This window comes from Pandoraea sp. PE-S2R-1 (assembly GCF_002179865.1).
In the GTDB taxonomy this organism is placed as follows: domain Bacteria; phylum Pseudomonadota; class Gammaproteobacteria; order Burkholderiales; family Burkholderiaceae; genus Pandoraea.
Window position 1 is genome coordinate 173015 of record NZ_NGUR01000016.1, and the last position, 102347, is coordinate 275361.

Sequence of the window (102347 nt, forward strand, 5' to 3'; positions counted from 1 at the left end):
ATCATCGGCGGTGGCTTTGGCGGTGCGACGGCGGCCAAATATCTGCGCATGCTGTCGGGCAACACCGTCGAGGTGACGCTGGTCGAGCCGAATGCGGCCTTTGTGTCCTCCCCGTTGTCGAATCTCGTCGTTGGCGGCAACCTGCGCGTGAGCGACCTCACGGTGCCCTATGACCGCTTGGCCGCCCGCCACGGCGTGGTCTGGCGACGTACACGCGCCAGCGCCATCGACGCCGCGCGCAAGCAAGTGCAACTCGCCGACGGCAGCCGTCTCCCGTACGACAAGCTGATCGTGTCGCCCGGCATTGCGTTGCGTCGCGATGCCATCGCAGGCTTCAACGACGCCACCGTTCGCGAGGCGTTGCCCGTCGGCTGGACGGATGCACGCGAGAGCGCCGCGTTGCACGCCCGCTTGCAGGCGATGCCCGAGGGCGGCGTCTTCGCCATCACGATTCCCGAAGCACCGTTCCGCTGCCCGCCCGCGCCTTACGAGCGCGCCTGTCAGGCCGCCGCATGGCTCAAGCAACACAAGCCGCGCGCGAAAGTGCTCATCTTCGACGCCAACGATGAGGTGCTGGCCGAAGCCGAGCAGTTTCACGAAGTCTGGCGTACCGAGTTCGCTGGCATCGTCGAGTACCACCCGCAGTTCAATTGCACGGAAGTCGCGCTGGACGGCGCGAAGCAAATCGCCCGCTTCGAGTTGGGTGAAGAGGTGCGCGCGGATGTCCTGAACGTCATTCCGCCGATGCGTGCGGGCGACATCGCGACCGCGAGCGGACTCGCTACCGCCAACGATCGTTGGTGCGACGTCGATTTCCTGACCTTCGCTTCGACGGCGCAACCCGACATTCACGTACTGGGCGACGCCGTACAGATCGCGCCGCAAATGCCCAAGTCGGGCCACATGGCCAACCAGCACGGCAAAGTGTGCGCGGCGGCCATCGTCGCGACGCTGGCGGGCCGCCCGGTCAACCCCGAACCGCTCTATAGCAACACTTGCTACACGTTCGTCTCGGCAACGCAGGCCATGCACGTCGCAAGCGTTCATCGCTACGACGCGGCGCAACGCACCATGCTGCCGGTGCCCGGTACAGGCGGGGCGTCGCCACATGCCAACCGCGACGAGTTCGCGCTCGGGCTCGCGTGGGCGCAGGGAATCTGGGCCGACATGCTGGCCTGATGCGCCACCCGGCGGTATTTCGTCCTGCAAGGTAATAGTCCAGCGCGTTTGGAAGGGTTTCTCTAAGTAGCGAAACCCCGGTGCCATCGCCGTCGCGCTGACTTGTCGCCCGGTTGTTGCGCGAGCGCCTCAGTCCCCCTGCTTTCCTTCATTGACGGGGCCTGAGGCCTCTCGGTTACACTGGCTCCACGAAAAAATAAGCTGGGGGGCATAGGGATGGCGTATCGCCAGGGAGGGTCCCGTCTTGCGTCGCGCGACACGCGCGGGGACTCGGTCAAGACCGTTCGCAGCCGTAAAGTTGTCAGCGTAGTTCGCATCGTCCACCGTGCCGTTTCTGCTTCCGCTACCGCGTTCGCCGTCGTTGGTATCGGCGGGTGGCTCACCAGCCAGGCGGCGTGGGCCGACAGCAGCCCGGTGCGCGGCGACCCGTTGCAAAGCATCCCGAAGATCGAGGCACCCAAGGCAGCGCCTGCCACCATCCACATCCAGCCGCCCTCGCAGGACGACGCCCTCAAGGCGTTGCTGGCACGGCCGATTACGCCGCAGCGTTTCGGTATCGAAGGCGTGAAGTCGATCCCGTTCGATCAGGTGGCGGCGCTCTTCGCGCCAATGGCCGGCAAGGAAGTCACCATCGGCGATCTGGTCGAGAAGGCCAATCAGGTCACGAAGATGTATCAGGACGCCGGCTACCTGCTGTCGTTCGCGTTCGTGCCTGCGCAGGACTTCGCCAACGGCTTCGTGCGTGTGACCATCGTCGAAGGCTATATCTCGTCCACGAAGATCACCGGCAAGCCGGGGCCGTCCGAACAGCGTCTGCGCGATATCGCGGCGCACATCGAGGCCGAGCGCCCGCTCAAGCGCGCCACGTTCGAGCGCTACCTGAACCTGCTCACGCTCGTGCCCGGCATGAAGATCAAGGCCGACGTGCAGCCGCCCACGCAGACCGACGGCGCCACCGAACTCTCGCTCGATGTCTCGCGCCAGCCGATCGCAGCGGGCACGTCGCTCTCGTACAACAACCCGGGCATTCGCGGCGTGTTCACGGTGACCAGCAACGCGCTGACGCCGCTGGGCGAACAGATTCAACTGACGGCCATCGCGCCGAAGGGGCACAACGACGAGGAGTTCTACTCGGCGTCCTATATTCAGCCGCTTGGCTCGAACGGGCTGCAAGCACGTCTGGATGCGTCGCACTATCGCGGTCAGCCGGACGATCAGGCCCTCGCCGGGCTCACGCGTCACCTCGATACCAAGCGCGTGGCCGTGAGCCTGTCGTATCCGATTCTGCTGAACAACCAGCGCAGCCTGACGGCCAGCGGCGGCATGTACGGCGTCAATTCGCGCGACCGGTACGAAGTGCCGGACTCGCCGAACTTCATCAATTCGCAAGCAAACGTACGCGCCGCGCAGGTGCAACTCGCCTATAACGAAGTCACCGACAAACAGACGCGCAGCGCCACGCTGGGCGTGTTCAAGGGTTTCAACGGACTGGGCGCGAGCCAGTCGTACACCACGCAGCCTGCCGGTATTCAGCAAATTCTCGGACCGTACGATCTGGGGTTCTGGCGCTTCACGCTCGATGCCAAGCAGGGCGTAGTGTTGCCGTGGGACTTCGGCGTCGTCGTCTCGGCCGGCGCGCAGTACAGCGGCAATACGTTGCCGACGTCTGAGCAGGCCACGTTCGGGGGCACGCGCTACGGCCTCGGCTATCCGGCGGGTGAAGTGGCCGGCGACAAGGGCTGGGGGGCGTCGATCGAGATCAATCGCCTGTTCCGCACCGATTTCCGCTATCTGAAGACGGTCCAGCCCTACCTGATCGCCGACACGGCGCGCGTCTATGTGAACTACGGACAGGTCGTGCACAACAGTCTCGCGTCGGTCGGCCTCGGCGTGCGGATATCCGACAAGAAGTACTACACGCTCGATCTGTCGGTCGCGAAGCCGATGGCCGATGCGCCGACCAATTCGCCGAACCGGCCGCTGCGTTTCAACGCCAATTACTCTTACCAATTCGAGTGAGCCGCATGTGCGGTGACTTGCCGCTGACGTCATTCGGGACGTCGTACGCAGAGCGGAGTGCTCTGGTGCGACGTCCCGCGTCATTTTTCTTATCAGGTTTTTCCCTGATGCCATCGATGCGCGCCACGTCGAGGCCGTCGAGCGACTTGCCAGCAGGCGTCGTCACGACCCACTTGCTGCGGCATAACCCACTGCGCGCTATATCCGGCGGTATACATGGAAACTTGATTTTCATCTCGCAAATCGGCCAGATGACGCGCAATAGATCGGCCTCCGATATGTTGCAGCGCAGCTTGCTTATCTCGCCCGTTATTTCGATTATCCGTATATGCGTATGTAGGCATATACGGTCTCATTCACGCCTTCACACGAACTTGATTGCCGAACGTCATGGAAGAACTCGACCGCGTATTCGAAAAGGTATCTCACTACTTCAGCCTGCTCTCCGAGCCGACCCGGCTGCGCATTCTGCATGCCTTGTGCGGTGGCGAACAGTCGGTGAGCGATGTGGTGACGGCGGTGAATTCGTCGCAGACGAACGTCTCGCGACACCTCAATGCGATGTATCAGGCCGGTGTGCTGGGGCGTCGCAAGGAAGGCAATCAGGTGTACTACACGATTGCGGATACCGGGGTGGTCGAGATCTGTCGCGCCGTGTGCGTGCAGGTGGCCGGCCGGCTCGAGGAGGAGGCGCTGCCGCACCGTGCCGTCGACGGCTTCATGCCGCGCGGTTAATAGCGCAGCTGGCGTCATCGCCATACGAAGCAACCTACGAAGCAACATCGCAACATTGCAAGACCCGTAGTGCAGCGCGGCGACGAGACCGCGCGAGGTTCCAGGGTGGGTTCGCACGAGGTGATGTGAACCGGCTCTAGCCCGATCCGTGTCCTTCGCGACGCGCTCGGGCGCCACAAAACGCGAGGAGACAGGGTGAGCAAGACCAGCGATAGCACATCGCGAGCCGGCCGGTTGCGCCGGGCTCCGGAGAATTTCATCGACGGCACACTGGCCGGCGACATCGCCCGTGACGGGCTGAACCCCACACGCCGCAATTTCCTGCAACGCAGCTTTCTTGCCGCCGGCGCCGCGCTCGCCGGGGGTGCCGCTTTTGCCGCCGACGCCCCCAAGTCGCTCGGCGATGGCGATCCGATGATTCTCGAGCCGCGTCCGTGGGCGACCTCACTGGGTCAGCCGGTGGCCGCCCGCCCGTACGGCATGCCGTCGAAATTCGAAGCCAATCTGCAACGCCGGCAATCGCCGGGGCTCACGCAGACGACACAGGCGTCGGTTGCCTTCACCCCGCTTCAGGGTCTGTTCGGCATCATCACGCCGAGCGGCCTGCACTTCGAGCGTCACCATCAGGGCTGGCAGGAGATCGACCCGACCCAGCATCGTCTGATGGTGCACGGCATGGTGCGTGAGTCGAAGGTCTACACGATGGACGACATCATGCGGTTGCCGTCCGTCTCGCGCATGCACTTCATCGAGTGCGGCGCGAACACCGGCATGGAGTGGGGCAACTCGGCCGTGCCCACGGTGCAGTACACGCACGGCATGCTCTCGTGCTGCGAGTTCACCGGCGTGCCGTTGTCGGTATTGCTCGACGACGTGGGCGCCGACATCAAGCGTGGTCAGTACGTGCTTGCCGAAGGGGGCGACGGCTCCGGCATGACGCGCACCATTTCGATGGAGGCCGCCCTCTCGGACGTGCTCGTGGCATGGGGCATGAACGGCGAGATGCTGCGTCCGGAGAATGGCTACCCGCTGCGTCTGGTCGTGCCCGGCGTGCAGGGCGTGTCGTGGGTGAAATGGCTGCGCCGCATCAAGATCGGCGATGCGCCGTGGAACGCCAAGGATGAAACGAGTCACTACGTCGACCTGATGCCGGACGGTCAACACCGTCAGTACACGTCGATTCAGGAGTGCAAGTCGGTCATCACGTCGCCGTCGGGCGGGCAGGCGTTGCTCGATCGCGGTTATTTCAACGTGACGGGGCTGGCATGGTCGGGACGCGGGCGCATCAAACGCGTCGATGTGTCGACCGATGGCGGCAAGTCGTGGCGCGCGGCGCGCATCGAGTCGCCCGTGCTGCCCAAGTGCCTCACCCGCTTCAACTTCGACTGGCAGTGGGATGGCTCGCCCGCGCTGCTGCAAAGCCGTGCGGTGGACGAGACGGGCTACGTGCAGCCGCGTTATCGCCAGTTGCGCGATGTGCGCGGCACCAAGTCGATTTATCACAACAACGCGATCCAGACGTGGCAAGTGGCCGCCAGCGGGGAGGTGACCAATGTCCACGTCGACTAAATCGTACGGTATGGCCAAGCCGAACCGGCGCGCCGTGTTGCGTCACCGGTTGCAGGCCGCTGCGGCCGCCTGCCTGTGGGCGAGCGCGCTTGCCGTGGCCGGGCTGACCGTGAGCGCATGGATGAGCACCTCTGCCCATGCCGCCCCCGCGACTACCTCCGCTGCGCCTGCGATCAAGGCACCCGCCGGCATCGGCCGTGACGCCACGCCCGCCGAACTGAGTGCGTGGGACATCGACGTGCGTCCCGACTTCAAGGGGCTGCCAAAGGGGCAAGGTTCAGTGGCCGACGGGCAGAAGCTCTTCGACGCACGCTGCGCGTCTTGCCACGGCACGTTCGGCGAGAGCAACGAGGTGTTCAATCCCTTGGTGGGCGGCACCACGGACGACGACATCAAGACCGGTCACGTTGCGTCGCTGCGCGCGAACAACCAGCCGGTGCGCACCACGCTGATGAAGGTCAATACGGTCTCCACGATCTGGGACTACATCCGCCGCGCGATGCCCTGGAACGCGCCGCGATCACTGACGCCCGACGAAGTCTATGCGGTCACCGCTTATATTCTGAATTTGGGCGAGATCGTGCCGGCCGATTTCGTGCTGTCCGACAAGAACATCGCCGACGTGCAGCAGCGCATGCCCAACCGCAACGGCATGACGCGCGCGCACGGCATGTGGCGCGTGGGAGACAAACCGGATACCCATAACAGTGCGTGTATGCAGGATTGTCCCGGGGCTGGTATCGTGACGTCCGCACTCCCTGCGTACGCCCGCGACGCACATGGAGATCTGGCCGCGCAAAACCGTGTCATCGGACCGGTGCGCGGTGTCGATACGAAGCTGCCGCCGCTCTCAGGCACCGCCGCGCAAAATGCGTCGGTGCGCAAGATGGCGGCTCTCGCCACGCTTGGCATGGCGAGTCCGGACGCACCGGCTCAAACCGCCGCTGTGACGTCACCGGCAGCAACGCTTGCGGACAAGAACGGTTGTCTGGCCTGTCACGGCGTTACCGACAAGAAGATCGGGCCCGCCTTTTCGGAGGTCGCCACCAAGTACCATGGGCAGTCGGATGCGACTGAAAAATTGGTGGCGAAGATACGTGCCGGAGGCGCCGGTAACTGGGGCAGCATGCCAATGCCGCCGCAGTCGCAGGTTGCCGAAACCGACGTCCGTACGATGGTCGACTGGATTCTCCGTGGTGCACAGTGAGCGGGCAAGGTGTCCGACGGCAGCGCTTTGTTCCGCTTGCCGCCGCAGGACACCGTCCCCTACATAAATCGAAGGAGATACGATGAAAAAGTTGTTGATCGCCGCCGCGATGCTGGCCGGTACCTCGCTGGCACACGCCGGTGTCGACGTTGCCGCAGCGACCAAGCTTGCTGCCGCCAACGCCTGTATGGGTTGCCACGCCGTCGACAAGAAGCTCGTGGGCCCGTCCTATCAGGACGTCGCTGCCAAGTACAAGGGCGACAAGGATGCCGTGGCCAAGCTGGTGAAGAAGGTGAAGGGTGGCGGTGCAGGCGTCTGGGGTCCGATCCCGATGCCGGCGCACCCGAACATGTCGGATGCCGACGCCAAGATCCTGGTGGATTGGGTTCTGGCAGGCGCCCCGGCGAAGTAAGTCCGGGGCAGGGGGCTCAGGCGGCACGCCTCGTTCGCGAGGGGGCCGGATGAGCGAACGGCGGCCGGTGCGTTCAGGATGTTTCGCATCGGCGGCCTTCAGAGAAGGAAACACACGAAGATGAACCAACAGCGACGCGACATGCTGCGGTTTTCCGCGGTAATGGGACTGGCGGTGGCCGCCGGGCTGATCAAGCCCGAAGAGGCACGCGCGGCCGAAGCGCAGTGGAACAAGGCGGCGTTTGCGACCAAGAGCGTGGCCGATACGGTCAAGGCACTGGGTGGCACGAGCGCCAGCCCAAGCGATCTGGTCGTGCTCACCGCACCCGACATTGCCGAGAACGGTGCAGTCGTGCCGGTGGCGGTTACGAGCAAGGCACCGAACACGCAATCGATCGCGATTCTGATCGAGAAGAATCCGAACACCCTCGCGGCGTCGTTCGACATTCCCGATGGCACCGACCCGTCGGTGACCACGCGCGTCAAGATGGGCCAGACCTCGAAGGTCTACGCGCTCGTCAAGGCGGACAACAAGTACCTCGTGGCCGAGAAGGAAATCAAGGTCACGCTGGGCGGCTGCGGCGGTTAAGCGCGCGAAGAGAATAACGAGGAGCCACACATGGGTAATCCGATGCGCATTCGCGCAACCGAGGCCGGCGGAGTCGTCGAGGTCAAGGTGCTGATGAGCCACATCATGGAAACCGGCCAGCGCAAAGACGCTTCCGGTAATATCGTGCCGGCACACTTCATCCAGACGGTGACGGTGGCCTGCAACGGCAAGACCGTGCTGACGGCGGAATGGGGTCCGGCGGTGTCGAAGGATCCGTTCCTGTCGTTCAAGTTCAAGGGCGCCAAGAAGGGTGACAAGGTCACGGTCACGTGGGTCGACAACAAGGGCGACACACGTACCGACGAGACGGCAGTCGCCTGACACGCCTTAAGCACGACTCAAGCACGACTCAAGCACGACTCAAGCACGACTCAACTACGAGTCGTCGCCGTGCAGGAATCAAGCGCCGGGAAGTGCGCGGTGGCGCTCGCGGGGAGTCTCCTCGCGATGCGCCGAACAACCCACACAGAGGAGAGTCAGATGCTTGATGCGCAAGATAGCGCACGGGTGAGCACCCCGCGACACAAAACATGGCTGCGTCGGACAGTGCTCGGCGGTATGTTCGCCATCGCGGGTGTCAGCGCCCCCGCATTTGCCGCCGGTCAATCGACCGCCGACGCGATCGCGCAATATCGCGAGATGCTCGCCGACGGCAATCCGGCCGAACTGATCGAGATGCGCGGCGAAGAGCTCTGGAAAACGCCGCGTGGCCCGAACAACGTCTCGCTCGCGCAATGCGATCTCGGCCTCGGTGCCGGTGTCGTGAAAGACGCCTACGCACAACTGCCCCGCTATTTCCCCGATGCCAAACGCGTGCTCGACGCCGAGTCGCGCATCGTCGAATGCATGGTGAATCTGCAAGGCTTCAAGCGGGCCGACGTCATCAAGCAGCCGTTCTCGAAGGAAGGGCAGGACCCGACCGATCTCGAGTCGCTGACCGCCTATGTGGCGGGCCAGTCGCGCGGCGCCGTCATCCATGTGCCGCAGGCGCACAAGGAAGAGAAGGATGCCTACGCGCGCGGCCAGAAGATTTTCTATTACCGTGCCGGTCCGTACGACTTCTCGTGCGCGTCGTGCCACGGGTCTGACGACAAGCGCATCCGCTTGCAGGATCTGCCGAATCTGACCAAGCCCGCCGCCGCCCGTCAGGCGTTCGCGACGTGGCCGGGCTATCGTGTCTCGCAAGGCGCACTGCGCACGATTCAGTGGCGCATGTACGACTGCTTCCGTCAGCAGCGCATGCCTGAGCTCAATTACGGCTCGCAGGCGTCGATCGATCTGATTACCTTCCTCGGTGTGATGGCCAACGGCGGCAAGATGGACGCCCCCGGCCTGAAGCGCTGACCGATCACGAGGCACACCCATGAAATCATTCGCATTGCGCACGGCGACCGCCGTGCTGGGCGCGGCCGGGGCACTCGTCATCGGCGCGGCATTTGCACAGGGCGAGGGCACGAAGCTCGTGACCGGCTCGACCGATGCTGCTGTCGTGCAGGAGTTGCGCGACTCGTTCCGTGCGTCGGGCATCGCACAACTCGACCGTATCGATCAGAGCGAATTGCAGAAGCTGTGCACGCAATACGCGACGAAGCCGATGCCGGCCAAGATTGCCGAGCGTTTGCAGAAGGCCGAGTTGGCCGCCGTCAAGGCACCGGCTGACGGCAAGTATCTGGGCGACTGGAAAGAGGGCGAGAAGGTGGCCCAGAACGGTCGCGGCATGCAGTTCACCGACAAGGCCGACACGGTCAACGGCGGCAACTGCTACGCGTGTCACCAGTTGACCAAGACCGAGATCTCGTTCGGCAACATCGGTCCGTCGTTGTACAACTACGGCAAGCTGCGCGGCGATTCGCCCGAAGTCGTGAAGTACACGTGGGCCAAGGTCTATGACTCGCACAGCTACATGGCGTGCTCGAACATGCCGCGTTTCGGTGCAGCGGGCATCCTGACCGAACAGCAGTTGAAAGACGTGATGGCGCTGTTGCTCGACCCGGCCTCGCCGGTCAATCAGTAAGTCGTCTGCCGTACCGGCCGGCTGCCTGCGTGAAGACGACAGGTGACCGGCTGGCTTCCGGAGTTCCTCATGACATCCCTGTTTCGTTCGATTCGAACCGCCTGCGACAACGCCGCGCGGCGGGCGGCGCTCGCCATGTTCGGCGCTGCCATCATGGCTTTCGGCATGCCCGCGCAAGCGGTGGAGGTGGGCGACACGGTCACGCTGCCGTCGCTGGTGACCTTTGACGGCAAGACGTTGCCGGCCGAATCGTTCAAGGGCCGCACGGTGATCGTCGAGTACTGGGCGTCGTGGTGCCCGTTCTGTGCGCAGCAGAATCCGCATCTTCAGAAGCTGTACGAGGCCACGCGCGGGAAGCCGATCCAGATCGTCACGCTGTCGATCGACAAGAAGCCGTCCGAGGCGATCGACTATCTCAAGGCGCATCGCTACACGTTCCCGGCCGGCATGGATAACGAGGCGTGGCAGGCGGCGCTCGGCAAGCGGCGCGGGTTGCCGGAGCTTTACGTGATTGGCCGCGACGGCAAAGTGCTGCGCAAGGAAGTCGGCGAGATGTTCGGCGAGGATGTGGCGGCGCTGGCGGATTACGCAGGCAAGTGACGTCGGCGCGAGGCGCTGGCGGTTACCGACGAATGACAAAGAAAGCGTGCCATCAGAGGCGCGTGCCAGGGAGACGAAATGGATCGACGCGAGTTCATGCAGGTATTGGCGGTGGCAGCGGCCGGCGGGATGGCACTGTCGCATCACGAGACGGCGGCGGCCAAGGCGGCGGCGACGTTTTACGATCTGCCGAAATTCGGCAACGTGCACTTTCTGCACTTCACCGATTGCCATGCGCAGTTGCTGCCGATCTACTTCCGTGAGCCGAGCGTCAATCTGGGCATCGGCGCGCAGGCAAACCGCGCGCCGCACCTGGTCGGCGACGCGTTCCTGAAGGCCTACGGGCTGCGTCCGGGCACCCCCGACGCTTCCGCGTTCACCTATCTTGACTTCGCGGCGGCGTCGCGCACCTACGGCAAGGTGGGCGGTTTTGCGCATCTGGCCACGCTGGTCAAGCGCATGAAGGCGTCGCGCCCGGGCGCCTTGCTGCTCGATGGCGGCGACACGTGGCAGGGATCGGGTACGGCCATGTGGACCAAGGGGCAGGACATGGTCGACGCCACGCTCGCGTTGGGTGTCGATGTGATGACCGCGCACTGGGAGTTCACTTACGGCGCCGAGCGGGTGAAGTCGGTGGTCGAAGAGCAGCTCAAGGGCAAGATCGATTTTGTCGCCCAGAACGTGCAGACCAACGACTTCGGCGATCCGGTCTTTGCGCCGTATACGATGAAGTCGATGAACGGCGTGCCGGTGGCGATTATCGGGCAGGCGTTCCCGTACACCCCGATTGCCAACCCGCGCTATCTGGTGCCCGACTGGACTTTCGGCATTCAGGAAGAGCGTTTGCAGTCGATGGTCGACGAGGTGCGCGGCAAGGGGGCGCAGGTCGTGGTGGTGCTCTCGCACAACGGCATGGACGTCGACCTGAAACTGGCGTCGCGCGTGCGCGGCATCGATGCGATTCTGGGCGGGCACACCCATGACGGCGTGCCCAAGCCGGTGATCGTCGAGAACGCGGGCGGCAAGACGCTCGTGACCAACGCGGGCTCGAACGGCAAGTTCCTCGCGGTGCTCGACTTCGACGTCAAGGGCGGCAAGCCGGTCGACTTCCGCTACAAGCTGTTGCCGGTCTTTGCGAACCTGTTGCCGGCCGACGCGCCAATGCAGGCGCTGATCGAGCGTGTGCGTGCGCCGTTCGCCGCGAAACTGGCCGAACCGTTGGCCGTGACGGAGGGCGTGTTGTACCGGCGCGGGAATTTCAACGGCACCTTCGACCAGTTGCTGCTGGACGCTGTCATGGCCGAGAAGGATGCCGAAATCGGCTTCTCGCCGGGCTTCCGTTGGGGCACGTCGCTCTTGCCGGGGCAGGCGATCACGATGGAGCAACTGCTCGATCAGACGGCCATTACCTATCCGTATACGACGCTCACGCCGATGACCGGCGAGACGATCAAGACGGTGCTCGAAGACGTGGCCGACAACCTGTTCAACCCGGACCCGTACTACCAGCAGGGCGGCGACATGGTGCGGGTGGGCGGTATGGACTATACGATCGACCCGATGGCACCGATGGGCCAGCGCATCACGGACATGCGCCTGAACGGCAAGCCCATCGATGCAGGCAAGACGTACAAGGTGGCCGGCTGGGCGCCGGTAGCCGAAGGCGCTCAGGGCGAACCGGTATGGGACGTCGTGGCGCGCTACTTGCGAGCCCAGAAGACCATTGTGGCAAAGGCGCCGAAAGTGCCGGTGATCAAGGGCATGAAGGGGAATCAGGGGGCGGCCTGAGGCCTTTTTGCTTTTTGCCACAAGGGTTTGCGGCTAATCCCGAGCAAATTTGTCGGGCGCTGGCCGGGCTGAAAAAAACCCGCTATGATCGTTGCTTCAAGTGGGGCGGTAGCTCAGCTGGGAGAGCGTCGCGTTCGCAATGCGAAGGTCGGGAGTTCGATCCTCCTCCGCTCCACCAACGTCTAGAGGTAACGCCTCGATCAGAGGCTCTCGCTGTGATTTCCTCACGCCCGATGGCGTGGCACGAGATCGTGGTCCAACCGGTTGCCGGTCGGCGTCATTGTTTTCGGCACAACAAAATCCAAGATATCGCCGAAAGCACGCCTTAAAAACGCCGGTCGTCGGAGAGAGGCATTTCCCATTGATTTTCGGAATCGCACGCGTGATACCATCTCGCGCTTTGGGAAACCTGCGTCAACGTGCTGACAATTGCCGCATCCCGATGCCGCCGGACTCCGGTCCTGACTTCGTCGCTCGTCTGGTGAATTTTCGAGCGAATCGGCACCGGATTCGGCCGGTTAAGCGTGAACGAGGGGCAAGTCAAGCGAGCAGTTGCGCCGCGTTCACACCCCGAGTTCGGTGGATACGTAACAAGTGGCTGCATTCGTAACCGACTGTTAGAATTGTTCGATTTCGCACAAATCTGGGCTACTGTAGCCAATTAACACGAAAAATTGACGGATAGCTACGTTGATTTCAATTCTCTGACGTGGTGTTAATTCAATGACAAGCCGCCGGACATTGCTTCAGCAGGATATTGATTTTCGGGTGCTCCGTATATTGCAGGAAACGCCGGACACCACTCAGCGGGAAATAGCCAAAAAACTTGGAGTGAGCGTTAGTGGTTTGAATTACTGTTTAAAGGCTTTGATCGAAAAAGGATGGGTCAAAGTACAGAATTTCAGTGAATCAAAAAACAAATTTGGCTATGTCTACATGCTGACGCCACGGGGCATTGCGCAGAAAACAGCTCTTACGAGCGAATTCCTCATTCGAAAGATGCGGGAATATGAAGCACTGCGACTCGAAATTGAATCGTTGCGACTCGAAATTGTTAATCAACAAGGCGAAAGACCGTGGAATACATGATTTCAGTATGTCCGGTAATTCTTTGTGGTGGCTCTGGCTCTCGTCTTTGGCCGTTGTCGCGATCCGGTTTTCCGAAGCAATTCCTCTGCCTGACCGGCGATGAGTCGCTTTTTCAGCAGACGATCAATCGCCTCGGGGAAGTCGGCAATAGCGAGATCAATGTCTCGGCACCGTACGTGGTCTGCAATGACGAGCACCGTTTTCTCGTCACCGAGCAGATGCGCGAAGTCGGTGTGGAACCGAGCGGAATTCTTCTTGAGCCGGTAGGGCGAAACACGGCACCTGCCTTGACCTTGGCCGCGTTGGCCGCGCTGGCGTCCGGCGACGATCCCGTCATGATCGTCGCACCCTCGGATCACGCGATTTCCGATCGCGCCGCGTTCGTGCAGACGTTGCGTCGCGCAATTGCCGAGGCGCACGATGGCGCTGTCGTGACGCTTGGCGTCACGCCCGATCGTCCCGAAACCGGGTTCGGTTATATCTGCACGGCCCCTGCCGACGGGGCCGTCACAGGGGCGTTGCCGGTGGAGCGTTTTGTCGAGAAGCCGAATGCCGAGAATGCGCAGCGGTATCTCGACGAAGGGAATTACTTCTGGAATTCCGGCATGGTCGTCGTGCGTGCTTCCACGTGGATGCGCGCACTCGAGACGTTCCGTCGCGACATCACCGATGCCACCCGCCTTGCGTGGGATCACCGGGTCGCCGACGGCGTGTTCATTCGCCCGGGCAAAGCCGAGTTCGCCGCGATTCCGAGTGAGTCCATCGACTACGCCGTGATGGAACGGTGCCCCGGTAGTGAGTTTCCGATTCGCATGGTGCCGCTCACGGCGGGCTGGAGTGATCTGGGTGCGTGGGACGCCGTGTGGGACGTGCTGCCGAAAGACCCGGCGGGTAACGCCCATCTGGGCGATGTCCTCACGCTGGACAGTCGCAACACACTGGTCCACGCGACCAGCCGTTTGGTCGCAGTGGTCGGTGTCGACGATGTCGTCGTTGTCGAAACCCCTGACGCCGTACTCGTCGTTGACCGTGCGCGCTGCCAGGACGTCAAGCGCGTCGTCACGATGCTTGCAGATCAACGCCGCGAAGAGCATTCCCTGCACCGGAAAGTGCACCGCCCGTGGGGTTGGTACGACAGCATCGACGAAGGGACCCGATTCAAGGTCAAGCGAATTCAGGTCAAGCCCAAGGCGAGTCTGAGTTTGCAGAAGCATCATCATCGTGCGGAACACTGGGTCGTCGTCACGGGAACGGCTGAAATCACCAACGGTGAAAAGACCATTCTGCTGACGGAAAACCAGAGCACCTACATTCCATTGGGCGAAGTGCATCGTCTCTCTAATCCTGGGACGATCCCGCTTGAGATTATCGAGATTCAGTCGGGCAGCTATCTCGGCGAGGATGACATCGTGCGTTTTCAAGACAATTACGGTCGAAGTGGTTCATGAACAGCAATCCTAAAATTTATGTCGCCGGCCACCGGGGCATGGTTGGCTCGGCGATTGTTCGCACGTTGCAAGGCCTCGGTCACGAGAATGTCGTGACGCGCACTCGCGCCGAGCTCGATCTCACGGAGCAGGCGGACGTCCGTAAATTTTTCGAAGAAGAGCGGCCCGATCAGGTGTATCTGGCAGCGGCGAAGGTCGGCGGTATTCATGCGAACAACACGTTCCCGGCGGAATTCATTCAAGAGAACCTCTCGCTTCAGTTGAATGTGATTGATGCTGCGTTTCGCGTCGGGGTCAAGAAGCTGCTCTTCCTCGGCTCGAGTTGCATTTATCCGCGCCTAGCCGCGCAGCCGATGCGCGAAGACGCGCTGCTGACCGGCACGCTGGAGCCGACCAACGAACCGTATGCGATCGCGAAGATCGCCGGCATCAAGCTTTGCGAAAGCTACAACCGCCAATACGGCGCGAGTCACGGCGTCGATTACCGCAGTGTCATGCCGACCAATCTGTACGGCCTGGGCGATAACTACCACCCGGAGAATTCTCACGTCGTGCCGGCCCTGATCCGCCGCTTCCACGAGGCGAAGCTCGCCGTAGACCCGCAAGTTGCGATTTGGGGCACGGGTACGCCCAAGCGTGAGTTTCTCTATGTCGATGACATGGCCGCCGCGTCCGTTTTCGTCATGAACTTGGACAAGGCGACGTACGAGGCGCACACGCAACCGATGTTGAGCCATATCAACGTGGGCGTTGGCGACGACATCAGCATCCGGGACGTTGCGGGTTTGGTCGCGCGCGTGGTGGGTTATCAGGGCGAGATCGTATGCGATGCAACGCGTCCCGACGGGGCGCCCCGCAAATTAATGGACAGCAGCCGGCTGAATCAACTGGGTTGGCGCGCTTCGATTTCGCTTGAAGACGGACTGCGCCGCGCGTATGACGATTTCCTGCAAAACGGCGCAATCCGCAAGTAAATCGATCGCCTGCTGAAATTGGCGTCACGTCATCGGAATTTGAGTCTATGTCTGAAAAGCAAAAAATCGCCCTGATCACCGGGATTACCGGTCAGGATGGTTCGTATCTCGCAGAATTTCTGTTGGACAAGGGATATATCGTCCACGGTATCAAGCGTCGTGGCAGCTTGTTCAATACCCAGCGTATCGACCATATCTATCAAGACCCGCACATCGACAATGCGCGGTTCAAGCTGCATTACGGCGACCTGAGCGATACCAGCAACCTGGTTCGCATCATTCAGGAAACGCAGCCGGATGAGATCTACAACCTCGGCGCCATGAGCCATGTGGCAGTGAGCTTCGAGAGCCCCGAATACACGGCGGATGTGGATGCCGTCGGCACCCTGCGGATCCTGGAAGCGATTCGTATCCTGCGCCTCGAAAAGAAGACTCGCTTCTATCAGGCGTCGACCAGTGAGCTCTACGGGCTCGTGCAAGAAACGCCGCAAAAAGAGACCACACCGTTCTACCCCCGCAGCCCCTATGCGGTGGCGAAGCTCTACGCGTACTGGATTGTCGTGAACTACCGTGAGGCCTACGGCATGTATGCCTGCAACGGCATTCTGTTCAATCACGAGTCGCCGCGCCGTGGCGAAACGTTCGTGACGCGCAAGATCACGCGCGGGCTGGCCAACATCGCGCAAGGTCTGGAAGACCGCCTGTACATGGGCAACATGGATGCGCTGCGTGACTGGGGGCATGCCAAGGACTACGTGCGCATGCAATGGATGATGCTCCAGCAGGCGGAACCCGAAGATTTCGTGATCGCGACGGGCGTGCAATACAGCGTGCGGCAGTTCATCCAGTGGAGTGCACAAGAGCTGGGCATCACGCTGCGCTTCGAAGGCGAAGGCGTCGACGAGGTCGGGATTGTCGAGAAGATCGAAGGCGACAAGGCGCCGGCGCTGAAGGTCGGCCAAGCGATCGTGAGTGTCGATCCGCGCTATTTCCGACCGACGGAAGTGGAGACCCTGCTGGGCGACCCGTCCAAGGCCAAGAGCAAACTCGGCTGGACGCCGGAGATCACCGTGCAGGAAATGTGTGCGGAGATGGTGGCTGCCGACCTGGCATCGGCCCGACAGCATGCGCTCCTGAAAGCCAATGGCTTTGACGTGAATGTAAGCGTGGAGTCGTAGTCGCCGCGGGAATCGCAGCGCTGACAGACTGGCATGAGTTAACGCCCCCCGGCAATCTGCTGTCCGGGGTGCCCCTTACGGCTGACGCCGTTCTCTCATGAAAACCCCGCAGTCCACACGCGCGAATCAGGAATCAGAACAAGGAGATTTCATATGAAAGCGGTAATTCTTGCTGGAGGCCTCGGTACGCGACTTAGCGAAGAAACCGCTACGCGCCCGAAGCCCATGGTCGAAGTCGGTGGCAAGCCGATCCTGTGGCACATCATGAAGTTGTACTCGCATCACGGCATCCACGATTTCGTGGTGTGTTGCGGCTACAAGGGTTATGTCATCAAGGAGTATTTCGCCAATTACTTCCTGCATATGTCGGACGTGACGTTCGACATGCGCAATAACCGCATGGAAGTGCATCACAAGCGCGCGGAGCCCTGGAACGTCACGTTGGTGGATACCGGCGATGACTCGATGACCGGCGGCCGGCTTCTGCGCGTGGCGGACTATGTCAAGGATGAAGAGGCGTTCTGCTTTACGTATGGCGACGGCGTAGGTGACATCGACATCTCGGCGACCATTGCTTTCCACAAGGCACATGGCAAGGCGGCAACGCTGACTGCCACGTATCCGCCGGGCCGTTTTGGCGCGCTCGATATCCACCAGAATCAGGTCATGAGCTTCAAAGAGAAGCCCAAGGGCGATGGCGCCATGATCAATGGCGGGTTCTTCGTGCTGTCGCCGTCCGTCCTGCAACACATCTCGGGCGATTCGACGACCTGGGAGCAGGAGCCGCTCATTACGCTCGCGGAAACCGGCCAGTTAATGGCCTACGAACACACTGGATTCTGGCAGCCGATGGACACGCTCCGCGACAAGCATCTGCTTGAGTCGCTCTGGGCTGCCGGCAAGGCGCCGTGGAAGATGTGGGACTGAGGTTCTGGCGATTGGCATGAATTTGATCGCAAGGAATATTGCTTACCTCTACGTCATCCAGTTCCTGCGGCTCTGCTTGCCGCTGGCGTTGCTTTCCGTACTCACGCGAGTGCTCTCCGAGGTGCAGTACAGCGTGTATCTCTACACGCTGGCGAGCTCTGCATGGCTGAGTATTTTCGTGGAGTACGGATTCAACGTTTCCGCCACGCGCCGAATTGCGGCCTTGTCGGACCCCGCGGGGAACCGGACCGTCGTCACTGAAACGCAGTCGGCGAAATGGATGCTGGCAGGCCTGTCGCTGATTTTCTTTGTCTGGGCCCTCACGCAATCCTCGGTCTTTTCCCCGTACCCGGAATGGGCCGTCTGTGCCTGGCTGCTCGGCGTGATGATGGGCATGACACCGACCTACTACTTCCAGGCGCTTTCTCGGCTGCGGATTGTGGCGGTGCTCGAGGTGACGGGGGGATTGCTGACATTCGCATTCGTGTTGTTGCTGATACGGCGCACCGAGGACTTCAGTCTCCTGGTTGCGCCCCTGATCGGCGTACGGTTTCTGATCTGGCAGGTGCTGGAGCGCCAGATGGTGGTCAGCGAGAAGGTCCGGTATCGCGATATTTTCACCGTGCGCCCAGGTGTGGCGGCGCTCAAGGATGGCTGGCGCATCTTCCTGGTCCAGGGTGCGGCAAGTCTGTACACGTCGTTCAACGTGGTCCTGCTGGGGGGGGTGTCCACCGCCTACGCGGTTGCCGTTTATGGATCATGCGAGCGGCTGGTGCGCGCAGGGCTGACCTTCATCGCGCAGGCAACGTCGGCCATTTTTCCGAGGCTGAACGCGCTGAAGACGACGTCGCCGGACAAACTGGGACGCGCCCGCGGGTGGGCATTGGCGGCCTTTTTTATCGTGGCGACCGCCAGCCTGCCGGTTGTCTATCTGATGGCCCCGTTGGTCTCGCGAGTGCTCTTCCATGACAAGCTGCCGGACATCGTCCACGTGCTGAGGATCATGTCGCTGGTCATCCCGGCGATTGCGGTCAGCAATGTCCTCGCGATGCATTTCCTGGTCGTGGACCGCAAGGAGCATGTCCTCAATCTGGTGGTTTTTTCCGCTGTTCCGATAAGTCTGATCGCCGGCTACTTTTTGTCTATCCAATACGGCGCCGCAGGCATGGCGAGCGCATGGGTGGCGATCGAATGGACGATTTCCATTTGCCTCGCTGCGATCATTTTCTACCGCACGAAACCTTCTAAACAAGACCGATGACTCAGACAACCAACACTATTTTCGGTGCCACGTATCGTGACAAGCGCGTGCTGGTTACCGGCCATACCGGCTTCAAGGGGACGTGGCTCACCGCGTGGCTGCTGAAGCTCGGTGCGAAAGTGATCGGCTTCTCCGACCGCATCCCGACGGATCCCGCGATGTTCGAAGTCCTGGATCTGGAAGGCAAGATCGAGCACCACATCGGCGACGTCCGGGACGCAGCGGCCTTGGCGCGCGTGATCGAGACGTCCAAGCCGGACTTCGTATTCCATCTCGCGGCACAGGCGATCGTATCGACCTCCTATCAGGAGCCGCTGGATACGATCTCGACGAACGTGATGGGTACGGCCAACATTCTCGAAGTCTTGCGGCACGTGAAGCACCCTTGCACCGCCGTTCTCATCACGTCGGACAAGTGTTACGAGAACGTCGAATGGCCTTGGGGTTACAAGGAAACCGACCATTTGGGTGGCCGGGACATCTACAGCGGCTCCAAGGGCGCTGCGGAAGTCATCGCGCACTCCTACTATTGGGCATTCTTCCGGGATCCCGCGAAAACGCCGGTACGGATCGCGACGGGCCGGGCCGGCAACGTCATTGGCGGCGGCGACTGGGCCAAGGACCGGATCATCGTCGACTGCGTGCGGGCATGGTCCAAGGGCGAGACGGTGGAGATCCGAAGCCCGGAGGCCACCCGTCCGTGGCAACACGTACTCGAACCGCTGAGCGGTTACCTGACGCTGGGCGCCGAGTTGGCCCGTGACCAGAAGCTGTGCGGCGAATCGTTCAATTTTGGTCCCCGCACGGAGCAGAACAAGACCGTCGTATCGCTGTTGGGCGATCTGCGCAAGCACTGGGCGCAAGACCCGACCGGTGAGGCCTACCGCATCACCGGTCATGTGCCGTTCCACGAAGCGGGGCTGTTGCGCCTGAACTGCGACAAGGCCGCGTTCTTCCTCAAATGGGAAGCCGCACTGAACTACGCGGAATGCATTGGCATGGTCGGTCGCTGGTATTCCAATTTCTACTCGGGACAGCCCGAGAATGCGTACACGCTCACGCTCGACCAGATTGACCAGTACGAGGCTGCTGCAACCAAACGGGGGCTCGCATGGACGAAGTGATTCAGTTGGCGAGCGGCGCGATTGTGACGCCGCTCAAGCGAATCGAACACCCGAAGGGCGACGTCCTCCACGGGCTGAAGGCCACTGACGACACCTTCCGCGGTTTTGGTGAAGCGTATTTCTCGACCGTGCTGCCGGGAATTACCAAAGGGTGGAAGCGTCACGAACGGATGACGCTGAACCTGGTGGTGCCGGTCGGCACGATCGAATTCCATTTGCGCTCGCTCGACGGCCAGATTGCCGACAGCATTCGCCTGGGCGAGACGCGCTATGCGCGGTTGACGGTGCCACCGGGCGTGTGGATGGCCTTCACCGGCATCGGGGCGTCGCTCAATCTGCTGTTGAACGTGGCCAGTATTCCCCACGATCCCACCGAGGCGGTCAACGTTCCTCTGGAGCATTTCTCGCTGGAGAGCTGACATGAACCTACTGATCTCAGGTGCCGGCGGATTGCTTGGCGGTGCGTTGGTCAAACTCGCGACCGCCCGCGGTCACGCGTGCACGCCACTGAACCGCAGCCAGGTGCGCCTGAGTCTGGCGGCGTCGGCGGCGGAGGAACTCGACGCCCTGTTCGCAAATGTCGATCATTTCGTGCACGCTGCGGCCAACACGAACGTCGAGCATTGCGAAGCGGAGCCTTCGGCTTGTCATCGCGACAACGTGCTGCTGACAGAGCTCCTCGCGGCGGCCGCGCGGCGCTGCGGCGTGCCGATGACCTTCATTTCGAGCACCGGTGTCTACGGCGCGTTCAAAACGACGCCCTATGCCGAATACGACGACGCTCGGCCCGAAACGCAACATCACCGCAGCAAGCTTCGCGCTGAACAGCTGGTGCTGGCCGCAGAGTGGTCCAATCTGGTGGTGCGCACTGGCTGGTTGTTCGGGGGTGGTGCGCAGGCGCCGAAGAATTTCGTCGCTCGCCGCATCCTCGAGGCGCGCGCCGCGCAGGACGGTTTCATCTCGTCCAATCAGCAACAGCGGGGCTGCCCGACGCTCGTGGACGACCTCGCAGATCGTCTTCTCGACCTGATTGGGATGAAGGCCCGCGGCGTCTTCAACGTGGTCAACGAAGGCAACGCGAGCCGTTTCGAGTACGTGCGGGAGATTCTGTCTCTGGCTGGCGTGGCCGTCGAGGTTCGCCCGGTCGCCGCCGGACAATTCAATCGCATCGCACCGGTATCCGACAACGAAATGGCGGTTAACTGGCGCGCCGATGAACTGGGTCTGCCGCCGCTGCGCGCGTGGCAGACCGCGTTGGCCGACTATCTGTCGACCGACGACATGAGAGCACTGACAGCATGAGACACGTCCCGATCGCCATCCTGGGTGGGGGCATTGCCGGCATGGGCGCCGCATTGCGCGCACGCGAACTTGGACTGGACGCCGTAGTGTTTGAGGCGGCCCCTCAGGCGGGCGGACTGCTGGACAACTTCGTCGTCGAAGGTTTTCGCTTCGACAATGCCGTCCATCTGAGCTTTGCCACCGAGCCGGAAGTTCGCAGCATTTTCGATCGCACGCCGTATTACACACACCCGGCGGACTCGCAGTGCTTCGACCAGGGCGTTTGGCTCAAGCACCCCGTGCAAAACAACCTGTTTCCGCTGCCGGCCGCGCGTAAGGTTGAACTGATCAAGTCGTTTCTGGCACGTCCCGACATCGATGAGCCCGCCAATTACGAACAATGGCTGCTCTCGCAATACGGCGAGGATATCGCCCGTAGTTATCCGATTGCCTACACGTACAAGTACTGGGGGACAGCGCCCGACCATTTGTCCGTCAACTGGATCGGGAATCGCATGCGCCGCGCAGAACTCGACGAGATTCTCTTCGGGGCATTCACTGCGGAAACACCCAATACCTATTACACGAAGGAGATGCGGTATCCCAAGGAGGGCGGCTATAAGGCATTCATTGCGCCGCTGATCCAGGATGCCGACATCCAATTGAACGCTCGTGCCGTCCGTGTCGATCCGGTGGCTCGTCGTATCGAATTCGCGGGTGGCGACGCCGTGAGCTATGACCGGCTGGTGAGCAGCCTGCCGCTGCCCGAACTGATCCGCATCATGCCCGGCGTGCCGGACACCGTGGCAACGGCTGCCGCGACGCTTGAGGCGACCTCGATCGACCTCATCTCGGTCGGCTTCAAGGTGCCGCTCGATCTGGACCTCTGGTTCTATATCTACGACGCGGATATCCATGCAAGCCGGGCGTATTCCCCGTCGGTGAAATCGCCTGCCAACGCGCCGGCCGGATGCAGTTCGCTCCAGTTCGAGATTTACCAACGCGGGCGCGAGGCCCGCCATTCCCCGGAAGCGCTCAAGGACAACGTGCGCATGGCGATTCGCAAGATGGGCATCGCCCGGGAAGAAGACATCCAGTTCCTGCATCACAAACGGTTGCCTTGGGGCAACGTGATCTTCGATATCGGCATGGAAGAAAACCGGCAGATCGTTCGCGATCATCTGGACGTTTGCAAAGTGGCCTCGTGCGGGCGCTTTGGCGAGTGGGACTACCTCTGGAGCAACCAAAGTTTCCTTAGCGGTTACCGGGCTATCTGACATGAAAAAACTGAGCATCTGCATCCCGACCTATAACCGCTCTGGTTTTCTGGACACCCTGTTGAGCTCGCTGGTGGCACAGATTGCTACCTCGGGCCGCGGTGACGAAATCGAAGTGCTGGTCTCCGACAATGCGTCGCCGGACGACACACCGTCGATCGCCGCCAAGTACGAGGGCGCGATTCGCTACTGGCGCAACCCCGAGAACATCGGCCCCGACGCCAACTTCCTCAAATTGTTCGGACAGGCGACCGGCAGTTATATCTGGCTGCCCGGCGACGATGACACCGTTCGTGACGACACGCTGCGCTACATCCTGCGCATGATCGACACCAACGAATTCGACTTCCTGTACCTGCGCACCCAGGGGAGCACGAGCAAAGACTGGCTTACGCGCGGTGCTGCACAGGTCAGTAACGTGGAGCTGCTGCGCCGCGTTAACATCTTCACCACATTCATGACCTCCCAAGTCATCCGCGCGGACCTGATCAAGCCCAACCTGGAGCAGGCGCGTACGCACTTGGGCGGCTTCATGGCGTACTACTGGATCTTTCTGGAAGCGCTGCACCGATCGGCCCGTTGCCTCATCAGCGAGGAGCGGGAGGTGTTCCCGGACACGACGGAGAACACCGGTGGCTATCGCTTTTACAAGGTATGGGCGGAAGCGGTCTTCGATGTACTGAAGGCTTCGTCCTTCGGCGCGGATGCCAAGTCCTTCGCGATCATGCGCTTTCGCATGTTCTTCGCGCTCTTGCTGCCGATCACCTACCGTCTGCGCTCGGGCGGGGCGCGTTTCAAGTTCCAGTCCGAGAATCCTGCGGCGGGGCTTCAGAAGTATTTTGGCAGTGGTATTTATCGGCCGATCGTCTCCACCTATCTTGGCCTGCCCTACGTGCTGCTCAAACCGGTCCACTTCGCCATGCGCGTGGTGTTGCGCATCACGCGTGCCTGCCGCAACGATATCGTCTGAGCGATGAGCCAAACCCTCCAGCGCATACTCAACAACCTGCGGCGCCCGCTGCCGGATCTGACCGCTTACCTCCAGGGCAAGGTGACATCCGCCCTCTGGAGGCGCTCGATTCACCGTGTCGGCCACGGCTTTCACGTCTGTCGCGGGGCGCTGATTCAGGGTGGCGAACACATCAGCATTGGCGACGGCTTTTACGCCGGGCAACTGTTGTGGATCGAGGCCGTGCGCCGCTATGGCGATGAAAGCTACACGCCAGTGATTGAAATCGGCAATGGCGTCACGTGCAGCCAATCGGTGCACATCGCAGCGACGGTGCGCGTGAGCATCGACGACGGCGTGATGTTCGGGAGTCGCGTGCATGTGACCGACCATGCCCATGGCCGCTATCACGGTGACATTCAGGACTCGCCCGACGTCGCGCCGGGCCGTCGCCCGCTGGCACCCGGCCGGCCGGTCCACATCGAGCGCAATGTCTGGCTCGCGGACGGTGTCGTCGTGCTGCCCGGGGTCACGATCGGCGAAGGGTGCGTGATCGGTGCAAACAGTGTGGTGTCGCGATCGCTGCCGCCACATGTCATTGCCGTCGGCGCTCCCGCAGTCCCCATTAAAAAATTCGACTCCAAGACGGGCCAATGGCTTCCGTGCTTTCCCGACACATGACCACCCTAGGTATCTGCATACCAACCTATAAGCGACCGGATTTTCTAATCCGCTGCGTGCTTTCGGCACTGGAGGCGGCTGGCGGTCGTCCGATCCGCATCTTCATCGCCGACGACTCGATGGATGACACCAACGACGCCGCTTACGCAAAGCTGGCACAGTGGTCGAACCAGATCGTGATCCACCGCAACGCCCGCAATCTGGGCATCGACGACAACATCCAGCAGGCGGTCGACCTGTGCGACTGCGATTACGCATGGATCGTTGGCGAGGACGACAGCTTCATGTCCGACTCCGTGCGGCGAGTGCACGACGCATTGCAGGGTGCCACCCATGCCTTTGTATTTGCTAACTACGCGTATGTCGGCGATGACGATAACCGCCGGTTAGGCCAGGCGCTGGACGTGCCCGACGGTGAGATGCCGGGGTTCGAATTCGTGTCGAAGAGTCTATGGGCCGCGGGCTTCATCGGCGCCTGCATCGTCGACCGGAAACGCTGGGATGCCACGTCGACGGCCCCGTACAAGGGGTCGTACTACACGCACGTCGGCAGAATCTGTGAATTGCTTGCCGGTACGGGTGATGTCCTCCCTGCACGGATCATCGCCGAGCCCTGCGTTGCCAATCGCGTCGAAGGGACCGACACGTTCACGTGGAAGCGGGACTCCTATGGTGTGTTCTTCGGGTTTTGCGCCATGTGCAATGCCGTGACACGACAATGCCCCAGCCTGTCCGGTGCGTCGATGCAAGCGGCGAAGGTGATGGAGAATCGCTACGGCTGGCTGACGCTGCGTCTCGCCATGCGCCTCAGGTCGGAGCGAGGTTACGACGTCGAACAATACCGGCGCTATCTGTCGCGTCACACCGAGAATGGGCTGAAGCGATTTGCGTTCTACGTCATCAGCGTTTCGCCGCCGTGGGCCTTCCAGCCGCTGGTGTCGGCGTATCGCCGGATGCGTCGAGGGGCGGCATGACGAACATGAAAATGGGCGCTCACGTCGCATCGATCAAGACGGCTGAAGCGTCATCCGTGGCACGTTATGCGTTCGTGGAGGTCAAGGCATTCGGTGACCTGACGGTGACGGCACGGACCTTGCGTGATCTGCCCCGGGACACATTGGCACGCTGTGCATTGGTCGTCGCGCCCCATTTGACGGATCTGGTGAACGCCCTGGCGCCGTCGTGTACTGTCGAAACTCTGGCGTTATCCGACGACAGGTTGCCTGCCATTTTCGATCTCAAGGCGAGAGGCCTGCCGGCGGGTATCGGTAGTGCACTGTCGCTTCGCCGCGCGTTGTCCGGCGCGGCGAAGGGGGCAACGCTTGTGCTGCCCCGCGCGCACCGGCGCGAGCGCTTTATCGCGGGTGGACGCCCGATGGCCGTGTTGCCGCCGGCGGAAAACGTCTATGTCGCACAGGAGCAGTTCGTCGCACGCTACCTGACGAGCGCGCCGGTTGCGTGCGTGCCGAGGGCAAGTGCTGCGCACAAGCGCATCGCGTTTTGCCTATATAGCCGCGTCGCTGCGAAAAACGTTCCGCTGGACCTTGCTATCGCGCTTTCGGACCTGTGCGCCAAGTCCGGATTCGAAGCGGAGTTCCTTTTGCTGGATGGGGAGCATCTGGATGGCGCAGAGCGCCTGAATACCCGGCGGATCCCCCGGCGCTTCGATGCCTTGGCGAGCGCCTTGGCGGACTACGCTGGCGTATTATCTGCGGATAGTCTTCCCGCCCATCTGGCCGAGTATTGCGGAACACCGGCGTTTGTTGCTTCACCGGTATCGAATCGCTATTGGCTACCTGCCGATGCCTTTAAACAAGATCATTGGGGCGTTTTCGGCCAACGTGACGAGCTCTTCGCGCGTTTCCAACGTTTCCTGGACATGGTGAAACCATGAGCAAACTGTTTCTGAAGAACCTTGAGCAGCATTTGGCACTGTTCCAGCAATTGGAAGGTCTCGCGCCGGCAGTGGATCACGCGTGCCGGCTAATCACCGAGAGCATGCGCAGCGGCGGCAAGCTGATGATCTGCGGTAATGGTGGCTCGGCAGCGGACAGCCAGCACATTGCGGCCGAGTTTACCGGGCGGTTTATCGCCGATCGGCGCCCGTTGGCGGCACTGGCTCTGTCGACCGATACCTCAGCGTTGACCTGTATCGGCAACGATTATTCGTTCGCGGAAGTCTTTGCGCGCCAGGTGACGGGGTTGGGGCGCGCGGGTGATTGCCTGCTCGGCATCTCGACATCGGGCAATTCCGAGAACGTCATCCGTGCGGTTGCCGCCGCGCGCGAGCAGGGCATTCGCACCGTCGGTCTGTTGGGGCGTGACGGTGGCGCGTTGGCTTCGCTGTGCGATCACGCCATCGTGGTGCCGAGCGACGTGACGGCGCGCATTCAAGAGGCCCATATTTTGATTGGTCACACCCTCTGCGGTGGCGTCGAGCAGGCGTTGGGTCTTGCGCCGTCGACTGCGGATTGATGATGAAACGCGTCGCAGCCGGTTTCCCGGGGCGAAAGATCAAGTGATGTCGGTTTGCGGGTGTTTCTCTCAACTGCCAGGTATGAATTGGAAAATAGTAATTCGGTGAATTCTCTATCGAGTGGCACGCCTCCGAGAGTGGGGACAATGACAGACCGCGCGGATGACGGCATGAGACGTGGGGTTCAAGCGTCCATTGACAGACCCATTAACGCTAACGAGCGGATGGGGCGATGGTTGCTGTTCTTTGGGTTTCTCGCCAATGTCCTGAGTAATTCAGAAGCCTATCTGAACGTTTTCCCCGGCGCAGCGAAGCACGGGGTATTCGTGCTTGCGGCAGTCATCTCGCTGATGCGGATGCCAAGGCGCTCCATGCTCGCGATGGTGGTTGCGTCCCCGCTGGCACTTATTTATGTGTTCGGAGACATGGGCGTGTATGCGTTCATGGTGCTGACGCTTGCGTCTGCCCTGCCGGTCATCTGGGCGGGCATCAATAGCGTGATCGAACGACGTGACTACCGATATGTGGCGGCGCTTGCCGTGGTGTCGTTGATTCCTGCGATGTTGAGCTGGCAGACCATGATTGCCGACGGGTTCTTCACCACGACTTACGGCAGGCCACGAATGCTGATGGGATATTTTCATCCCAAGGAAGCGGCGACGGCATTTGCGATTCCGATGTTGCTGCTCATGATGATGGGGCGCTCTGCCAAGACGATCCTGTGGGCGGTGGCGATTCTGTTTCTTTGGGCGGTGGGATCGAGAAACACCGCCATGATGCTATTCCTGGGCTGGGCGTTGCGATGGCATGGCCGGCTGGTGGTGACGGTGGTCCTGATTTTTGTCCCCGCGTTTATTTTCTGGCTGGCGCTGAGCGGCAATTGGTATGAAACGCTCGACAAGCTTCTTTCGCTGCGACTGACGTTGTGGGGCGAGATCTTGCGGGTTGGCCGTGTTGTGACGGACATGGACATGAACTTCAGCGATCGCTTTGCCGCAGACAATTTTCATGTCGAGGCGTACGTGCTTATTGGTGCGGGCTCGGTGTTGCTGACGCTGACGTGGATTGGCACTTGGATTGCCATGGTCGGCCGACGGGTGTCGATGCATTCCTGGGCCTATATCGCGTTCGCGATGCTCCTATTCAATACTTGTTTTGATAGCGGCATTGCATCAACTGGGAATCTTGCACACATATTTCTTTGGACTGTGATGTGCTCGCCAATACTAGGCGCCAGGCGCAAGGCTGAGCGGGTCGAGGCGGCGCGACTATAATTGAGCCGCTGATGTCTCTCTAAAAGAAGTTCAGGGGATCTCGCCCCCAATGATTGGCACATTGATTTGATATGAAGATTTCAGTAATTACCGTGTGCTACAACAGCGCGCGGACAATTGAGCATGCATTGCGCTCGGTGGCCGATCAAGATTTCCCTCTGGTCGAACATATCGTCATCGATGGTGCGTCCAAAGATGACACGCTTGCGATCATTGGCAAGCACGGTCAGCACGTTGCCAAGCTCGTGTCCGAGCGTGATCGCGGTATTTACGACGCGATGAACAAGGGCGTCACGCTTGCCACCGGAGACGTCATTTGTTTTCTGAATTCGGATGACAGGTATGTGTCGTCCGATGTGCTGTCGCGAGTGGCGGATCTAATGAGCACGCACAATCTTGAGGCGTTGCTCGGTGATGTGGCGTTTTTCCGTGAAGAGGCGCCGGACACGGTGATCCGGCGTTTTCGCTCAGACCGGTTCACGCCCGCGCGGCTCGCGTGGGGGTGGATGCCGGCCCACCCGGCGCTGTTCCTGCGCCGGGAAGTCTATGAGCGTGTCGGTCCGTTCAAGACCGACTACCGGATTGCAGGCGACTTCGAGTTCATCGTTCGCGCGTTCGGCGGCGCGCAGGTGCCCCGCTATCGGCATCTGCCGGAAGTACTCGTCAATATGATGCACGGTGGCGCAAGCACCGGCGGGTTGAAAGCGAAGATCACGTTGAATCGCGAATTCCTGCGCGCGTGTCGGGAAAACGGTATTGAAACCAGCATGCTCAAGTTGCTGGCGAGATATCCGCTGAAGCTTCTTGAGCTGGTGAAGCGCTGACACCGTGATTTGTTGTAAGCGGGTTGGTACGGTCTGTGATGTCGAGGTCTCTCGATCCGCAACGATTTGTCGCTGGTCAATGACCGTCTCTGCTGCGAGCGTTATGGTGAGACCCGTCACCCTCTTGTTGTCGCAATCCGGAATGGATGCGCTCGCCGACACAACGCTGGAAATATAGGCAAGGCTGCTAAGAGATGCAAAGTTCACAAACCTCAGTGCGTAAGAAGCTCATTCTGGTCGAGCTTAACGAAATCAACTTCGACATTGCGTCGGATTACGTCAGGGAGTATCCCGGGCGATTCCCCGCACTTGCCAAATTGATCGCGGGTGCTGGCGTGCGCTCCACGTGCGAGCAGAAGTACGAGGAAATCGAACCCTGGATTCAGTGGGCGTCGGTGCACAGCGGCAAGACATACGCGGAACATGGGATTTTCCGGCTCGGAGACATCGTTGGATCCGATGTTCCGCAGCTGTTCGAGCAGTTGGAGCGCAATGGTCTGCGTGTCGGATGCGTGTCCGCGATGAATGCGGAGAATCGCCTGAGCGCGCCCGCGTACTTCATTCCTGATCCGTGGACGGCGACGCCGAGCGACGGCTCGTGGTGGAGCCGGGTGCTTACGCAAGCCGTATCGCAAACGGTCAACGACAACTCGCAGGCCCGTATCACGCCAAAGAGCGCCATGCATCTGGCGCTGGGGCTTTTGCGCTTTGCTCAGCCGAAGCACTACGGTTTGTACGCCAAGCTGGTCGCGAAGAGCCGAGGGGCATCGTGGCGAAAGGCGCTCGTCCTCGATCTTCTGTTGCACGATATTCACGCCAAGCTTTTCCGTGCCCGCTTGCCCGATTTCTCGACGGTGTTCCTGAATGCGGGGGCGCACATCCAGCATCATTATTTCTTCAATTCGAGCATCGTCAAAGGGAAGACCAAAATCGCCAATCCCGCGTGGTATGTGGCGGACGATCTGGACCCGATCGCAGAGATGCTGGAGGTGTACGACCGGTTGGTCGCCGACTACATGAGCTTGGAGAACACGGAGGTCATCATCGCGACCGGTCTGTCGCAGAAGCCGTATGACCGTGTGAAGTACTACTATCGGCTCAAGGACCACGCGAGTTTTCTGGACAAGCTCGGGGTTCGGGTCAAAGCGATCCAGCCGCGCATGACACGCGACTTTCTCCTGACGTTCGATTCGGCGCAGGAAGCATCGGTCGCGCAGGCGCGCCTGTCGAGCCTGAAGACCGTGAAGGACGGTGTGCCGATCTTCGGCGAGATCGACAACCGTGGCGACAGTCTGTTCGTGACGTTGACCTATCCGCAGGAGATCGGTGCCGATTTGCTCGTCACGATCGACGGGAAGTCATGGCCGCTCGCGCCGGACGTCACTTTCGTGGCGATCAAGAACGGGATGCATCAGGAAACCGGCTTCTCGTATTTCAGCGCGGGCGTTGCGAAATATGCACCCGACGACCAGAGCCACGTGAAGGAGCTGTACTCGACAGTACTGCGATTCTTCGATCGCCGTAGCGCTACGCCGACGTAATCAACGCGCGGTATGTCGCAGAAAAAACGGGCCGATGGCCCGTTTTTTTTGGGTTGTCACAGTGTATCTACGGTGCGATCAGGCTAATTAGGCCAGATAGCAAAGCCGTCGCGGCAGGTCGTCAACGAGGGACCGTGCATACCGACCGAATAGCAGTCCTGCTGGCTCACATGATCAAGCGCCGTGGTGTCGATCATGTCCGACGTTCCCCCGACCATTGCCTGAAGCTGCTTTGCCAATGTCATTTCGAATGGGTTGATGAAACGTTCCGGTTCCAGTGCGGTCGTGCGGAGCGCGATGGGGTTGGGAATGCCGTCGGCACGTAAGTATCTATAAACGGATACAACGGGTTCGATATCCCAAAGACTGTGTATGTTCAGAATGAGCGGGCGCATCCGATCTTCGTGAAGCATTGCCTTGAGCCGATCTAGATTGGCGCTGAACTTCTGTGTTTCGGAGAGCGTGTGGACCGAAGTCGCTCGGTTTGCCGCGAAATTGTCAGATGCGCTAAAGAGAAACGCCGCGCATAGCAGGGTCGCGGTGCCGGCGGTGATAATCGGCACGTATGCGCTGCGGCGTGTCACGACCCGAATCGCATCGACTAACAAGACAGCACCGAATAACAACTGCAACTGTGCTGAGAGCACGCCTGGCAACAGGTATCGGCCCGGTAGGCCCACGTCGTCGGGCCAGGCCTTGCTGTAGAAGACAATCTGCGAAGCGTAGACAGCGAACAGGGCAATGCCGCCGATCGAGAAGCGCTTCAATGACGTGACGAGGGAGGACATGTCGCGGGTCCGATCGTCGTATCGCGCGAGTCGAATGTCCATGAACCGCCACGCCAAAAGTCCGGTGGCGAGCGCGAACACCCAGATCCAGACAACCGGTCTGCCGGCAATCGAGAGCAGCAATTCGAGACGGCTGTGCATCGAAACGTCGTTGCTATAGATATCAGCACCCGCGCTTCGAAGCCGAGACATCACCGTCAACGCGATCCAGCTCATGAACGTCAGCGATGCCATTAACGGCAGGCAAGCCCACGGCGTGACACGCAGCCGCTTTCTCCAGATCAGAAGGAGAACGGGAATCGCCGCGAGTACGAGCATGTTCTCCTTGCTCCCCGCCGCGATGACAATGCCGATGCTTACACCCACCGAGGCGGCAAAACCAAGTGTGCGACGTGAGCGCAGCGCCCAGCTGAGCGCCATGACACAGAGGCCGAATACGGCATAAGTTTCGGCCGGCCCCGCCCGCGCGAAAATATCACCCCAATACGGCGCAGACAGCACAAAGATGGCGAAGCCTGCGCTCAGAACCGGGCCCGCGAATGGCAGGCACAGCAAGGCAAGCGTGAGTCCCGTGAGCAATGCGATCAAAATACGGATGCCGTACCAGAGCGCAGGTTGTTTGCCCCAGGCCATCGCTTCCGCAGCTCTGATCACGTAGTAGCTGGGACGAAAGCGGGCGAGCTTCGCATCGGGCGCGAGTTCCGTATTGGCCAGGACCTGACCGATTTGCGATGGGGGAAGGCGGGGATGTTGGCCGATCATCCACATGATTTCGTGGTCGTCGATCGCGCCCCATTTTGCATGAGTCAACGGTCCCCACAGAAAGCACGAATACACGGCGATGATCGCGTAGCAAAGCCAATGGCCCCATTTCAGCCGAAAACGAAAGGCACTCCCCGGCGCGACATCGATCACGGCTTTCTCCACATTGTGATGGTCGCAAACGAGAGCTTTCGGCCGATCCAGTTGCGCCAGAACAGCCGGTCAAGGGCAAACGTCGCACGTACCGCAAGCGTGCCGCCACGATTGAGCAGGGGGAAGGCGTCGGGGTTGTAATACAGCACGTAGGCGAGAAGTCCCGGGTACACCTGATCGACGCGTTGCATGCCCACTTGTTCAAACATCGCATCCAGGTCGGGCAGGTCGAATCCCTGTTCGGTCTGCTCATCGAACAAGTCATTCTTCTGATAGATGCGTTCGCGGACTTTACGCGTGAGCCAAGTGTTCTGGGTGGGTTCAAACGTGACGAAGACACCGCCGGGAGCGAGCGCAGCGCAAAGACGGGCTACGACCTCGGCGCTTTGTTCGAACACGTGATGAAGGCCGCCGATCAGAATGATGAAGTCGAACGTCTCGCCCTTGGGATCGAAGCGGGTCGCATCCTGCCACTCGATACGAAGTCCGGGGTGTTGCTCACGCGCAAGCGCGACCATATTGTCGCTGTAATCGAAGCCGTAGTAGTCGACGTTGGGCTGCACGTAATTACGAACGATCGCAAGGCCTTCGGCCATGCCGCACATCGGCTCGAGAAGCCGTGCGCCCGGCGCAACCGAACTCTGTTTGTCCGAAAAGAAGTGCGTCCAGATGAGCTTCTTCAGCAGCAGATGATTGCTGCCTTTTCGTGCCGCCGAGTACTTGTCGGAGATCTGGTTGAAGTGCTCACGCTGGCGGTCGATTTTGTCGTTCATGTCTTGCCTGTTGTGATGCCAATGACGGCAATGCCCAGCAGTATCAGCAGGATGCCTGCGCCTTGCGGCATGGAGAGCCGCTCGTTGAGAAGCATGTAACCGGTGACCGTCGTCCCCATCATCAGTAAGCCCGAGGCCACCGGGAAGGCGAGTGACAGCGGGAAGATGCGCAGTATGTAGATCCACATACCGGCACCCGACACGTACAGAATGCCCCCGCAGACAAACTTCACACTCACCCACGAGGACGACGTCTTCAGAAAGTAGAGACCGAGGCAGCTCGTGACGGTGTAAAGCAGCAGCCCGAGAAAACCAACGAGGAGCTTCACGGCAACTCCTCGTCGATGAGGTATCTCGGACGTCGTTTCACGCCGGTCAGAATCTGCGCCATGTATTCGCCGATGATGGCTACGCAAAGAATCTGCACGCCCCCCAGGAAATAGATGGGCAACGTCGTCGAAGCCCACCCCGGCACAACCCCCCCGAAGAACAGCGCTGCGCAGAGGATGTAGGCAGACATGACGAGTGTGATGCCGAAGACCAGCAGCCCGATCAACGTAATCATTCGCAGCGGCGCAACGCTGAACGATGTGACACCGTTCACGGCCAGCTTGACCATCTTGGCGAGTGAGTATTTGCTGACACCGGCAGCGCGCTCGGAGACATCAAATTCTACGATTGCGCTCCGGTAGCCCAATTGCATGCAGATCGCGCGCAGAAAAACATCCGGCTCGCTGTACTCGCTCAGGGCAGCCATTGCCTTGGCGCTCAACAAACGATAGTCGGCGTGATTGGGAATCACACCCGCCCCCATTTGTCCCATCAGCCGGTAGAAAAAACTGGCTGATGTGCGTTTGAAGCGGCTGTCGGTGTCCCGGCTCTTTCGAACACCGAACACAATTTCAGCGCCATCACGATGGCGTTCTAAAAAGGTCGCCATCGCGCCGGCATCCTGCTGCAAATCGGCGTCAATGGAAATTGAGACGTCGCAGCGTGTTCTGGCCTGTAGCAAACCAGCCAATAGTGCACTTTGATGACCGAAGTTTCGGGATAGCTTCAAGGCGCAGACGGATGGGTTATCGAGCCGTGCGGCGCTCAGAATCGGCCAGGTAAGGTCCGAGGACCCGTCGTCGACAAAATAGAGAAAGCTTGCGGCCGCTACGAGTCCGTTCACTTTCAAAGTGTCCAGCTCGACAATGAGACGGGCGATGGTGAGGGGCAGAACGTCCTGCTCGTTATAACAAGGCACGACGATTGCCAGCGTTGGCAGATCGCAATCTTTGCGAGAAGGTCCCATTGTTGTGTGCTTTTTTGCGTTGCCGAATTATACGTGAGCAGTATTCCAGTCCCTGTGGCCAAAGGCTGCTTTGCAACGCGTCGATTCACCATTCCGCCTTGACAGACTGTTTTCACGCACTAGCCTTAACAGAGATGCGCGTGAAATCTGGCGCGTCTTTGGTTCGGGGCGGCTTGGGTTACCTGATTCCCTCATGTGTAAGGGGCCACGGTCGATGACAATGAAACGCCTTTCCCCTCGCGAATTGGCGTGGGTGCTATCGCAAGCGTCGCCGCAGCCGACGTGCTGCGCGTCGCGAAGGTGGGTGGTATGGCCCTCCCGATCCTCCTGATCGTCATTGTCGTCGCCGCGCTCGCGTTTCATTTCTGGAGTCCGTGGTGGCTGACCCCGCTGGCGTCGAACTGGCGCCAGATGGACGACACCCTCACCATCACGCTGGTGATCACTGGCGTGGCATTCGTCGTCATCAATCTCTTCGTGGCATGGGCGGTCTTTCGCTATCGCCATCGCGACGGTCACCGCGCCGCCTACGAGCCCCACAACCGACGTCTTGAAGCCTGGCTCATCGGTATCACGACCGTCGGCATCGTGGCGATGCTCGCCCCGGGGCTGCTCGTCTACGCCAAGCTCATCAACCCGCCGTCGAACGCCATGGTGGTGGAAGTCGTCGGCCAGCAGTGGCAGTGGCGGTTTCGACTGCCGGGACCGGACGGGCGCCTCGGCAGCTCCGATCCCGCCTATGTCACCGCCGATAACCCGCTCGGCCTGAATCCCAAGGATCCCGCCAATCAGGACAATCGCATCGTCGATGCCCCCGAGCTTCATCTGCTCGTCGGCGTGCCGGTCAAATTGCTGCTGCGCGCCAAAGATGTCCTCCACGATTTCTATGTCCCGCCATTCCGCACGCGGATGAACATGGTGCCCGGCATGGTCACGCAAATGTGGCTCACCCCCACGCAAACCGGGCGTTTCGACATTCTCTGCGCTCAGCTTTGCGGCGTCGGCCATTCGAACATGCGCGGCGTCGTCGTCGTCGATGACCGCCCCGCCTATGATGCGTGGGCCGCCAAACTGCCGACATTTGCTGCACTGCAAGCCCAGCACGCCGGGGCAAGTGCGATGGACCCGCTCGCGGCCAAGGGCAAGCTGCTTGCACAGGCGAAGGGTTGCGCGGTGTGCCATTCGGTCGATGGCGCAGCGGGCGTCGGGCCGACATGGCATGGCCTGTATGGCAAGACCGAGACATTTCAGGATGGCAGCTCCGCCAAGGTCGACGACGCCTATCTCGCCACGTTCATTCGCAACCCGACCGCGCGCGTGCCCAAAGGCTTCGCGCCAATCATGCCGCAACTCGACGTGAGCGATGCCGATCTCGCCGCACTGATCGCCTACATCAAGACACTCGCACCGGGCGGGGCAGCCGGGACGCCAGCGACGCCTGCAACCCCCACAGCGCCTGCTGCCCCCGCCGCACCGACTGCCCGTGCAGACACCCTGCAACTCGCCCAGAACTCGCTGGCCACGCCGCGCTCGCCCGCACCGATGGCGCCGTTGTCACCTGCGGCCGACTCGTCGTCTGCATCGTCGCCTTCGTCGCCCCCGTCGGGCTACCGGGCGCCGTCGCAGTCCGGGCCGCCGCCGCTGGCCACACCGATTCCGCCCTTGGCCATCCCGCCACAACCGGGCAACGCACCTTCGGCACCGTCCGGCGGGGTATCGCCACCGCGTGTGCCATCGATGGTCCCGCCGCAAACCAGACCGCAATAGCACGAACAAGACAGATAAAACAGACAAGACAGACAAGACAGACGTGAAGGAGGAGAGACTTCATGGCTTACGGAAAATCCGCACACGGTGACCACGACGGCCCGCAAAGCTTCTGGACGAAGTACGTCTGGAGTCAGGACCACAAAGTCATCGCCGTGCAGTACGCGCTCACGGCCATCGCCGTCGGTCTGGTCGGTCTCGTGCTCTCCAACCTGATGCGTCTGCAACTGGGCTTCCCCGGCAAGTTCTCGTTCATCGACGCCAGTCACTATTACCAGTACGTGACGATGCACGGCATGATCATGGTGATCTACCTGCTCACCGCGCTGTTTCTGGGTGGCTTCGGCAACTACCTGATCCCGCTGATGGTCGGTGCGCGCGACATGGTCTTCCCGTTCCTGAACATGCTCAGTTACTGGGTCTATCTGTTGGCCGTCATCGTGCTGATGGCGAGTTTCTTCGTACCGGGCGGGCCCACGGGGGCCGGCTGGACGCTCTACCCGCCACAGGCCATCCTGCCCGGCACACCGGGCACGGAATGGGGCATCGTGCTGATGCTCGTCTCGCTGCTGATCTTCATCGTGGCGGCGACGATGGGCGGGCTGAACTACGTCACCACGGTCTTGCAGGCGCGCACCGAAGGCATGACCCTGCTGCGCATGCCGCTCACCGTCTGGGGCATCGTGATGGCGACCGTGCTGGCGTTGCTCGCCTTCCCTGCGCTGTTTGTCTCGGGCGTGATGATGCTGCTCGACAAGACGCTGCATACCAGCTTCTTCATGCCCGCCATCGTCTCGCTCGGGCAGCCGCTCGACTATCGCGGCGGCAGTCCGTTGCTGTTCCAGCATTTGTTCTGGTTTTTCGGTCACCCCGAGGTCTACATTGTCGCGCTGCCGGCGTTCGGTATCGTCTCCGATCTCATCAGCGTGCACGCGCGCAAGAACATCTTCGGCTACCGCATGATGGTCTGGGCGATTCTCGCCATCGGCGTGCTGTCGTTCGTGGTGTGGGCGCACCACATGTTCATCAGCGGCATGAATCCGTACTTCGGCTTCTTCTTCGCCACGACCACGCTCATCATCGCCATCCCCACGGCGATCAAGGTCTACAACTGGGTGCTCACGCTCTGGCGCGGCGACATTCATCTGAGCGTGCCGATGCTGTTCGCCATCGGCTTCATCAGCACGTTCGTGATCGGCGGCCTGACGGGATTGTTTCTCGGCAACGTGAGCGTGGACATGCCGCTCTCGAACACTTACTTCGTGGTCGCGCACTTTCACATGGTGATGGGCGTCGCACCGTTGCTGGTGGTCTTCGGCGGCATCTATCACTGGTATCCGCTGGTGAGCGGCAGACGCCTGAACGATCGTCTCGGGCAGTGGCACTTCTGGATCACGTTCCTGGGCACCTACGCGATCTTCTTCCCGATGCATTACCTCGGCATTCTCGGCATGCCGCGACGCTATTACGAGTTTCAGGGGTACAGCTTCATTCCGCAGTCTGCCCACACGATGAACACCTATATTTCGGTGGCCGCGTTCATCGTCGCGCTCGGGCAATTACTGTTCCTGTTCAATCTCGCGTGGAGTCTGCGGCACGGCAAACCGGCCGGTGCGAATACGTGGCGTGCAGCGTCGCTCGAATGGCAGACGCCCAACGTGCCGCCGGTGCACGGCAACTGGGGACCGACGCTGCCCGTGGCCTATCGCTGGCCGTATGAGTACAGCGTGCCGGGCGACATCGACGACTTCGTCGCACAGAATCTCGCGCCTGATCCTCGACGGCCAGCGACCATGGTCGATCGCGATGCCTTGCCGTCGCACGGACAATCGTCACCCTCCGTGCCGCCCACCCCGCCTTCGCCGGATAGCCCGAAAGGAGCCGCATCATGAGACCCGTTCCGTCGTGGCCGCCCATGCCCGGAGGCGCGCCGATCGCGCAGCCGCCGCGCCGCAGGGCCTCGCAGGTTGCCATCTGGTGGCTGATGGGCGTCATCGGCGTGTTGTTCGGTTTGATGCTCGTCGCCTACGTAATGCGCATGAGTCTCGGCGACTGGCGGCCGCTGCCGTCGCTCCCGACGCTGTGGTTGAACACGGGGGTGCTGGCCGCGGCGTGCATCGTGATGCAGTCGTCCGTCTGGCAGGCGAAGCGCGGCGAACTGCGCCGCTCGCGCCGCGACTGGACGGTGGCCGGCGTGCTCGCGCTGATGTTCGTGATCGGGCAATTGTGGGTCTGGCGCGATCTCGTCGCACGCCACTATGGCGTGGCGGGCAACCCGGCCAATAGCTTCTTCTTCCTGCTCACGGGGCTGCATGCCCTGCATCTCGTCGGCGGACTCGTCGCATGGGCGCTGCTCATGCCGCGCGCGATGTCGCACGGCACACGCGCGCGACGGCTGTCGCTCACCGCGCAGTACTGGCATTTTCTTTTGCTGCTGTGGCTCGTGCTGTTCGCCGCCATGGTCAATCTCACGCCAGAGATTGCACAGCGGTTGTGTGGCGTCAGTCAGTGAGCCGGAGCGACATCGTGAATACGACATCGACCCCTTCGAACGCAATCGCAGACCCAGCCCATCTGCCCGGCGGCTGGCGCGGCATCGTGACCGACTGGTCCGGCGACCGCGCGGCGTTTCAGGTGCCGTGGGGCAAGGCGATGATGTGGATATTCCTCGTCTCGGACACCTTCGTCTTCAGCAGCTTTCTCATCGGCTACATGACGGTGCGCATCTCCACGACGGCACCGTGGCCCAACCCCGCTGAGATCTTTGCACTGAACGTGAACGGGCACCCGGTGCCCTTGCTGCTCATCGCGATCATGACCTTCGTGCTGATCAGCAGCAGCGGCAGCATGGCGATGGCCGTCAATTACGCGTATCGGAAAGACCGCGACAAGACGGCGGCGTGCATTCTCGCGACCGCGTATCTGGGCATCGCGTTCGTGGGCATGCAGGCTTTCGAGTGGACCAACCTGATCGCGCATGAAGGCATTCGCCCGTGGGGCAACAAGATGGGCGCGGCGCAGTTCGGTGCGTGCTTCTTCATGATCACCGGATTTCACGGACTGCACGTGAGCGCGGGTGTGATCTATCTGCTCACCGTCATGCGCAAGGTGCTCAACGGCACGCTTGAGCGTCGGGACAACTATCAGCTCGTTGAAATCGCGGGCCTTTACTGGCACTTCGTCGATCTCGTCTGGGTGTTCATTTTTGCGTTGTTCTATCTCTGGTAGAGGCCTGTCATGGACCCCGCTGCTGCTTCCTCAACGGCATCTGCAACTGCCTCCGCATCCGACGATCACTCCGGACAACAACACCCGGTCGGCATCTACTTGAAAGTGTGGGGGCTGCTGTTCGTGCTCTCGACGTTCTCGTATCTGGTCGACTACGCGAACCTGCACGGCTATCTGCGATGGGGATTGATTCTCGCGCTGATGGTCGCCAAGGCGGGGCTGATCGTGGCGGTCTTCATGCATATGCGCTGGGAGCGGCTGGCGCTCGTCTACGCGATCCTGATTCCACCGCTCGCGTTACTCGTGTTGATGGCGCTCATGGCGACGGAAGCCGACTACACGTTCCTCACGCGGCTGGCGCATTTTGGTTAATCCCGCCAACGATCACAACAATTCCACCAGCCGCCGGTCGCTCTTGCGACAGTATTCCGCACACGCGGCGCGCGCTGCCGTCGCCGCACCGTGCACGAACAACGGTGCATCGGCGCGCCGCGACATCGACACGACGATGGACGGCGGCGCTGGCTGCAACGGCAGTTCGACCACTTCCCCATTCGCGATCAGCGTGTCCACGAACAGGCGCGGTATTGCCGCCACGCCGAAGCCGTCGCGCACCAGTTGCACGATGACGGCAATCGACGGCGAGCCCGTGATGCGCGTCTCGGAGAGCGGCACGCCGTGCACGCCCGCCAGCTTTGCGACGATATCTTCGAGCGCCCGATGCGGAGCGGTGCCGCGTCCGTAGGTGAGGATCGGGTGCTGCAAGACCTGCTTCGCGAGTCCGCCGCGCGTGTTCGGAAACAAGCCGGTACGTGCGATCCAGTGCACCGGGTAATTGGCTAACGCGTCGCACACCACGCTGCTGTCGTCGCTGCCTTCCACGCGAATGATCAGATCGAGTTCGTCGGCGAGCAACCGTCGTTGCAACTGTACGGAAACATCGACCGTCAGCTCGACTTCCAGCGTCGGGTAATCGGCGGCCAGCCGTCGCAGGTAATGCGGCAACCAGCTATGCACCACCGTTTCGATCACGCCCAGACGCAGGCGTCCGCGTGTCGTGCTTTCACCTGAGGCGGCCGCTTGCAAGCGCTTGGCCGCTTCGACCACGGCCTTGGCATAGCCGAGCAAATATTCGCCGTTGGGCGTGAGGCGAAACTCGCGGCTCTCGCGATCCACCAGCGCGGTGTTCAACTCGTCTTCGAGCGCTTTCAGGCGCTGCGAAATGGCGGCGGGCGTGGCGTGCAAGGCGGCGGCCGTGGCGCGAAAGTTGCGCAGTTTGGCCAGCGTGACGAAGGTTTCGAGAAATCGAGTGTTCACGGCAATCCTGTGGGGGGCAGGGGCGCGGTGCGCGCAATGGCGATCATGCTGTGAAGAAAAGAAAGACGGCAAACCTCGGGAAAACCCGCGAAATTGTTAAGAAATTCTATACGGCGACGCGTAGAAAAACTCGTTAGCGACAACATTTTTTTCTTTCTATGCTTCATCCATTCGATGCGCCCCCCAAGCACTTCAACGCATCGCCCCCGGATTGTTGCTCACTCGCCCGACCGCCATGAACCACCCTGCCACGCCGCTCGATTTCACTTCGCAACGCGAGACGATCATGCCCTTCGAATTCCGTCAGGCCGTGCGCAGCGGCCAGTTCCGTGGACCGACTGCCGGCTATTGCGGCGAGTTCGCACAGGCCAACCTCGCCATCCTTCCCGTGGCGTACGCGCATGACTTCCTGCGCTTCTGCCAGAGCAACCCCAAGGCGTGTCCGCTGCTGGGCGTGGGCGAGCCCGGTCAATGGCATGTGCCGTCGCTGGGCCGCGAAGTGGATATCCGCACCGACGTGCCGGGCTACAACGTCTATCGCGACGGCAAGCTCGCCGGTGAAGTCGACAACCTGGCCGAGTACTGGCAGAGCGACTTCGTCGTGTTCGCGATTGGCTGCTCTTTTTCGTTCGAACACATGCTCGCCAAGGCGGGCATCCCGCTGCGTCACGTGGAGGAGGGCTGCAACGTGCCGATGTATCGCACGAAGATCGCCAACCAGCGCGCGGGCAAATTCGGCGGCGAACTGGTGGTGTCGATGCGCCCGATGAAAGGGGCCGACGCCATTCGCGCCGTGCAGATCACGAGCCGCTTTCCGGGCGTGCACGGCGCACCGATTCATATCGGCGACCCGGCCGAGCTGGGTATCGCCGATTTGTCGAGGCCGGAATTCGGCGACGCCGTGACCATTCGCGACGGCGAACTGCCGGTGTACTGGGCTTGCGGCGTGACGCCGCAAACCGCGCTGATGGGCGCCAAGCTGCCGCTGGCCATCGCGCACAAGCCGGGCTACATGCTCATGACCGATATCCCGAACGCATCGCTCGCCGTTTTCTAATTCCTGACGGCAAGACACGCACCCCGCATCAGGCACCACGTAGCACGCATCACATAAGAACACCGCGCCATGACGGAAGTCGGCAGGGCAGTTGCTGCCGGCCGTCGACCGAACACGCCCATCGCGGAGCGCGGCCCGAGGGCATCACACGGCAAGACAGGACATCACCGGAGTCTTCTTCTCATGGATAGCAAAACCCCTCTCGCGAGCCCGTCGGCAGCCGCTGCTGCCACGGCGCCGGACACGCCGGCCCCCGCCGGCGGCAGTCTGTTCGGCTGGTACGGCGACGCGACACCGACTGAAAAGCGCGCGTTCTGGAGCTGCAAGGTCGGCTACATGCTCGACGGCATGGACACGCAGATGCTGAGCTTCGTCATCCCGACATTGATCGCCACGTGGGGCATCAGCCTCGCCGACGCAGGCTTTATCGGCACGCTCACGCTGCTCGCGTCGGCACTCGGCGGCTGGGTCGCCGGCATTCTGTCCGACCGCATCGGACGTGTGCGTACGCTGCAACTGACCGTGCTCTGGTTCGCGGTATTCACCGGGCTGTGCGGCCTCGCGCAGAACTATCACCAACTGCTCGCAGCGCGTGCGCTCATGGGCTTCGGCTTCGGCGGCGAATGGACGGCTGGTGCCGTGCTGATCGGCGAAGTGATCCGCGCTCGCGATCGCGGCAAGGCCGTTGGGCTGGTGCAGTCGGGCTGGGCCATTGGCTGGGGCCTGACCGCCATTCTCTACGCGGTGCTGTTCTCGCTGATGCCGGCGGAACTGGCCTGGCGTGCGCTGTTCCTGATTGGCTTGCTGCCGGCGCTGCTGGTGCTGTTTATCCGCCGCTACGTGAAGGAGCCGGAGGTGTATCAGAAGGAGAAGGCCAAACAGGCGAAGTCGGACGACGCACCGGGACTCGCGGCCATCTTCAGCCCGAAACTGCTCTCCACGACGATTCGCGCGGCCTTGCTGACCACCGGCGCGCAGGGCGGCTACTACGCCATCACCACGTGGTTGCCGACGTTCCTCAAGACCGAGCGTCATCTCACGGTGATGGGCACGGGCGGCTATCTTGCGATGATCATCTTCGGCTCGTGGGTCGGCTATCTGGTGAGTTCGTATCTGACCGATCGTCTGGGCCGCAAACCGAACTTCATTCTGTTCGCCGTGGGCTCGATGGTGATTGCGTTCTCGTACACGTCGCTGCCGCTCACCGACAGCGCCATGTTCTGGCTGGGCTTCCCGCTCGGATTCTTCGCCTCGGGTATTTTCAGCGGCATGGGTGCCTTCCTGACCGAGTTGTTCCCGACGAACGTTCGCGGCTCGGGCCAAGGCTTCTGCTACAACGTCGGCCGTGCAGTGGGTGCCCTGTTTCCCTTCCTGATCGGCATGCTCTCCAAGCAGTACGGGCTGGGCACGACCATCGGCATCTTCGCGGCATCGGCCTACGGTGTGCTGATTCTGGCGGCACTCACCCTGCCGGAGACACGTGGCCGCGAGCTGGATTCGCTCGAACTGAAAACGCAGTGAGGACTTCGGTCATTCACCTCACATCGGCTTGATGAAACACCGCGGCAGCCGTCGCTGCCGCGCCTGAACACATTCCCCTGATCGCACCATTCTGTGCAGCCCCGTGGCGATGGCCATGCGGGCCTGCATGGGAGACGTGCGCTCTGTGAAATTGTGAAATCGGTTTTTCCTGTTTGACCATTGCTTTGCGAGTGACCCCATGACGAACGCTCTCACGCCTGCTACCCAACACAACGTCGCCACCGACCCGCGCTGGCAGTTCTGGATTGATCGTGGCGGCACCTTCACCGATATCGTTGCGCGCCGTCCCGACGGCTCGCTCGTGACGCACAAACTGCTTTCGGAGAACCCGGAGCAATATCGCGACGCCGCCGTTGCCGGCATCCGTCACCTGCTCGGTCTGTCGACTGGCGAGCCCATTACCCCGGCGCAAGTCGAGATGGTGAAGATGGGGACGACCGTTGCCACCAACGCACTGCTCGAACGCAAAGGCGAAGCGCTGGCGCTGGTTACGACGCAGGGTTTTCGCGACGCGTTGCGCATCGCTTATCAAAATCGTCCGCGGTTGTTCGATCTGGATATCGCGCTGCCCGAAGCGCTGTACGCGGAAGTGGTGGAAGTCGACGAGCGCGTTGGCGCGCAAGGTGAAGTGGTGCGGGAGCTGGATCTCGTCGCCGCACGCAGCGCGCTCGAAGCCGTGTATGCGAAGGGCGTGCGTGCGCTGGCCATCGTGTTGATGCACGGCTATCGCTATCAAGCGCATGAGAAAGCACTGGCGACGCTCGCCCGCGAGCTGGGTTTCACACAGGTGTCGGTGTCGCACGAAGTTTCACCGTTGATGAAGCTGGTGTCGCGCGGTGACACGACGGTGGTCGATGCGTATCTCTCACCGATTCTGCGTCGCTACGTCGAGCAGGTCGCGCAGGAGATGCCGGGCGTGAATCTGCAATTCATGCAGAGCAGCGGCGGCTTGACGCGTGCCGACAATTTTCAAGGCAAGGACGCGATCCTGTCCGGCCCGGCGGGCGGTATCGTCGGCATGGTGCGCGCGTCGAGTGCTGCGGGCTTTGATCGCGTCATCGGCTTCGATATGGGCGGCACGTCTACCGACGTGTCGCATTACAACGGCGAGTTCGAGCGCGTGTTCGAGACGCAGGTCGCCGGTGTACGCATGCGCGCGCCGATGATGAGTATTCACACGGTGGCAGCCGGTGGCGGCTCGGTGCTGTCGTTCGACGGCACGCGACTGCGCGTGGGGCCAGATTCGGCGGGCGCCAATCCGGGGCCGGCCGCATATCGTCGCGGCGGACCGCTGACGGTGACCGACTGCAACGTCATGCTGGGCAAGATTCAGCCTGCGCATTTCCCGAAGGTGTTCGGCCCGCATGCGAACGAAGCGCTTGATCGTGAGGTTGTGGTCGAGAAATTCACCGCGATGGCGAAGGAGATAGCACAGGCCACCGGTCGCCGCCAGACACCTGAGGCACTCGCCGAAGGCTTCCTCGAGATCGCCATTGGCAGTATGGCCAACGCCATCAAGAAAATTTCCGTGCAACGCGGTCACGACGTGAGCCGCTATGTGCTGACGACGTTCGGTGGTGCGGGTGGTCAACATGCGTGCGGCGTGGCCGACGCGCTGGGCATGACGCAGGTGTTTGCGCATCCGCTGGCTGGTGTTCTGTCGGCGTATGGCATGGGGCTCGCCGATCAGACGGCGATGCGCGAGCGCATGATCGAAGCGCCGCTTTCCGTCGATGGTCTGCAAGCACTGGAAGACGCACTCGGTGCGCTCGCCGACGAAGCGGCGAACAGTCTGCTCGCGCAGGGTGTCCCGCCGTCGCGCATTGAAACCGTGCGTCGCGTGCATGTGCGCTATGCAGGTACGGACTCGGCCATCGCCGTCCCGTTTGGCGATGTCGAACAAATGCGCGCCGCCTTCGAAGCGGCTTATCGTCAGCGCTATTCGTTCCTGATGGATGGCGCGGCGCTGATTGTCGAAGTGGCGTCGGTCGAAGCGATCGGTCACTCGGACGCCCCTGTCGATATCACGCCGCTGGCGGCTCGCACTACCGGTGCACCGCAACCGATCGATCAGGTGAAGCACTACGCGGGCGGCGCGTGGTGCGATGCGGCGCTGTTCGCACGCGATACGTTGCTCGCTGGTGACACCATCGATGGACCCGCTATCGTCGCCGAGAAGAGCGGTACGACGGTGGTCGAGCCGGGGTGGCAGGCGCAGATGAGCGCGCAGGGCAATCTGATTCTGACGCGCGTGGTGCCGCGCGAATCACAACGCGGTCTGGGCACGCAGGCCGACCCGGTGCGATTGGAAATCTTCAATAACCTGTTCATGTCGATCGCCGAGCAGATGGGGCTGCGGCTGCAAAACACGGCGTACTCGGTGAACATCAAGGAGCGCCTCGACTTCTCGTGCGCGCTCTTCGACCGGGAAGGCAACCTGATTGCCAACGCGCCGCACATGCCCGTGCATTTGGGGTCGATGGGCGAGAGCATTCGCACGGTGATCGAACGCAATCGCGGCGCGATGCGTGACGGCGACGTCTTCATGCTTAACGATCCGTATCACGGCGGCACGCATTTGCCGGACGTCACGGTGATCACGCCGGTGTTCATGGCGGGCGAGGGCGAGCCGTTGTTCTACGTGGGCTCGCGTGGCCACCATGCCGACATCGGCGGTATTACGCCCGGGTCGATGCCGCCGGACTCGACGCATGTCGAAGAAGAGGGCGTGCTCATCGACAACTGGCAACTGGTGGCCGCCGGCGTGCTGCGTGATCGCGAAACGCGCGGGCTGCTCGCTGGCGCACGTTACCCCGCGCGCAACATCGATCAGAACATGGCGGACCTGCGCGCGCAGGTTGCAGCCAACCAGAAAGGCGTGGATGAACTGCGCCGCATGGTGAACGAGTTCGGCCGCGACGTGGTGCTCGCGTATATGGGGCACGTGCAGGACAACGCTGAAGCGGCGGTGCGCCGAGTGATTGGCGCGCTCGCCGACGGGCATTATCGTTATCCGCTCGATAACGGCGCGGTGATCGACGTCACGATTCGCGTCGATGCCGCAACGCACAGCGCGACCATCGACTTCACGGGAACATCGGACCAGTTGCCGAACAACTTCAACGCGCCGCGTGCGGTGTGTATGGCGGCGGTGCTGTACGTGTTCCGTACGCTGGTTGACGACGACATTCCGCTCAATGCAGGCTGCCTGAAACCGCTGACTGTGATCGTGCCGCGCGGGTCGATGCTCAACCCGGCGTATCCGGCGGCGGTGGTCTCGGGCAACGTGGAAACGTCGTCGGCCATCACCAACGCGTTGTACGGGGCGCTGGGCCGTGTGGCGTCGAGTCAGGGCACGATGAACAACTTCACCTTCGGCAACGAGACATATCAGTACTACGAGACCATCGCCGGTGGCAGCGGTGCAGGCGACGGTTTCAACGGCTCGGACGCCGTGCAGACCCATATGACGAACTCGAGACTGACAGACCCAGAAGTGCTTGAGTGGCGCTATCCGGTGCGGCTGGAAAGCCACCGTATTCGCGCAGGCTCGGGGGGGACAGGACGTTGGCACGGCGGCAACGGCGCTGTGCGGCGCATTCGCTTCCTTACGCAGATGACGGCATCGATCCTGTCAAACAATCGCGTGCACGCACCGTTCGGTGCGCAGGGCGGCGAGGTCGGCGCGCTGGGCGCAAATTACGTGGAGCGCTCGGACGGCACCCGCGAAGCGCTGGGCCACATTGGCCGCACGCAAATGCAACCGGGCGACATTTTCGTGGTGGAAACGCCGGGCGGTGGCGGGTTTGGTGTGCGCTGATCGCGGGGTCTGCGCGCGAGTCGTCACCGTGCAATGCGGTGAACATGACACGCGTGACATGGGAAAGCACTGAAGCCTATCCGCTTCCCGGGAGCAAAGTCGCAGTTTGAGAAGTCACGTCAGTGACGCCTCCGTACGATGCACGTGTTGTTTCTAACAGCACCAATCTACGTACGGAGGCACTTCAATGTCCGAGTCATCGCAGGTCCCTCAAACGCCACCGCTCTCGTCTGCCGAAAGTGGCTCGGCGTCGCAGGACGATGTCATTCGCCAGTACGAGCGCGCCTGCGCCGAGATGCAACTGGCGGGTCGCAAGCTGCATCGTCACATGCAGGAATATCAGACGATGCTCGACGAGGTCGCTCGTCTCGAAGCGGCCAACACCCCCGAAGCCCGCGAAAAACTTCAGCGACTTTCTGCGCTGGTCGAAAGCGTGGCCTTTCAACGTGACGAACGTGAGATTCAGCGCATGAGCGGTGCGCTGGCGCATGCCATCGAAAAGTTGAAAGCCGATGCCCCCGAAACGCTGCCTGTGCAATCGAAGCAACCTGTGCGTCAGTCGGCGAAGCGCGTGCCGTCTGCGCCGCGCGCCTGAACCGGGAGGCAACGATGTGGAGCGCTATTCCCCGAGTGTCCGGCACGCGTCTTGAAGACGGGCTTGCCGGGATGTCAAAAATCTCGGCGTATGAAATCGCAGATATGCAGATCGACGATGCCGACGGCAATTTGCTGAAGGCGGTAATTCTGCGGGCGCGGGACCAATTGATCGAAGTGCATGCGCACTCGACGTCGGCGTTGCCGCTGCTGATTGCCAGACTTGATGCGGCACGCAGCGCGCGTGATTACGCAAAGGTCTGCGACGGCTTGCTGGCGAGCGCCACACAAACGCAATCGTTGCCGCCGGCGCTGCGTGAATTTGCCACCCGGCACGATCTGATCTCTGCCGAAGCGGCATCGGCACCGTTCGATGCGCCAGCGCTGCGACGCCTGAAAGCGGACCTCGAAGCGGTGTCGTTCGCCGGGGGCGCCGCAACGCAGGATCAAGTCGAGGTCAAGCGGTTGCTCATGTTCTACGAGACCACGTTATCGCTGGCCAACGGCACCCAGACACGTCTGCGCGAGACGTTGAAGTCAATCACGCAAAACATCTGAAGTTCATCTCTTGCTTAAGGAAATAAATCAATGGCTACGCCTATCTCAAATCCGAGCTTCATCTCCGAGTCAAAAATCAAGCGCGACCTGCGCGGTTACGAAGGCGCGGGCGAAAAAGTGAAGCTCGACTTTCACGGACTGCTGGCGCAGTACGGCACGATGATGATGGAAGCCGGCGCCGAAGACGCGAACTACAAGATTCAGGAAATGAAGAAGCGTCAGGCACAAGGCCGAGAAGCCCGCGAAGCGGCCAATCAGATCGAGAAGCTGATCAACGATGTCGGCTCGGATAACGCGAAGAAGGTGGAGGTCGGTGCAGGCATTCGAAGCTTCTTCGATAAATACAACATAGAAATTACGACCAGCGATGACGGCACGAAGAAGACGATGCGGCAATGGGAGGGGCGAGGCGCGAACGATAAAACGCCGTCCGGCGGCAACGGCAATTACAACGCCGCACATTTGCGCGCGCTGAAGGCTGCTGCTGAAGGTTTCGGCGAACAAGCCTCCGATAGCCGCACCGTCGATCAGATCGAAATCAACAAGACACTTCAGCAGTACAACGGCGCATCGACGCTGGTGAACACGATTATCAGTTCGCAAGGCTCGCAGCTCAACCAGATCAACGGATCGTTGCGCACGTGAGCGGCATCGCACCCGGGGCGGCGTCGCGTTCGGAGCCTGCGGCAGAAGACGCCGAGGCGATCTTTGCGAGGTTTTTCGAGCAAGGCGGCGCGCTGCGCATGCTCGCCGATCTTGATGAGGCCGATATCGCTCGTGTGCGTGCCCATGCGTGTCAGCGCTTCACGGAAGGAAAAGTCGCGGCCGCCCAACGGGTGTATTTCGTGCTGACCACGTTGGATCAGTGGTCGTTCGATGATTGGTTCGGCTTGGGACTTTGCTATCAGCGTCTCGGTCAGCACGAGCAGGCATTGCCCTGTTTTGCGAAGGCCGGGGTGATCCGCGCGTCGGACCCTCGCGCCCCTTATCTTGCCGGGCTCAGTTATGAGCGCGCCGGCAATCGGGAGTTCGCCATCAAGGCATATCGCGCCGCGCTCCGGTTGTGTGCTGCTGAACCTCAACATGCAACGCTCGCCCGCTCGGCGAGCGCGAGGTGCGAAGCCCTCGACATTCCTCTACGACAGGAGACAACATGATTCCGATTTATTCGGTAGGGGCCGGCATCGCCCCGTTGCGGACGACGGACGTCCACGATGTCCCTGCCGCCGATACCGCACCCGCTAATGCGCAGGCGGATGCGGCGCGCAAGCGCCGCGAGCATGACAAATGGCTCACGTCGGATGACTTCGCGCCCGACATGCCGAACGACGTTGACGCGAAAGAAGCGGACGGCGCGTTCGCCAGGTTGTTGCAGAAGCTTTTCTCGATCAGCAGCGGTCTGGCAGCGGATGCCCTCCGCCCGCAGGGCCATCACGGTGCGCAAGACCTTGCCGCGTTGGAGCAACTCGATCCATCGACCATGGCCATGATGGCCTCGATGATCACGATGGAAGCGCTGGGCGATACGGCGAAATCGACGCAACGCGCGCTTGAGCTGCTCGCCGAGCGTCAGGACAAGTTGCGCCAGGAAGATATCCAGAAGTTTCGCGAGCAGATGGACAAGGCCACCGAAGATGCCAACAAGGCGCGCAAGGGCGGCGTCTTCGGGGCCGTGTTCGACTGGATTGTGGCCGCGGTCGAGACGGTCGTGGGTGCCGTCAAAGTGGTGACGGGCGTCTTGACGATGAACCCGTTGCTGATTGCGGGCGGTGTCGCCGATCTTGGCGCGGGCATCGCGGGTCTCGGTGCTGCGTTCCACAAAACGATGGCGCTGGTCGATCCCAAGAACGCGGGCTACCACGAGCAGCAGGCCGAGAAGTGGGGCAAAGCGCAGATGGCGTTTCAGATCATCGGCGCCGTGGTGGGCTTCGGTACGTCGCTCAAAGGGGTGCTTGCCGCGCGCACGGTGACGAAGACAGCGGGCCGCGTGTTCAAGGGCGCTGCGGGCGAGTCGCTCGAACAGGCGATCAAGGCGGGCGACAAGGCAGCCATCGATACGATCAAGAAACGCGTGTCGTCCGAAGTCAGCTTCGTGATCGGTGACCAGATCGGCAAGCGCGTTGGCAAATCGCTGCTGCAAAGCGGCACGCGCACCTCGCGTGCGCTGGCCAAGGCGGGCTTCAATCGGATGGCGGAGACATTTGCGCAACAGATGACCGAGCAGATGGTCGAGCGCGCGTTCAAGAAAGTCGTCAAGGCGGCGACCAAACAGGTCGCGAAGGGCAAGGCCGTCACGGCGAAAAGTCTGGGCAATTCATTCAGTTCGCAATTGCGTCTGGAAGTGGGGCGGGCGGCGTTGCGCGGCTCGTGGTCGCTCTCGGGCGCAGTGCGCAGCACGCTGGTCGGTGCCAACGCTGTCGGTCAGAACGTGATCGGCATGCAACGCGCGAAGCTGAACTTCGAAGCGAGAAATCTCGGCGTCGACATGATGTGGCTGCAAACGCTCATGGACATGACAGGGGACGACAAGAAACGCAATGCAAAGCGCATGGAGACACTGATCGAGCAACAGGCCGACGTTGCGACGTCCGCTAGCCAGATGGTGCAGCAAACGGGCGCAACGCGGATTCGCATCGCGGCGTCCATGGCGTGAATTCGCACCGCTTTTGATTCATCGGGCGTGGCAGATGCCACGCCATTCTTATGATGGAGTTTGATATGACGCTTCGCACCTCCTCGATATCACCGGCAGCCTCGGTTCAGCGCGACACCGCGCTCGAAGACGAGCGCCCGCCGGTACCGTCGTCCCTCAGAGACAAACCGGACGGTCTTGCACTGCTGCGCATGCTGCACAAGCTCTTCGTCACGATGCGCACGGAAGAGCGCAACGTCGATCAGTCGTTTCGCACCCGTCACGATGTGATCGTGTTCGAGCGGGCGCAAACCGCGCGGCAGGAGAAATACAACGCCAACAAGAAGCACTACAGCTCGGGGATGTCGTCAGCGGGCGGCGGTCTGGGTGCCGGTCTCTTTTCGCTGGTCGGAGGCGCCGGTGGCGCGGTGGCCGGTTTCAAGGGCATGGGGGATATCGCACGCATCGGCAGCGATATTACGAACGGTATGGGCACGACGATCAAACACGGCATTGATTTCAAAGCCAACAACGAGTCGTTTGCAGGACGCGATAACGATGTGCTTGGCGAGTTCGAAACCTCGCTGACCGACGAGACCCGCCGTACCAACGATCGGCTGCGTCAGCGTATCGAGGCGAGCAGCGCAGACATTCGCGAGAAGTCTCAGGCAATGCTCAGTATGTGGGGGCAGCAGGTCGTCAAAATGTACGAGTCCATTCGGTAACCCAATGAGAACTTGCGAGCGCGCTGTTGCGGCATTCTTCCGGACCCATCGCTTTTCAGCCAACGTCGAAGTCTGCGAGCGCACGCGAGTCGAGGTGGGGCATCGTGTCGACGACGGTGTGCTGTCGCTCTGTCATCGCCTGGATAAGGTGGCCGCCGGGACCGTGCTGACGGTCACCGATTTCAGGCTCGGGCCGGAGGCCACCACCAGCGAACTCGTGGTGCGTCGTTTCTGTCGACTGATCCGGATGTTGCTGCGCACGGTGCCGCATGTGACCTACGTGCGCGGCATGATCCTGCCCGGTGTGGGCGATGCGCATCGGCGCGACACGCGCCAGCGGCTCGCCGCCGTCCTTGAACGCGAAGGGGCGTTCTGGCGCGAGGAGGACGGCGACCGTTGGCTGGTATTTTGTCGCTCAGGCAGCGAGCCAGCGCTGGGCCTGCGTTGAAGTCTCAATCTCGGACGCTACCGCGTTCGACGCATCATGCGCGAGCGATGCCGGCACCGGCGAAGCGGACAGCACCCCTTTGGTGCGTATGTCCCGCAATGCAGCGTCGTCGTCCCATTGCTGCACCACGCCGTACCATCCCAATCCCTCATAAGTCTCGTAGCCCGGCGTGAGCGCATAGCCGACGAGGCCATCCTCGTCTGCCTCTCCCGCATCCCCGGCGTGATAGAAACCGGTCGATGCCGACACGCCGTCGCGCGGTCTGCGCAGACTGAAGCGCTCCAGCAATATCCCCTCGCCATCGCTCGACGCCAACACACGATGCTCCGCATCGAGCAGCAGGCATCGCGTGCGCGCGCGTTCGTCAGGCAGCAGCGGGACCCCCTGCACGACGGCCTTCGCCTGCGGTGCCCAATCGAAGAAGATCCCCAGCGCGCCGAGCGGCGCGCCATGCGTTTCGCCCGCCTCTCGAATCGCCGTTGCATAGGTCGCGACTTCGGCGTTGTGCAGGAGCTTTGCGCGACGCACGTCGAACGCGGCATAGTCGGCACCGCTCGGCGTGTTCATCGCCTTGAGAAACCACGGGTGGCGCGCGGCATCAGACCCGATCACGCCGGGATAGCGATCAGGGCGGCCGTTGGCGACGATACGTCCGTCGGCATCCGCCACCCAGAGATCGAGATACACCGTGTAACTGTCGAGAATCACGCCAAGGCGTCGGCACGCGTGGCGCGCCGCTTCAGGCGATGGCTCGCTCAGAACATCGACGAGGGCCGCGTCGGTGGCCCACCAGCGCACGTCGCATGAGCGCTCGTAGAGGTTGCGGTCGATGATCTCGATCATGTGATGCGCAAGGTCGGCCAGACGCTGCCCGCGATGCTGTTCCAACTGACCGATCATGCTGTCGCCCAGCGCCGATAGCTCGGTTAGCGAGCCGGCCAGCTCAGTCGTCAGATCCCCGGCAATCGTCGTGATGCGCTCGGAGACATGTTTCACTTCGTTGGCGACGACGGCGAATCCCCGTCCCGCGTCGCCCGCACGAGCGGCTTCGATGAGCGCATTGAGCGCGAGGTACTTGGTCTCCCGGGTGATGTGGGCGATGGTTGCGATCTTGTCGTCGGCAATGTTCTTAACGCTGTGGGCCAACTCGACGATTCTCTCCGGTGCTGCCATGAACGATCTCCCAAACGTGCGCTGCGTTGTGGTGTCACACGGACTACACGAGATGTCATGCAAGCCTCGTGCCAACGCAGCCCTTCGCACGTTATGGATATTCAGGACTCACGACGATTCAGGGTTCAGGGCAGCATGCCGAGCACGCGCCACCAGAGGTAATCGAGCGGGAACAGCAGCACCAGCGTGATGACGGTCATGACGACGGTCAGCCGCGTGCCGTCGCGCATGGTGGCGCCCCCGAGATGCATGGCGATCATCATCGGCGGGCTCTGGTACGGCAGCAGTGCTGTGGAGAACACCGGCACCTGCAACATCAGCACGGTGTAGAGCGGCAGGCCACTGGCGGTAGAGAGTTGTCCGGCAAGCGGTGTGAGTACCGCCGGCAGCCCCGGTAACGTGGCCACCAGGCCGATGGCCGCACCGATGGCGATCAACCACGCGGCATTGATGACCGGTGTGCCCGGCACCATGCCGACGGCGTCGAGACATAACCGTGCGAGTTTTTCCCCCAGACCGGTGTCTGCCACGACCGCGCCCATGCCGAGAAAGCCCGCCACGTAGATCAACGGCGTGATGTGCATCTGCTCGGTGAAGGTCTTCGGCGTGACGATGTGAATGGCAGGCAGCAAGCAGATGATGGCCGCAGCGACGGAGATCCACGCGGGCGAGATGCCGTGCCATGCGTCGGTGGCGAAGCCGGCAAGCGCCAGCGCCAGCAAGACCGACAAGCGCCGCGCATCGGTCGACAGCGGCGGTGCGACGGCGTCCTTCGTGTTCTCGAGCGGACCGTTATCGGGAAAGAGGCGACAGATCGCCCACACCAGAATCACGGCCTTGAGCGCGCCGAGCACGGGAAAGTGCAGCAAGAGATACGGCGCGTAGTGCAGCTTCACACCGTAGAACGAGTCAGCCGCACCCATCAGCACGCTATTGGGAATGTTGGCGGGCAGGATCGTCGTGGGCGGCATATAGCTGGCGGCAGCGACGGTCATGACGAGCCCGGTGCGGCCACGTCGTCCCTCCGTGAGTCCGATGCGATCGGCGAGTGCCAGCACGATGGGGATGAGCAACAAGATGCGGCCGGTCGTGGAAGGCATCACGAACGCGAGGCCTACGCACGCGACCATCACAGACGCGACATAGCGCGGGTATGTCGGGCGCTTGAGCGCGAAGAGCGTCGCGGCGAGTTTCGTGCCGAGGCCGGTTGTGCGCACGGCAATGCCGGTGACGGCGCCGCCGAACACCAGCCACCACGCTGCCGAGTGGAAGCCCGCGAAGATGACTTCGGGCTTCGCGACGTGCAGCAACACCGCCAGCAGAAAGAAGGTCAGCGTGGTGATCGGCTCGGGGAACAGCCCGAACGCCCACGCGCCGATAGTGAACAGCACGAGCACGGCCGCCTGCGCGGCGGTCGGCGTCAGACCCAGCGTGGTGCTGCCGTGGCTGGCGGCCCACAGCGCGAGCGCCAGCAGGATATAGACGCCGTAGCCGGAGAGGGCGCGGGCCTGCGCTTTCAGGCGATCGCGGCGAAGGGTTTCCGCAGGACGGGGCGGGGGGACGGGCGAGTGTTGCGGCGAAGCATTGGTCATGGCGCTTGTCGTTTTGATGATGGGCCAGAGAATCGGTGTTGCTCGGTATTGCTAGGTATTGCTCGGTATTGCCGCCCGCGATGGCACAGTGGCTTGCGTCGGCGCGGGCATGCCGTATCCTAGCGACTCATCGGGGGCTACGTCACCCCGATCCGGACAAATACCAACGCGAATATGCCACGCCCCCCGCGCGCCTCAGCGGCGCGCCCGAACTTCTTCCCGATGCCGCGCACCGCGCCGAGCGCCGACGTGCCGGTCATCGCGCATCTGCGCACGCCGCCCGCTGACGCGCTCATCGAATCGCACCGTCACCCGTGGGGACAGTTGATCTTTCCGCTGCGTGGCGGCCTGCGCATTAACGCAGGCAACACCAGTCTGATCGCCCCGATCTTTCGCGCGGCGTGGGTGCCGGCGGAAATGCTGCATGAAGTGGCGGCACTGGGCGTCGCCGAGTTCTATGCGTTGTATCTGTGGCCCGAAGCGTCGCCGCTACCGGCTGACCGGTGCGTGGTGATCGAAGCATCGCCGCTGATGCGCGATCTGGCGGCAGCGCTGGCAGGCGATATGCCAGTGACGGATCGCCGCCATGGGTTGATCACGTCTTTACTGCTTGAAGAGTTGCGCGTCGCGCCGCCCGTCTCGCTCGATTTGCAGATGCCGACCGACCGGCGCTTGCGGCTGCTGTGCGACGCGTTGATGGAACAACCCGATGACGATCGGTCGCTGGCGCAATGGGCATCGGAAGTGGGGGCCTCGGAGCGCACACTCGCGCGCTTGTTCAGCACGGAACTCGGGACGAGTTTCGGCACGTGGCGGCAGCAGGTGAGACTGGCGCGGGCTGTCGACTGGATTGCGCGCGGCGTGCCGGTGGCAAGCGTTGCGGCACGTCTGGGTTATGCGAACCCGGCTGCGTTCTCGGCCATGTTCCGGCGCGCGTTGGGCGTGTCGCCGCGCGAATTCACGCGTGAGGGGAAGACGAAGGCATGACCGGCACACCCTCCCCCAAACCGTGGTTTCTCTATTTGCTCGAGTGCGCGGGCGGGCGCATCTACACCGGTATCACGGTAGATGTTCAGGCGCGCTACGCCGCACACGTGGCGGGTAAAGGGGCGCGCTTCACACGCGCCCACCCGCCGTCGGGCATTTTGTTGTCGATGGATTTTGCGGACCGCTCCGCAGCGTCGCGCGCGGAGTATCGGGTGAAGCAGTTGAGTGCCACGCAAAAGCGCGCGCTGATTGCGGGGACGCTCGCCGTCGACTTCGGCGTGAGCGATGCAGCGGTGCCGCCGAAGACACCGCGCCGCCGCAAAATCACGGCACCAGACGCGCCTGTCGAATGATCTTGCGCACGTCGCGCTGAATCGCGCCGAATTGCCCGCGCGGCGGAATTGGCGAGACCACCAGCGCCCAGCTATCTCCCGGCACCGTCTTTTCGACCACCGTGTAGTAGGTGGACTGCGTGCGGAAGAAGTCGGCGATGCCGTCGTGGCTGATCCGGTAACTGCGATCTCCCGAACCGGGCACGAGAAACACGCCCAGCGTGTAGAAGATGTCGCGATCCGGATTGATTGGCCCGGCCTGCTTGTCGAGCAGCATCGCGCGCAGTGTCTTCTCGGTCAGCAGACTCGGACGGCGAATGTCGAACACGCGCCACACCTTGAGCAGTGCCGAGGTCGACATCTGCCAGCCCGCGAACGGCGCCAGAAGCCGCCAGCTTTCAGGCAGCGTTGCGTCGGCAATGCCGAGCGGGCCAAAGATGTTCTTCTCGCAGAAATCTTTGTAGTCGGTGCCCGACACGGCTTCGATCACCATCCCCAGCAGCAGGTACGAGACGTTCGAATAGACGAAGTCGGTCTTGCCCGTGGAGTGACCGGCGTCGCCCGCATCGAGATAGTTGAAGAAGTCAGAGCTGCCGCCCACACGACGAATCGCCAGCCCGCTATACAACCCGTTGACGGGGTCGTTGTAGCCATTGGTCGCGAGACCGGCGCGATGCGCCAGCAGACGCCGCACGCTCAGGTCGCGAAGGCTCGGGTCGAGCGGTTTGCCGTGTTCCTTGGAATAGGCGTCGAGCAGCTCGCCCAGCTTGGCGTCGAGCGAGAGCTTGCCCTGCTGCACGAGCAGCGCGATGCCGATGGCGGTGACCGATTTCGACAGGCTGGCCACCGGCAGCATCCGCGAGGCGTCGTCGCCCGGCGTGGCCGCTTCGAGCGGCGCGCCGCCATCGGTTTCCGAGCGCAGCCAGACGTGCGACAGGTTGTAGCGCTCTTTGAGTTGCGCCACGCCCTGCGTGATGGTCGACTGCCCGATCGGCACGGCCGGTGTAATGGGCACCGAGCCACCGGTCGAGGGCAGTGCAACGACAGCGCCTGCTCCACTGGAGGCACTGTTGGCACTGCTGGCGGTTGTTGCCGCCGCTGAATTGTTCTGCGCAAGCGCATTGACTGCCGTCAGCAGGGTCGCCGCGCCAATCAGCGCGGCCGCCACCAGACCCCGGAAGGACTGGCGCGGTTTCACATCGGTCGTATCGCCAACATCGGCAACACGCGTCAAACGCGCGCCGATACGCGATACGCCGCACAACACGTCGCGCGACATGCAACGCAACGCCTCATGCGTGGTCAAACGTGCCCCTGCCGCCCGGCGGTGCCGAACGACGTACATTGTTAATTCCCCCCGCGCACGATCCGATGGACATCAACTCAACTCTCTTCGGAGTCGGAATGGTTCGGGGTGCGCACTTGCCGCTTTGCGGCGCTCTTCAATGTTGATCGAAGTCTAGAAAAACTTCGTGTAAATACCTAGCAAAAGGCCCGCATTTTACATTAAGTTGCACATATCGCCAAAAATCACCCATAGCCAAACGCAATCGCAGCCGCCCAGCCCCGAAGACTCGGGCGCGGCGGCCGACGCGTAGTCGCTATTGCACGCCGAGAACTCTCTCGTCTTGCGAGACAACCTCCGCAAATGCCCGTCTGATAAGGCTTTGCGGCTTACCGAGTCGATCTGTCAGCGCCACACCGACAAGACCTGTCACGTTTCGCGGTGTAATCTATCGGCTACTGGCTCCGACTCGCCCACAGGCCCTAGGGGCGGCGTCTGATGGCGTCGTACCGGCCGAAGGATCGACCGATACATGACTGAACCTACTCGCGCGCGCCCGAGCCGGCCCGCCGATTCTGCTGCTGTAATGGCGCTACCCGAACGATGGCGCTGGGTGCGCCAGTTGCCGTGGAGCGCCGCACGCCCTTGGCTGATCACGGCCGGGGTCGTCCTGCTCGGACTCTTCGTCTTCGACGCGCTGCATCACATGCTGCGTCACGTGCACTACGACGACGTTATCGCCGCGATTCACGACACCCCTGTGACACGGCTCGTGCTTGCCATGCTGGCAACCCTCGCGAGCTACGCGGCACTCACCGGTTACGACATCTCCGGCCTGCGGTTCGCGGGCGCGACCGTCAAGCGCTCGACGGTCATGCTCACGTCGTTCATCGCCTATGCGCTGGGGAATTCCGTCGGGCTGGGCGTGCTGACTGGCGGCACCGTGCGCATGCGCATGTATGCGGCGGCCGGCGTCGATGCTTCGAAGGTCGCGCAGGCAGTCGCCTTCAACGCGGGTGCGTTCGGTTTAGGTATGACGGTCTTCGGTTCGCTGGGGATGTTGTGGGGCGCGTCGCGCGTCTCTGCACTGGTGCCGGTGCCCGCGTGGATGTTGCAGTTGGCGGCCCTGTTGCTGCTCGCCGGGTCGGGCTGGTTCCTCGCGTTGTGCGCGCGCAAGCGCACGGTGGCGCTCTTCGGCCGCTGGGATATCCCGCTGCCGCCGCTGCGTCTCGCGTTGCGCCAACTCCTGATCTCTGCCGCCGATCTCGGCATGGCCGCTGCGGCGCTGTGGTGCCTGTTGCCCGCCGGGGTGGTGGATCTACCCACGTTTGTGGTCTTCTACGCCATCGCTATGGCGCTGGGTGTGCTCAGCCACGTCCCGGGCGGCGTGGGCGTGTTCGAGGCGGTGATTTTGCTCGCCACCAACGGACATGCGCCGGTGAGTCAGGTGGCCGGGGCACTGGTGCTCTATCGCGGCATCTACTATCTGCTGCCGCTCATGCTCGCGGCCTGCCTGCTGGCGTGGTTCGAATTCCGGCAAAGTCCGGCGGCCCCCATCGGGCGTGCGGCCGTGCGGCTCTTCCCCGGCGTATTGGCGGCGCTCACGCTCGTGGCCGGCGTCATGTTGCTGATTTCCGGCGTGACGCCCGCCACGCGCGATGCCGAAGACTTCCTGCGCCAGCACGTGCCGTTGTTTCTCGTCGAGGTTTCGCACCTGCTGGGCAGCGTGGCCGGGCTGGCGATGCTGTTTCTCGCGCGTGGCCTGCTGCATCGGCTGGACGCCGCGTGGTGGGGCTCGCTCGGCCTGACGATTGTGGCGGCAGTACTCGCGATTCCGAAAGGCATCGCGTTGTCGGAGTGCTTCGTGCTGGCCGTGCTGGCGACGTTGCTGCTGGTCTCGCGCAAACAGTTCGACCGGCGCTCGTCGCTCTTCACGCAGACGTTCGAACCGGGCTGGATCATCGCGGTGCTCTCGGTACTCGGCGCGTGTACATGGCTGATGTTCATGTCGTACCGGCGCGTGGGTTACGCGAATCAACTCTGGTGGCAATTCACGTTCGATGGCGATGCGCCGCGCTCGATGCGGGCGCTGATGGTGGTCGCCGTCATCGGACTGGGCCTGTCGCTGTGGCAATTGCTGCGTCAGTCGGCCGGGGCGATGGTGCCTGCGAGTGAAGAAGAGTTGGCGCGTGCGAGGGCGGTGATTCAGAAGCAGCCGGCCGCCGACGCCTGCCTCGCGCTCATGGGCGACAAGAGCTTCCTGTTCTCGCCGTCGGGCAACGCTTTCATCATGTATGCGAAGCATCGGCGCTCGTGGGTGTCGCTCGCCGACCCGGTGGGAGACCAGAAGGAATGGCCGGAGCTGATCTGGCGCTTCATCGAACTGGCGGACTCGCACGGCGGGCGTGCGGCGTTTTACAAGACACGTCCGCAGGCGCTGCCGCTCTATATCGATGCGGGATTGCGTGCGTACAAGCTGGGCGAGGAGGCGTTCGTGTCGTTGCCCGAGTTCGGTCTGCAAGGCTCGCGCCGCGCGAATTTGCGACACGGCGTGGCACGCGGCGAGCGCGAAGGGCTCTCGCTGGAAATCGTTGCCCCCGCCGATGTGCCGCCACATTTGCCTGAGATGCGAGCGGTTTCCGACGCGTGGCTCGCGCGACAGCACACCCGTGAGAAGGCCTTCTCGTTGGGGGCGTTCACCGACGCCTACGTGGCACGGCAACCGGTGGCGCTCGTGCGGCGCGAAGGGCGGCTGGTCGCGTTTGCGACGTTGATGTGTCCGGACGTGCAGCGCATCGAGGCGAGCATCGACCTGATGCGTCAGGTGCCGGATGCGCCCGCCGGAACGATGGACTTTCTGTTCGCCAATCTGATGCTGCACTTCAAGGCGCAGGGCTATCAGCGCTTCGGGCTCGGCATGGCGCCGATGTCGGGCATGGTGACGCACCAGCTCGCGCCGCGTTGGCATCGCTTCGGACGAATGATGTTTGCGCACGGGGCGCGGTTCTACAACTTCCGTGGTCTGCGCAGCTTCAAGGACAAATTCGATCCGCAATGGGAGGCGCGCTATCTGATGACGCCGGGCGGACTCGCGCCGATGCTCACGCTCGCCGACGTGGCGGCGCTTGTCGGGGGCGGCTGGAAGGGGATGATTACGAAATGACGGATCGGACAGATCGAATGGACCGAAAGGATCGAACGGATTGCTCGCAACGGAAACACCGCGCAATGGCGACGGCAGGGATGAAGACGGGCGGCGGACGTGGTGTTTGGCTGGCTGCGGCATTGTTTCTGCCGCTGACCGTGAGCGCCGTGAGCGGTTTGGCAAACGCACAGACGCCGGCGCAATCGGCGCAATCGGCTCCATCGCCCCAATCGTCGCAGACAGTCACGCATGCCGATCTCGCGTCCGCCGCGTCTGCCCGCTCGGCGGAACAGGCGGCGAAGGCGCGCAACGTACTCAAGCCTGCCCCGAAGGCGGGCCCGGTCGCCGTGCCGCCATCGCTCGCCTCCAGCGTCACCGCGCCGGTCATGGCGCCCGCTGCGGCTGCGGCGGCCGGTGCTGCGGCGTCACGCGGCGCCGCCACGGAAGTCATCTCGCATGGCCGGTTCGAAAACGTGCCGGTCTTCCGGCCGGCGGGCGAGCCGAATGCCACGGTGCTGTTTCTCTCGGATGACGACGGCTGGACGCCGCGTGCCGAGCGCATGGCGCGCGCGCTCGTCGACACCGGGGCCATCGTGGCAGGCATCGACACGGCCCGGCTGATGGCGAACTTCACCAAGGATGACGGCGCGTGTGTCTTCCCGTCGGGCGATCTGGACAACTTCGGCCGCTTCCTCGAAGCCTACGAAAAGCTGCCCGGCTACACGCCGCCGATTCTTGTTGGCGATGGCGTCGGCGGGACGTTCGCTTACGCGATGCTCGCGCAGGCCAAGAGCGAAACCTTCTCCGGTGCGCTCTCGGTCGACTTCTGCCCGGTACTGCCGATGGCCAAGCCGCTGTGTCAGGGCGAGGGCGTGCATTTCGGACGCGGCATCACGCATACCGCCGGCGGCGCGCCGATGCGTCTGCTGCCGGCCCCCGCGCTGGGGGCGCCGTGGCTGGCCATGAGCGGCCCGGCGGGGAACCCGGTCGCGCGTGCGCCGCGTTGTTCGGATCGTCTCGCCCAAGGCTTTGTCGCGCGTGCCTCGAACGCCAGTTGGGTCGTGGGCGGTCTGGCGGGCAGTCTCGGCAGCCAGAGCGATGGCGCCGACGCCTCACCGGGCGGGAACACGCCGGTACTGGCCGACTGGGCCACGCAATACAAGAACGCGTTCAAGCGGCTCAATGCCCATCACGTGGCGGGGACGGTGCGCCCGCCTGCCGCCGTGGCCGACCTGCCGGTGATCGAAGTCGCCGCGACGGGCAAGCCCGCGGCCAACATGGCCGATGCGTTCGCGATTCTGCTGTCGGGCGATGGCGGCTGGGCCGGGCTGGATCGCGATGTTGCCGGGGCGCTCGCCGCGCACGGCCTGCCGGTGGTCGGCATCGACTCGCTGCGCTACTTCTGGTCGGCGCGCACACCCGCCTCGGGCGCGCTCGATATCGACCGGCTGGTGCGCTTCTATCAGACACGCTGGAACAAGAAGCGCGTGATTCTCATCGGTTATTCGCAAGGGGCAGACGTGCTGCCGTTCATGGTCAACCGCATGCCACCGGTCAGCAAGGAGCGCGTGGCGCTGCTCGTGCTGATGGGGCTGGGGCAGAAGGCCGACTTCGAATTCCGCATGACCAACTGGGTGATGTCCAGCCAGAACGGTCTGCCGATCCGCCCGGAGGTCGAACGCCTGCCCGATGGCTTGGCGATGTGCGTGTACGGTGCCGACGAGGACGACAGCAATTGCCCCGGCCTCGACCCCAAGCGTGTGCAGATCGTCAAAATGCCGGGGGGGCACCACTTCGACGGCAATTACACGCGGCTGGCCGATCTGATTCTCGAAGGCGTCGGCAAGCACTGAGCGCCCGTCACACACGGCGGCGGCATTCCGGATGCCGCCGCCTGCATTGCTGATCAGCCCACCACTCAGCCCGCTGCTCAGCTCGTCGCTTACCCCGCCGTTGTATCCCCGCCCGCGCCGCTTTTTCTCGCCTTGCCTTCCGGTCTGGCGCTCCGTACACTGCCGCCAGTTTCATTGGCCCACCTTGCGCACGACACACAGGAGAAGATCGATATGGCAGAGGGTTATTTCCCCAAATGGCAGCAACGGGACACGGCGTCCGGACGCGTCATCGCGCCCGACGAACGCCTGCCTTGGCCGCAGACCATCGCCATGGGCGTCCAGCACGTGGTCGCCATGTTCGGCTCGACCGTGCTGGCCCCGTTGCTCATGGGCTTCGATCCGAACCTCGCCATCTTCATGTCGGGCATCGGCACCTTGTTGTTCTTCGTGCTCGTCGGCGGGCGCGTGCCCAGCTACCTCGGGTCGAGCTTCGCGTTCATCGGCCTCGTCATCTCGGTGACGGGCTATGCCGGCAGCGGGCCAAACCTGAATATTCCCGTCGCGCTGGGCGGCATCATCGCGTGCGGTGTGCTGTACGCCATCATCGGCCTGATCGTCATGGTGGTCGGCACTCGCTGGATCGAGGCGCTCATGCCCCCGGTGGTGACCGGTGCGGTCGTTGCCGTGATCGGCCTGAACCTCGCGCCGGTGGCGGTGAAGGGCGTCTCGGCCACCAGCTTCGACACGTGGATGGCCCTCGCGACGGTGCTGTGCGTCGGCCTCGTGGCCGTGTTTGCGCGCGGCATGGTGCAGCGGCTGCTGATTCTCGTCGGCCTGCTGCTCGCCTATGTGCTGTACGCGGTGCTCACCAACGGCATGGGTCTTGGCAAGCCGATCGACTTCTCGATCGTCGCCAATGCGGCCTGGTTCGGCCTGCCGCACTTTGCAGCGCCGGTGTTCAAGCCGGAAGCCATGGTGTTGCTGGCACCTATCGCCATCATTCTGGTCGCGGAAAACCTCGGTCACATCAAGGCCGTGAGCGCCATGACCGGTCAGAATCTGGACCGCTACATGGGCCGCGCCTTCCTCGGCGACGGTCTGGCGACGATCGTGTCGGGCAGCGTCGGCGGCACCGGGGTGACGACTTACGCCGAAAACATCGGCGTGATGGCGGTCACGAAGATCTACTCGACGGTGGTGTTTGCCGTGGCGGCGGTGATCGCGCTCGTGCTGGGCTTCTCGCCGAAGTTCGGCGCGGTGATCCAGACGATTCCGGGCCCGGTGCTCGGTGGCGTGTCGATCGTGGTGTTCGGCCTGATTACGGTGGCCGGTGCGCGCATCTGGGTGCAGAACAAGGTGGATTTCTCGGATAACCGCAACCTGATCGTGGCCGCAGTCACGCTGGTGCTCGGCGCCGGTGACTTCACGCTGAAGTTCGGCAACTTCTCGCTGGGCGGCATCGGTTGCGCGACGTTCGGCGCCATCATCCTGTACGCGCTGCTGCGCGGACGCGGTGTTTCGACGCCGGCAGCGATGTAAGCAGGCTTGGCAGGAAAGGCGCCGGGCGAGCCTTCTCCCGGCGTCAGACGAGCATTACACAAGCATCAAACGAGCATCAAACGAGCGGCACGGCAATTACGTCGTGCCGTTTTTGTTTGTGTCGTCGGTCGTGTCAGCCGAATGGGCGGCAGGCCCTTGCAGCCGGTCGAGCAACTGGCGGGCGTAGACGGGCAGGGCGTCGCGCTCGCGCACACACAGCACCAGCGTGCGCAGCGCCCACGCATCTGACAGCGGCACCATGCCGATGCCCAGCGTTGCCGCCGAGCGCCGGGCGGCGCTGAGCGGCACGATACCGAGCGCGGCACCCGCTGCGACGGCCCGGCACAAGCTGTCGAAGTCGCGCAGCCGCAGCCGGTAGCGCAACGGCCGCCCGGCACGCTTCGCGTGGCCGTCGAGATGCTCGGCCAAGGCGCTCTGCTCGGGTAGGCCGATGAATTCGGCGTCGAGAATGTCGATGAGGGCGACGTCGTCGCGTTGCGTCAGCGCATGGCCCGGTGGCGTGACGACCACCAGCCGGTCTTGCCGGAACGGCACGGTTTCAAGCCCGGTCAGCTCGATCCAGTCGGAGACGACGCCGATATCCGCCGCACCTTCCAGCACGGCCTGCACGACAGCGGGGCTGGTCTGTTCACGCAGGGCAATTTCGACATTCGGATGCTCCGCGAGGAACGCGCCCAGCAGATCCGGCAGAAATTCGGACATGGCGACCGTGTTCGACGCAATGCGCACGTTGCCCTTGAGGCCCGCCGCGTATTCGCCGAGTTCGCCGCGCATCTGCTCGATCTGGGCCAGCACCCGGCGGGCGTGGGCGAGCAGGGCGCGCCCGGCCGGCGTGGGGATGACACCCTGACGGTGGCGCATGAACAGGGCGACCCCCAGTGTGTCTTCCAGCCCGCGAATGCGGGCGCTGGCGGAGGCGAGGGTCAGATGGGCGCGCTCGGCCCCGCCGGTAATGCTGCCGGCCTCGGCCACCAGCAGGCACAGGCGCAGGTCGGTCAGATCGAATCGCACGGAAAATGCCACCTGGGCGTCGGGAGAATGGCGTCAGTGTAGCGGCTAGGCCCGCGCTCGCGATAGCGCCGTGGGATGTCACCTGACTCGCGCAGGGGGCGCGTGGTAAACTACGCCCTTTCAAGACACGGCCGTACCCGCGACGGCCTCGCCCGCCAAGCCGCTAGACACATATAGTCAGCCGGCGGGTCGTCTTGCCGGCGTCTTCAGACGCGTCGCCCAAAATGAGCGCGACGTGCGTCGCACGCCCGACGCGGGCTTTCCATCAAGAACAATCAATCGATACGCGCGGGGACACACATCGTGGAGTCCGCGCATTGGTCTTTATATGTCTTTTGAAACGCTCGGCCTATCGGCCGACATCCTGCGTGCAGTCAGCGATCTCGGCTACACACAACCGACCCCGATTCAACAACAAGCGATTCCGGCTGTCCTGCAAGGCGGCGATCTTCTCGCCGGTGCCCAAACCGGTACCGGCAAGACGGCAGGCTTCACGCTGCCGATCCTGCAAATGCTCTCGTCGCGTGCAGCCCCCGCTGCCGCTAACGGCAAACGCCGCGTGCGCGCTCTCGTGCTTACGCCCACGCGTGAGCTGGCCGCGCAAGTCGAAGAGAGCGTCACGCAATACGGCAAGTACCTGCCCCTCACGTCGATGACCGTCTTCGGCGGCGTGTCGATGGTGCCGCAGGTGCGCCAACTGGCGCGCGGTGTCGATATTCTCGTCGCCACGCCGGGCCGTCTGCTCGACCACATGCAGCAGAAGACCGTCGACCTGTCGGCCGTGGAAATCCTCGTACTCGACGAGGCAGACCGCATGCTCGACATGGGCTTCATTCGCGACATCCGCCGCGTGCTGGCCGTGCTGCCGGCAAAGCGTCAGAACCTGTTGTTCTCGGCCACGTTCTCGGACGAAATCAAGCAACTGGCCGATGGCCTGCTGAAGTCGCCCGCCCTGATCGAAGTCGCTCGCCGCAACACCACGGCCGAGACGGTTGCGCAGAAGATTCACCCGGTCGACCGTGACCGCAAGCGCGAACTGCTCGAACACCTGGTGCGCGAGAACAACTGGTTTCAGGTGCTCGTCTTCACGCGTACCAAGCACGGTGCCAATCGTCTGGCCGAACAGCTGACGAAGGGCGGTGTGCCGGCCCTCGCGATTCACGGCAACAAGAGTCAGGGTGCCCGCACCCGCGCGCTGGCCGAGTTCAAGAGCGGCACGCTGCAAGTGCTGGTGGCGACCGATATCGCCGCACGCGGTATCGATATCGATCAACTGCCGCACGTGGTGAACTTCGATCTGCCGGAAGTGGCGGAAGACTACGTGCACCGTATCGGCCGTACGGGCCGTGCCGGTGCGCAGGGCGAAGCCGTGTCGCTGGTGTGCGTGGACGAGCATCAACTGCTCACCGCCATCGAGCGCCTCATCAAGCGCCAGATCGACACGGAAGTGGTGCCGGGCTTCGAGCCGGACCCGACCGCCGTTGCCCAGCCGATTCGCAAGAATCAATCGGGTGGCCGTGGTGCGCCGGGTGGCGGTGGTGGCGGCGGGCGTGGTCGCGGCGATGGCCAGCAGGCCCGTGCGCCGCGTGAAGCGCGCGAGCCCCGTGAAGGTGGCCGCGACGGCCGCGCCCCGCGTCAGGGTGATGCCGGCAAGCCGCGTCACGCGGCCGACGGTGGCGGCCAACGCAATGGCGAGCGCAACGCACCGGCACCGCGCACGAGCGGCGCGGCAACCGGTGGCCGCAACGGCGGTGGGAACGGTAACGGTGGCGGCTTCGGCGGCAATCAATCGCAACCGGGCAAGCGCGCAGGTGGTGGCGGTAACGGTGGTAGCGGCGGTGTCGGCGGCGGCAAGCGTGTCGAAGGGCAACGCGCCCCGGCGCGTGCCACGCAAGGTGCAGCGCATCAAGGGCAAAATCGCGACGGGCAGAATGCGTCGCGCGGGCAGGGCGGCGGTGAGCGCAGCGATTTCGCGCAGCGCGGGCCGCGCCCGGCACGCCGTGATGGCGTCGGTGCTGCCCTGTTGATGGGCAAACCGAAACGCGATTAAACGTCGCCAGCGCTTGCCACGGGCCTGATGATGCATTCGCGGTTCAACACTCCAGTGAGTTTGAACCGCGTCTTGCTCATCAGGCCCGTTTTCATTGGGCCTCGAAGTATCGTGCCGCGCGCGTGCCCGACGCGCACGCCGAACCCGTTCGGGGAGTCCCCGAGAAGTGGCTGGCGCAAATTAAGTAAAATATTAACCTTTTGCGCCCGGCGGCCCGGGTGTGGCAGGTGCGATGACCTCTCAGGGAACGAGGGCGCATGGACTCGCCAGTTCGCGCGCCGCATTTCCGTTCTCCGAGGATCTCATGATCGCCCGTGTCACCCGCTTGTTCCCGTTGTGGGCCCTGCTGCTCTCCGTTGCCGCTTACTTTTCGCCGGCCAGCTTCTCCGGCGTCACGCCGCACGTCACCGCGCTGCTGACCGTCGTGATGTTCGCGATGGGCGTCACGCTCACGTTCGACGACTTCAAACGTGTCTTTACACGTCCCGCCCCGATCGTCGCAGGCGTGGTGCTGCATTACCTCGTGATGCCGCTAGCCGCCTGGGTGATCGCGCGCGTACTGCATATGCCGCCCGATCTGACCGCCGGCATGGTACTCGTGGGCAGCGTGGCGAGTGGTACTGCGTCGAACGTCATGATTTATCTCGCGCGGGGCGACGTGGCGCTGTCGGTCACCATCAGCGCCATGTCCACCTTGGTGGGCGTGTTCGCCACGCCGCTGCTCACGCGCCTGTATGTGGACGCGTCGATCTCGGTGGACGTGGAAGGCATGCTGCTCTCGATTCTGCAAATCGTCGCGCTGCCGATTGGCGCGGGGCTGCTCATCAACCGCTTCTTCAACCGTGCCGTGCGTGCGGTGGAGAGCTATCTGCCGCTGGTCTCGATGGTCGCGATCGTGCTGATCATCGGTGCGGTGGTGGGCGCCAATCAGGGCAACATTGCCACGGTGGGTCCGTTGGTGATGCTCGGCGTTGTGCTGCACAACAGTCTGGGCCTGCTTGGCGGCTACTGGGGCGGACGTCTGCTCGGCTTCGACGAATCGATCTGCCGCACGCTCGCGATCGAAGTGGGCATGCAGAATTCGGGGCTCGCGGCCACGCTCGGCAAGCTGTATTTCACGCCGCTGGCGGCGCTGCCGGGGGCCTTGTTCTCGGTCTGGCACAACCTGTCCGGTTCGCTGCTTGCCGGCTACTGGCGCGGCCGCCCGACGGGCACCGCCAACGATGCGCAAGCCGCACCGACGCGCGCTGCACATTAAGTCGCACAGGAAGCTGCTGGCCAGATAGTTCGCCAGGCGGTTCACTACTTCGGTCATCGCGTAGCGAACCGCGTTTTTCTCGTGCTACACACGCTTGTGTGCGGCGCGCAACGGCTGCCCGCACCGTCATCGCGGGCATTTGCCTTTCTGTCTCTCATCGCCTACAACAACGTTATACCGTTCGCGGCGGTGAGAGAATCTGTACCACGGCGCCTGTCCGTGTTCCCTTTCCCCCGCTTGCCCACAGGGCGTATTCCGACGAGGCCGTTTCAGGCAGCGATGCATCGCGCACGTACGCGACGCGGCTGTCCGCAGGGCCCGGGCTTACGAGCGAGCGGTCTGGAGTCATTCATCAATGTTGCGAAAGAATCCGAGCGGGGATTTCCCCGTCGTGCATGAAACCTCGTTCATCGATCCGACGGCCATTTTGTGCGGCAAGATCATCGTCGGCGAGAACGTCTTCATCGGACCCTACGCCGTATTGCGTGCCGATGAAGTCGACGAGGGCGGCAAGATGGAGCCGATCGTAATCGGCGCCAATTCCAATATTCAGGACGGGGTCGTGATCCATTCGAAAGACGGCGCACGCGTGACCATTGGCGAGAACACTTCGATTGCCCATCGCTCTATCGTGCATGGCCCGTGTGTGATCGGTAACAACGTATTCATCGGTTTCAACTCGGTGTTGTTCAACTGCGTCGTGCACGACGGCGTGGTGGTGCGACACAACAGCGTGGTCGACGGGCGCGATATTCCCGAGAACTTCTACATTCCCTCGACCACACACATCAGCCGCGAGACCGATCTCGCGACCATTCCGAAAGTCACTGTCGACGCGCGCGAGTTCTCCGAATCGGTGAGCCGCACGAACGTGCAACTGGCACGCGCTTATCGTCGTATTCAGAACGAGTTCTGAGCACGAACGTGAGTGTGCGTCATTGCGGGTGAGCGCCGGCCTCTGAGCATTTGCAGGAGTTCGTCATGTCTTTGAGCGTCAACGGGATTGTCATCGACGCACGCCGCGTCGCCGATGAGATCGATCAGCATCGTGACGCGGCCGACCCGGAAACGGCGGCCCAGCACGCCCTCGTGAGTCGCGAGTTGCTGCGACAGCGCGTGCGTGACCTGCGGTTGCTCGGTGATGCTGAAATGGCCGGCGCGAGCGACGACGCGATTGTCGATGCGCTCTTCACCCGCGATGTGCATGTACGGCGCCCCACCGAAGCCGAGTGCCGCGCGTACTTTCACGAACATGCGGGGCAGTTCCGCGTGGGCGATCAGGTGCAGGCGAGTCACATTCTGTTTGCGCTGTCGGCCGGGGTGCCGCTCTCCGTCACGCTGTCGCGTGCGCAGGCGACGCTCGACCGGCTGCGTGTCGAGCCCGCTGCCTTCGAGTCGCTCGCGGCGAGCGAGTCGGATTGTCCTTCGGGGCGAAGCGGCGGCAGTCTCGGCATGCTCACGCGCGGCAGTGGCGCGCCCGAGTTCGAGCTGGTGTTGTTCTGTGGTGACCGGTTGGGCGTGCTGCCACGGCTGGTGAATACGCGTTACGGCTTTCACGTCGTGCGTATCGAGCGGCGCGTGAAAGGCCGCATGCCACCGTTTGAACGGGTGGCCGATCGCATCGCTGCGCAGTTGTATGAGAACGCCCGCACGCGCGCGCTTCGGCACTATGTGGCGCTGCTCGCCGGGGCGGCGGAAATCAGCGGTGCTAACGATGGCGACGGCGCGCGGCTGTTGCAGTAAGTCGTCGCGTGAAGTCGAAGCTATCGAAGCTATCAAAAGTATCGAAGGCAAAAAAGATGGGGCGCTCTTGCGGGAGCGCCCCATTTTCATTGGGTCATGACGAGCCGTGAGAGACGTGGCTCGTCAGCCGGCGATGAATTCCAGCGTGACGGTATCGAGCGTGAACGAGCCGTCGTCCTGAATGCGGAAGTGTCGCCGCACATCGTCGGCCATGGCCGTTTGCAGCGCGCGAATCGCGACTTGCATCGGTTCGGGCGTGCGCATGCGCGTCGTCCACGTCTTGAAGTCGAGATCGAGCGTGCGCGGCGTGAGCGATGCCACCGAGAACCCGGCATTCGCAGCCATCGTCAGCCATTCGCCCACCGCGTAGTCACGCACGTGCGACGTGTCGCGCAGCACTTCCACCGCTTGAAGATACGTGTCGAACAGCGGTTGCCCGGAGGAGGCGACGTCACAGATCACGACACGGCCACCCGGCTTCAACACGCGGCGCATTTCGCGCAACGCGGCGCCGACATCCGCCCAGTGGTGCGCACTGTATCGGCTGAAGACGAGGTCGAAGCTCGCATCGTCGAACGGCAGTGATTCGGCCGCCCCGAGCTGCGTTTCGATATTCCTCAAACCGCGCTTCGCTGCTTCGCCTGCCACGACGCCGAGCATGTCGGCAGACAAGTCGTAGGCGACGACGCGGGCCGCAAACGGCGCGGTGAAGAAGCTCACGTGACCGGCGCCGCAGCCCAGATCGAGCACTTGGGCGTTCGGGTGTGCACGGGCGATGGCCGCGAGTTGTTCGAGGTCGGCACCCTGCGCGTGGTTGGCGCTCGTCAGATACGCCGATGCCTGCGGGCCGAACTGGCCGGTGACGACCGCGTTGTGGGCGTCGTGCGCTGCGGGGGGCGCTGACGAGGAAGTGGGGCGATTAGCGTCGCTCACGGGGCGTCTCCTTCGAATGGACAGTCGTCATGTTTGTGGGCTCGGGGCAGGGCATCTCGATGACGGGGAGGCCCTGTATTCGTGCTTGCGCAACCTCGATGTGACTCACGATAATGGTTCGTCGATACCGGTACAAGTTGTCCATTTATCCTGGTATGAAAACTACCCCTATCATGACCTCACCCGACGCCACGACCCAGCGGCATGCCGCCGACGACGCCCGGGGTGCTGCCAGCCAGCGCCGCGCACTGGGCGACTTTCTGCGCGCGCATCGCGAGCGCCTCACCCCGGCCGCCGTCGGTTTGCCGCCGATCGGCCGCCGCCGCACACCGGGATTGCGCCGCGAAGAAGTGGCGCAGTTGTCGGGATTGTCCGCCACTTGGTACACGTGGATCGAGCAGGCACGCGAGGTATCGATTTCGGTGGGGGCGTTGTCGGCGGTGGCGAGTGCGTTGCGACTCTCGCGCGCAGAGCGTTCGTACCTGTTCGATCTTGCAGGAAAACGCGATCCCGAGCGGGGTGCCGAGCCGCTGCCGCACCACGCGGCGGCACAAGTGCAAGCCGCCGTCGCTGCCGTGGCGGCACCCGCGTACGCGCTGGATCGCTGCTGGGATGTGCTGGCGTGGAACGACGCGGCGACCGACATCTTCCGTGGCTGGCTCGACGCACCGGGGCCGAAGAATCTGCTGCGCTACATCTTTCTCGATGTCGGCGCGCAGACCCTGATTCAGGACTGGCCGAGCCGCGCGCGGCGCGTAGTGGCCGAGTTTCGCGCCGAGTGCAGTGCGTATCTGGACGATCTGCCGGTGCGCGCGCTGACCGACGCGTTGCAGCGCGAAAGTGCCGTGTTTGCGGCGCTTTGGTCGCAGCAGGATGTGGTGGAGCGTGAAGGCGGCCGCCGTGGCTTTCATCATCCGACGCGCGGCGAGATCGACTTTGCGCAGGTGACGTTCCGGCTCTCCGGTCACGATGACGTGAAGCTGGTGATGTTGCTGGCGTAGGGGAAGTTACGCCGCCGGCCGCATCCACTGCACGAGGTACGTCGCACTCGCCATGCCGAGCAGCGTCATCAGGAGCGAGCCCGCCACGTGGGCGACGACCGTCATCGATGCCCAGCCGAGTTGTCCGTCGCGCAGCAGCGTCGTGACTTCCGCCGAGAAGGTCGAGAACGTGGTGAGACCACCGAGAAAGCCGGTGACGATCAGCAGCCGCCATTCGGCGGGGATCGACGGAAACTGACTGAACAGCGCGACCGCAACACCGATCAGGTAGCCGCCGCCAAGATTGGCGGCGAGCGTGCCGAGCGGGAGCGTCGGCAGAATGGCGTTGAACTGTACGCTCAACGCCCAGCGCAGCAGCGCCCCGAACGCGGCGCCCACGCTGATGGCAACGACCGAAGCAAACATAGGTTTTCCCCTGGCAGATAACAAAACGGCCGACCCTGTTCGGGGCCGGCCGTCCTCGCCTCTCAAGCGAATACTACGGGCATTGCGGGCATTGCCACGGTCGCTCAGTCCTTCGGGAAGGACGTTGCGCCACCGTGTGCACCCGACCATTCGGCCGGTGCGTTCAGGAATTTCTCGACTTCATCCAGCGTCTTCGTGTCGAAGTGGTTCTGCTGCTTGGCCACGCGCAGCACGTCCCACCACGTCGCGAGCGAGTGCAGTTGCACGTCGATGTCCTTCAACACCTGACGGCTCTCTGGGAAGATGTCGTAGTGGAAGATCACGAACACGTGGTTCACGCTCGCACCGGCTTCGCGCAGCGCCTTGCAGAAGTTGATCTTGCTGCGGCCGTCGGTCGTCAGGTCTTCGACCAGCAGCACGCGCGAGCCTTCCGGCAGATCGCCTTCGATCTGGGCATTGCGGCCAAAACCCTTCGGTTTTTTGCGCACGTACTGCATCGGCAGCATCAGCTTGTCGGCGATCCAGGCAGCGAACGGAATGCCTGCGGTTTCCCCGCCGGCGACCGTGTCGAACTGTTCGCAGCCGACGTCTTCGATGAGCACGGCTTCTGCGAAGTCCATCAGCGTACGGCGCACGCGCGGGTACGAGATGAGCTTGCGGCAATCGGTGTAGACCGGGCTGGCCCAGCCCGAGGTGAAGATGTACGGCTTCTCAGCGTTGAAATGCACCGCGCCCACTTCGAGCAGGATTTTGGCGGTGATGTCGGAGATCGCCTGGCGGTCGATGCCAATCATGATGCGGATCCTTTGCATAGCTGCACGCCGTGCGGGCAGCAGGGGGAAATCAGGTTCAGCGCGACAGGTCGGCACGGCGGACCGGCGCTTAAACGCGAATTATGCCACAACATTCAGCAATCGAGCGGTCAATTATGCACGGAGCGTATATTTTCTCGCCGCCACATACGCCCGGAGTGACCGCACGGCGCATATGAAAAATCTGTCCCGATAGATGAGTCCAAAAAAAGAGACAGTTGCCGACGGTTTATGACAGGCATACACTCTCGCCGAATTTCATACGCTGGCCGGAGCCGCCAACATGTCCAACGATTCAACGTCATTCCCCGCCGCGAGCGCTGTGCCGGGCCACGCGCAAGACAACGGTTATGCCAACCGGGCCCTCTGGGCGTCGGCCGTCGGTTACGCGATGGACGGCTTCGACCTGCTGATTCTCGGCTTCATTCTTCCCGCGATTGCCGCTGACCTGTCGCTGACCAGCGCGCAGTCGGGCGCACTCGTGACGTGGACGCTCATCGGCGCCGTCGTGGGCGGTCTCGTCTTCGGCATGCTCTCCGATCGCTACGGCCGCGTGCGCGTGCTCTCGTGGACGATTCTGCTGTTCGCGGTCTTCACCGGGATGTGCGCGCTTGCCCAAGGCTATTGGGACCTGCTTGCGTATCGCACCATCGCCGGGATCGGTCTGGGCGGCGAGTTCGGCATCGGCATGGCGCTGGCCGCAGAAGCCTGCGCACCGGCACGGCGCGCCCGCGCATCGTCGTTCGTGGGGCTGGGCTGGCAAGCCGGGGTGCTCGCCGCCGCGTTGCTCACGCCGGTGCTGCTGCCGGTCATCGGCTGGCGCGGCATGTTCGCGGTCGGCCTGCTGCCGGCGGTGGTGTCGTTCATCATGCGCCGCACGCTGGGCGAGCCGGAGCTGTTCATCGCACAACAGAAGCAGCCGCGTGAACACGCGCCGCTCAAACTGCTGGTGAAGGACTGCGCGACCACGCGTGCGAGTCTCGGCGTGGCCATTCTCTGTTCCGTGCAGAACTTCGGCTATTACGGCCTGATGATCTGGATGCCGTCGTATCTGTCGAAGGCATTCGGTTATTCGCTTACCAAGTCGGCGATGTGGACGGCGGTGACCGTGCTCGGCATGGCGTTCGGCATCTGGCTGTTCGGCCGTCTGGCCGATCGCTTCGGCCGCCGCCCGACGTTCATCGGCTACCAGATCGGTGCGGTCGTGATGGTGTTCGTCTACGCGCAGTTGCAATCGCAGTTCGCGCTGCTGATCGGCGGAGCCGTGATGGGCATGTTCGTGAACGGGATGATCGGCGGCTATGGCGCACTGATCTCGGAGCTGTACCCGACGGCGGCGCGCGCTACGGCGCAGAACGTGCTGTTCAACATCGGCCGTGCCGTGGGCGGCTTCGGCCCGCTCGCGGTCGGCGCACTGGCCGCGGCGTACTCGTTCAAGATGGCGCTCGTGTTTCTCGCCAGCATTTACGTGCTCGACATCATTGCCACGCTGTTCCTGATTCCGGAGCGTCGCGGCGAGGCGCTCTCCTGATTCCCGATAATCGACACGCCCGCAGTGCCCGGTACGCCGTGAGAACGGGTTGCCGTGCACTGCCATCAAGCTTTTGGCGCAAGGTGTACACTTTGCGTCCTGCGGTGCGTCCGGCGCGCCGCAAGCCCTTGGTCTGACGCGCGCGAGCGCGGTATGCAAGACCCGGGGGAGCGGGGGCCATCACGCCGCCGCGCAGCGAAGAACACCGTCAGCGACAAAATCGCCGAATCCCTCCGGTTGGCTCTTCCCGCCGTGATCCGTCACAAGACTGCCGTGCCTGCGCGCTACCCTCGGGTGGCCGACGCCCGGCCGTCGCCCTGTATTTAGGTATCGAGATATGGACAAACCTGACTTGAAAGAAAGCGCTCTGGCGTACCACGAATTTCCCCGCCCGGGCAAAATCTCGGTGACGCCGACGAAGCCGCTGTCGAACCAGATCGATCTGTCGCTGGCTTACTCACCGGGTGTGGCCTACGCCTGCGAAGCGATCGCCGAAGACCCCCTCGCCGCCAACCGCTACACGTCGCGCAGCAACCTCGTCGGCGTGATTACCAACGGTACCGCCGTGCTGGGTCTGGGCAACATCGGCCCGCTCGCCGCCAAGCCGGTGATGGAAGGCAAGGGCTGCCTGTTCAAGAAGTTCGCCGGCATCGACGTGTTCGACATCGAACTCGCCGAACATGACCCGGACAAGCTCGTCGAAGCGATCGCCATGCTCGAGCCGACGCTCGGCGGCATCAACCTCGAAGACATCAAGGCGCCCGAGTGCTTCTACATCGAGAAGAAGCTGCGCGAGCGCATGAAGATCCCGGTCTTCCACGACGATCAGCACGGTACCGCCATCATCGCGTCGGCCGCTATCCTCAACGGCCTGAAGGTCGTGGGCAAGGACATCGGCAACGTGAAGCTGGTCTGCTCGGGCGCCGGCGCTGCCGCGATTGCCTGTCTGGACCTGCTGGTGAATCTGGGCCTGAAGAAAGAGAACATTCTGGTTCTCGACTCGAAGGGCGTGATTCACACCGGCCGCGACAAGCTCGACGAGAGCAAGGCGCGCTACGCCGTGGCGACCGAAGCCCGCACGCTGGCTGATGCGAGCAACGGTGCCGACGTGTTCCTCGGCTGCTCGACCGCAGGCGTGCTCACCGGCGACATGGTCAAGACCATGGGCCCGAGCCCGCTGATTCTTGCGCTCGCCAACCCCGAGCCGGAAATTCGCCCGGAAATCGCCAAGGCTGCCCGCCCGGATTGCATCGTGGCCACCGGCCGTTCGGACTATCCGAATCAGGTGAACAACGTGCTGTGCTTCCCGTTCATCTTCCGCGGCGCGCTCGACGTGGGCGCGACGACCATTACGGAAGAGATGAAGCTCGCCACCGTGCGTGCCATCGCCGAACTGGCGCAGGAAGAAGAGCAGAGCGAAGAAGTCGCGCGCGCCTATGAAGGCCAGTCGCTCGAATTCGGTCCGGAATACATCATTCCGAAGCCGTTCGATCCGCGTCTGATCATCAAGATCGCACCGGCCGTCGCGCAAGCCGCGATGGACTCGGGCGTGGCGACGCGTCCGATCAAGGACATGGACGCCTACCGCGAGCAACTCGGTGGCACGGTGTACCGCACGGGCTTCATCATGCGTCCGGTGTTTGCCGCCGCGCGTGCCCGTTTCGCCGCCGATACGGCTGCCCGCATCGTGTTCGCCGAAGGCGAAGACGAACGCGTACTGCGCGCTGCCCAGTTCGTGCTGGCCGAGCGCATCGCCAAGCCGATCATCATCGGCCGTCCGGCCGTGGTGGAAATGCGTCTGCAAAAGATCGGCTCGAAGCTCAAGCCGGGCGTCGACTTCGAGATCGTGAATCCGGAAGACGACGCGCGCTATCAGCGTTGCTGGCAGGAATACCACAACCTGGGCGCCCGTCACGGCGTGACCCCGGAAGTGGCGAAGGCGGCCATGCGCAAGGACAACACGCTGATCGGTTCGATCCTCGTGCATCTGGGCGAAGCCGACGGCATGATCTGCGGCATGATCGATACGTACCACCGTCACCTCGACGTGGTCGATCAGGTGCTGGGCCGTGCCGAAGGCGTGAGCAACTACGCCGCCATGAACCTGTTGATGCTTGAGAAGCGCAACCTGTTCATCAGCGATACGTACGTGAACGAGACGCCGACGTCGGAGCAACTCGCCGAGATGACGGTGCTCGCCGCCAAGGAAATCGAGCGCTTCGGTATCGCCCCGAAGGTGGCGCTGCTCTCGAACTCGAACTTCGGCAGCGTGAAGTCGGCATCGGCACAACGCATGGCGCGCGCCTGCGAACTGCTCGCTGCCCGCGCACCGTCGCTGGAAGTGGACGGCGAAATGCACGGCGACGCCGCGCTGTCGGAATCGGTGCGTCGTGCCGCCTACCCGGCCTCGCGTCTGTCGGGCGAAGCCAACCTGCTGGTCATGCCGAACGTGGAAGCGGCCAACATCACGTACAACCTGCTCAAGATGACGGGCGGTGAGGGCGTGACGGTCGGTCCGTTCCTGCTCGGCTGCGCCAAGCCGGTTCACATCCTGACGCCGGCCGCCACCGTGCGCCGCATCATCAACATGACCGCCGTGGCTGCTGCCAACGTGGTTCGTTGATGATCTGACGGACACGCCGCCGGGTTGGTCCGGTGCGCGCGTCGGTCAGTGCAGGAAGTGCAGGATAAAAAAATCCCGCCAGTCGCTTGCGCGCTGGCGGGATTTTTCATGCGGCTTCTGATGCAGGTGATGCTATCGGCTCAGGCTCAGGCTAAACGGACTTTCAGGCCGCAACGCGATGCGCATTGCCATCGCGGAACTGCGTGAGCAGCTTCGTCCACTTGATGCGGGTGGCCGCGAGGTTCTGGTCCTTCACGTGGCCATAACCGCGAATCTCTTGCGGCAGTTCAGCCAATTGCACGGCCAGTGAGGTGTTGCGCTCGTTCAGGTGCGAGATCAGTTCGTTCACCAGTGCCTCGTACTCACCAATCAGTGCACGCTCGGTGCGACGCTCTTCCGTGCGGCCGAAGATGTCGAACGCGCCGCCGCGCAGGCCCTTGAACTTTGCCAGCACGCCGAATGCTTTCATCATCCACGGGCCGTAGGACTGCTTGATCAGATGCCCCTTGTCGTCGTGCTTGGCGAGCGACGGCGGCGCCAGGTGGAAGTGCACCGAGAAGTCGCCTTCGAACTGCTCGTTCAGCTTCTTCATGAAAGCCGGGTCGGTGTACAGGCGCGCCACTTCGTACTCGTCCTTGTAGGCCATGAGTTTGTACAGCGCGCGGGCAACTGCCTCAGTCAGCGGCATTTGCGAAGCGCCGTTGTCGATGGCCGACTCGGCAGTGCGCACGCGATCGACCGTCTGCTTGAAGCGCTCGGCATACGCACGATCCTGATACGCCACCAGTTGGTCGTAGCGGCGTTGAATCAGCGCGTCGAGCGCCTTGGGCGAGTGCAGCGTGATCAGCTTGCCGCCGGCGGCTGACGACTCCGGCGTTTCCCCCTGCTGGGCGAGCTTGCGCACGCTGGCGAGATCGTGCGCGGCACGGCGTCCCCATTCGAACGCCTGCTTGTTCTTCTCGATCGACACGCCGTTGAGTTCGATGGCGCGCGTGAGTGCAGCGTACGAGAGCGGTACCCAGCCCTTCTGCCACGCGAAGCCCAGCACGAACGGGTTGGTGTAGATCGTGTCGCCGAGCAGACGCAGCGCGAGGTGATTCGCATCGACGAAATCGACGTTGTCACCGGCGGCGGCGCGGATGTCGTTCTCCGTGCTCGATCCCGGGAAACGCCAGTTCGGGTTGCGGATGAAGTCGGCCGTCGGCGTGTGGGCGCTGTTCACCACGATGTTCGTCACACCGTGCTGCACGCGCGAGAGCGTGTCGTCACCTGCCGTGGTGATCGCGTCGCAACCGATCACCACGCGCGCGTCGCCCATGGCGATGCGCGTGGCGTGGATGTCGTCCGGTTGCAGCGCGATCTGTACGTGGCTCGTCACCGCGCCACCCTTTTGCGCCAAGCCGGTCACGTCGAGCGTGGTGACACCCTTGTTTTCCAGATGCGCCGCCATACCGAGCAGGCCGCCGATGGTCACGACACCCGTGCCACCCACGCCCGTGACAAGAATGCCGTACGGACGCGTGATTTGCGGGAGTGCGGGTTCGGGCAGCGGCGGCAGACCTTCGTTATCGACCTTGGCCGTCTTGGGCTTGCGCAGCTGACCGCCTTCCACCGTCACGAAGCTCGGGCAGAAGCCGTTCAGGCACGAGAAGTCCTTGTTGCAGGTCGACTGGTTGATCTGGCGCTTCGTGCCGAATTCCGTTTCGAGCGGCTCGACCGACAGGCAGTTCGACTTCACCGAGCAATCGCCGCAGCCTTCGCAGACCGCCTCGTTGATCACGACACGCTTGGCCGGGTCGGGATACGCACCGCGTTTGCGGCGGCGGCGCTTCTCGGTGGCACACGTCTGGTCGTAGACGAGGATCGTCGTGCCCTTCACCAGCCGCAGTTCGCGCTGCACGCGATCGAGTTCGCTGCGATGGTAGATGGGCACATCGCCAACGAGCTTCACACCCTCGTACTTCTCGGGCTCATCGGTCACGATGACAATCTTCTCGGCGCCTTCGGCAGCCACCTGCGCCACGATCTGCGGCACGCTCAACGTGCCGTCGACCGGCTGGCCGCCCGTCATCGCGACGGCGTCGTTGTAGAGAATCTTGTAGGTGATGTTGACCTTCGACGAGATCGCCGCGCGAATCGCGAGCAAGCCCGAGTGGAAGTAGGTGCCGTCGCCCAGATTCGCGAAGATGTGTTCGTCGCACGAGAATGGCGCCTGACCGATCCAAGGCACGCCTTCGCCGCCCATCTGCGAGAAGGTGTCGGTCTTGCGGTCCATCCACACGGTCATGTAGTGACAGCCGATGCCTGCGATGGCGCGCGAGCCTTCCGGCACGTTCGTCGAGGTGTTGTGCGGGCAACCCGAGCAGAACCACGGCTTGCGCTCAGCAGCCACGCGCGGCTTGGCGAGCGCTTGCTCCTTGGCTTCGATGACCTTGAGGCGCGTGTTGATGCGATCGCGCACGTCGCTCGGCAATTCGAATTTTTCCAGACGCGTGGCAATCGCCTTCGCGATCAGTGCGGGCGAGAGTTCGTAGTGCGCCGGCAGCAGCCAGTTGGCCATCGGCACCGACCATTCGCCGCCGGCACCATCCTTCTCGTCGAACTTGCCGTAGACGCGCGGGCGTACGTCGTCGCGCCAGTTGTACAGCTCTTCCTTGATCTGATATTCGAGGATCTGACGCTTTTCCTCGACCACGAGAATTTCCTGCAAGCCTTGTGCAAACGCGCGCGCACCCTGCGCTTCGAGCGGCCACACACAACCCACTTTGTAGAGACGAATGCCGATGCGCTGGCACGTGGCTTCATCAAGCCCCAGATCGGCGAGCGCCTGACACACGTCGAGATACGCCTTGCCGCCGGTCATGATGCCGAAACGCGCGTTGTCGGAATCGATCGTCACGCGGTCGAGCTTGTTGGCGCGCACGTAGGCGAGGGCGGCGTACCACTTGTGGTCGATCATCCGCGCTTCCTGCACCAGCGGCGGGTCGGGCCAGCGGATGTTCAGGCCGTCGGGCGGCATGATGAAGTCGTTCGGCAGGCGGATGTCGACGTTGTGCGGATCGATCATCACCGAGGCCGACGATTCGACCACATCCGTCACGCACTTCATCGCGACCCACAGACCCGAGTAGCGGCTCATGGCCCAGCCATGCAGACCGTAGTCGAGATACTCCTGCACGTTCGACGGATACAGCACGGGGATACCGGCTGCCTTGAAGACGTGTTCGGACTGGTGCGCGAGCGTGGAGGATTTGGCCGCGTGGTCGTCGCCGGCGAGGACCAGTACGCCACCGTGCTTTGACGAGCCTGCCGAGTTGCCGTGTTTGAGTACGTCCATGGAGCGGTCGACGCCGGGCCCCTTGCCGTACCACATGGAAAACACGCCATCGAACTTGGCGGGATACAGATTGACTTGTTGAGAGCCCCAGACCGCGGTGGCCGCGAGGTCTTCGTTCAGACCGGGCTGAAAGACGATGTTATGGCCGGCGAGGTGCTGCTTGGCCTTCCATAGCGACAGATCCAGACCGCCGAGCGGCGAGCCGCGATAGCCCGAAATATAACCGGCGGTGTTGAGCCCGGCGGCCGCATCGCGGGCCTGCTGCAACATCGGTAGTCGGACCAGGGCTTGAATGCCGCTCATGTAAGCGCGACCGCGCTCGAGCGTGTATTTGTCGTCGAGCGTGACCGACTCCAGCGCGGCCAGCAAGCTCGGATTGACGGGGGCGTTCATGGGGTGTGCTCCTCACTCTCACTGATTTTGGGATCGCCAAAACTTCCTGCCCCCCCGCTCTCGTGAAGCAGGACGGCGGTGGTGACACAGGCCTCTCTAATGTCCCACGGGTGAACGATGTCACTCCGTGAGCGGGGCCTTTTTTCGTGATGCTGTTACCAGTCGCAACTATGTTAGCACCGGCGTCATGGCGTCGCCCGATGGGCATGATGCCCGCGCAGCGACGTTGTTCCGGTGTCAGCCGAGTTGTCGATCGAGGGCAGTATAGCGAGGATTCTGACGTTTACGTAAACGTCATATAGCTGGCGTAAACCCTCCCTTTGCGCCCACGTGCATCATCCCAATATGGGGTGGCAGATGCGGCATCGTGACGCGTGGTGTTTTTCGGATTCCGCAGCAAAATGGCGGGATTGTGTCGCGATTATGTCGGCAAAGGTACGCTTGTCGGTGGTTTCTGACACGCGGGTAACAACGTGTAACGCCTGTCGGCGATCGGGAACGGGCAGGGCAGAATGCACACTAAGTTGCGTTACCCGACAGATGGAAAACGACATTGCGTTTAAGAAGTACGCAAGGAAGCACCCAAGCAACACGAAAGAAGGAGTCACTGTGAATCAACGAAACATCGCCAAATTCCTGCTGGTTTCCGCTTCGTTTCTGACCCTGGAAGTGAGCGTCGCACGTGCCGATGAACTGGCACGCGACAAGGCGGCCGAACCTACCCCCGTTACCGTGGCTGTCACGCCGCCGCTGCGCACCACGCAGCAGCCGCAACGGTACGAAGGCCCGCTCGACCAGCGCACGATCGATCCGCGAGAATTTCAGCGCCGTTAAGCCGTCGCCGGCGAAACGGCAAACGGGGCAGGCTGTTCCGACGTGAGCGCATAAGGCGCTGCGAAGCCGGACCCCAGACACACCACGAGTGCGTCACCCTCGAGTGACGCCGCCCAACACCACAGGGCGCCGACCGATGAGGCTGGCGCCTTTTTTATTGGGGTCGATCGGGGTGTTTTCGCGGCGCGGCGAATGCGATTCCCTGAAGTCTTGCCCTGAACTGTCTTGTAATGTCTTGTAATCGGGTAAACAGGGTGATGACTTTATGATTTTCGTATTTTGACGCAATATCATTGCTTATAAATATCAAAATCAGGGGGAGATGTGCCAAAACTCGAATTGGATAAGATCGACCGCCGGATTCTCGGATTGCTGCAAAGCAATGGCCGATTATCCAACCTCGAAATCGCCGAGCAGGTACGGCTCTCGCCGAGCCCTTGCCTGCGTCGCATCCGGCGTCTGGAAGAGGCCGGCGTCATTCGCGGCTACGTTGCCCTGCTGGAACCCACACGGCTGGGGCTCGGCCTGCTGGCGTACGTCAACGTGCGGCTCGACAAGCGGCATCCCGGCGATGCGCAGGGCGGCACGGTCAACGAACACTTCCGCGATGTGGTCGACACCTGGCCGGAGGTCGTCGGTTGCTATGCGATGGCCGGCGACATGGACTATCTGCTGCGCGTGCACGTCGGTGACATGACGCACTTTTCGCGGTTCATGCAAAAGCAGTTGCTCATGCATCCCAGTGTGGTCGATGTGAAGACCAGCTTCGTACTCGATCAGCTCAAAGAAACGACGGCGCTACCGCTGCCCTGATCCGTGTTGTGACAGCAGGATGCCCAGCGATTCGTCATTCTGACGGGACAAAAAAGAAACCGGCCAATTTGGCCGGTTTTTTGTTTTGCCGTGCTGCGGGTCTGTGACCACGAGGCGAATCAGGCGGCGTTCGGCAGGATGGCACCGAGCAGGCGTCGCGCGTTACGCACCTGACGCTTGATCGCGTAATCGAAGGCGGCGACCTGATCCTGCATCATTTCCGACAGCATCGACTGCGTGTCGGCGGGCGGCAGGCTGAGGTAACCGTCGGCTTCGCCATAGGCGTAGTTGATTTCCATGCCGGCCTTCTTCGCGATGCGCATCATGCGGGCATTGCGCGACAGGCAGTGCATGTAGAGCGTATCGACGCGCTTGTTGCGGCAGTGGATGGAGGCACGTTCGAACAGACGCGAGCCGATGCCACGGCCACGGGCCGATTCCAGCACCGAGACGCCGAATTCGGCGACACGGCCGTTCTTGCCTTCGGGGAGTTGTGCCACGTGGGCGACCGCGACCAGTGCCAGATTGTCGTCGTAGACGCCGAGCAGGCTGTCACGCGAGAAGTCGAGGCTGGCGACGTAGCGGGTAATCACGTCGTCGGTGACGGCCTGACCGAAACGCAGCAGGCGGTCTTCTTCGCCCAGCGCCAGAAAGTGGCGTTGCAGGCGGTGGATGTCGCCCGACGTCAGCTCACGAATCAGCACGCTCGACCGCTCGTTGGCGGCAACCGTCGCGCGGGCGACGTCGGGCGTGTGGTTCGGGGCAGTCATGGCGTATTCCTTGGTGTTCTTTCGAGCGTGCACTGAATTGTGCGGCGCAAAAGAATTATAGCCGAACGGCTAGGTAAAAACCCTAGGAAATAAAAGTGCGCCGTGGAGGGAAACGTCTAAGTACCTGAAGAATGGCGTGTTTTCTCGATAGTTCGAGTCAGGCCATCAAGGGAAGGGTTGTTGCGAAGCAACAAGAAAGGGCGATATTCGCCCTTTCTGTCGTAAGTGTTCGCTCACTTTGGATGAGGATCAGACCTGTGCAGTGCCTGACGGGGTGGCGACCGTCGTGTCGGCCGTCTCGGGGAGCGGCTGGGCGAGTCCGTGTTCGAGCACACCGATCACTTCGTCGGCGAAGTCGCGGTAGCGCATGCGCCCGCCCGGCTTGAGCCACGTGAACGTCCAGTTGATCATGCCGAACAGCATCATCGTGAGCGCCGTCTGATTGGGCTTGCCCACGCGCTCGGGGAACGCACGCGAGAGCTGACGGGAGAACGCGCCGACCACATCGCGCTGGCGGTTGAGCACCACTTCGCGCTGTTCGTCGTTGAGGAATTTGACGTCGTTGAGCAGCGCGATGTGGCGCGTCTGCGAGGTTTCGTACTCGTCCAGAAACGCCCGGATCAGTTCATGAAACGTTTCGCGCTCGGAGAGCCCGCGCCGCTGGCCAAGGGCTTCGACTTCCGTGACGATCAGCATCAGCCGCTGCGTGTAGCGGTCGAGCAGGTCGAACAGGATGGCGTCCTTGCTGGCGTAGTAGTGATAGAGACGGGCTTTCGACGTGCCGCAGGCGGCGGCCAGTTCCGACATCGACGTGCTGGGATAGCTCGCGCGGGCAAAGGCCTCGGCGGCGACATCGAGAATCTGTTCGCGCTGCGACTCGTGGTCGGGCGCCTTGGTACGTGCCATAAACGGGGGTTACTCCAGTCGTAGATCGCACGCTGCGGGCACGGTGGTGTCGCCGCGCAACGCGAGCCGGCCCGCCGCACCGAGTTCGCGGCAGCGCCAGAGCAGAAAACTGTCGGTCGCGAAAAAACCTTCGACGCGCGGCATCATTTCACCGAGAAACGCGGCCATCGGCATCCACGTCACCGGCGCCCGATCGAGAATCTGATCGTCGATCTCGGCAAACGTCGCACCTTCGAAGGTGTTGTGCACCCAGCGGCGCACTTGGGTATTCACTTGCTTGAGCGCCCGCCATTCCAGTGACAGCCGGCCGATCCGCAGCAGCGAAATCGGGGCGATACGGGCGAAGCGCTCGGCCAGCACTTCCGGGGCATACATGCCGACGCTGGTGCGGCGATTGGCATCCTGCGCCGTCGCCGTCTGGGCAGACGGGGCCAGATCGGTGGCGCGCAGCACGATTTCGTTCAGCCGCGCCGGGGTGTTGCGCAGCATGAACGCCACGCGCCGCAGCGTGAGCTGATCGGACGCACTGTCGCCGTGCCAGCAAACCACCGCGTTGTCGCCTTCGACCAACCGTTGCAGCGATGCCAGTTCCTCGCGCAACTCACCCGCATAATCGCGGCCGGCGGAGGGGACGACACGTTGCCAGAAGGCGGCGCGTTGCCGCTCGTTCTCGTCGATTTCGCGCAACGGGCCAACGGCCAGATCGTCACGCAAGACAAGGACAGGGTCGGCGCGAAGCGCTTGCGCCATCGCCGCGCGTAACTGCTGCGCGGCGACATCGCCACAGACGACATGGATGGTATTCATGCCGGTAGTTTACGGTATTCCCGGTACCTCGGGTTGACGCTCCCGTAATGCCGGGAATAATCGACGCATTGGCACCATTTCAAGGCAAATTCCGTTGCGATGCCGTAGCGATCGGGAGCGTTCGCACCGGGCGGCAACAGAATTCACCGCCCCGCGCGCCCAACGGCGGGCTTAGCGCTCGTCGTAGCTGACCACCACGCGTTCCGTCAACGGACGTGCCTGGCACGTCAGCACGAAACCTTGTTCGACTTCGTAATCTTCCAGCGTGTAGTTCTTTTCCATCGCCACTTCGCCTTCGAGCACCTTGGCGCGGCACGTGCAGCACACGCCGCCCTTGCAGGCGTACGGCAGCGACAGCCCGGCCGCCAGACCCGTGTCGAGAATGCTCTGGCCTTCGTACGGCTGGCGCAGACGGCGTTCCTTGCCGTCCATCACGACGACCAGTTCGGCCATCGGCGTGTCGTCGGTGATCACCACCGATTTCACCGGGGCTTGCGACGTGGGCACGCCGAAGCGCTCGACGTGGATCTTTTCCTTCGCGACGCCAGCGGCGGCCAGCGCGGCTTCGGCGGCATCCATCATCGGGCCCGGGCCGCAGATGAACGCTTCGTCGATGCTCGACGGCGGGATCAGCGTTTCAAGAAACGCCGAGCACTTGTCCTGATTGAGCAGGCCGTTGAACAACTCGACTTCCTGCGCTTCGTCCGAGAGCACGTGATACAGGCGCAGACGGCCCAGATACGTGTTCTTCAGATCTTCCAGTGCTTCTGCGAACATGATGGCCGGCACCGAGCGGTTGCCGTACACGAGCGTGAACTGGCTGTTCGGCTCCGAGGCCAGCGTCGTCTTGATGAGCGCGAGCATCGGCGTAATGCCCGAGCCACCGGCAAAGCCGACGTAATGCTTGGCATGCTCAGGCGACAGACGCGTGAAGAAGCGGCCATCCGGCGTCATCACGTCGATCTGCTGGCCCGGCTTCAACTGGTCGTTGGCGAAGTTCGAGAACTTGCCGCCCGGCACGCGCTTGATACCCACGCGCAATTCACCGGTCGCCTCGTAGTCGGGCACACCCACGCAAATCGAGTACGAGCGGCGAGCTTCCTCGCCTTCGATCAGCGTCTTGAGCGTGAGGAACTGGCCTTGCGTGAAACGGTAGGCGTCGCGCAGGGCTTCCGGCACGGTGAACGCGATCGAAATGGCGTCGGCGGTCTCGGGACGGATTTCGCGAATGGTCAGCGAATGGAATTGCGGGGTCGTCATCGTGGGCTTCCTTGCCGCCGGCACCCGCCGGTCGGGATCAATCGGATCAATCAATAGGGCTTGAAGTAGTCGAACGGCTCGCGGCACGTGCGGCAACGGTAATGCGCCTTGCACGCGGTCGAGCCGAACGCCGATACCACTTCCGTGTCGCTCGAACCGCAATGCGGGCACGGCACGCCGTCTTTCGGGCGGCCGTAGAACGTGATCTTGCGCGGCGCGTCGGCGGCCACCGCATGCGCGCCCGTAGGCGGCGCAATGCCGTAGCCGCGCAGCTTCTCGCGGGCCTCCGGGCTGATCCAGTCGGTGGTCCATGCGGGCGCCAGCACGGTCTTGATGTGCCACGGGCCGAGGCCCGCGCGCGTCATCGCGGCGTCGATGTCTTCGGCGATCTGCTGCATGGCCGGACACCCCGAGTACGTCGGCGTAATCACGATCTCGAACGACGTCACGTCATCCGCGTTCTGCACCACGCGCACGTCGCGCAGAATGCCGAGTTCGCGAATCGACACGACCGGAATCTCGGGATCGGGTACCGATTCGAGCGTCTGCCACGCGAGCGGCAGCGAAGCATCCGATGCCGGCGTCAGCACGTCGGGTGCGACGGGCGGGGTGAGCGGCAGATTCATGATCGTGTCGAGGTGCGTGTGCATGGTGGGCGTCGCACAACCGTTACCAGCTCGCGCCGGGATGCTGACGCGCAATGACCTGCATCTCGCCGAGCAGATAGCTCATGTGCTCGGAGTGATGGCCGAACTTGCCCGTGCTCTCGAACGCGCCGGCAGCCGGTGCGTTGAGCGTGGCTTCGTCGAGCGCGTCGGTCACGACGGCCTGCCATGCATCCTTCAGGTCGGACATGGTCACGCCCGTGCCGGCAGCGGCAGCGGCGTCTTCGAGCGCATCGCGCTTGAAGATTTCGTTCATGTACGGCATCAGGTAGTCGAGGGCGGCTTGCGCGCGACGGTGCGACTCTTCGGTGCCGTCGCCAAAACGTACCAGCCAGTCGCGGGCGTGATGCAGGTGGTAATGCGCTTCCTTGACCGACTTCGCGGCGATGGCGGCGAGTTCGGCGTCGCTCGATTGCGCGAGCGCTTGCCAGACTTCGACCATCAGGGCCGAGTACAGGAAGTTGCGCACGATCGTCACGGCGTAGTCGCGCTCGGCGGCCGAGGTGCCGGCGGTCGGGCCGAAATGCGGCAGTTCGACGAGCGTCCAGTTGCGGAACGCAAATTCATCGCGCCAGAAGGCGTAGTCGTCTTCCTGCTTGGTGAGGCCGGTGAGTTCGGTTTCGAGCTTGGCGGCGTGTTGATAGAGCATGCGTGCCTGGCCGATCAGATCGAGGCTCAGGTTGGTGAGCGCGATGTCTTCTTCGAGCACGGGGCCGTGACCGCACCATTCCGCGTTGCGCTGACCGAGGATCAGGGCGTTGTCGGCAAGGCGCAGCAGATAGGACAGGTGTTCCTGCGTCGGTTTCATGTTCTGGTGTCTCGCTCGGGGCGCGCCGTGACAGACGGCGCGCAGCCACTTACATGTGGTTCACTTCTTCCGGCAACTGATAGAAGGTCGGGTGGCGGTAGATCTTGTCGGCGGCCGGGTCGAACAGTTCGGCCTTGTCTTCCGGTGCCGAAGCCGTGATGGCGGCCGAGGGCACGACCCAGAGGCTCACGCCTTCCTGGCGGCGCGTGTACACGTCGCGCGCCATGCGCAGCGCCATTTCGGCGTCGGCGGCGTGCAGGCTGCCGCTGTGCTTGTGTTCGAGGCCCATCTTGCTGCGCACGAACACTTCCCAGAGGGGCCATTCCTTGTTGCTTGCTTGCGTCATGATCGTTCCTGTGCGGGGCGTCCCGCGTGTCTGTGAGGTTGCCGCTGGCGCATGTGACTGGCCGGGCGGCTTATTCAGCGGGTTCAGGCCGCCTGTTTTTCAGCGCGCTGACGTTGCTTCGCCGCATGGGCGAGGGCAGCGTCGCGCACCCAGGCGCCGTTGTCGTGAGCGGCCACGCGGGTGCCCACACGTTCCTTGTTGCACGGGCCTTCGCCGTTCACGACACGCCAGAATTCCGACCAGTCGATCTCGCCGTAGTCGTGGGCCTTGCGGTCTTCATTCCACTTCAGATCCGGATCGGGGAAGGTCACGCCGAGCACGCGGGCCTGTTCGATGGCGGCGTCGACAAACTTCTGACGCAGGTCGTCGTTCGAAATGCGCTTGATGCCCCACTTCATGGTCTGCGCGCTGTGAATCGATTCCTTGTCGCTCGGGCCGAACATCATCAACACCGGCCACCACCAGCGGTTGACGGCTTCCTGCACCATGTCGCGCTGAGCCTGCGTGCCGTTCATCATCGAGAGCAGGGCGTCGAAGCCCTGACGCTGATGGAACGACTCTTCCTTGCAGACGCGAATCATCGCGCGTGCATACGGGCCGTACGAGCAGCGGCACAGCGGCACCTGGTTCATGATGGCGGCGCCATCGACCAGCCAGCCGATCACGCCGACGTCGGCCCACGTGAGCGTGGGGTAATTGAAGATGCTGGAGTACTTGGCCTTGCCCGAGTGCAGCGCGTCGATCATCTGGTCGCGCGACGTGCCGAGGGTTTCAGCGGCGGAATAAAGATAGAGACCGTGGCCGGCTTCGTCTTGCACCTTGGCCAGCAGGATCGCTTTGCGCTTGAGGCTGGGTGCGCGCGAAATCCAGTTGCCTTCCGGCAGCATGCCGACGACTTCCGAGTGCGCGTGCTGCGAAATCTGGCGCACGAGCGTCTTGCGGTACTCGACGGGCATGTAGTCCTGCGGCTCGATCTTCTGATCGGCGGCCATGCGCGCGTCGAAGCGGGCTTGTTGCTGCTGCTCCGTCTCGCTCAGGGTGCGCACGCCCTTGGGGCTGTTGCCGGCCAGATCGATGGCTTGCGTATACATAGAGGAAGGCCTCCGCGGCATATGGGGATATGGAACGCATTATAAACCGACCGGCCGGTCGGTCAATAAATGTTTTCCATGAGACGGCGGGGGCGATTGAGGAGGGGTGTTCGCGCCCTGATTACGCCTCGATCACCTCGGCCGCACAGGCCATCAACCCCTTGATCAGCCGTGCCCGGGGCGACGCCCGGTGCCACAGCAGGCCGAAACGACGGCGCTCGACGGGGGCTGGCAGCGGCAGACGCACGATATTCAGGCCGCTCGTGAGCGGCGAGACGATATCGGGCACAAGCGACACCCCCAGCCGGCGGTCCACCATCATGGCGATCGCCATCAGCGAATTCAGCTCGAACAATTCATTCGGCACAATCTTCGCCGCGCGCAGGTACTGGTCGGCCTGTTTGCCGCCGCCCAGCGACCGGTCATAGCGAATGAACGGCTCGCGCCGCAGCAACGCATGGGGGTCTTCATCCGCCAGATACGACGGCGCCAGCACCACGATCGGCTCCTCGCGCAGCAAGTGCCAGTCGTACGCCTTGGGCAGCGCAAACGGTGGATGCAGGCAGATCGCGACGTCCAGATCGCCACGTTGCAGGGTCTCGTACAACTCCATCGACGTGCCCGCACGAATCAACACCTTGGCTTGCGGAAACGCCGTCGAGAAGTTCGCGAGCACGTCGGGCAGCAAACTGAGCAGCGCCGTCGTGATGGTGCCGATCCGAAGTTCGCCAGAGGGTTCGTCGGTCAGCGCCACGGCTTTAAGCTCGGCGGCCTCGCGCACCAGCGCGCGCGCTTTCTCAATCACCCGATGTCCGGCCTCGGTCGGAATGACCGTGCGCCCCGCGCGCACCAGCAACGGCACCCCGAGTTCGCGCTCGAGCGCCTGCACCTGTTGGGCGATGGCCGCAGGCGTCACCCCGATGCGGCGCGCGGCCTCGGCCATCGAGCCACTGTCGACCACGAGCAGAAGATTGGCAAGAAAGGCGGTATCCATGACGATAGATTTTCTATGCTTTTAAGATAGGTGTAGATAGTTTATCTAAAGCAAGGTGCCACTTAGACTCATTTCCAGTCAGAAGAAAGCAAGGACTGGAGACATGAGAAGCAAACTCTTCGTGCCCGCATCGCGGCCGGAGCTCTTCGCCAAGGCGCTCGCCAGCGCGGCCGACGCCCTGTCGTTCGATCTGGAAGATTCCGTCGCCCCCGAGCGCAAGCACGACGCGCGCAACACCTTGCGTGACTGGCTGCGTACGCGGGGTCCCGCCCACGCCGACAAGCAACTGATCGTGCGCGTGAACCCGCTCGATACCGCGTACTTCGGCGACGACATCGATGCCGTCGTGCAGAACGGCGTCGCACTGATCAATCTGCCCAAGCCCGAACGCGCCGACGACGTGCTTGCCGCCGCCGAGCGTATCGAGCAGGCCGAGCGTGCCAACGGCGTCACGACGCCCGTACGTCTGCTGCTGAATATCGAATCGCCGCAAGCGCTGCGCCGCGCCGCCGAACTCGCAACGGCGCATCCGCGCGTGGCCGGGTTGCAACTGGGCCTCGGCGATCTGTTCGAACCATTGGGTGTGGCACGTCGCGAAACCGCCGCGATCTCGCAGGCCATGTTCGCGCTGCGCATGGCCGCCGGTGAGGCGGGCGTTTTTGCCTACGACTCCGCCTTCGCCAACATCAAGGACGAAGCGGGCTTTCGGGCCGAAGCGCAGCTCGCAAAAGCGATGGGTTTCCTCGGCAAGAGCTGCATCCATCCGAGCCAGATTGCGCTCGCCAACGACGTATTCCGTCCTTCCGATGAAGAGATCGCTCATGCCGTGCGCGTGGTCGATGCTGCACGCACTGCGGCGCGCGATGGCGTCGGCGCTTATGTCGTCGACGGAAAAATGATCGATGTGCCGTTCGTCGAGCGCGCCCGCGCGCTGGTGAGCAATGCCCGCCGCATGGGCCTGCTGCGCGACGAGCAACCGGTGACCTGACGGCTATGAAACGAGATTCCCTGTTGTCTTCCGCCGTCACCCAAGACGCGCCGGCTGCCACCGCGGCCGGTCCGCTCGACGGCGTCCGCGTGCTCGATCTGAGTGCCTACATCGCGGGCCCCTACGGCTGCACGTTGCTCGCCGATCAGGGGGCGGAAGTCATCAAGATCGAACCGCCCACGGGCGACAACCTGCGCAAATACCCGTCGACGCTTGCCAGCGAGAGCCGCGCGTTTCTGGGCGTCAATCGCGGCAAGCGCGGGTTGGTGCTCGACCTCAAGCAACCGGACGCGCTTGCCGTGCTGCGCCGTCTGGTCGAATCGGCCGACGTGCTCGTCCACAACTTCCGCCCGAGCGTGCCCGCCCGGCTGGGCATCGCGTACGAACAACTGCGCGAAGTGAACCCGCGCCTGATTTATTGCGCGGTGACCGGCTACGGCGAGACAGGCCCGAGCAAGGACAAGGCCGGCTACGACCAGGTGCTGCAAACCATGACGGGCATGTGCGCCATGCAGGGCAAGGCCGACGGTCCGCCCGAAATTCTCTACGGCTCGGTGGTCGACTACTATGCGGCGTCGCTGGTGGCGGCGGGCGTGTCGTCGGCGCTGTTCGCCCGCGAGCGCACCGGTCAGGGGCAGTACGTGGGCGTGTCGTTGCTGCGCAGCGCGCTGGCGATGCAGTCCGCCCGCATGATCTGGGCCGATGACGAACCGCGCGACGTCGGTCGCGACATGCGTTCCGGCGGCATTACCGGCATCCATCCCACGCGCGACGGCTATCTGTATATCTCCGCCAACACACCGCACTTCTGGCAGGCGCTGTGTGAAAAGACGGGCATGGCTGCACTCGCCGCCGACGAGCGCTACGATTCCGTGCGCAAGCGCGCGCAGCATCGCGACGAGATCGTGCCGCAGTTGCATGTCGCGTTGCAGGCGCATGGCGCGCGCGAGTGGGAGGTGATCTTTGGCGACGCCGTGCCGTGCGCCGCCGCGCGTCGCATCGAAGACATGTTCGACGACCCGCAGGTCGACGCCGAAGCGATGGTGCAGCACTACACCTATGCCGGGACGAACGGTGCTCTGGGTTATCGCGGTTTCCGGCAGCCGATCCGGTTCGGCGCAGGCGCCAGCGACAACAGCAACGCGCCGGTATCGCGCGCCGCACCCGCCTTCGGCCAGCATTCCGATGAAGTGCTGCGCGATCTCGGCCTGACGGACACCGACATCGCCGCGCTGCGTAAGACAGAGGCGGTGCAGTAAGCGAATCCCCCCGCGCGCGACAGGCGATCGGATTCGCAAGGCTGCGCGCCTTATATAAGAAAGATGAACGGAGACAAATCCATGGAAACGGTAACCACGCGCGCCGAGGCGGCAAGGGCACCCGTGCAGACCCAGTCGAGGGCCGGGGCCACGCCGCCCAAGCCCTCGGGCACAACGGACGGCGCACGGCCCGCGACCGGGGGAGCGATGTCGCTGCGCGAGCGTTGGTGGGCGGTGTTCGACCTGCGCATCGGTGCGTTGCCGTTGCCGGTATATCTCGCGCTCGTGGCGATCCTTGCCGCGATGACGCACAACGGCAAGCTCGCCGCCGATCTGCCGACCGGCATCGCGCTCGTCGCCGTCGGCGGCTTCACGTGCGCCGAGCTGGCCAAGCGCATTCCGTGGGTGCGTCACATCGGCGCGACGTCGATCTTTGCGGCGTTCATCCCGTCGGCGATGGTCTATTACGGCCTCATGCCCGCGCCGGTGACGAAGGCTGTCACTACGTTCACCAAGAGCTCCAATTTCCTCTATCTGTTTATCGCCGCGATCATTGTCGGCAGCGTGTTGAGCATGGACCGGCGCACGCTGGTGAAAGGCTTCGTGCGCATCTTTATTCCGCTGGCGAGTGGTTCGTTCGTTGCGGCCATTGTCGGCACGTCGGTCGGCACAGCACTCGGTCTGGAGGCGAAGCAGGCGTTCTTCTACATCGTCGTGCCGATCATGGCGGGCGGGGTCGGTGAAGGTGCGTTGCCGCTCTCGGCGGGCTACGCGCAGATTCTCGGTGTGGAGCAGGGGCCGCTCTTCGCGCAGGCCCTCTCGGCCGCGATGCTCGGCAACATCTCGGCGATCTGTCTGGCGGGGTTGTTGAGCTATCTGGGCACGCGCAAGCCGAAGCTCACCGGCAACGGCCAACTGACGGTCACGCCGGCGGGTGAGGCGCTCGCGGTGCAAGACGAGTCGTCACAGAGTTTCGACGCCTCGAGTCTGGCGGCGGCGGGCGGCACGGCGATTGCCCTGTATCTGCTGGGGGTGCTGAGCCATCAGTGGTTCAACTGGCCGGCGCCCGTGGTGATGCTCGTTTTCGTGGTGATCGCGCAGTTGTTCCAGATTGTGTCGCCGCGCGTGCGGGGCGGGGCGCGTTTCATGTACAGCTTCTTCTCGACGGCGGTCACGTATCCGCTGATGTTCGCCATCAGCGTCGCGATGACACCGTGGGGCGAGATCGTCACGGCATTTCACTGGATCAACATCGTGACGGCCGTCTCGACGGTGCTGTCGCTGGCAGTCACTGGGTTCGTGGTGGCGAAGTGGGTGGGGATGTATCCGGTGGAAGCGGCCATCGTCAACGTGACGCACAGCGGCTTGGGCGGCACTGGCGATGTGGCGATTCTCACGGCGGCGAACCGCATGGCGTTGATGCCCTTCGCGCAGATCGCCACCCGTATCGGCGGCGCGATTGTCGTGATGACGTCGCTGGCGGCGTTTTCTTACTGGCATTGAAGCCGGGGTGGCGGGCCGTGTCTCAGTCCTGCGGCTGCCCGAAGTGTTCGCGGTACTGCTGGGGCGACACGCCGAAGCGGCGCTGAAACACCTTGCGCATGTTGTGCGGATCGCCGAACCCGCATTGCCATGCCACGGTCTTGAGGGGGGCGTTGCCGTTCTCCAGCATCACACGCGCGGCATCGATGCGGGCGGCGCTCACGAAGTCGGCGGGCGTCACGCCCGCGTCGCGAGCAAACACGCGCGAGAAATTGCGCACACTCATCTTGGCCACCGCGGCCAGATCGCCCACCGACAGCGGCTCGGCCAGATGCTCCAGCACGAATTGCTGTACCTGAGCGACCGGGGAATTCGGTTCCGCGTAGGGCGTGAGGTAGGGGCTGAACTGCGACTGACCGCCGGCGCGCTGCGTGAACACCACCAGCCGCTTCGCCACGTTGAGTGCCACCTCTTGTCCGTGATCCTGCGCGAGCAGGTGCAGCGACAGATCGATGCCCGCCGTCACGCCCGCTGACGTGTACAGATTCCCGTCCTGAACGAAGAGCCTGTCGGCCTCGATGCGGGCGCCGGGGGCGCGCTCGGCAAGCACGTCGACGTCGTTCCAGTGCGTGGTCACGCGTTTGCCGTCGAGCAGACCGGCGGCGGCGAGCACCAGCGCGCCGTTGCAAATCGACCCGAAGCGGCGAGCACGCGCCGTGGCGTCGTGCAGCCAGCGCGACACGTTCGGGCCGAGATCGTCGGTCAGCAGCGACGGGCCGCCCGCCACCAGCAGCAGGTCGAGATGTCCGCCGGCTTCCTGATAGTGACGGCGCGGCAGAATCGTCATGCCATTCGAACAGGCAATCGGGCCGTGCTGGGTGCCGATGACTTCTGTCTGATAGTGGTCGCCGGGCAGCAGAAACCGGTTCGCTTCCGCGAAGACATCGAGCGGGCCGCTCACATCGAGCGATTGCACGCCGGGAAAAACCAGCAAGGCGACATTCCGGATCATGGCAAAGGGGCGCTCTGGCAGTAATGCGCTGCATTTTGGCAGAAAGCGGTCAGATGAGCCGATCACGCCCCGCGCTTGGCGCGAAGGGGCCTCGGTTTGGCAGAATCGGGCCGCTCGGGGCGCGTGGCATCCAAAGGCCGCGTTCGCACAATCGGTGACATCGACGGCGGCATGGGCCGCTGCGTTTCCCCCGAGAGGCATCGATGCACAACGCCAAAACTGCGATTTCCCCGAACTCCCCGATTTCCCCGACGTCTCCAACGCCCTCCGTACCGTCCACCGCGACCGCCGGAGCGGCGGTCAACGATGCGCCTCGCGTGCGCTATCCGGACGATGCATCGCTCGCCGAGCGTGTCGGTCCCGCGTTCTCGGTCGACGGCATGTTGATGGCACGTCACAAGACGCGTGCCGCCATCGCCGACATCGCGAGTCAGGTGAAGCCGGGCATGGTGGAAGAAGATGCGGTCGCGATGGCCAAAGGCGCGCTCGTGGCCGCTGGCCTCGAACTGAGCTGGCATCCGACGCGGGTGCGTTTTGGTGCGAACACGCTCAAGCCCATGCGTCAGCCGTCCACGCCGGGCGTGGTGCTGGGCGAGAACGACATCTTCTTCATCGACATCGCCCCGCGCTTCGACGCGTGGGAAGGCGATGGCGGCGCAAGCTTTGTCGTCGGCGAGCACGCCGGGCAAGCCCGCTGCGCCCACGACGCGCAAGCGCTGTTCCACGACGTGCGCGGCAAGTGGTTGCGCGACGGCGTATCGGGACAGGCGCTGTACGCCTACGCCGACGAGGTGGCGAAACGCATGGGCTGGGAACTGAACTTCGACCTGCCGGGGCATCGCGTGTCTGACTTCCCGCATGCCGCCATTCATACCGGCTCACTCGCCGACTTCGAGACCACCCCATCGGCGATGCGCTGGATTCTGGAAATCCATCTGCGCGACCCGCAGCAACGCTTCGGCGCGTTCTTCGAGGACATGCTGCTCGACGATACCTACTACTGATCGATCCCAATCCCGATCCAGAACGGAACGTCGCGCCCGCGCGACTCCCCGTTCACGCGTTATTGATCGTGCGTCGACCCCGGGACTTGTTTGCTATACTGCGAACGATTCTCATTTGCAACGCGGGTGCCTGAGCCTTTCGGCCACACCTGGCCCGGGGACAGGAGGGGCGCATGCCCGCCGACGACACGCTGCAACGCGACGCGTTGCAGGGACTCTATAACGACCATCACGGTTGGCTTCACGGCTGGCTGCATCGCAAGACCGGTTGCTCGCATCGGGCCGCCGATCTTGCGCACGACACGTTCATCCGGCTGCTCGAACGCGATCCGCCGCGCATGCTCGCGTCGCCGCGCGCTTTCCTGACTACGGTCGCGCAGCGTGTTCTCTATAACTACTGGCGTCGCGAACAGATCGAACGCGCTTATCTCGAAGCGCTGGCCCAGCAGCCCGAAGCCGTCGCGCCGTCACCAGAAGAACGCGCCATCGTGCTCGAGACGCTGCTTGAGATCGATCGCTGTCTCGATGGTCTGCCGCCCCCGGTGAAACGCGCTTTTCTGCTGGCCCAGCTCGATGGCCTGTCTCATGCCGAGATTGCGGCCGAACTGAGCATCTCGCTCGCGACCGTCAAACGCTATCTGGTGCGCGCCGGTACGCAGTGCTTCTTCGCAATGGAGGCGGTATGACGCGGGCCGCGGCGCAGGGGTTCGCACCCGGTATCGCGCAGCAGGCCGTCGAGTGGTGGGTGACGCTGCATGGCGGCGACGCCACTGAAACGTTGCGAGCGGCCTGCGTGCGTTGGCGTGAGGCGCATCCCGATCACGAACGCGCGTGGCGGCATATCGAAAGCGCCAACAATCGCATGCGGCATGTGTCCGATACGTTGGGTGCGGCGGTGGCGCAGGCAGCGCTTCGCGCGCCCCGCTCACGCGCACGGCGCACGGCCATCAAGGCGATTGCCGGGGCGCTGTTTGTCGGCGGCGGTGCGTGGCTCGCGACGGACCCGCTTGCCGTGCAGCGGTTGCGCGCGGATACGCGCACGGGCGTCGGCGAGCGCCGCACGCTGCGTCTGGCGGATGGCACGACGTTGGTTCTCAATACGCGCAGTGCGGTCCGTTTATCGATGGATGGCTCGACGCGCCGCATCGCGCTTGTGGATGGCGAAGTGATGGTGACGACGGGCAAGGACGCCGGGCACGTACCGCCCCGGCCGTTGGTCGTGACGACGGCGCAGGCCATGTTGCAACCATTGGGGACGCGTTTTGCCGTGCGTCAGGACGACGCGGGCGGGCGCGTGCAGGTCTTCGAGGGGGCGGTGCGCGTCATGCCGCTGGGGTTGTCGCACGTCGAGCGCATTGTGCAGGCGGGCGAGCAGGCGCAGTTCACGGCACGCGCGATCGAGCCGCTCACCGCGCTCGAGGACGGTGACGGCGCATGGACGGATGGCATGCTCGTCGCCGTCGATATGCGGTTGGATGCGTTTCTCGCGGAGCTGTCGCGATATCGACGCGGCTATCTGCGTTGTGATCCGGCCGTAGCGGCGCTGCGGGTATCGGGCACCTATCCGCTCGGCGATGTCGACGCCATTCTCGCGGTGCTGCCGCACGCGCTGCCGGTGACGGTGGCGTCGGTCACGCGTTACTGGGTGAGCGTCGGGCCACGGGGCTGATCCGTTTTCTCTTTTTTCAAATTTTTGTCCGGCCAGTGAGCTGTTTTGTACATCTCGCGTGACAAGGGAATTGAAACCTTCTGTCTTTTGCCTGAACGAGATCTCACATCATGGCCGTCGTATTTTCCGATTCCTCCGCCGTTGCACGCCGCCGGGCGCCGCTGGTCGCACGTCCCCGGCACGTTTGTCTTGCCGTTGCGGTGACGTTCGCGTCCGCGCTCAGCGCGGGTGTCGCACAGGCACAGCAAACGCAGTCGACCGCTGCCACTCAGGCAGCCGCCGCGAGCCGCGTGTATGACATTCCGGCCGGTGGACTCGACGCGGTATTGACGCGCTTTGGCCGCGAGGCGGGCATTCTGCTCACGTACGCGCCGTCGCTGACAGCCGGTCGGCAGAGCCCCGGCGTGCAGGGCAGATTCGATGTGCCGGCCGCCTTCGGTCAGGTACTGGCCGGGACGGGCCTCGTTGCGTCGCCGCAAGGTGCGGGCTTCACGTTGGTGCCGCAAGGTGCACCGGCGTCGGCCACGCTGGCCGCAGGCGGCGGCTCTGGCGATGTGGCTTTGCCCACGACGCATGTTCAGGGGCAGGCATGGACGGACGCCTACCGTACGCCGGCTGACGCCGGCATTGCGCGTGCCGACGCGCCGATTCTCGACATTCCACAGGCCATCAATGTGGTGCCGCAGCAAGTGCTGGCCGATCAGCGCGCCCGCACGCTCGACGATGCGCTTATTAATGTGAGCGGCATCGTGCAGGGCAATACGCTGGCAGGCACGCAAGATACGCTGCTCAAGCGCGGCTTCGGTGGCAATCGCGACGGTTCGATCATGCACAACGGCATGCCGCTGGTGCAGGGGCGCGGGCTGAACGCGAACGCCGATGCGGTGGAAGTGCTCAAGGGTCCGTCGTCGTTGCTGTACGGGATCATGGACCCGGGCGGTGTGATCAACGTGGTGAGCAAGCGTCCGTTGCTCAAGCCCTATACGGCGGTGAGCGTGGCTGGCACGACGTATGGTCACGGCAAGAACGGCGTGGAAGAAACGCTCGATACCACCGGGCCGATCGGTGACTCGAGGCTGGCTTATCGATTGGTTGTCGACCAGAACAACCAGCAGTACTGGCGCAACTTCGGCTCGCAGCGTGAGACGCTCGTTGCCCCGACGCTGGCGTATTACGGTCGTGATACGCAGGTCGTGCTGTCGTACGAATACCGCAACTTCCTGACGCCGTTCGACCGGGGCACCGTGATCGATCCGACGACCAACAAGCCGTTGGCGATTTCGCCGCGTGAGCGTCTGGACGACGTGCATAACGAGATGACCGGTCAGTCGCATCTGGCGCAGATCACGGTCGATCATCAGTTCAACGCCGACTGGAAGGCGCACTTCGGCTACAGCTACAACACCGAAACGTACGACGCGACGCAATTGCGCGTGAACGGCATCAACACGAAGACCGGCATCATCTCGCGCAGCAACGACGGCACGCGCGGCTCGGACAGTACCGATAGCTACGGCATCGCGTATCTCGACGGCCGCGTGCAACTGGCCGGCATGCGGCATGACGTGCAGTTCGGGGGCGACTGGGAATATCGACGCATCTATCGGCGCGACCTGATCCGGCAGGCGTCGACGTGCAAGTTCAACTATCTGAGCCCGGTGTATGGGTGCGAGGTGATTCCGACGACAGTGTCTGCGTCCGATAGCGATCAGACCGATACGCTGCACGACGCGTCGCTGTTCTTTCAGGACGCGATTCACGTGACCGACCGCTGGATTCTCGTGGGCGGCTTGCGTTTGCTCACGTACAGCCAGTTGGCAGGCAAGGGGCGTCCGTTCCAGGTCAATACGAACATCTCCGACTCGAAGTGGCTGCCGCGCGCGGGTGTCGTCTATAAGGCGACGAACTATCTGTCGCTGTACGGCAGCTACTCGGAGTCGCTCAAGCCGACCTCGACCATCGCGCCGCTTTCCAGCGGGGTGGTGATCGACTCGAACGTGGCGCCGGAGCACGCCAAGTCGTTTGAAGTCGGCGCGAAGCTCGACATGCCGAACGGGCTGACCGGGACGGTGGCGCTGTTCAACATCAACAAGCGCAACGTGCTGGTCTCGCAGTTCAACGATGCGACCAAGCTGATCGACTGGCGCACGTCGGGCGCGGCGCGCTCGCGCGGCTTGGAGCTCGACGTGTCGGGCCGCATCGGGCAACGCTGGAACGTGATTGCCAGCTATGCGTTCATCGACGCGAAGACCACGGACGATCCGCTCTACACCGGCAACACGTTGGCCAACGTGGCGCGGCATACGGCGTCGTTGGCGGGGGTGTATGACTGGGGGCCGGTGCTGGGTGACGGCAGCGGTAATTTGCGCTTGGGCGCGGTGGGCCGCTATATCGGGTCGCGTCCGGGGGACTCGGCCAACAGCTTCACGTTGCCCGCGTACTTCGTGGCGGATGTGTTCGCCACCTACGACACGAAGATCGGCCGTCAGCCGGTGCACTTCCAGTTCAACGTGAAGAACGTGTTCAACAAGACGTATTACCCGTCGAGCGCGAGCCAGTACTTCGTGGCCGTGGGCGACGCCCGCTCGGCAACGCTGTCGGCGACGTTCGAGTTTTGAGCGTGCTGCGTGTATTGAGTGTGGTGTGAACGTGGGGTGAACGTGGGGTGAACGCTCGCCGTGCTGACGCCACGGCGTTCATGATTCACAAAAGCCGCCGCTTCCGATCTTGTCGGGGCGGCGGTTTTTGTTTCGGCAAGCGTCGGTTCGCGGGGTTACAGCAGGTCGTCGCTGGGCAGCAGCGTGAAGGCCCCCGCGACGGCGTTACGCCAGAAAGGCGCGTAGGGCTCGACGTCGAACGTGCGCGGCTGGCCGTTCTCCTCGCCGACCCAGCGCAGGGCGGGCATCGTCGGAGGTGTGGGTGTGGGTGGCGCTGTGCCCGGTGGCACCAGTTCGACGTGGAAGCTGGAGCGTGGCGCGACAGCCCGCTCGAAGATCCCCGCCATGCGCTCGGCGAAGTCGGCGCTGTGGATCACGATGGCCAACTCGGTGTTCAACCGTACCGAGCGCGGGTCGAGATTGAATGAACCCAGCACCACGTGCAGCCGGTCGATGATGTAGACCTTGCCGTGCAGGCTCGCACGGGAAGACCCGCCAAAGGTGATGCGCCGCTGCTCGGGCTCCGGGCGGATGGGCTTGAATTCATACAGTTCGATCCCCGCCTGCAACAACGCCGGACGGTAGCGCGCGTAACCAGCGTGGACCGGCACGACATCGGTGGCGGCCAGCGAATTCGTCAGCACGCGCACGCTGACCCCGCGCGCCGTCAGCGCCGACAGGAATTTCACGCCACCATCCAGCGGGACGAAGTAGGGCGAAATGATCAGCACCTCGTGCTGGGCGTGGCCCGCCAGCTCGCGCAGTTTGTCGCCCGGCGCGCTCGTGGTTTCCTTTGCGGGGGTATCGAGCTTGTCGGGGCTGTCGGCGGCGAGTTCGGCAGGTGCCCAGAAAAGCGGCACTTTGCCGCTGGTTAAGCCTGTGGCCAGCGGTTGCTGATGGAGCGCATCACGTCCGGCGGGTACGTTCTCGGCATCGCGCCAGTGTTGGGCGAGGGCGTCGCGGGTGGCGTCGAGCGTTTCCTTGTCGATCTTGGACTGCACCTGTCGGAGCGGGTACGACTGCGGGCTGGTCCAGAAGTGGTCGAAGCTATGGGAGATCGCGTCGACGACGGGGCCGGCGCATAACAGGTCGAAGTCGCGGAAGGACAGATCGGGGTTCGCATCGAAATACTCGTCACCCAGATTGCGGCCGCCGACGATGGCGAGCTGGTTGTCGGCGACGAGCGCCTTGTTGTGCATCCGCCGGTTGAGCTGGTCGAACTCCGTCAGAAGGTTGCCGGCGCGTTGGAGCAGGGTGGTGTCGCGCGTGCCGAACGGATTGAAGACGCGGACTTCGATATTGCGATGCTGGTCGAGCACGGCGAAGGTCGGATCGGTGTGGCGGCGGTTGATGTCGTCGACCAGCATGCGCACACGCACGCCTCGGTCGGCGGCGTCGAGCAGCGACTGGAGCAGCAGGCGGCCAGTGATGTCTTCGCCCGCGCTGTAGTACTGCACGTCGAGACTGTGCTGCGCCGACTGGACCAGTGCGATACGCGTGGTGAACGCGGCGGAACCGGTGGCCAGCAACTGGAAGCCGGATTCCCCGGGGTGGGCGTGCTCCGCCGGGGCGAGGGCATCCGCCAATGCGCCCGGGGCCGTGGCGGACGTATGGGACGTCCACTGCGTCGGCTCAGGCGGCGGACGGACAGAGGTGCAGGCCGCCGCGAGGAGCGACAGTGCGAGTACCCATATCAGGCGAGACGGCAGAAGCGACCGGAGGAGGCGCGATAGGACCATCTCGAACGCTCTATATATAGGGAGAAAGAAGCTGTGGCAGAACCGGCGACAAAAGCGGTAACAGAAGCGCGCCGCCGCTGGGGAGGCCTTTCCATATAGGGAAGCTTAGCCAAAAGCATATGCGATTTCGTTGGTTGCGTCGCCGGGGGATGCCCGGATACATTGGGGCTGTCTCCTCCATGAAGTCCTGTCCCATGGATCTCGGCCCGCTCACGACGCGGGCCTTTTTTTGCTCTTTTCAAATTATTTTCACAAAGTGCTTGCCAGCGTTCGGGGTTTTCACTAATATTCCGTCTCTCGCAACGACAGCGACGCAGCGAAAGCGGCGAAGCAGGAAGGT

The 102347-nt window shown here is 63.0% G+C and carries 89 protein-coding genes, 1 tRNA gene and 1 pseudogene (1 of these 91 cut by a window edge); 67 read left to right on the forward strand and 24 right to left on the reverse strand.

Going from position 1 to position 102347, the window contains the following annotated elements:
• The 31 genes from CDV44_RS23490 to CDV44_RS23640 form a co-directional block, all read left to right on the forward strand.
• Positions 1-1179, forward strand: partial view of an NAD(P)/FAD-dependent oxidoreductase gene (locus CDV44_RS23490; protein WP_087691037.1) — the 3' portion only. 135 nt of this gene lie to the left of the window's left edge; the window shows 1179 of its 1314 coding nt (coding positions 136-1314); its start codon lies beyond the left edge, outside the window; the stop codon is at positions 1177-1179.
• A 216-nt stretch (positions 1180-1395) separates the two neighbouring features.
• Entirely contained in the window at positions 1396-3198 is a 1803-nt protein-coding gene (locus tag CDV44_RS23495) for a ShlB/FhaC/HecB family hemolysin secretion/activation protein (protein ID WP_087691039.1), read from the forward strand.
• A 390-nt stretch (positions 3199-3588) separates the two neighbouring features.
• Positions 3589-3933 (forward strand): helix-turn-helix transcriptional regulator, encoded by a 345-nt coding sequence (locus tag CDV44_RS23500; protein ID WP_087691041.1) that lies wholly within the window; start codon positions 3589-3591, stop codon positions 3931-3933.
• Between the two features lie 195 nt (positions 3934-4128).
• Positions 4129-5502 (forward strand): sulfite dehydrogenase, encoded by a 1374-nt coding sequence (gene soxC, locus CDV44_RS23505; RefSeq protein WP_087691043.1) that lies wholly within the window; start codon positions 4129-4131, stop codon positions 5500-5502.
• A gap of 121 nt (positions 5503-5623) precedes the next feature.
• Entirely contained in the window at positions 5624-6709 is a 1086-nt protein-coding gene (locus CDV44_RS23510) for a c-type cytochrome (protein WP_371328810.1), read from the forward strand.
• Positions 6710-6791: 82 nt separating this feature from the next.
• Positions 6792-7121, forward strand: a complete 330-nt coding sequence (locus CDV44_RS23515; RefSeq protein ID WP_058376481.1) for a c-type cytochrome — start codon at positions 6792-6794, stop codon at positions 7119-7121.
• Positions 7122-7241: 120 nt separating this feature from the next.
• The gene (gene soxY / locus CDV44_RS23520) at positions 7242-7709 is read left to right on the forward strand and encodes a thiosulfate oxidation carrier protein SoxY (protein WP_058376480.1); all 468 of its coding nucleotides are present in this window, start codon (positions 7242-7244) and stop codon (positions 7707-7709) included.
• 30 nt (positions 7710-7739) lie between these two features.
• The gene (gene soxZ, locus CDV44_RS23525) at positions 7740-8051 is read left to right on the forward strand and encodes a thiosulfate oxidation carrier complex protein SoxZ (RefSeq protein ID WP_058376479.1); all 312 of its coding nucleotides are present in this window, start codon (positions 7740-7742) and stop codon (positions 8049-8051) included.
• Positions 8052-8288: 237 nt separating this feature from the next.
• A complete protein-coding gene (gene soxA, locus CDV44_RS23530; RefSeq protein ID WP_371328811.1) occupies positions 8289-9074 on the forward strand; it encodes a sulfur oxidation c-type cytochrome SoxA in 786 nt (261 codons plus the stop codon).
• Positions 9075-9093: 19 nt separating this feature from the next.
• A complete protein-coding gene (soxX, locus tag CDV44_RS23535) occupies positions 9094-9744 on the forward strand; it encodes a sulfur oxidation c-type cytochrome SoxX (RefSeq protein ID WP_087691047.1) in 651 nt (216 codons plus the stop codon).
• 135 nt (positions 9745-9879) lie between these two features.
• A complete protein-coding gene (locus tag CDV44_RS23540) occupies positions 9880-10344 on the forward strand; it encodes a TlpA disulfide reductase family protein (protein ID WP_087691200.1) in 465 nt (154 codons plus the stop codon).
• A gap of 78 nt (positions 10345-10422) precedes the next feature.
• A complete protein-coding gene (soxB, locus tag CDV44_RS23545) occupies positions 10423-12132 on the forward strand; it encodes a thiosulfohydrolase SoxB (protein ID WP_087691049.1) in 1710 nt (569 codons plus the stop codon).
• Between the two features lie 102 nt (positions 12133-12234).
• Positions 12235-12310, forward strand: a tRNA-Ala gene (locus tag CDV44_RS23550).
• A gap of 545 nt (positions 12311-12855) precedes the next feature.
• Positions 12856-13221 (forward strand): MarR family EPS-associated transcriptional regulator, encoded by a 366-nt coding sequence (locus CDV44_RS23555; RefSeq protein WP_087691051.1) that lies wholly within the window; start codon positions 12856-12858, stop codon positions 13219-13221.
• On the forward strand, positions 13218-14669 hold the full coding sequence (locus CDV44_RS23560) for a mannose-1-phosphate guanylyltransferase/mannose-6-phosphate isomerase (protein ID WP_087691052.1): 1452 nt from the start codon (positions 13218-13220) through the stop codon (positions 14667-14669). The genes CDV44_RS23555 and CDV44_RS23560 overlap by 4 nt, the downstream gene beginning before the upstream one ends.
• The gene (locus tag CDV44_RS23565; protein WP_087691054.1) at positions 14666-15643 is read left to right on the forward strand and encodes a GDP-L-fucose synthase; all 978 of its coding nucleotides are present in this window, start codon (positions 14666-14668) and stop codon (positions 15641-15643) included. Before CDV44_RS23560 ends, CDV44_RS23565 begins: the two co-directional genes overlap by 4 nt.
• 47 nt (positions 15644-15690) lie before the next feature.
• Positions 15691-16821 (forward strand): GDP-mannose 4,6-dehydratase, encoded by a 1131-nt coding sequence (gmd, locus tag CDV44_RS23570; RefSeq protein ID WP_087691056.1) that lies wholly within the window; start codon positions 15691-15693, stop codon positions 16819-16821.
• A 153-nt stretch (positions 16822-16974) separates the two neighbouring features.
• Positions 16975-17748 (forward strand): glucose-1-phosphate cytidylyltransferase, encoded by a 774-nt coding sequence (gene rfbF, locus CDV44_RS23575; protein WP_087691058.1) that lies wholly within the window; start codon positions 16975-16977, stop codon positions 17746-17748.
• A 16-nt stretch (positions 17749-17764) separates the two neighbouring features.
• Positions 17765-19009, forward strand: coding sequence for a lipopolysaccharide biosynthesis protein (locus CDV44_RS23580; protein WP_087691061.1), 1245 nt, complete (start codon positions 17765-17767; stop codon positions 19007-19009).
• Complete coding sequence (rfbG, locus tag CDV44_RS23585; protein ID WP_087691063.1) at positions 19006-20133, forward strand: CDP-glucose 4,6-dehydratase; 1128 nt, start codon at positions 19006-19008, stop codon at positions 20131-20133. The genes CDV44_RS23580 and rfbG overlap by 4 nt, the downstream gene beginning before the upstream one ends.
• Positions 20121-20552 (forward strand): dTDP-4-dehydrorhamnose 3,5-epimerase, encoded by a 432-nt coding sequence (locus CDV44_RS23590; protein ID WP_087691065.1) that lies wholly within the window; start codon positions 20121-20123, stop codon positions 20550-20552. Before rfbG ends, CDV44_RS23590 begins: the two co-directional genes overlap by 13 nt.
• A 1-nt stretch (position 20553) precedes the next feature.
• Positions 20554-21435: a sugar nucleotide-binding protein gene (locus CDV44_RS23595; protein ID WP_087691067.1), complete on the forward strand. Its 882-nt coding sequence runs from the start codon at positions 20554-20556 to the stop codon at positions 21433-21435.
• Positions 21432-22691: an NAD(P)/FAD-dependent oxidoreductase gene (locus CDV44_RS23600; RefSeq protein ID WP_087691069.1), complete on the forward strand. Its 1260-nt coding sequence runs from the start codon at positions 21432-21434 to the stop codon at positions 22689-22691. The genes CDV44_RS23595 and CDV44_RS23600 overlap by 4 nt, the downstream gene beginning before the upstream one ends.
• Before the next feature lies 1 nt (position 22692).
• Entirely contained in the window at positions 22693-23661 is a 969-nt protein-coding gene (locus CDV44_RS23605) for a glycosyltransferase family 2 protein (RefSeq protein ID WP_087691071.1), read from the forward strand.
• A gap of 3 nt (positions 23662-23664) precedes the next feature.
• Positions 23665-24321, forward strand: a complete 657-nt coding sequence (locus CDV44_RS23610) for an acetyltransferase (protein ID WP_087691073.1) — start codon at positions 23665-23667, stop codon at positions 24319-24321.
• Positions 24318-25295, forward strand: a complete 978-nt coding sequence (locus CDV44_RS23615; RefSeq protein WP_170936086.1) for a glycosyltransferase — start codon at positions 24318-24320, stop codon at positions 25293-25295. The genes CDV44_RS23610 and CDV44_RS23615 overlap by 4 nt, the downstream gene beginning before the upstream one ends.
• On the forward strand, positions 25292-26215 hold the full coding sequence (locus CDV44_RS23620) for a hypothetical protein (protein ID WP_087691077.1): 924 nt from the start codon (positions 25292-25294) through the stop codon (positions 26213-26215). Before CDV44_RS23615 ends, CDV44_RS23620 begins: the two co-directional genes overlap by 4 nt.
• Positions 26212-26796 (forward strand): SIS domain-containing protein, encoded by a 585-nt coding sequence (locus CDV44_RS23625; RefSeq protein ID WP_087691079.1) that lies wholly within the window; start codon positions 26212-26214, stop codon positions 26794-26796. The genes CDV44_RS23620 and CDV44_RS23625 overlap by 4 nt, the downstream gene beginning before the upstream one ends.
• A 147-nt stretch (positions 26797-26943) precedes the next feature.
• Positions 26944-28071 carry a hypothetical protein gene (locus CDV44_RS23630; protein ID WP_087691081.1) on the forward strand — a complete coding sequence of 376 codons (1128 nt, stop codon included), beginning with the start codon at positions 26944-26946 and terminating at the stop codon, positions 28069-28071.
• A 71-nt stretch (positions 28072-28142) separates the two neighbouring features.
• On the forward strand, positions 28143-28895 hold the full coding sequence (locus tag CDV44_RS23635; protein ID WP_087691083.1) for a glycosyltransferase family 2 protein: 753 nt from the start codon (positions 28143-28145) through the stop codon (positions 28893-28895).
• Positions 28896-29089: 194 nt separating this feature from the next.
• Positions 29090-30436, forward strand: a complete 1347-nt coding sequence (locus CDV44_RS23640; RefSeq protein ID WP_087691085.1) for a hypothetical protein — start codon at positions 29090-29092, stop codon at positions 30434-30436.
• A gap of 83 nt (positions 30437-30519) precedes the next feature.
• Here CDV44_RS23640 and CDV44_RS23645 read toward each other — a convergent pair whose 3' ends face one another.
• From CDV44_RS23645 to CDV44_RS23660, 4 genes are read right to left on the reverse strand one after another with little or no spacing between them, the layout of a single operon-like run.
• Entirely contained in the window at positions 30520-32139 is a 1620-nt protein-coding gene (locus tag CDV44_RS23645; protein ID WP_087691086.1) for a hypothetical protein, read from the reverse strand.
• The gene (locus CDV44_RS23650) at positions 32136-32912 is read right to left on the reverse strand and encodes a trans-aconitate 2-methyltransferase (RefSeq protein ID WP_087691088.1); all 777 of its coding nucleotides are present in this window, start codon (positions 32910-32912) and stop codon (positions 32136-32138) included. The genes CDV44_RS23645 and CDV44_RS23650 overlap by 4 nt, the downstream gene beginning before the upstream one ends.
• Complete coding sequence (locus CDV44_RS23655; protein ID WP_087691090.1) at positions 32909-33241, reverse strand: hypothetical protein; 333 nt, start codon at positions 33239-33241, stop codon at positions 32909-32911. Before CDV44_RS23655 ends, CDV44_RS23650 begins: the two co-directional genes overlap by 4 nt.
• Positions 33238-34209 carry a glycosyltransferase family 2 protein gene (locus CDV44_RS23660; RefSeq protein WP_087691092.1) on the reverse strand — a complete coding sequence of 324 codons (972 nt, stop codon included), beginning with the start codon at positions 34207-34209 and terminating at the stop codon, positions 33238-33240. The genes CDV44_RS23655 and CDV44_RS23660 overlap by 4 nt, the downstream gene beginning before the upstream one ends.
• A gap of 309 nt (positions 34210-34518) precedes the next feature.
• On the opposite strand from CDV44_RS23660, the pseudogene CDV44_RS23665 reads away from it, so the two are divergent.
• From CDV44_RS23665 to CDV44_RS23685, 5 genes and pseudogenes are all read left to right on the forward strand, one after another.
• Positions 34519-35646 (forward strand): annotated as a pseudogene (locus tag CDV44_RS23665) (c-type cytochrome); the annotation flags it as partial.
• 392 nt (positions 35647-36038) lie between these two features.
• Positions 36039-37868: a cytochrome c oxidase subunit I gene (gene ctaD / locus CDV44_RS23670; RefSeq protein WP_087691094.1), complete on the forward strand. Its 1830-nt coding sequence runs from the start codon at positions 36039-36041 to the stop codon at positions 37866-37868.
• Complete coding sequence (locus CDV44_RS23675; protein ID WP_249277686.1) at positions 37865-38488, forward strand: cytochrome c oxidase subunit 3; 624 nt, start codon at positions 37865-37867, stop codon at positions 38486-38488. Before ctaD ends, CDV44_RS23675 begins: the two co-directional genes overlap by 4 nt.
• Before the next feature lie 14 nt (positions 38489-38502).
• The gene (locus tag CDV44_RS23680) at positions 38503-39204 is read left to right on the forward strand and encodes a heme-copper oxidase subunit III family protein (protein ID WP_170936087.1); all 702 of its coding nucleotides are present in this window, start codon (positions 38503-38505) and stop codon (positions 39202-39204) included.
• A 9-nt stretch (positions 39205-39213) separates the two neighbouring features.
• Positions 39214-39576, forward strand: a complete 363-nt coding sequence (locus CDV44_RS23685) for a cytochrome C oxidase subunit IV family protein (protein WP_087691098.1) — start codon at positions 39214-39216, stop codon at positions 39574-39576.
• 12 nt (positions 39577-39588) lie between these two features.
• Here CDV44_RS23685 and CDV44_RS23690 read toward each other — a convergent pair whose 3' ends face one another.
• Positions 39589-40521, reverse strand: a complete 933-nt coding sequence (locus CDV44_RS23690) for a LysR family transcriptional regulator (protein WP_087691100.1) — start codon at positions 40519-40521, stop codon at positions 39589-39591.
• Between the two features lie 283 nt (positions 40522-40804).
• Here CDV44_RS23690 and CDV44_RS23695 point away from each other — a divergent pair, with 283 nt between their 5' ends.
• The 10 genes from CDV44_RS23695 to CDV44_RS23740 all read left to right on the forward strand — a co-directional run bounded on the left by CDV44_RS23695 (position 40805) and on the right by CDV44_RS23740 (position 51897).
• Entirely contained in the window at positions 40805-41578 is a 774-nt protein-coding gene (locus tag CDV44_RS23695) for a putative hydro-lyase (RefSeq protein ID WP_087691205.1), read from the forward strand.
• Positions 41579-41761: 183 nt separating this feature from the next.
• Complete coding sequence (locus CDV44_RS23700; protein ID WP_249277687.1) at positions 41762-43099, forward strand: MFS transporter; 1338 nt, start codon at positions 41762-41764, stop codon at positions 43097-43099.
• Between the two features lie 199 nt (positions 43100-43298).
• Complete coding sequence (locus CDV44_RS23705; protein ID WP_087691102.1) at positions 43299-46940, forward strand: hydantoinase B/oxoprolinase family protein; 3642 nt, start codon at positions 43299-43301, stop codon at positions 46938-46940.
• A gap of 187 nt (positions 46941-47127) precedes the next feature.
• Complete coding sequence (locus tag CDV44_RS23710; protein ID WP_087691103.1) at positions 47128-47535, forward strand: hypothetical protein; 408 nt, start codon at positions 47128-47130, stop codon at positions 47533-47535.
• 14 nt (positions 47536-47549) lie between these two features.
• Positions 47550-48092 (forward strand): hypothetical protein, encoded by a 543-nt coding sequence (locus CDV44_RS23715; protein ID WP_141118797.1) that lies wholly within the window; start codon positions 47550-47552, stop codon positions 48090-48092.
• Between the two features lie 30 nt (positions 48093-48122).
• A complete protein-coding gene (locus tag CDV44_RS23720) occupies positions 48123-48737 on the forward strand; it encodes a hypothetical protein (RefSeq protein ID WP_087691107.1) in 615 nt (204 codons plus the stop codon).
• 98 nt (positions 48738-48835) lie between these two features.
• Entirely contained in the window at positions 48836-49249 is a 414-nt protein-coding gene (locus tag CDV44_RS23725; protein WP_141118798.1) for a tetratricopeptide repeat protein, read from the forward strand.
• A complete protein-coding gene (gene sctE, locus CDV44_RS23730; protein ID WP_087691111.1) occupies positions 49246-50745 on the forward strand; it encodes a type III secretion system translocon subunit SctE in 1500 nt (499 codons plus the stop codon). Before CDV44_RS23725 ends, sctE begins: the two co-directional genes overlap by 4 nt.
• Positions 50746-50810: 65 nt before the next feature.
• Complete coding sequence (locus CDV44_RS23735) at positions 50811-51449, forward strand: hypothetical protein (protein WP_087691113.1); 639 nt, start codon at positions 50811-50813, stop codon at positions 51447-51449.
• 4 nt (positions 51450-51453) lie between these two features.
• Positions 51454-51897 carry a hypothetical protein gene (locus CDV44_RS23740; protein WP_141118799.1) on the forward strand — a complete coding sequence of 148 codons (444 nt, stop codon included), beginning with the start codon at positions 51454-51456 and terminating at the stop codon, positions 51895-51897.
• Here the strand turns inward: CDV44_RS23740 and CDV44_RS28635 are convergent.
• Positions 51865-53070 (reverse strand): methyl-accepting chemotaxis protein, encoded by a 1206-nt coding sequence (locus CDV44_RS28635; RefSeq protein ID WP_087691117.1) that lies wholly within the window; start codon positions 53068-53070, stop codon positions 51865-51867. The genes CDV44_RS23740 and CDV44_RS28635 overlap by 33 nt on opposite strands.
• 125 nt (positions 53071-53195) lie before the next feature.
• Positions 53196-54662 carry an SLC13 family permease gene (locus tag CDV44_RS23750; RefSeq protein WP_087691119.1) on the reverse strand — a complete coding sequence of 489 codons (1467 nt, stop codon included), beginning with the start codon at positions 54660-54662 and terminating at the stop codon, positions 53196-53198.
• 174 nt (positions 54663-54836) lie between these two features.
• Between CDV44_RS23750 and CDV44_RS23755 the strand changes: the two genes are divergently transcribed.
• Both CDV44_RS23755 and CDV44_RS23760 read left to right on the forward strand, forming a co-directional pair.
• Positions 54837-55649: an AraC family transcriptional regulator gene (locus CDV44_RS23755; protein ID WP_087691120.1), complete on the forward strand. Its 813-nt coding sequence runs from the start codon at positions 54837-54839 to the stop codon at positions 55647-55649.
• Entirely contained in the window at positions 55646-56002 is a 357-nt protein-coding gene (locus CDV44_RS23760; protein ID WP_249277688.1) for a GIY-YIG nuclease family protein, read from the forward strand. The genes CDV44_RS23755 and CDV44_RS23760 overlap by 4 nt, the downstream gene beginning before the upstream one ends.
• Here CDV44_RS23760 and CDV44_RS23765 read toward each other — a convergent pair.
• Entirely contained in the window at positions 55974-57326 is a 1353-nt protein-coding gene (locus CDV44_RS23765; protein WP_087691122.1) for a serine hydrolase, read from the reverse strand. The genes CDV44_RS23760 and CDV44_RS23765 overlap by 29 nt on opposite strands.
• A 526-nt stretch (positions 57327-57852) precedes the next feature.
• On the opposite strand from CDV44_RS23765, the gene mprF reads away from it, so the two are divergent.
• The 3 genes from mprF (at position 57853) to CDV44_RS23780 (ending at position 63785) form a co-directional block, all read left to right on the forward strand.
• On the forward strand, positions 57853-60429 hold the full coding sequence (mprF, locus tag CDV44_RS23770; RefSeq protein WP_249277693.1) for a bifunctional lysylphosphatidylglycerol flippase/synthetase MprF: 2577 nt from the start codon (positions 57853-57855) through the stop codon (positions 60427-60429).
• 65 nt (positions 60430-60494) lie between these two features.
• The gene (locus tag CDV44_RS23775) at positions 60495-62264 is read left to right on the forward strand and encodes a virulence factor family protein (RefSeq protein ID WP_170936088.1); all 1770 of its coding nucleotides are present in this window, start codon (positions 60495-60497) and stop codon (positions 62262-62264) included.
• 213 nt (positions 62265-62477) lie between these two features.
• Complete coding sequence (locus tag CDV44_RS23780; protein ID WP_087691126.1) at positions 62478-63785, forward strand: solute carrier family 23 protein; 1308 nt, start codon at positions 62478-62480, stop codon at positions 63783-63785.
• 96 nt (positions 63786-63881) lie between these two features.
• Here CDV44_RS23780 and CDV44_RS23785 read toward each other — a convergent pair whose 3' ends face one another.
• A complete protein-coding gene (locus CDV44_RS23785; RefSeq protein ID WP_087691128.1) occupies positions 63882-64817 on the reverse strand; it encodes a LysR substrate-binding domain-containing protein in 936 nt (311 codons plus the stop codon).
• Between the two features lie 328 nt (positions 64818-65145).
• Between CDV44_RS23785 and CDV44_RS23790 the strand changes: the two genes are divergently transcribed.
• The 4 genes from CDV44_RS23790 to CDV44_RS23810 all read left to right on the forward strand — a co-directional run bounded on the left by CDV44_RS23790 (position 65146) and on the right by CDV44_RS23810 (position 69868).
• Positions 65146-66867 carry a DEAD/DEAH box helicase gene (locus CDV44_RS23790; RefSeq protein ID WP_087691130.1) on the forward strand — a complete coding sequence of 574 codons (1722 nt, stop codon included), beginning with the start codon at positions 65146-65148 and terminating at the stop codon, positions 66865-66867.
• Positions 66868-67171: 304 nt separating this feature from the next.
• Positions 67172-68125: a bile acid:sodium symporter family protein gene (locus CDV44_RS23800; RefSeq protein WP_087691134.1), complete on the forward strand. Its 954-nt coding sequence runs from the start codon at positions 67172-67174 to the stop codon at positions 68123-68125.
• A gap of 355 nt (positions 68126-68480) precedes the next feature.
• A complete protein-coding gene (locus CDV44_RS23805) occupies positions 68481-69041 on the forward strand; it encodes a carbonate dehydratase (RefSeq protein ID WP_058376438.1) in 561 nt (186 codons plus the stop codon).
• Positions 69042-69106: 65 nt separating this feature from the next.
• A complete protein-coding gene (locus CDV44_RS23810; protein ID WP_087691136.1) occupies positions 69107-69868 on the forward strand; it encodes a peptidylprolyl isomerase in 762 nt (253 codons plus the stop codon).
• A 123-nt stretch (positions 69869-69991) separates the two neighbouring features.
• Here CDV44_RS23810 and CDV44_RS23815 read toward each other — a convergent pair whose 3' ends face one another.
• The gene (locus CDV44_RS23815; RefSeq protein WP_087691137.1) at positions 69992-70801 is read right to left on the reverse strand and encodes a class I SAM-dependent methyltransferase; all 810 of its coding nucleotides are present in this window, start codon (positions 70799-70801) and stop codon (positions 69992-69994) included.
• Between the two features lie 173 nt (positions 70802-70974).
• On the opposite strand from CDV44_RS23815, the gene CDV44_RS23820 reads away from it, so the two are divergent.
• The gene (locus tag CDV44_RS23820) at positions 70975-71802 is read left to right on the forward strand and encodes a helix-turn-helix transcriptional regulator (protein ID WP_087691139.1); all 828 of its coding nucleotides are present in this window, start codon (positions 70975-70977) and stop codon (positions 71800-71802) included.
• Between the two features lie 6 nt (positions 71803-71808).
• On the opposite strand, the gene crcB is transcribed toward CDV44_RS23820, so the two are convergent.
• Positions 71809-72207 (reverse strand): fluoride efflux transporter CrcB, encoded by a 399-nt coding sequence (crcB, locus tag CDV44_RS23825; RefSeq protein WP_087691141.1) that lies wholly within the window; start codon positions 72205-72207, stop codon positions 71809-71811.
• A 104-nt stretch (positions 72208-72311) separates the two neighbouring features.
• Positions 72312-73001, reverse strand: a complete 690-nt coding sequence (locus tag CDV44_RS23830; protein ID WP_058376433.1) for an orotate phosphoribosyltransferase — start codon at positions 72999-73001, stop codon at positions 72312-72314.
• 301 nt (positions 73002-73302) lie between these two features.
• On the opposite strand from CDV44_RS23830, the gene CDV44_RS23835 reads away from it, so the two are divergent.
• Entirely contained in the window at positions 73303-74550 is a 1248-nt protein-coding gene (locus CDV44_RS23835) for an MFS transporter (RefSeq protein WP_087691143.1), read from the forward strand.
• Positions 74551-74887: 337 nt separating this feature from the next.
• The gene (locus tag CDV44_RS23840; protein WP_058376431.1) at positions 74888-77173 is read left to right on the forward strand and encodes an NADP-dependent malic enzyme; all 2286 of its coding nucleotides are present in this window, start codon (positions 74888-74890) and stop codon (positions 77171-77173) included.
• A 163-nt stretch (positions 77174-77336) separates the two neighbouring features.
• Here the strand turns inward: CDV44_RS23840 and CDV44_RS23845 are convergent, their stop codons facing one another.
• Entirely contained in the window at positions 77337-80903 is a 3567-nt protein-coding gene (locus tag CDV44_RS23845; RefSeq protein ID WP_087691145.1) for an indolepyruvate ferredoxin oxidoreductase family protein, read from the reverse strand.
• A gap of 609 nt (positions 80904-81512) precedes the next feature.
• On the opposite strand from CDV44_RS23845, the gene CDV44_RS23850 reads away from it, so the two are divergent.
• Positions 81513-81737: a hypothetical protein gene (locus CDV44_RS23850; protein ID WP_058376429.1), complete on the forward strand. Its 225-nt coding sequence runs from the start codon at positions 81513-81515 to the stop codon at positions 81735-81737.
• A gap of 324 nt (positions 81738-82061) precedes the next feature.
• Entirely contained in the window at positions 82062-82550 is a 489-nt protein-coding gene (locus tag CDV44_RS23855; RefSeq protein WP_087691147.1) for an Lrp/AsnC family transcriptional regulator, read from the forward strand.
• 119 nt (positions 82551-82669) lie between these two features.
• Here the strand turns inward: CDV44_RS23855 and CDV44_RS23860 are convergent, their stop codons facing one another.
• From CDV44_RS23860 to CDV44_RS23900, 9 genes are all read right to left on the reverse strand, one after another.
• On the reverse strand, positions 82670-83320 hold the full coding sequence (locus tag CDV44_RS23860; RefSeq protein ID WP_087691149.1) for a GNAT family N-acetyltransferase: 651 nt from the start codon (positions 83318-83320) through the stop codon (positions 82670-82672).
• Positions 83321-83569: 249 nt separating this feature from the next.
• Entirely contained in the window at positions 83570-84226 is a 657-nt protein-coding gene (locus CDV44_RS23865; protein ID WP_087691151.1) for a TetR/AcrR family transcriptional regulator, read from the reverse strand.
• A 9-nt stretch (positions 84227-84235) separates the two neighbouring features.
• Entirely contained in the window at positions 84236-85033 is a 798-nt protein-coding gene (locus CDV44_RS23870) for a DUF1835 domain-containing protein (protein WP_087691152.1), read from the reverse strand.
• A gap of 171 nt (positions 85034-85204) precedes the next feature.
• Positions 85205-86293, reverse strand: a complete 1089-nt coding sequence (paaE, locus tag CDV44_RS23875) for a 1,2-phenylacetyl-CoA epoxidase subunit PaaE (protein WP_087691154.1) — start codon at positions 86291-86293, stop codon at positions 85205-85207.
• Between the two features lie 50 nt (positions 86294-86343).
• Positions 86344-86943 carry a 1,2-phenylacetyl-CoA epoxidase subunit PaaD gene (paaD, locus tag CDV44_RS23880; RefSeq protein WP_087691156.1) on the reverse strand — a complete coding sequence of 200 codons (600 nt, stop codon included), beginning with the start codon at positions 86941-86943 and terminating at the stop codon, positions 86344-86346.
• Positions 86944-86962: 19 nt separating this feature from the next.
• On the reverse strand, positions 86963-87766 hold the full coding sequence (gene paaC / locus CDV44_RS23885) for a 1,2-phenylacetyl-CoA epoxidase subunit PaaC (RefSeq protein ID WP_087691158.1): 804 nt from the start codon (positions 87764-87766) through the stop codon (positions 86963-86965).
• A gap of 49 nt (positions 87767-87815) precedes the next feature.
• On the reverse strand, positions 87816-88112 hold the full coding sequence (paaB, locus tag CDV44_RS23890) for a 1,2-phenylacetyl-CoA epoxidase subunit PaaB (RefSeq protein WP_058376422.1): 297 nt from the start codon (positions 88110-88112) through the stop codon (positions 87816-87818).
• An 83-nt stretch (positions 88113-88195) separates the two neighbouring features.
• A complete protein-coding gene (gene paaA / locus CDV44_RS23895; protein WP_087691160.1) occupies positions 88196-89203 on the reverse strand; it encodes a 1,2-phenylacetyl-CoA epoxidase subunit PaaA in 1008 nt (335 codons plus the stop codon).
• A 121-nt stretch (positions 89204-89324) separates the two neighbouring features.
• On the reverse strand, positions 89325-90197 hold the full coding sequence (locus CDV44_RS23900) for a LysR substrate-binding domain-containing protein (protein ID WP_087691162.1): 873 nt from the start codon (positions 90195-90197) through the stop codon (positions 89325-89327).
• Between the two features lie 103 nt (positions 90198-90300).
• Between CDV44_RS23900 and CDV44_RS23905 the strand changes: the two genes are divergently transcribed.
• From CDV44_RS23905 to CDV44_RS23915, 3 genes are all read left to right on the forward strand, one after another.
• Complete coding sequence (locus CDV44_RS23905) at positions 90301-91185, forward strand: CoA ester lyase (protein WP_087691164.1); 885 nt, start codon at positions 90301-90303, stop codon at positions 91183-91185.
• Between the two features lie 5 nt (positions 91186-91190).
• The gene (locus CDV44_RS23910) at positions 91191-92444 is read left to right on the forward strand and encodes a CaiB/BaiF CoA-transferase family protein (RefSeq protein WP_087691166.1); all 1254 of its coding nucleotides are present in this window, start codon (positions 91191-91193) and stop codon (positions 92442-92444) included.
• A gap of 81 nt (positions 92445-92525) precedes the next feature.
• Positions 92526-93947 (forward strand): 2-hydroxycarboxylate transporter family protein, encoded by a 1422-nt coding sequence (locus tag CDV44_RS23915; RefSeq protein ID WP_249277689.1) that lies wholly within the window; start codon positions 92526-92528, stop codon positions 93945-93947.
• Positions 93948-93969: 22 nt separating this feature from the next.
• Here the strand turns inward: CDV44_RS23915 and CDV44_RS23920 are convergent, their stop codons facing one another.
• A complete protein-coding gene (locus tag CDV44_RS23920; protein ID WP_087691170.1) occupies positions 93970-94938 on the reverse strand; it encodes a DJ-1/PfpI family protein in 969 nt (322 codons plus the stop codon).
• Between the two features lie 380 nt (positions 94939-95318).
• Between CDV44_RS23920 and CDV44_RS23925 the strand changes: the two genes are divergently transcribed.
• The 4 genes from CDV44_RS23925 (at position 95319) to CDV44_RS23940 (ending at position 100229) form a co-directional block, all read left to right on the forward strand.
• Positions 95319-95942, forward strand: coding sequence for a M24 family metallopeptidase (locus tag CDV44_RS23925; RefSeq protein WP_249277695.1), 624 nt, complete (start codon positions 95319-95321; stop codon positions 95940-95942).
• Between the two features lie 173 nt (positions 95943-96115).
• Entirely contained in the window at positions 96116-96628 is a 513-nt protein-coding gene (locus CDV44_RS23930) for a sigma-70 family RNA polymerase sigma factor (RefSeq protein WP_087691174.1), read from the forward strand.
• A complete protein-coding gene (locus CDV44_RS23935; RefSeq protein ID WP_087691176.1) occupies positions 96625-97611 on the forward strand; it encodes a FecR domain-containing protein in 987 nt (328 codons plus the stop codon). The genes CDV44_RS23930 and CDV44_RS23935 overlap by 4 nt, the downstream gene beginning before the upstream one ends.
• Before the next feature lie 110 nt (positions 97612-97721).
• Entirely contained in the window at positions 97722-100229 is a 2508-nt protein-coding gene (locus CDV44_RS23940) for a TonB-dependent receptor (protein WP_087691178.1), read from the forward strand.
• Positions 100230-100384: 155 nt separating this feature from the next.
• Here the strand turns inward: CDV44_RS23940 and CDV44_RS23945 are convergent, their stop codons facing one another.
• On the reverse strand, positions 100385-102007 hold the full coding sequence (locus CDV44_RS23945; protein ID WP_087691180.1) for a phospholipase D family protein: 1623 nt from the start codon (positions 102005-102007) through the stop codon (positions 100385-100387).
• Positions 102008-102347 lie beyond the last annotated feature (340 nt).

Coding starts and splice junctions, on each gene's coding strand:
- CDV44_RS23920 (WP_087691170.1), bottom strand. CDS start 94,938: ATGATCCGGAATGTCGCCTTGCTGGTTTTTCCCGGCGTGCAATCGCTC.
- CDV44_RS23540 (WP_087691200.1), top strand. CDS start 9,880: ATGTTCGGCGCTGCCATCATGGCTTTCGGCATGCCCGCGCAAGCGGTG.
- paaA (WP_087691160.1), bottom strand. CDS start 89,203: ATGTATACGCAAGCCATCGATCTGGCCGGCAACAGCCCCAAGGGCGTG.
- CDV44_RS23820 (WP_087691139.1), top strand. CDS start 70,975: ATGACCTCACCCGACGCCACGACCCAGCGGCATGCCGCCGACGACGCC.
- CDV44_RS23710 (WP_087691103.1), top strand. CDS start 47,128: ATGTCCGAGTCATCGCAGGTCCCTCAAACGCCACCGCTCTCGTCTGCC.
- CDV44_RS23915 (WP_249277689.1), top strand. CDS start 92,526: ATGGAAACGGTAACCACGCGCGCCGAGGCGGCAAGGGCACCCGTGCAG.
- CDV44_RS23675 (WP_249277686.1), top strand. CDS start 37,865: ATGAGACCCGTTCCGTCGTGGCCGCCCATGCCCGGAGGCGCGCCGATC.
- rfbG (WP_087691063.1), top strand. CDS start 19,006: ATGACTCAGACAACCAACACTATTTTCGGTGCCACGTATCGTGACAAG.
- CDV44_RS23600 (WP_087691069.1), top strand. CDS start 21,432: ATGAGACACGTCCCGATCGCCATCCTGGGTGGGGGCATTGCCGGCATG.
- paaB (WP_058376422.1), bottom strand. CDS start 88,112: ATGACGCAAGCAAGCAACAAGGAATGGCCCCTCTGGGAAGTGTTCGTG.
- CDV44_RS23595 (WP_087691067.1), top strand. CDS start 20,554: ATGAACCTACTGATCTCAGGTGCCGGCGGATTGCTTGGCGGTGCGTTG.
- CDV44_RS23720 (WP_087691107.1), top strand. CDS start 48,123: ATGGCTACGCCTATCTCAAATCCGAGCTTCATCTCCGAGTCAAAAATC.
- CDV44_RS23830 (WP_058376433.1), bottom strand. CDS start 73,001: ATGATTGGCATCGACCGCCAGGCGATCTCCGACATCACCGCCAAAATC.
- gmd (WP_087691056.1), top strand. CDS start 15,691: ATGTCTGAAAAGCAAAAAATCGCCCTGATCACCGGGATTACCGGTCAG.
- crcB (WP_087691141.1), bottom strand. CDS start 72,207: ATGTTTGCTTCGGTCGTTGCCATCAGCGTGGGCGCCGCGTTCGGGGCG.
- CDV44_RS23905 (WP_087691164.1), top strand. CDS start 90,301: ATGAGAAGCAAACTCTTCGTGCCCGCATCGCGGCCGGAGCTCTTCGCC.
- CDV44_RS23700 (WP_249277687.1), top strand. CDS start 41,762: ATGGATAGCAAAACCCCTCTCGCGAGCCCGTCGGCAGCCGCTGCTGCC.
- CDV44_RS23775 (WP_170936088.1), top strand. CDS start 60,495: ATGGCGACGGCAGGGATGAAGACGGGCGGCGGACGTGGTGTTTGGCTG.
- CDV44_RS23740 (WP_141118799.1), top strand. CDS start 51,454: ATGAGAACTTGCGAGCGCGCTGTTGCGGCATTCTTCCGGACCCATCGC.
- CDV44_RS23755 (WP_087691120.1), top strand. CDS start 54,837: ATGCCACGCCCCCCGCGCGCCTCAGCGGCGCGCCCGAACTTCTTCCCG.
- CDV44_RS23750 (WP_087691119.1), bottom strand. CDS start 54,662: ATGACCAATGCTTCGCCGCAACACTCGCCCGTCCCCCCGCCCCGTCCT.
- CDV44_RS28635 (WP_087691117.1), bottom strand. CDS start 53,070: ATGGCAGCACCGGAGAGAATCGTCGAGTTGGCCCACAGCGTTAAGAAC.
- CDV44_RS23640 (WP_087691085.1), top strand. CDS start 29,090: ATGCAAAGTTCACAAACCTCAGTGCGTAAGAAGCTCATTCTGGTCGAG.
- CDV44_RS23805 (WP_058376438.1), top strand. CDS start 68,481: ATGTTGCGAAAGAATCCGAGCGGGGATTTCCCCGTCGTGCATGAAACC.
- CDV44_RS23685 (WP_087691098.1), top strand. CDS start 39,214: ATGGACCCCGCTGCTGCTTCCTCAACGGCATCTGCAACTGCCTCCGCA.
- CDV44_RS23930 (WP_087691174.1), top strand. CDS start 96,116: ATGCCCGCCGACGACACGCTGCAACGCGACGCGTTGCAGGGACTCTAT.
- CDV44_RS23925 (WP_249277695.1), top strand. CDS start 95,319: ATGTTGATGGCACGTCACAAGACGCGTGCCGCCATCGCCGACATCGCG.
- CDV44_RS23760 (WP_249277688.1), top strand. CDS start 55,646: ATGACCGGCACACCCTCCCCCAAACCGTGGTTTCTCTATTTGCTCGAG.
- CDV44_RS23835 (WP_087691143.1), top strand. CDS start 73,303: ATGTCCAACGATTCAACGTCATTCCCCGCCGCGAGCGCTGTGCCGGGC.
- rfbF (WP_087691058.1), top strand. CDS start 16,975: ATGAAAGCGGTAATTCTTGCTGGAGGCCTCGGTACGCGACTTAGCGAA.
- CDV44_RS23500 (WP_087691041.1), top strand. CDS start 3,589: ATGGAAGAACTCGACCGCGTATTCGAAAAGGTATCTCACTACTTCAGC.
- CDV44_RS23780 (WP_087691126.1), top strand. CDS start 62,478: ATGGCAGAGGGTTATTTCCCCAAATGGCAGCAACGGGACACGGCGTCC.
- CDV44_RS23910 (WP_087691166.1), top strand. CDS start 91,191: ATGAAACGAGATTCCCTGTTGTCTTCCGCCGTCACCCAAGACGCGCCG.
- sctE (WP_087691111.1), top strand. CDS start 49,246: ATGATTCCGATTTATTCGGTAGGGGCCGGCATCGCCCCGTTGCGGACG.
- CDV44_RS23715 (WP_141118797.1), top strand. CDS start 47,550: ATGTGGAGCGCTATTCCCCGAGTGTCCGGCACGCGTCTTGAAGACGGG.
- CDV44_RS23580 (WP_087691061.1), top strand. CDS start 17,765: ATGAATTTGATCGCAAGGAATATTGCTTACCTCTACGTCATCCAGTTC.
- CDV44_RS23660 (WP_087691092.1), bottom strand. CDS start 34,209: ATGGGACCTTCTCGCAAAGATTGCGATCTGCCAACGCTGGCAATCGTC.
- CDV44_RS23845 (WP_087691145.1), bottom strand. CDS start 80,903: ATGAACGCCCCCGTCAATCCGAGCTTGCTGGCCGCGCTGGAGTCGGTC.
- CDV44_RS23790 (WP_087691130.1), top strand. CDS start 65,146: ATGTCTTTTGAAACGCTCGGCCTATCGGCCGACATCCTGCGTGCAGTC.
- CDV44_RS23510 (WP_371328810.1), top strand. CDS start 5,624: ATGAGCACCTCTGCCCATGCCGCCCCCGCGACTACCTCCGCTGCGCCT.
- CDV44_RS23725 (WP_141118798.1), top strand. CDS start 48,836: ATGCTCGCCGATCTTGATGAGGCCGATATCGCTCGTGTGCGTGCCCAT.
- CDV44_RS23590 (WP_087691065.1), top strand. CDS start 20,121: ATGGACGAAGTGATTCAGTTGGCGAGCGGCGCGATTGTGACGCCGCTC.
- CDV44_RS23555 (WP_087691051.1), top strand. CDS start 12,856: ATGACAAGCCGCCGGACATTGCTTCAGCAGGATATTGATTTTCGGGTG.
- CDV44_RS23810 (WP_087691136.1), top strand. CDS start 69,107: ATGTCTTTGAGCGTCAACGGGATTGTCATCGACGCACGCCGCGTCGCC.
- soxY (WP_058376480.1), top strand. CDS start 7,242: ATGAACCAACAGCGACGCGACATGCTGCGGTTTTCCGCGGTAATGGGA.
- CDV44_RS23620 (WP_087691077.1), top strand. CDS start 25,292: ATGACGAACATGAAAATGGGCGCTCACGTCGCATCGATCAAGACGGCT.
- CDV44_RS23515 (WP_058376481.1), top strand. CDS start 6,792: ATGAAAAAGTTGTTGATCGCCGCCGCGATGCTGGCCGGTACCTCGCTG.
- CDV44_RS23865 (WP_087691151.1), bottom strand. CDS start 84,226: ATGGCACGTACCAAGGCGCCCGACCACGAGTCGCAGCGCGAACAGATT.
- CDV44_RS23840 (WP_058376431.1), top strand. CDS start 74,888: ATGGACAAACCTGACTTGAAAGAAAGCGCTCTGGCGTACCACGAATTT.
- CDV44_RS23650 (WP_087691088.1), bottom strand. CDS start 32,912: ATGAACGACAAAATCGACCGCCAGCGTGAGCACTTCAACCAGATCTCC.
- paaE (WP_087691154.1), bottom strand. CDS start 86,293: ATGACGACCCCGCAATTCCATTCGCTGACCATTCGCGAAATCCGTCCC.
- CDV44_RS23705 (WP_087691102.1), top strand. CDS start 43,299: ATGACGAACGCTCTCACGCCTGCTACCCAACACAACGTCGCCACCGAC.
- CDV44_RS23610 (WP_087691073.1), top strand. CDS start 23,665: ATGAGCCAAACCCTCCAGCGCATACTCAACAACCTGCGGCGCCCGCTG.
- CDV44_RS23935 (WP_087691176.1), top strand. CDS start 96,625: ATGACGCGGGCCGCGGCGCAGGGGTTCGCACCCGGTATCGCGCAGCAG.
- CDV44_RS23900 (WP_087691162.1), bottom strand. CDS start 90,197: ATGGATACCGCCTTTCTTGCCAATCTTCTGCTCGTGGTCGACAGTGGC.
- paaC (WP_087691158.1), bottom strand. CDS start 87,766: ATGAAACCGACGCAGGAACACCTGTCCTATCTGCTGCGCCTTGCCGAC.
- CDV44_RS23945 (WP_087691180.1), bottom strand. CDS start 102,007: ATGGTCCTATCGCGCCTCCTCCGGTCGCTTCTGCCGTCTCGCCTGATA.
- paaD (WP_087691156.1), bottom strand. CDS start 86,943: ATGCACACGCACCTCGACACGATCATGAATCTGCCGCTCACCCCGCCC.
- soxX (WP_087691047.1), top strand. CDS start 9,094: ATGAAATCATTCGCATTGCGCACGGCGACCGCCGTGCTGGGCGCGGCC.
- CDV44_RS23565 (WP_087691054.1), top strand. CDS start 14,666: ATGAACAGCAATCCTAAAATTTATGTCGCCGGCCACCGGGGCATGGTT.
- soxZ (WP_058376479.1), top strand. CDS start 7,740: ATGGGTAATCCGATGCGCATTCGCGCAACCGAGGCCGGCGGAGTCGTC.
- soxB (WP_087691049.1), top strand. CDS start 10,423: ATGGATCGACGCGAGTTCATGCAGGTATTGGCGGTGGCAGCGGCCGGC.
- mprF (WP_249277693.1), top strand. CDS start 57,853: ATGGCGCTACCCGAACGATGGCGCTGGGTGCGCCAGTTGCCGTGGAGC.
- CDV44_RS23605 (WP_087691071.1), top strand. CDS start 22,693: ATGAAAAAACTGAGCATCTGCATCCCGACCTATAACCGCTCTGGTTTT.
- CDV44_RS23800 (WP_087691134.1), top strand. CDS start 67,172: ATGATCGCCCGTGTCACCCGCTTGTTCCCGTTGTGGGCCCTGCTGCTC.
- ctaD (WP_087691094.1), top strand. CDS start 36,039: ATGGCTTACGGAAAATCCGCACACGGTGACCACGACGGCCCGCAAAGC.
- CDV44_RS23940 (WP_087691178.1), top strand. CDS start 97,722: ATGGCCGTCGTATTTTCCGATTCCTCCGCCGTTGCACGCCGCCGGGCG.
- CDV44_RS23495 (WP_087691039.1), top strand. CDS start 1,396: ATGGCGTATCGCCAGGGAGGGTCCCGTCTTGCGTCGCGCGACACGCGC.
- soxA (WP_371328811.1), top strand. CDS start 8,289: ATGTTCGCCATCGCGGGTGTCAGCGCCCCCGCATTTGCCGCCGGTCAA.
- CDV44_RS23625 (WP_087691079.1), top strand. CDS start 26,212: ATGAGCAAACTGTTTCTGAAGAACCTTGAGCAGCATTTGGCACTGTTC.
- CDV44_RS23860 (WP_087691149.1), bottom strand. CDS start 83,320: ATGACTGCCCCGAACCACACGCCCGACGTCGCCCGCGCGACGGTTGCC.
- CDV44_RS23635 (WP_087691083.1), top strand. CDS start 28,143: ATGAAGATTTCAGTAATTACCGTGTGCTACAACAGCGCGCGGACAATT.
- CDV44_RS23615 (WP_170936086.1), top strand. CDS start 24,318: ATGACCACCCTAGGTATCTGCATACCAACCTATAAGCGACCGGATTTT.
- CDV44_RS23735 (WP_087691113.1), top strand. CDS start 50,811: ATGACGCTTCGCACCTCCTCGATATCACCGGCAGCCTCGGTTCAGCGC.
- CDV44_RS23765 (WP_087691122.1), bottom strand. CDS start 57,326: ATGTACGTCGTTCGGCACCGCCGGGCGGCAGGGGCACGTTTGACCACG.
- CDV44_RS23560 (WP_087691052.1), top strand. CDS start 13,218: ATGATTTCAGTATGTCCGGTAATTCTTTGTGGTGGCTCTGGCTCTCGT.
- CDV44_RS23870 (WP_087691152.1), bottom strand. CDS start 85,033: ATGAATACCATCCATGTCGTCTGTGGCGATGTCGCCGCGCAGCAGTTA.
- CDV44_RS23630 (WP_087691081.1), top strand. CDS start 26,944: ATGACAGACCGCGCGGATGACGGCATGAGACGTGGGGTTCAAGCGTCC.